Below are 113857 nucleotides of genomic sequence, written 5' to 3'. Positions count from 1 at the left end.
TCATGAAAAATTAATCACCTTACAAGGCGGTGAATTTTATTCACCGCCCGGATCGCATTATAAAAGAGAGAATGATCATGAGTAAGTCCAATAATAAAATGGGGGTCGTGCAGCTAACGATCCTTACTGCGGTAAACATGATGGGCTCCGGCATAATTATGCTGCCCACCAAGCTGGCCGAAGTGGGTACTATTTCTATCGTTTCCTGGCTGGTTACCGCCGTGGGCTCGATGGCGCTGGCCTACGCCTTCGCCAAATGCGGCATGTTCAGCCGCAAATCCGGCGGCATGGGCGGATATGCTGAATATGCTTTCGGTAAATCGGGCAATTTCATGGCGAACTACACCTATGGGGTGTCGTTGCTGATCGCCAATATCGCCATCGCCATTTCCGCCGTTGGTTACGGCACCGAACTGTTTGGTGCCAACCTGTCGCCGCTGGGGATCTGTATAGCCACCATTGGCGTACTATGGCTGGCTACCGTCGCCAACTTCGGCGGGGCACGCCTGACCGGGAAAATCAGCGGCATCACCGTTTGGGGCGTGATTATCCCGGTGGTGGGGATCTCGATCATCGGCTGGCACTGGTTCAGCGGCAGCGCCTATATTGCCGCCTGGAACCCGCACTCGGTGCCGACCTTTGAAGCCATTGGCGCTTCTATCTCCATGACGCTGTGGGCATTTCTGGGCCTGGAGTCCGCCTGCGCCAATACCGACGTGGTGGAAAACCCGGAGCGTAACGTGCCGATCGCCGTACTCGGCGGTACCCTCAGCGCGGCAGTCATCTATATCGTTTCAACCAACGTCATCGCCGGTATCGTGCCGAATATGGACCTGGCCAACTCAACCGCGCCATTTGGGCTGGCGTTTTCCCACATGTTCAACCCAACGGTCGGCAAGATCATTATGGCCCTGATGATCATGTCCTGCGTCGGCTCACTGCTGGGCTGGCAGTTCACCATCGCCCAGGTGTTCAAATCCTCTGCCGACAGCGGCTTCTTCCCGAAAATTTTCTCCAAACTCAGCAAGGCCGACGCACCGGTCAAAGGCATGCTGACCATAGTCATGATCCAGAGCGTGCTGTCTTTGATGACCATCAGCCCGTCGCTGAATAAACAGTTCAACGTGCTGGTGAATCTGGCGGTGGTGACCAATATCATCCCTTACATTCTGTCGATGGCGGCACTGATCATTATTCAGAAAGTGGCGAAAGTACCGGAGAAAAAAGCGCGAATTGCCAACATCATTGCCGGCATTGGCGCACTGTACAGTTTCTATGCCCTCTACAGTTCCGGTGAGGAAGCGATGATGTGGGGCGCCATCGCCACCTTCCTCGGCTGGACTCTGTACGGTATGGTTTCACCGCGTTTCGAAATGGCGGGGAAAAAAGGCTAACGGTGATAAGCCATAGGCGGCCGGGGATGGGATTACGACGGGGAACATGCCATCATATTCCATCCCTGGCCACCAACGTTGCTGCTTATTCATGACGGAAATACTCCCAACCTGGCATCTCTACATGCTGCGCATGCCCAGCGGTATGCTGTATACCGGCATTACTACCGACGTAACGCGGCGGCTGGCGCAGCATCAGGCGGGCAAAGGGGCCAAGGCGCTACGGGGTAAAGGCCAACTGGTGCTGGCGTTTCACTGTCAGGCGGGGGATCGCTCAAAAGCGCTGAGACTGGAATATCGGGTCAAGCAACTGAGCAAAACGCAAAAAGAGAGGCTGGTGAGTCACCCGCCTCTTTCGTTGGATTATTTACTGCCGGACGTTGAGGTTAAAGCCGGTTAAACGGCTCGGAGTATTCCACCGCCCCGCTAACGTCAAGCAAGGCATCTTCCGCCAGTGGGTAAACCTGGAACGCGGCCTCGGTCTCTGGCCAGCGGCACTGCAGACCATAGGCAGCGGCCGGTTTAAAGCCAAAGCGCCCGTAGTAAGCCGGTTCACCCAGCACCACTACCGCGGCATAGCTGAACTCGTTCAACGCATCCAGCCCTTCGTATATCAGCTTTTCGCCCAGCCCCTGACGACGCAGACTTTCGTCCACCGCCAGCGGTGCCAGACCGACCCATTGACGATCCTCACCGGCCACGTCCACCGGGCTGAACGCGGCATAACCCACCACGCCGCCTTCGTCGTCGGTGGCGACAATGCCCAGCGTCAGCAGGCCGTCTTCGCGCAGTTGCTGCACCAGATCGGCTTCATCATCTCGCCCAAAGGCGCGACGCAGCAGGGCATCAATGCCTGCCGCATCTACCGGAATTTCCACGCGGATTAACATGTTGCCGGCACACGGGAAGTTTGCACCGTGCCCTCCTGCAGCCCTGCTTCCACAAATTCGGCCAGTTGCAGCAGGCCAATGCGCAACGGCGCAGGCATGGCTTCCAGCTCGATGGCGTCCATCAGATTTTTTACATACAGGCCCAATTCGGTGTCCCCTTCAATCTGCAGCCGACGCTGAAAGAACAGCGTATCGGGATCTTGCTTACGCGCTGCGATCAGAATCAGATCGTTGGCGTCGCCACTGAAGCTGACATCAGCTTCGGCGTGTTGGCTGACAACCAGTTTGTCGTTTTCTACCGTCATAAACCAGTGTAGCGCCAGATCGCGAATTTCGATCTTCAACCAGCGCGATTCGAGAAATTCCAGATCGCCATCTGCCAGCGCCTGACGAAATTGCCAGCCCAGTACCTGTTCCAGAAGCTGACGCTGCAAGGCAAACGGCGTGAATTTTAGCGGTACACGCAGCAACGACGGCCCCTGGCGCACAATGCGCGCTCTTAATTGTTCCAACACTGTCGTTCACTCCTTTCAACACAGATACGCTATTTTGCCACAGCGATACACGGCTGCCGCGCTCTATATCAACAAATAGTGCATTTCACCGCCAGCTTTATCAATACGCCAGAAGCTGCCTCAAATCAAAACCTGTTAAGTACGCTTTCACTAAAATTGCCTCCCGATTAGCGTTTGCCGGTGAAAGAGCCACCGGCAACCCTTGGAGTCAGGATAAATCTATGGAGCTGCTTTGTCCCGCCGGTAATCTGCCGGCCCTGAAGGCTGCGGTAGATAACGGTGCCGACGCCGTGTATATCGGCCTGAAAGATGATACCAACGCCCGCCACTTTGCCGGCCTCAACTTTACCGAGAAAAAGCTGCAGGAAGCGGTCGAGTATGTGCATCGTCATAACCGCAAACTGCATATCGCCATCAATACCTTCGCCCACCCTGACGGCTATGTCCGCTGGCAGCGCGCGGTAGATATGGCGGCGCAGTTGGGCGCCGATGTGCTGATCCTGGCCGATTTGGCGATGCTGGAATACGCCGCCGAACGTTACCCGCAGTTGGAGCGCCACGTCTCGGTGCAGGCGTCCGCCACCAACGAAGAAGCGATCCGTTTCTATCAGCGCCATTTCGATGTCAGCCGGGTAGTGCTGCCGCGCGTGTTGTCGATGCACCAGGTCAAGCAGTTGGCACGTACCAGCCCGGTGCCGCTGGAGGTCTTCGCCTTCGGCAGCCTGTGCATCATGGCCGAGGGGCGCTGCTACCTTTCCTCTTATCTGACCGGCGAGTCTCCCAATACCGTCGGGGCCTGCTCACCGGCGCGCTACGTGCGCTGGCAGCAAACGGCGCAGGGCATGGAGTCACGCCTGAATGGTGTGCTGATCGACCGTTATCGCGACGATGAAAATGCCGGCTACCCAACGCTGTGCAAGGGCCGCTATCTGGTCGATGACGTGCGCTATCACGCGCTGGAAGAACCCACCAGCCTCAATACGCTGGAGCTGCTGCCGGAACTGCTGGCTGCCAATATCGCATCGGTGAAGATTGAAGGTCGTCAACGCAGCCCGGCCTACGTGAGCCAAGTGGCCCGCGTCTGGCGCCAGGCCATCGACCGCTGCCAGGCCGACCCGGCCGCCTATCAGGCCGACGCCGGCTGGATGGAAGCCCTGGGTGCGATGTCAGAAGGCACTCAAACCACGCTCGGTGCTTATCACCGTAAATGGCAGTAGCAGGAGGAAACATGAAATACGCATTAGGCCCGGTGCAGTATTATTGGCCGAAAACCGAGCTCGAAGAGTTCTATCGGCAGGCGGTAAGCAGCAGCGCGGAGATTATTTACCTCGGTGAAAGCGTCTGCACCAAGCGGCGCGAGATGAAGGTCGGCGACTGGCTGGCGCTGGCGCAAGAAATTGCCCGCAGCGGCAAACAGGTGGTGCTCTCAACCCTGGCACTGCTGCAGGCACCGTCCGAACTGAACGAACTGAAGCGCTATGTGGAAAACGGGGAATTCCTGATTGAAGCCAACGATCTGGGCACCGTGAACATGGCGGCCGAGCGCAGCCTGCCATTTGTTGCCGGTCATGCGCTGAATTGCTACAACGCCTACACCCTGCGCCTGCTGCACCGCCAGGGCATGATGCGTTGGTGCATGCCGGTCGAGCTTTCCCGCGACTGGCTGACCAAACTGCTGGAACAGTGCGACGAACTGGGTTTCCGCCGGCAGTTTGAGGTGGAAGTCTTGAGCTACGGTCACCTGCCGCTGGCCTATTCGGCGCGCTGCTTCACTGCACGTTCGGAAGACCGTGCCAAGGATGAATGCGAAACCTGCTGCATCAAATACCCGCAGGGACGAGTGATGCGTTCGCAAGAACAGCAGCAGGTGTTTGTGTTGAACGGCATCCAGACCATGAGCGGGTACTGCTACAACCTGGGCAACGAGTTGACCAGTATGCAGGGGTTGGTGGACATTGTGCGTCTTTCGCCACAGGGCACCGAGACGCTGGCGCTGGTCGAGCGCTTCCGCGCCAATGAGCAAGGCACACAGCCGTTAACCCTCACCGATCGGGCCGATTGCAACGGTTACTGGCGGCGGGTTGCCGGGCTGGAGTTGGTGCCCTAATCAGACGGCCTGCCACAGGCAGGCAACGGAATGTTTGCAAGCCGGGTAAGCGTAATGCCACCCGGCCATTAAGCAGGCAGCAGCAACTACTCTTTGAAGAACCAGTAGCCCTGGTTCATCAGCTCCGTCAGCTCAGCCACAAACGCCGGGTTTTGCAGCGCATCGCCCAGTTCCTGCCGGCCCAGCTCGGTATAACGACACAGCGCATCGGCCGCGCGTGCGTCCACGGTGTCCAGACGCTCGCTGTTGATAAAGAAACTGTCGCCGATGTGCAGCACACGCAAGCCGCTCAAACGGGTCAGGGTTTCACCGTCCATCAGCGCCCTCAGCACCTCTTGCGCCTCATACGGCGGCTCCGCCATGGCGATATCCAGCTCATGACGCGGCGTGGTGGCAAAGCGGCCAAACCACTGCTTAAAGTCCTCCGGCTTGCTGATCATTTCGACCATCATTGTGCGCAGGCGCTCAAGCTCATATTCCTCTACCCGCCCCGGATGCTCACGCAGGGTTAAATCAGGATCGCTGTAGTGCACGCCACCGAGATCGTTTTCCAGTGCGTAGTCGGCAAAGCTGCTGATCAGGTCGCGGTCGTTTGGCCCACGGAAACCCACTGAATAGTTGAGCGCAGTTTCGTGGGTGAATCCGTCATGCGGGAAACCTGGCGGGATGTACAGGATGTCTCCCGGCTCCAGATCTTCATCAATGATCGGCTCGAACGGATCAACGTGCAGCAGCGCCGGATGCGGGCAGAACTGACGCATCGGTAAGGCATCGCCTACGCGCCAGCGACGGCTGCCCATCCCCTGAATGATGAATACATCGTAGTTGTCGATGTGCGGCCCCACACCGCCGCCCGGCACCGAGAAGGAGATCATCAGGTCATCCAGACGCCAGTCCGGCAAAACGCGAAACGGGCGCACCAGCTCGGCAGAAGGCGCATGCCAATGGTTAACGGCCTGCGCCAGCAAGGACCAGCCGGTTTCGCCGAGGTCATCGAAATGTTCAAACGGACCGTGGCTGGCCTGCCATTGCCCCCCTGTCTGGCTGACCAGACGGCTGTCAACTTCCGGCTCCATCGCCAGCCCCGCCAGTTCGTCTGGCGTGATAGGGTCAACAAAGTTCGGGAAGGCATTTTTCAAAACCACAGGTTTTTTCTGCCAGTATTTCTCTAAAAACTCGGGCCAGTTCAGGTTCAGTTGGTAAGCCATATCATCACACCAGTAAGAGGATCCACGGGCGTAATTATGCGAGAGCGCGGGCCTGCACACCTTGTTAAGGGTCAAGGAAACATGGCTTCAGGCCCCCGGAATTAACTTGCCCGTTTGCGGAGCAGGCTGCGCAGCGCCACGCTGTTACGCATGAACCCCACCCCGACACCCAGCAGGGTGTAAATAATCCCCAATACCAGCAACATCACTACATCCCCCCAGACTTCATTGAGCGACAGGCCCATTTGGTTAACCCCGGCAATGGCCTTGGTGGCCCAGGTGGAGGGGATACAGTAGGAAATCGCCCGCACCCAGGCCGGCATCGCCTGCAGCGGCCAGATGGTACCGGAGAGGTAGAATATCGGCGTGGTGATAAACGCCAGCGTCAGGTAGATCATTTCTACGCTGCGCAGGCATTCGGTGACCAGCTTGCCCAGCCCCAGTACCGCCAACAGGAACGGGAAGGTCAGCAACAAAATTTCTGCAATACTCGCCGTCTGACGATAGCCCAAGACCCACGGCCACAGTACAAACAGCACGATAGACAGGAAGAGCCAGATCGGTAGCAGCGCCGTCAGCCCGCCCAAATGGGCCGCCAACGGGGGCTTGCCGCCGGGGATGCTCTTCATGGCAATGCTGACGCGAACGCAGGCAATCAATAACGAGTGCTGTAACAGCATCACCAGCAGGCCAGGGAAGATGATCGCCGCAAAGCTGATGCCCGGGTTGAACACGTCCAGCGTTTGCCCTCGTATTGGCGTCAGGATCACCTGCGCCTGGCGTTCGCTGAAACCGCTGCGCAGCAGTAAGCCGTTGTTGTACTGGTTCAGCAGTTGCTGATAGGCCGCAACCACGTCCTGCTGGATCTGGCCGTTGGCCAGCCGGTTGGTGGCATCGCCGTAAACCGGCACCACGATATTTTGGCCGCTCAGGATCTTCTTCTCCAGATCCACCGGCATGATGATCACCGCGAACAGTTTACGCCAGCCGAGGTCACTTTTTGCCTGCTCGAGGCTGTCGTAAGTCACGATGGCAATCTTCGAGGTCGCGTCCAGTTGGCGGATCAATTGGCGGCTGGCGGTGCTGTGGTCCTGATCAATCACGCCGACCGGCAGATCCCACACCGTCCGGTTGGCATAGACCATGCTCATGACGCACAGCGACAGGATCAGCATCAACCACATCGGCCTCTCCAGCATGCCAAGCAGCACCCGGACGAAGGTTTGCCAGTAAATTTTCATCCCGCGCCCCCTTCCTTCAGCAGCCGCGGCAACAGCCGGTTACGCACCAGGAATGCCGTCACCAACGGGTAGACGGACAGTAATGCACAAACGCTGAAGATGGCACTGGCCGGCACCTGCCGCAGGAACACGTCAAACATCGCGTACAGCGCGTGGGTTAAGGGTTCAATATTGGAGATGATTCGCGCCGGCAACGGCATTGACAGTTCCGGTACCGCCATACCCGAGAAGGTCAGCGCAATACTGACCAGGATGGCGATCAGGCTGTAGGCGGTGATAATGCTGCTGGTAAAGGTAAACAGCAGCAGGCCGATGCTCTGCGCCGCCATCACGTAAAAGAAGGCTATCATCAGCATAAATAGTGGATTACCGCTGACGCGGGCGTCAAAAATACCCACCAGCGCGGCAATTTCAACCATCAGCAGGCTGGTGAAACACAGGGTGTATGGCGCCAATTTACCCAGCAGTGCCAGGCTGAATGGCCGGGCCTTCAACAGTGATTTGCTGCGCGCCAACACGTAGATCATGCAGGTCACCACAAACAGCTGCAGCAAATGGATAGTCGCGGCAAACTGCTGGTAATAAATATAACTGCCGCTGGCGTTGAATAGACTGCCGTACGACAGCGTCACGTCCGCCAACGGCGGCAGCGTCTTGCCCATCTCCGCGGCGATAATGCTGCGGTAGTTGGCATTGATTTCGGTCATCAGCCCGCTGAAATCCTGAGTGGAATACAGCCCGGCACCATAGAACAATGCGTTGTAATACATCACCACGCTCGGCTGCTTGCCCGCCAGCGCATTGGCTTCGAAGTCCGGCGGGACGTACAGCAACGCGTAATCCTGCGCACTACGCAGACGATACAGCGATTCATTCAGCCCGCCGTCATATAGCTCTACGTGAGCATGAGATCCGGCATCCAGTCGGCGCGTCAGCGACTTGGACAACGAGCTGTGATCGTTATCCACCACTGACACCGGCAGATCCAGCAAGGTCCCTTCCGAAAAGTTGCTGCTGACCAGACCAAACAGCATCAGCGGGAAAATCCAGCTCAGCCAGTGTATTACCGGGCTGCGGAAGGCGACGCGGCACTCGTTGTCAAACGCGTGACTGAAGCAGCGCCAACCGGCCCTTACTCTTTCCATAGCCATAAGCTGCTCATCCCTGGACGCAGGCCTTCCACCGGCTGTGACGGATACAGCCGCACTTCAAAGGTTTTCAGGTCGAAGTCACCGGTAGCGCGGGTGGCGCGTTTGGTGGCGTAATCGCCCAGCGGCGCAATATAACGCACCTCCGCTTCGATCATTTTGTCCTTCAGCGCCGGTACCCGCATCTGCACCTTATCGCCCTTACGCACATGAGCCAGAATGTCTTCACGCAGGTTAAAGACGAAGTAGGCATCCGGAACGCGGATCAGCGTCAGCAACGGGCTGCCGGCATTCAACAATTCCCCGACCTCCGCCGGGATCGGCCCGACTTCGCCGGCCACCGGGGCTAAAACCCGCAGGTCGTCAGTCTGAGCCTTCACTTGCAGCAGGTTTTCTTCTGCTGCCCGCAGCGCTGCGGCGTACTGTTGCCGCAGTTCGATACGGTCGCCATTTGTGCCTTCGTCCAGGTTGGCCTTGGCCGCCTGCACCTGTTGGAATGCGGTGTCACGCGCCCGGCGTGAGCTGTCCAGCTCGGACTTCGAAATATAACCTTTGCCGGAAACGCTCAGGTTACGGTTGTAGTCGTTCTGCGCGTTGCGGTATTGCGCCTCGGCCTGCGCCAGGTTGGCACGCAGATTACGGATGCTTTCTTCACGCGTGCCGTGCAGAGATTGGTCGAGCTGCGCTTTGGCTTCATCGCGCGACGCCTGGGCGGAACGAAGCTGGGCCATCAGTTCCGGGCTATCGAGCTGGATCATCACCTGTTGGGCTTTCACGTCGTCACCACGCTCAACCAGGCGTTCAACCACCCGTCCCTTGGCCTTGGAGGCCACGATCACCTCTGGCGCGTCCACTTCCCCCTGCAATAACAAATCCTGATTATGTGCCCGGAACAAGATCGCCATGGCGATCGCCACCACCATCAACAATAAGGTAAACAACGTCTTTTTTTTCATTCTCTCAGCTCCCTGAGCGATAAGCGGCGGGTGAAATCATCACGTCCATATTTTATATCAACTCCCAAAAACCATTTTTATCATAAGGATATAGCAAGCACATATATCCTCTTTTATAACTATAAATTGGATTATGCTTTTAACACTTAAAGCACATTTTGCTTTGTAATTTGCAGACCCCTGCAATCGCCCTTTAAGCGATCAACTCTTTGATGGACGATATCATGACTGAAAAAACTACGGTGCCGGTTTCGGTACTGGATTTATCCCCCATTCCGCAAGGGGCCAAACCCCGTGACGCCTTTCACGCCTCTTTAGATTTAGCACAACATGCCGAAAAATGGGGCTATCAACGCTATTGGTTGGCAGAACATCACAATATGACCGGCATTGGCAGTGCGGCAACCTCGGTTTTGCTGGGCTATCTGGCCGCCGGTACCCAGAGTATCCGCCTCGGCTCCGGTGGCGTAATGCTGCCCAACCATGCGCCGTTGGTGATCGCCGAGCAGTTCGGTACGCTGGAGTCGCTGTACCCTGGACGTATCGATCTGGGTCTGGGCCGCGCGCCCGGCACCGACCAACGCACCATGATGGCGTTGCGTCGTCATCTGTCCGGCGAAGTGGATAACTTCCCGCGCGACGTGCAGGAACTGCAACATTACTTTGGTGAGGTACAAGCGGGCCAGCCGGTGCAGGCAGTACCCGGCCAGGGGTTACACGTGCCGATCTGGCTATTGGGCTCCAGCCTGTACAGCGCCCAGTTGGCGGCACAGCTTGGCCTGCCGTTTGCCTTCGCTTCCCACTTTGCGCCAGAGATGCTGTTCCAGGCATTTAACCTGTACCGCGACAACTTCAAGCCTTCCGAGCAATGCCAACGGCCACACGCCATGGTATGCGTCAACGTGGTGGCCGCCGACAGCGATGCCGATGCACGTTTCCTGTTTACCTCGATGCAGCAGCAGTTTATCAATCTGCGCCGCGGCTCGCCGGGCCCACTGCCGGCACCGGTGGACAATATCCACGCGCTGTGGACCGCCGGAGAACAATACGGCGTCGATCAGGCGCTGCGCATGTCAGTCATCGGCAATGAAACTACCGTGCGTAATGGGCTGCAGACGCTGCTCAGCGAAACCGGCGCGGATGAAATCATGGTTAACGGCCAGATCTTTGACCATCAGGCGCGCTTACATTCGTTTGAAATTGTCGCCGGGGTGAAAGGCGATTTGGTGAAGGGTTAAACTATCTGGGCGCCTTTACGGCGCCCTCATTTTATCAGCGCTGGATCAGGTAGCGGATGGTGGGACCATCCTGCTGGATATCCAGTACCTTATAGCCATGGTTGCGCGCATCAAGCGGGATGTTGTTGATCGACTGCGGGCAATCGCTGATCACCTCCAGGATCTCCCCCGGCTTCAACTGCGGCATCGCCTCCAGCGTCGCCACCGCCGGGTAAGGGCAAGGCTCACCCAGCATATCCAACCGGTAATCCGGCACTATCGCCGTTTGCTTCATGACACACTCCTTAAATTAACCACCTGCGCGTCGGGCCTGGCGCGGAAAAATCGTTTTTCCCACCACAGCATGGCGCCAAACGCCAATGCCAGCAGCAGGTAGGTCACCAGCAGGCCGCCGATCGGGCCGAAGGTCTCCAGCAGGTTAACCTTGTCGTAGTCAGTGGCCAGCGTCGGGGCCAAATCATCCCAGTAATAGGCCAGCAGCGTGGCACCAATGATATTGCCCAGCCCAACCCACCAGTAATGCACCTGACCTTCTACCGCACGGTACATCCAGCCGGTTTCGCAACCCCCGGCCAACACTATGCCAAAACCAAATAACAATCCGCCCAGCACCGCATTGGGGCCGGCCCACATGATTTTAGGCGCCACGCCCAGTTGGACGTAGCTGAAAATGCCGATGGCACTGGCGGCCATACCGAGAATGATCGCCTTCGCCATGTGGGTACGCCCGCTGATCCACAGATCGCGGAACGCCGAGGTGAAACAAATTTGCGCCCGTTCAATCAGCAGGCCAAAACCGATGCCAAACAACATGGCGATACCCAGCTTAGGTGCGTCAAACAGCGTCCATAGCGACCAGGCGATCGCCAGACAGAACACCACCATCCCCAAACGAAAACGGCGACGCGCCTGCTCCGGTTTTTGAGTCAGCGGCGCGGCCGCCTTCACCTTCTGTAATTTGATCGGGATGCGGAACATCGGCAACAGGGTAAATTTGGCACCAAAATAAGAGCCGGCGGCGGTCGCCAGCGCAAAGAACCAGGCGTGCAGCGAGAACTGCGGAATGCCGGTAAAGAAGGCCGCCAGGTTGCAGCCCATCGCCAGACGTGCGCCGAAACCGGCGATGATACCGCCCAGCAGCGCCTGCACAATGCGAATGCGATTCTGCGGCTGGCGTAGCTTGATGTTGTTAGCCCACAAAGCGGCGGCGATACAGCCGGCAAACATGCCGATGATCATCCTGCCGTCGATACGTTGCAACGGCGTCCCCTCAAGCCCGATAACCTTGAAGTAACCCCACTGCTCTGGGTGCAACCCGAACAGCTGCAATATATGGCCGCCCCAGCGGGTGAATTCACCGGTCACCGCCCAGAAGGCCCCGGTCAAACCGAAATAGTAGGTGGAGAGGATCCCGGCGGCAATCACCGCGGGTAAAGGTGCCCAAAAGCGCACCAGATATTGAGACTTGAACTGCTGCCAACTCATGGCATCTCCCGTGCGTAGTATCCATAAGAAAAAACCTTATAAATGATACGCCATTTTCCCCCACTTAACGGCGAATTTCAGGCATAAAAAAACCAGCCCGAAGGCTGGTTTTTAATCCAATTAACCGCGAACGGTCAAATTAGATGTTATGCATCACCGAAGCGACGACGTGGTGCAGCCGGAGCGGCGTCATCACGACGTGGTGCGCGTTGACCGTCACGGTTGAAGTTACCGCCACGACGCTCGCCACCGTTGCCGGCAGGTGCAGCAGCACCGCCTTCACGACGATCACCGAAAGAACGACGGCCTGGGTTTGCCCCTTCACGACGTTCGCCGTTGAATGGACGAGCCCCGCCACGACGCTCACCGTTACCGGCAGGTGCAGGACGCTCACGACGTTCATGCGGCTGTGCATCGCCCAGCAGTTGCATGTTCATCGGCTTGTTCAGGATGCGGGTACGGGTGAAGTGAGACAGGATCTCGCCCGGCATGCCTTTTGGCAGCTCAATAGTAGAGTGGCCGGCAAACAGCTTGATGTTACCAATGTAACGGCTGCTGATGTCGCCTTCGTTAGCGATCGCGCCAACGATATGACGAACTTCAACGCCATCATCACGGCCCACTTCAATGCGGTACAGCTGCATTTCGCCAACGTCACGACGTTCACGACGTGGACGCTCAGCACCACCGTCACGGCTGTCTGGACGTGCGTCACGACGACGGTCGCTACCGCGGTCGTCACGGTCGTTGAACTCACGACGCTGACGTGGTTTGAAGACAGGATCCGGTGGCAGGATCAGAGGACGTTCGCCCTGTGCCATTTTCAGCAGTGCTGCGGCCAGCGTTTCCATTTCCAGCTCTTCTTCGCCCGGCTGCAGTTTAGCCAGCAGGCCACGGTACATGTCCAGATCGCTGCTTTCCAGCTGTTGCTGTACTTTAGCTGCGAACTTGGCCAGACGACGCTCACCCAGCAGTTCTACATTTGGCAGTTCAACTTCTGGAATGGTCAGCTTCATGGTGCGTTCGATGTTACGCAGCAGGCGGCGTTCGCGGTTTTCTACGAACAGCAGCGCACGGCCGGCACGACCAGCACGGCCAGTACGGCCGATACGGTGAACGTAAGACTCGGAATCCATAGGGATGTCGTAGTTCACAACCAGGCTGATACGCTCAACGTCCAGGCCACGGGCAGCAACGTCGGTCGCGATCAGGATATCCAGACGACCATCTTTCAGACGCTCCAGGGTCTGCTCACGCAGGGCCTGGTTCATGTCACCGTTCAGTGCCGCGCTGCTGTAACCACTGCGCTCCAGCGCTTCGGCCACTTCCAGGGTCGCGTTTTTGGTACGAACGAAGATAATCGCCGCATCAAAGTCTTCAGCTTCCAGGAAACGTACCAGGGCTTCGTTTTTACGCATGCCCTGCACAGTCCAGTAGCTCTGGCTGATGTCTGGACGGGTAGTCACGCTCGATTGAATGCGCACTTCCTGCGGCTCTTTCATAAAGCGGCGGGTAATGCGACGGATAGCTTCCGGCATGGTTGCAGAGAATAGCGCGGTCTGATGTTCAGCCGGGATCTCTGCCATGATGGTTTCTACATCTTCGATAAAGCCCATACGCAGCATTTCGTCGGCTTCATCCAGCACCAGACCGCTCAGGTTAGAGAGGTTCAGGGTGCCACGCTTCAGGTGGTCCAGCAAACGGCCTGGAGTCCCTACTACGATTTGCGGGCCCTGACGCAGAGCGCGCAGCTGCACGTCATAACGCTGGCCGCCGTACAGGGCCACGACGTTAACGCCATGCATGTGTTTGGAGAAATCGGTCATCGCTTCAGCAACCTGAACCGCCAGTTCGCGGGTCGGTGCCAGCACCAGGATCTGAGGTGCTTTCAGGGAAGCGTCAAGGTTGTGCAGCAGTGGCAGCGAGAACGCCGCAGTTTTGCCGCTACCGGTCTGTGCCATGCCCAGCACATCACGGCCGTTCAACAGGTGAGGAATACACTCAGCCTGGATCGGTGAAGGTTTTTCGTAGCCCAGATCGGTCAGGGCAGAAATGATCGGAGCAGACAGCCCCAGGTCAGCAAAAGAGGTTTCAAGCTCAGTAGTCATGTACACGTGCCTCATTAATAATGGCAGCCAGTCTACATAACTCGTCGAGAAAATTTTCAGTCATTTTCATTGAAAAGTGTGAACCGGCTCAAATTAGATTATAAAACGAACAAAAAAGCCCTCGCCCGTTAAGACGATAACTTTGGCAAAAAACCAATGTATATCAGGCTGATAGTTGTTCGTCAGCTATTGCTGGTCCGATTCCGATAGGTCGTCTTGTTCTTGGCCCAACAGCGCCAATTCCAACAATGCATAGCGGTGCTCAACGAAATTATGAACGTTGTTAGCAACCGTCAGTTTGAACAGCGCCGAAGCGGTGTCCTTGTCCCCCAGACTTAGGTAATGCTTACCTAAATAGAAGTCAGTTTCACTGAGATGCTCAGCGAGCGAAGTGTTATCCGTTGCATCTGCCTTGAGCCTTTCCATCAGCGTTTTTTCACTGATGTTGCCCAGGTAGAATTCGACAATATTCCATCCCCATTGCCCTCGGTTCGCCTTGTCATAACGCTGCTGGAGCGCTACGTCAGCCTTCTTGGGATCGATTTCTCTTTCCACCAGATAAAGCCACAACGAACGGAAGGGATCGTTTGGGTCGTCTTGATAAAACGCCTGCAGATCATCCTGCGCCAACGGGAAGCGGCCGCCATAATAAAGAGCGATGCCCCGGTTTAAACGCGCGTAATTGTAAGTTGGATCAAGCTCTAGTACAGAATCAAACGCTTCATAGGCAGCATCAAAATTGCCTGCCTGCGTTAAGTAAATACCCAGGTAGTTGAAAACTTCTGGCATATCAGGACGTATCGCCAGCGCTTGCGAGAAATCATTGCGCGCCAGTGCACGTAGCCCGAGGCTATCATACAGTACACCGCGCTCATATAAAAGCTGCGCACGCTCATCGTCCGTCAGTGCCCGGCTGGCAAGTATTTGTTCCATGCGCGCCAGGATCACTTCCTGCTGCAGAGTTGGCTGCAACGGGATCGCCAAAACTTCGTCTTTACGCCAATCATGGTTGCTGCATCCTGCCAGCATGAGTGCTGTCGCAACGTAACACCAGCGCAAGAAAGGCTTCATTTCCCACTCCCGAAGACAAACATTGGATGAACATCCTTTCATCCGTTTGCAAATACGCAGGCATCCTGCCCGCGTTATATGAACAGCTCCCAACCCCATGGCCGGGAGCTGTAAATCTATCTATACAGTTATTCTGCTTCAGGCGCAGGTGAACCTGCTTCTGGTGCGGTCGCTTCTTTGATGCTCAGACGCACACGGCCCTGACGGTCAACTTCCAGTACCTTAACCGGTACTTCCTGACCCATCTGCAGATAGTCGGTCACTTTCTCAACGCGCTTGTCAGCGATTTGAGAGATGTGCACCAGACCTTCTTTACCGCCGCCGATCGCCACGAATGCGCCGAAATCAACGATACGGGTAACTTTACCCTGGTAAATACGGCCCACTTCGATCTCGGCAGTGATCTCTTCGATGCGGCGGATAGCGAATTTCGCTTTCTCACCGTCGGTAGCAGCGATTTTAACTGTACCATCATCTTCGATTTCAATGGTAGTGCCGGTCTCTTCAGTCAGCGCACGGATGACAGAACCGCCTTTACCAATCACGTCTTTGATCTTGTCCGGGTTGATGCGGATAGTGTGAATACGTGGTGCAAACTGAGAGATATCGCCACGCGGAGTGCTGATAGCCTGTTCCATCACGCCCAGGATGTGCAGACGCGCGCCCTTGGCCTGGTTCAGAGCAACCTGCATGATTTCGCGGGTGATGCCTTCAATTTTAATGTCCATCTGCAGCGCGGTAATACCGTCACGGCTACCGGCTACTTTGAAGTCCATGTCGCCCAGGTGATCTTCGTCACCCAGAATGTCGGACAGAACAACAAAGTTGTCTTGTTCTTTCACCAGGCCCATTGCGATACCGGCAACGGCTGCCTTGATTGGCACACCTGCATCCATCAGTGCCAGAGAAGCACCGCAGACGGAAGCCATTGATGAAGAACCGTTGGATTCGGTGATTTCAGAAACCACACGCACCGTGTACGGGAAATCTTCTGGTTTAGGCATCATAGCCAATACGCCACGTTTCGCCAGGCGACCGTGACCAATTTCACGACGTTTTGGCGAACCTACCATCCCGGTCTCACCAACGGAGTACGGAGGGAAGTTGTAGTGGAACAGGAAGCTGTCGGTCTTTTCGCCCATCAGCTCATCCAGGTTCTGCGCGTCACGGGCGGTGCCCAGCGTTGCGGTAACCAGTGCCTGAGTCTCACCACGGGTGAACAGTGCGGAACCGTGGGTACGCGGCAGAACGCCGGTGCGCACGTCCAGACCACGGATCATGTCTTTTTCACGGCCGTCGATACGCGGCTCGCCACGCAGCACACGGCTACGAACGACGTTTTTCTCAACGCTACCCAGGATGTCCTGAATTTCAGACACGTCCAGGGTTTCGTCCTGTGCCAGCAGGGTTTCAACAACGCTGCTCTTGATCGCATCAACCTGAGCGTAACGCTCTTGTTTTTCGGTGATGTGATAAGCGTCGCCCAGGCGGCCTTCTGCCAGTTCTGCAACGCGCGCGTGCAGCGCTTCGTTGACTGCAGGTGCCTGCCAGTCCCACTTGGCTTTGCCGGCTTCGGCAACCAGGGAATTAATGTTTTCGATAACGATTTGCTGTTGCTCGTGGCCAAACACCACCGCGCCCAGCATCTGATCTTCGCTCAGAACGTCAGCTTCGGATTCAACCATCAGTACTGCGCCAGCGGTACCGGCAACCACCAGATCCAGGCTGCTTTCTTTCAGCTCGTCGCTGGTTGGGTTCAACACGTATTGATTGTTGATGTAACCCACGCGCGCAGAACCGATTGGGCCATTGAACGGAATACCGGACAGGCTCAGGGCGGCAGAGGCACCGATCATCGCAACGATGTCCGGGTTAACCTGCGGGTTAAGGGAAACAACGGTCGCGATCACCTGAACTTCGTTCAGGAAGCTGTCCGGGAACAGTGGACGGATCGGACGGTCAATCAGACGGGAGGTCAGGGTTTCACCTTCGCTCGGACGGCCTTCACGACGGAAGAAGCTACCCGGGATACGACCAGCAGCGTAGGTACGCTCCTGATAGTTAACCGTCAGTGGGAAGAAGCTCTGGCCTGGTTTGGCTTTTTTCTGACCAACTACGGTAACGAATACTGCGGTGTCATCCATGCTTACCATAACGGCGGCAGTGGCCTGACGAGCCATCATACCGGTCTCAATAGTGAGGGTATGCTGGCCATACTGGAATTTGCGAATGATCGGTGTCAGCAAAATTATATCCTTAGATTAGGCGCGCAATCGTATTGTCGACTCGACACGCCAGTGACTCGGTTTGCCTTCTCACTACATCCTCGCGACTAATGACAATCCTTATCTCAAGCCTGAGACAAAGCCTCTCATTAGCCGCGCGAACCTCTGTAACGGAAGATCCTGTTTGGAAACATCAGTAATACATTAACCTGATTTGCTTATGCTTCCTAGAAGAAAGGGGCCAAAATAGGCCCCTTTCCACTGAAACTCGCTTGATTAGCGACGCAGACCCAGACGCTCGATCAGGCTGGTGTAACGTGCTACATCTTTACGCTTCAGGTAGTCCAGCAGCTTACGACGCTGAGAAACCATACGCAGCAGACCACGACGGCTGTGGTGATCTTTTTTGTGCTCTGAGAAGTGGCCTTGCAGATGGTTGATCTGCGCAGTCAACAGGGCAACCTGAACTTCGGAAGAACCGCTGTCGTTAGTACCACGACCGAAATCAGCTACGATTTTAGCTTTAGCTTCAACACTTAGAGACATTGTCTTACTCCAGATTATAGATAATAAATACAGGCGCCGATCTCTAATTCAGCAACCCAATGCATAAGCTGCGCCATTCTACCCTTAGCGCAGTGCGATCGCAAGGCAGTGCGTTTTCTACCCTTAGTCGAAATATTCAACTACCAGGCGGCGCGGCGCCACACGACCGTCATCGGCAATATCACCGACGCCGATAAATTTACGCTCTTCACCTTCGGTGATACGGACCATGCCCGAGGCCGGTGCACCGGCAACCTGAACCGGTTGCCCTTGCTTAACGTAACCCGCTACCACTGGCAGCAAATTCACTTCCGGGTAGTTCTCCACCGGGCTGTCCATCGGCATCAACAACGGATCGAGCAGCTCGGCCGGGGCGATTTCCTGCCGATGGGCCTGCTCCAGCAATTCGTTCAACTGCTCCAGCGTGACCATGCGCTCGGTCGGGTAAGTCGCCACCTGCAGACGACGCAGGTAGATCACGTGCGCGCCACATCCCAGCAGCTCGCCGAGGTCATCGGTGATGGTGCGGATGTAAGTGCCTTTTGAGCAGTGAATTTCCAGCTCCAGTTCATCCCCTTCCCAGCGAATAAACTGCAGTTCATAAACGGTAATGCTGCGTGCTTCACGCGGCACTTCGATACCCTGGCGAGCATACTCATAGAGTTTCTTGCCCTGGTATTTCAGCGCCGAGTACATCGAAGGCACCTGCTTGATATCGCCACGGAAGCTGTCCAGCGCCGCATCGAGCTGCGCCTGGGTGAAGCTCACCGGCCGCTCCTGCACAATTTGGCCGTCGGCATCCGAGGTATCGGTACGCTGACCCAGTCGGGCAATCACGCGATAGCGTTTGTCGGAGTCGAGCAGGAACTGTGAGAACTTGGTCGCCTCACCGAGGCAAATTGGCAGCATGCCGGTCGCCAGCGGGTCGAGCGCGCCGGTATGACCCGCGCGATTGGCGTTATAGAGGCGCTTTACTTTTTGCAGGGCGTCGTTGGACGACAGGCCCTGCGGTTTGTCCAGCAACAGGACACCGTGGATATCACGGCCGCGGCGACGAGGGCGACTCATTAAGCCTCCTCGTCATCGCCTGATGCGGAACGGCGTTCGGCGTCATTCTTCACTACGTTGGTCACCAGGTTGGACATGCGCATGCCTTCAACCAGGGAGTTGTCGTAAGCGAAGGTCAGCTCAGGTACTACGCGCAGGCGCATGGCTTTACCCAGCAGCGTGCGGATGTAGCCGGAAGCGTCTTCCAGAGCTTTGATGCCGTTAGGCACCAGATTCGGATCGGCGTTTTCGGTCAATACGTTCAGGAAGGTGACGTAAACTTTGGCATAGGCCAAATCACGAGAAACTTCTACACCAGAAACGGTAGCCATGCCGATACGCGGATCTTTGACTTCACGCTGCAGAATGATAGCAATCTCTTTTTGCATCTCTTGTGCCACGCGCTGACCGCGGCTGAATTCTTTTGCCATTATGGATTCTCCAGACAAATCGGGGGGCACAAGGCCCCCCAGAACAGACTTAAGCAGATGTGCTAGCGTTAAGCGATGGTGCGTTGGATCTCGATGATTTCGAATACTTCGATCATGTCGCCGACGCGCACGTCGTTGTAGTTCTTAACGCCGATACCACATTCCATGCCGTTACGGACTTCGTTGACGTCATCTTTGAAGCGGCGCAGGGATTCCAGCTCGCCTTCATAGATAACCACGTTGTCGCGCAGAACGCGGATTGGGTTGTGACGCTTGATGTTCCCTTCGGTAACCATACAACCTGCAATGGCGCCGAATTTAGGTGATTTGAACACGTCACGAACTGCGGCCAGGCCGATGATCTGCTGCTTGTACTCAGGCGCCAACATACCGCTCATCGCCTGCTTCACTTCGTCGATCAGGTTATAGATCACGGAGTAGTAACGCAGATCCAGGCTTTCTGCTTCAATCACGCGGCGCGCTGAAGCGTCGGCACGGACGTTGAAGCCCAGGATGATAGCGTTGGAAGCCGCTGCCAGCGTGGCGTCGGTTTCGGTGATACCACCTACGCCAGAGCCAACAATCTTCACTTTCACTTCGTCGGTAGAGAGTTTCAGCAGTGATTCGCAAATCGCTTCACAAGAACCCTGTACGTCGGATTTCAGTACGATGTTCAGTTCAGAAACTTCACCGTCGGTCATGTTCGCAAACATGTTTTCCAGTTTGGATTTCTGCTGACGTGCCAGTTTAACTTCGCGGAACTTGCCTTGACGGTACAGCGCAACTTCACGCGCTTTCTTCTCGTCACGCACCACAGTCGCTTCATCACCCGCGGCTGGAACGCTGGACAGACCCAGGATCTCAACCGGAATAGAAGGACCTGCAGAGGTCACTTCGCGACCCAGTTCGTCACGCATCGCACGCACACGGCCGTATTCGAAGCCACACAGAACGATATCGCCCTTGTTCAGCGTACCTTCTTGTACCAACACGGTAGCAACCGGACCACGACCTTTATCCAGGAAGGATTCGATAACCACACCGCTGGCCATGCCGCTGCGTACCGCTTTCAGTTCGAGAACTTCAGACTGCAACAGGATGGCGTTCAACAGTTCGTCGATACCGGTACCGGCTTTCGCAGATACGTGAACGAACTGCGCTTCGCCGCCCCACTCTTCCGGCATAACGCCGTACTGAGACAGTTCCTGCTTAACGCGGTCCGGATCGGCTTCCGGCTTGTCAATTTTGTTCACTGCAACAACCAAAGGCACCTGCGCTGCTTTCGCATGCTGGATAGCTTCGATGGTTTGCGGCATCACGCCGTCATCGGCAGCAACCACCAGAACAACGATGTCTGTCGCCTGAGCACCACGAGCACGCATTGAAGTAAAGGCTGCGTGGCCTGGAGTATCCAGGAAGGTGATCATGCCGTTGTCGGTTTCTACGTGGTAAGCACCGATATGCTGGGTAATACCACCGGCCTCGCCTGCTGCCACCTTGGTGGAGCGGATGTAGTCCAGCAGAGAAGTTTTACCGTGGTCAACGTGGCCCATGATGGTCACAACTGGCGCACGTGGCTCAGCAGCAGCACCGGTATCACGGTCGCTCATCAGCGCTTCTTCCAGCTCGTTCTCACGACGCAGGATAACTTTGTGGCCCATCTCTTCGGCAACCAGCTGTGCGGTTTCCTGGTCGATGACCTGGTTGATGGTGGCCATTGCGCCCAGTTTCATCATCGCTTTGATGACCTGAGAGCCTTTAACCGCCATCTTGTTAGCCAGTTCGGCTACGGTGATGGTTTCGCCGATCACAACGTCACGGTTAACCACCTGAGCCGGCTTGTTGAAGCCCTGCTGCAGAGTACTTGGCTTACGCTTGCCTTTACCACCACGGGTTACGGCGCGCGCTTCTTCACGGTCTGCTTTAGACTCGGAAAGTTTGTTGCCTTTTTTCTGCTTGGTCGCTTTACCGCCACGAGTGCGGGTGCGGCGTTCGCCTTCAACTTTAGCGTCGTTTTCGTCTTCGGCAGCACGGGCGTGCTGGGAAGTGGTTACGTGATAATCGGCAGTTTCAACCGCTGCGCTGGCTTTCTCGGCAGCAGCCCATTCTTCGCCTTTCTCTTCTGCCATGCGGCGCGCTTCTTCCGCTACGCGTTTGGCGTCTTCTTCAACCTTGCGTCGTACTTCCTCTTCCGCTTTACGTTTCAGTTCTGCGGCTTCGGCTTCACGGCGTGCTTTTTCTGCCTGAGCTGGCTTGGTCATTTCGTCGGTATGTTGATTCGTCACTTTTTCTTTTTCCGCTGAATTACGCTTAGCAATCTCCGCGGCCTCACGTTTGGCTTGCTCTTCGGCTGCGCGCTTTGCTTCTGCTTCGCGTTTCGCCAGCTCTTCTGCTGCGCGCTGTGCCTGCTCTTCCGCTTCACGCTGTGCCTGCTCTGCCGCTTCAGCCTGTTGGGCTTCTGGCGTATCGCGATTTACATAAGTGCGTTTCTTGCGGACCTCGATTTGCACCGATTTACTTTTACCGCCGGTGCTCGGAATATTCAAGGTGCTGCGCGTTTTGCGCTGCAACGTGAGCTTACCCGGCGCACTACCGTGTTCACGGTTCAGGTGCGCCAGTAAGGCTTCTTTCTCATGTTGGGTTACAGAGTCTGTCTCAGACTTGTTAATCCCTGCATCAGCAAACTGCTGTACCAGGCGATCAACTGGAGTCTGAATCTCTGCTGCCAGCGATTTTACGGTTACATCTGTCGTCATGCTGTTCCTTCCTGCTACAGTTTATTACGCGTTGTCGCCAAACCAACAGATATTACGTGCGGCCATAATCAGCTCGCCGGCTTGCTCATCGCTAAGCCCTTCAATATCAGCCAGATCGTCAACACCCTGCTCGGCAAGATCTTCCAGCGTACAAACCCCACGCGCGGCCAGTTTAAAGGCCATGCTGCGCTCAAGACCCGGCAGGTTGAGCAAATCGTCAGCAGGTTTTTGGTCGCCCAGGCTTTCTTCTTGTGCCAGGGCCAGCGTGGTCAATGCAGCTTTGGCGCGATCGCGCAACGCTTCAACCATATCTTCATCCAGACCGTCGATTTCCAGCAGCTCTTTGATTGGCACGTAAGCCAACTCTTCCAGAGTAGAGAAGCCTTCTTCAACCAGTACGGTGGCGAAATCTTCGTCAATATCAAGATGTTTGGTGAAGGTATCAATGGCGGCATGAGCTTCGGCCTGGTGCTTGGCCTGCAGATCGTCCGCCGTCATCACGTTCAGTTCCCAACGGTCATCGTCACGATGCTGTTTTAACAACTGGGATGCCAAACGCACGTTTTGGCCATTACGGCCGATCGCCTGTGCCAGATTGCTGGCTTCAACGGCGATATCCATGGTGCAATTATCTTCATCAACCACGATTGAGGCAACGTCTGCCGGCGCCATGGCGTTGATGACGAACTGCGCAGGGTTATCATCCCACAGGATGATGTCGATACGTTCACCGCCGAGCTCGCTCGAAACGGCCTGAACGCGCGCACCGCGCATACCTACACAAGCGCCGACCGGGTCGATGCGTTTGTCGTTGGTTTTCACTGCAATTTTTGCACGGGAGCCAGGATCGCGGGCCGCCGCTTTAATTTCGATCACTTCTTCGCCGATTTCCGGTACTTCGATGCGGAACAGTTCTTTCAGCATCTCAGCGCTGGAGCGGCTGACGAACAGCTGCGCGCCACGGGCTTCAGGACGAACGGCGTACAGGATACCGCGGATACGGTCGCCCGGACGGAAGTTTTCGCGTGGCAGCATGTCTTCACGGCCAATGACCGCTTCAGCGTTGCTACCCAGATCCAGCGCAATGCTGTCACGGTTAACTTTCTTCACCACGCCGGTGACGATTTCACCTTCGTGCTGGCGGAAGGCGTCAACCACCATCGCGCGCTCGGCTTCACGTACTTTCTGTACGATAACCTGTTTCGCGGTTTGAGTGGTGATACGGTCGAAGGTCACAGATTCAATCTGATCTTCGATGTAACCGCCCAGCTCGATGCCTGGCTCTTCATACTGTGCAGCTTCCAGCGTGATTTCACGCGTTGGCTGAGTCACTTCATCTACAGCGACCCAACGGCGGAAGGTGTCGAAATCGCCAGTTTTGCGGTCAATGCTGACGCGAACTTCGATTTCCTGCTCGTATTTTTTCTTGGTGGCGGTGGCTAATGCGGTTTCCAGCGCTTCGAAAATCTTCTCACGCGGAAGGGATTTTTCATTGGAAACAGCTTCAACAACAGCCAGAATCTCTTTATTCATCCTAGTTGCCTCATCCAAACTTTAAAAGTGGGGTACCAGGTTCGCTTTCTGGATATTGCTCAGCGCGAACACTTCATCTTTCCCTTCCACAGCAACCGTGATCATCTCGCCATCGACAGACTTGATAATGCCCTGCCATTTGCGACGGTTCTGTACGGCCATGCGCAAGACCAGGCTGACTTCGTCACCGAGGAAACGAGTATAGTGCTCGGCGGTGAACATCGGGCGATCAAGGCCAGGAGAGGAGACTTCCAAGTTGTAAGCGACTGTGATTGGCTCTTCAACGTCCAATACAGCGCTGACCTGGTGGCTGACATCAGCACAATCGTCAACATTGATGCCGTTTTCACTATCAATATAGATACGGAGCGTCGATTGGCGCGCACGAATAAATTCGATGCCTACAAGTTCAAAGCCCAACGCTTCTACCGGTGCCGAAAGCATCTCTGTTAATTTTTGCTCTAATGTGGACAAGCCCACCCCCAAGACATAAAAAAAGGGCCTAATAGCCCAGTGATTCTGTTGCCAAATAACAAAAAACCCCGAAAATTCGGGGCTTTATGCAACTGGACCCTGTTTGCCGCTAAGCGGCTTCGGTGCAACTTTCTAGCAAGTGTCATTTTCAAATGTTGATCGAGAAAAGCGGAATTCAATCGAAAAGTGTATTTGAAAATAAACACTTAAAGGAAAGTGGTTGCGGGGGCCGGATTTGAACCGACGACCTTCGGGTTATGAGCCCGACGAGCTACCAGGCTGCTCCACCCCGCGTCCGAAAACGTGGCAAATATTACGCCGATAATCGCAAAATAGCAAGTTATCTCTGGGATTTGGTACCGAGGATGGGACTCGAACCCACAAGCCCGTTAGGGCACTACCACCTCAAGGTAGCGTGTCTACCAATTCCACCACCTCGGTACTGATTCTTACTGCTAACGGTTGTTATTTATATCGAGGTAACAACAACCGTTTTCAAACTCTGTTACTGCTTGGCGCTTACTGCGGGATATCGCTGCTCGGCTTGGTTGGTGCTGCCGGCGCGGTAGTCTGCTCAGATTTCACTGGCTGACCCAAATTTTCCCACTCGCTGCCCTTCTTGGTCTGGTTGGTGCTCAGATTGCCAAGGATCAGACTGATGACGAAGAACAACGTCGCCAGCACAGCCGTCATGCGGGTCATGAAGTTGCCGGAACCACTCGAACCGAACAATGTGCCAGATGCACCTGCTCCGAATGAGGCTCCCATATCAGCGCCTTTACCTTGCTGCAGCATAATCAGAGCTACCAGCCCGATTGAGATCAGCAGGAAAATTACCAGAAGAGCTTCGTACATAGTTGTACCCGTATCCTTGCGGCTTCACCGCGTGCCAAATGCTTCACACCCCATAGGCTTCTTTTCTAACAAGAAGTCGCAGGCGTTATATCAAACTGCCCACTGAAGCGGGTGTGAATACTAACCAAAGGTGCCAAACCACGCAAGGGCAATTTGCAGCCACCGGCGCGTTTGCGGAAAAAAACACCAATAAAATTCGCAGGCTGTGATTTTAGGGGGCAACTGCCGCCCCCGAACTCATCAGCGCCCCATTAACCAGCGGACTTCACCGCATCGGCGATGCGATGCGCCAGCGCAGTCACCTGCTGCTCATCCTCACCTTCCACCATCACGCGGATCAGCGGTTCGGTACCGGACTTGCGCAGCAGAACGCGGCCGCGACCGGCCAATTCCACTTCAACCTGCTCGGTGATTTTACGCACTTCTTCGGATTCCAGTGGGTTATGCTCGCCGGCAAAGCGCACGTTGACCAGAATTTGCGGCAACAATTTCATGCCGCTGCACAGGTCGTGCAGACTCATACTGTTACGAACAATCGCAGTCAGCACCTGCAGACCGGCAACGATGCCGTCACCCGTGGTGGTCTTGTCCAACAGGATCACGTGGCCGGAATTTTCCGCACCGATACGCCATCCCAACTCCTGCAGCTTCTCCAGTACGTAGCGGTCGCCGACTTTCGCACGTGCAAATGGGATACCCAACTGCTTGAGCGCCAATTCCAGACCCATGTTGCTCATCAGCGTGCCAACCGCACCACCGCGCAACTGGCCCTGACGCAGCCCTTCACGAGCGATGATATACAGGATTTGGTCGCCATCGACCTTGTTGCCAAGGTGATCAACCATCATCACACGGTCGCCGTCACCGTCAAATGCCAGGCCGACATGGGCTTTTTCCTGCAGTACGCGCTCCTGTAATTGACGAACATCAGTCGCGCCGCACTTTTCATTGATATTCATGCCGTCCGGCTCAACGCCGATGGCAATCACCGTGGCACCCAACTCACGCAGCACGCTTGGCGCAATGTGATAGGTCGCACCGTTGGCGCAGTCCACCACGATTTTCAGGCCCTTCAGGCTCAATTCGCTCGGGAAGGTGCCTTTGCAGAATTCGATATAGCGGCCGGCAGCGTCGATGATTCGGCTGGCCTTGCCCAATTCGGAGGATTCCACGCAGGTCAGCGGCTTTTCCATTTCGGCTTCAATGGCTTCTTCAACATCGTCCGGCAGCTTGGCCCCATCAATCGAGAAAAACTTGATGCCGTTGTCGTAAAACGGGTTATGTGATGCCGAGATAACAATACCGGCTTCAGCACGGAAGGTACGCGTTAAATACGCCACCGCCGGCGTAGGCATTGGGCCGGTAAACGAAGCTGACAGCCCCGCAGCGGCAAGCCCGGCTTCCAACGCCGACTCCAGCATATAGCCGGAGATGCGGGTATCTTTGCCGATAATAATTTTGCGAGATCCGTGACGTGCCAGTACCTTACCCGCCGCCCAGCCCAGCTTCAGAACGAATTCCGGGGTAATAGGAGTATCGCCGACCTTGCCACGAATACCGTCGGTACCAAAATATTTGCGCTCGCTCATGTCTCTATCATCCCTTAGCTGAAAGTGTTGCCTCGACGACACGCATCGCCTCGACGGTTTCTTTAACGTCATGCACTCTGACAATCTGTGCGCCCTGCATGGCGGCAATCACCGCACAGGCCACGCTGCCGATGACCCGCTGATCGGGGGGCACATTCAGCAGTTGTCCAATCATCGACTTACGTGACATCCCCACCAACAACGGCAGGCCGAAGTGATGAAACTCTGACAATCTGGCCAGAAGCTGATAATTGTGCGCTAAATTCTTACCGAAACCGAATCCTGGGTCGAGCAGCAATTTCTGATTTGTAATCCCGGCGGCATTACAGCGTTCAATATGTCGCTGGAAAAAGGCGTTAACATCACCAATAAGGTCATCATAATGCGGCGCCTGCTGCATGGTGCGCGGTTCACCCTGCATATGCATCAGACACACCGGTAGCCCGCTTTCCGCGGCGGCAGCCAGCGCGCCCGGCTCCTGTAGCGAGCGAACGTCGTTGATCAGATGCGCCCCCGCCTGAGCCGACTCGCGGATCACCCCGGCTTTCGAGGTATCCACCGAGATAAAGACTTCAAAACGCCGGGCAATGGCTTCCACCACGGGCACTACGCGTGCGATCTCTTCGTCTTCACTAACCTCTGCCGCTCCCGGTCTGGTCGACTCGCCCCCCACATCAATCATGGTCGCACCCGCCGAAATCAGGGCATGGGCATGCAACAACGCCTGATTTAGAGTGTTGTGTTGGCCGCCGTCAGAAAAAGAATCCGGGGTTACGTTGAGGATCCCCATCACCCGCGGATGGGAAAGATCGAAAGTCGTGTCTCGCACGGTTAACTGCATTACTAATCCACCTTACTGTTGCCTGGTTCACTGCCCGCCGGACAATAAAAAACCCCGGCATGCCGGGGTTCGATGTTATTACACAGCCAAAGTTACTTGTCTAGCTGTTCAGACATGGTATTGCCTGGGTTTGGCGTGCGTGGCTCATCTACCGGCGTTGGGGCTTTTGGTGTGCCACCATTGTCGGAGTTGCTGCCTTTACTCGCATCGTCCCAACCCGCTGGCGGACGCACGTCTTTGCGGTTCATCAGATCGTCGATCTGAGGCGCATCGATGGTTTCATACTTCATCAGTGCATCCTTCATTGAATGCAGGATGTCCATGTTTTCCATCAACAACGCACGCGCACGGATGTAGTTGCGTTCGATCAGGGATTTAACTTCCTGGTCGATGATGCGCGCGGTTTCATCCGACATGTGTTTCGCCTTGGCCACGGAACGGCCCAGGAACACTTCGCCCTCTTCTTCCGCATACAGCAATGGCCCCAGCTTCTCGGAGAAGCCCCATTGGGTCACCATGTTGCGGGCAATCGAGGTCGCCACTTTAATGTCGTTCGACGCACCGGTAGAGACTTTCTCTGGCCCGTAGATGATTTCTTCAGCCAGACGACCACCGTACAGAGTTGAGATTTGGCTCTCCAGTTTCTGACGGCTGGCGCTGATAGCATCGCCTTCCGGCAGGAAGAAGGTAACCCCCAACGCACGGCCACGAGGAATAATGGTTACCTTGTGTACCGGATCGTGCTCAGGAACCAGACGGCCGATAATGGCGTGGCCTGCTTCGTGATACGCGGTCGACTCTTTCTGCGCTTCGGTCATCACCATGGAGCGACGTTCCGCACCCATCATGATCTTGTCTTTGGCTTTTTCGAACTCAACCATCGACACAACGCGTTTGTTGCCACGGGCAGCAAACAGTGCCGCTTCGTTGACCAGGTTAGCCAGGTCAGCCCCGGAGAAGCCCGGAGTACCACGTGCCAGAACTGAAGCATCAACATCCGGCGCCAAAGGCACGCGACGGGAGTGCACTTTCAGGATCTGCTCACGACCACGTACGTCTGGCAGACCAACAACAACCTGACGGTCGAAACGGCCTGGACGCAGCAATGCCGGGTCAAGTACGTCAGGACGGTTGGTCGCAGCGATGACGATAATGCCTTCGTTGCCTTCAAAGCCGTCCATTTCAACCAGCATCTGGTTCAGCGTTTGCTCACGTTCATCGTGACCGCCACCCAGACCGGCGCCACGCTGGCGACCGACGGCGTCGATTTCATCGATAAAGATGATGCACGGTGCCGCTTTCTTGGCCTGTTCGAACATGTCACGCACACGAGATGCACCAACACCCACGAACATTTCCACGAAGTCGGAACCGGAAATGGTGAAGAACGGCACTTTTGCCTCGCCGGCGATAGCTTTCGCCAACAGCGTTTTACCGGTCCCTGGAGGGCCAACCATCAGCACGCCTTTAGGGATCTTGCCGCCCAACTTCTGGAAACGGCTCGGCTCACGCAGGTATTCCACCAGTTCGCTCACTTCTTCTTTTGCTTCGTCGCAACCAGCAACGTCGGCAAAAGTGGTTTTGATCTGGTCTTCCGTTAACATGCGGGCCTTGCTCTTGCCGAAGGACATCGCGCCCTTGCCGCCGCCGCCCTGCATTTGCCGCATAAAGAAGATCCAAACCCCGATCAGCAACAGCATTGGGAACCACGAAATAAAGATAGAAGCCAGCAAACTCGGCTCTTCAGGTGGCTCACCAACAACTTTCACATTCTTGGTTAACAACGTATCCAGCAATTTCGGATCGTTGACAGGGATGTAGGTCGTGTATTTGTTACTGTCTTTCTTGGTAACGTTAATTTCACGTCCGTTGATTCGCGCTTCGCGAACCTGGTCCTGGGTCAGCTCGGACATGAAGGTAGAGTAATCCACCCTACGGCCATTCGACTCGCTGGGCCCAAAGCTCTGGAATACAGACATCAACACTACCGCGATGACTAACCAGAGAATTAGGTTTTTCGCCATGTCACTCAAGGGATTAACCTCATATTACAACTGTGTTAACAAACAGCGTTAGGGTACTACAGCTTGCGCCCTGTCGCTACAATGTACACTTCGCGCGAACGTGCGCGGGAAGCGTCTGGCTTACGAATCTTAACCTTCGTAAACAGGGAGCGAATTTCCCGTAGGTACTCGTCAAAACCATCTCCCTGGAACACCTTCACCAGGAAACTTCCGCCTGGTGCGAGGACATCACGACACATTCCCAGTGCTAATTCCACCAGGTACATCGATCTTGGAATATCGACGGCCGGAGTGCCACTCATATTCGGGGCCATGTCAGACATAACCACCTGAACCTTGCTTTCACCTACACGTTCCAACAGAGCCTTGAGCACCAGTTCATCACGAAAATCGCCCTGAAGGAAATCGACGCCAACGATAGGATCCATTGGCAAAATATCACAGGCGATGATGCGGCCGGAACCGCCGATCTGGGTCACGACATATTGCGACCAACCACCCGGTGCCGCACCTAAGTCCACTACGGTCATGCCGGGTTTAAACAGTTTGTCACTCTGCTGTATTTCATCAAGTTTAAACCAGGCGCGCGAACGCAGCCCTTTTTTCTGCGCCTGTTGAACATATTTATCGCTAAAGTGTTCTTGTAACCAGCGACTGGAGCTAGCAGAACGCTTTTTATTAGCCATCTCGTTTTCCAACTATCATAAAAAGAGTCTTAATGTCAGGTTCGCAGCTCACGTAGACTCACACCGGTGAAGACCGATTTGGTGATATACATGAGATGGCGGTAGAATGTACCGTTTTCAATCCCAACTTAAGCAAAAAAGACAATGAATCTGAATAATAAACAAAAACAGCACCTGAAAGGCCTGGCGCATCCGTTAAAACCGGTTGTCATGCTGGGTAATAACGGTCTCACCGAAGGGGTGCTGGCTGAAATTGAACAGGCTCTGGAGCATCATGAGCTGATCAAGGTAAAAATCGCTGCTGAAGATCGCGAAACCAAAACCCTGATCGCCGACGCTATCGTGCGTGAAACGGGTGCCTGCAACGTGCAAGTCATCGGCAGTACGCTTATTCTTTACCGCCCTTCTAAAGAGCGCAAGATCAGTCTACCGCGTTAATAAGCATTGGGTTAACGAAAAGGTGCCATGCACCTGATTCAGATAAAAGGCCGCGTGCGGCCTTTTTCCTTTCTTTACAAAACCCTGGCGATTTTCTGAACGAATGCAGAGCGATCAGAGATAATCAACCTTCAAGATCTCATAATCGACATCGCCACCCGGGGTTTTTATCACTACCACGTCATCCACTTCTTTACCGATCAAACCACGCGCCATCGGTGAATTGACCGAAATCAGATTTTTCTTGAAATCGGCCTCATCGTCGCCAACGATGCGGTAGGTCACTTCTTCTTCGCTATCGAGGTTCATCACCGATACGGTGGAGCCAAAAATCACGCGGCCATTGTTGGGCATCTTGGTGATATCGATCACCTGCGCGTTGGACAACTTGGCTTCAATTTCCTGGATACGCCCTTCGCAGAAACCCTGCTGCTCACGAGCGGCGTGGTACTCTGCGTTTTCTTTCAAATCGCCGTGTTCACGGGCGTCAGCGATATCCGCAATGATTTTCGGACGGCGCACGCCTTTTAAATATTCGAGTTCTTCGCGCAGTTTTTCAGCGCCAAACAAGGTCATCGGAATCTGTTTCATAAGCTAAATACCTCTAAATCCTTCCTGTTCAAATAACCGTCATCCTGACGTGTTCGAATGAAAAAACGGTGGCTACATGCCCCCCGCCTCCAGGCGACAAACAAAAGAAGCCTGACTCGGAACAGTTGCCCAAGTCAGGATCGATTTTGCATTTTGATACGCATTTTAGCTTAGAGTTCCTTGAGGGTCATCGTTTACTTTTTCCCTGAATGCACCGTAGTATGACGGCACGTTATCCAGCTGTTATCCCGAGATTATGCGTTTTTCACGAATTGTCAGTGCATTGGCTTGCGCATTTGTTCTAAATGCGAATGCGGCCCCGGTTGAAGATTACACACAATATTTGCCTGATGGGGCCAACCTTGCCCTGGTAGTTCAGAAGATCGGCGCAGACGCACCGACCATCGATTATCACTCTCAGCAAATGGCGTTGCCGGCCAGTACCCAGAAAGTGCTGACCGCGCTGGCTGCATTATTGCAGCTCGGCCCCGACTATCGCTTCACCACCACGCTGGAAAGCCAGGGTGATATCAGTGACGGCGTGCTGCGTGGCAACCTGATTGCCCGCTTCAGCGGCGATCCGACCTTTAAGCGCCAAAGCCTGCGTAACATGGTGGCGATCCTGAAAAAGCAGGGTGTCCGCCAGATCACCGGCGATGTGCTGGTCGATACTTCGGTATTCGCCAGCCATGACAAAGCCCCCGGCTGGCCGTGGAACGACCTGACCCAGTGCTTCAGCGCACCGCCGGCAGCGGCGATAGTCGATCGCAACTGTTTCTCTGTGTCGTTGTACAGCGCGCCAAATCCGGGCGATATGGCCTTTATTCGCGTGGCCTCGTATTACCCGGTCAATATGTTCAGCCAGGTGCGTACGCTGGCGAAAGGCTCCGCAGATGCCCAATATTGTGAGCTGGATGTGGTGCCGGGCGAGTTGAATCGCTTTACTCTGACCGGCTGTCTGACCCAACGCAGCGATCCGCTGCCGCTGGCCTTCGCCATTCAGGATGGTGCCAGCTATGCCGGGGCTATTTTGAAAGATGAGCTGACGCAGGCCGGCATTCAGATCGACGGCCACCTGAAGCGTCAGACCCAACCTGGCCTGAAGGGAACGGTGATCGCACAGGCTCAATCGGCGCCTCTGCACGAATTGCTGAAGATCATGCTGAAGAAATCGGACAACATGATTGCCGATACCGTATTCCGCACTATCGGCCATGAACGTTTTGGCGTGCCGGGCACCTGGCGTGCCGGTGCCGATGCCGTGCGTCAGGTACTTCGTCAGAAAGCCGGTGTCGATTTGGGCAACAGCATCGTGGTGGACGGCTCAGGCCTGTCACGCCATAACCTGCTGGCCCCGGCAACCATGATGCAGGCGTTGCAGTACATCGCGCAGCATGACAGTGAGCTGAACTTTATTTCAATGCTGCCGCTGTCTGGCTATGACGGCACCTTACGTTACCGTGGCGGCCTGCATGAAGCCGGTGTCGACGGGAAGGTTTCCGCTAAAACCGGGGCGTTGCAAGGCGTGTACAACCTGGCCGGGTTTATCACCACCGCCAGCGGCCAGCGTTTTGCATTCGTACAGTATCTGTCGGGCTATGCCGTGCCGCCGGAAGATCAAAAACAGCGCCGCGCTCCACTGGTGCGTTTCGAAAGCCGTCTGTACCGGGATATTTATCAGAATAACTGAGGGTTACGATGAAACTGCTGATTGTTGAAGACGATGAGCTGCTGCAGCAAGGCCTGGCCCTGGCATTAGCTGGGGAGGGCTATGCCTGCGACTGCGCGGCTACGGCGGCGGAGGCCAATGCCCTGCTCCTCACCAGTCAGTACAGCATGATTATCCTCGATCTGGGCCTGCCTGACATGGACGGTGCCAGCCTGCTTCGGCAGTGGCGCCGTCAGCAAGTCGAGCTGCCGGTGCTGATCCTGACCGCTCGCGATGCGCTTGAAGACCGTGTTGATGGGCTGGATGCCGGCGCCGACGATTATCTGGTGAAACCCTTCGCGTTGGTTGAACTGCAGGCGCGCGTGCGGGCGCTGATCCGTCGCTATCAGGGTCACAGTGACAACCTCATGCAGCTCGATGACCTCCAACTCAATCTCTCCAGTCAGCAGGTTTATGTTCAACAACAGCCGGTGGAAGTCACCCCGAAAGAGTTCGCCATCCTGTCACGTCTGATGATGCGCGCCGGGCAAACGGTCAATCGTGAACTGCTGCAGCAGGATCTCTATACCTGGCAGGACGATTTGGGCTCCAACACGCTGGAAGTACATATCCATAATCTGCGTCGCAAATTGGGTAAAGATCGCATCCGTACCGTTCGCGGTATCGGCTATCGTCTGGAGTCCTCATCATGATCAGCATGCGCCGTCGTCTGTTGTTGATGCTGGCGCTGATCCTTTTGGTCACCCAGCTTATCAGTGCCTTTTGGTTGTGGCATGAAAGCCAGGAGCAAATCAGCTTCCTGGTGGATGAAACCCTGTCGGCCAAGGTTCGCACCGAGCGTGTCGATACGGAAATCGCCGAAGCAATAGCCTCACTGCTCGCCCCTTCACTGATCATGATGGTCGTGACTTTGCTCGCCTCATTTTGGGCTATCAGTTGGATAATCCGCCCGCTCAATCAGTTGCAACAACGGCTGGAAAAGCGTTCCGCCGATAACCTGACGCCGCTGCCGCTCAACAGCGACAGCCTCGAAATAATGTCGGTCACCACTACGCTCAACCAATTGTTCTCGCGGCTGGATAACACCATCCAGCAGGAACGGCTGTTTACTGCCGACGCCGCTCATGAGCTACGCACCCCTCTGGCGGGGATCCGCCTGCATCTGGAGTTAATGGAAAAACAGGGGGTCCCGCAAAGTAGGCCACTGATTAAGCGCATTGACCAACTGATGCACACCGTCGAACAATTGCTGATGCTTGCACGCGCCGGGCAAGATTTTGCTAGTGGCCATTATCAACGCTTCGATTGGGTGAGCGATGTGATCCAACCGCTGCGGGAAGAACTCGAGGAGTTGGCCACACAACGCGGGCAAAGTTTGCAATGGCAGCTTCCGACCACCGCCCCGGTGCATGGTGACCCGGTACTGTTACGTCTGCTGCTGCGTAACCTGGTGGAAAATGCCCATCGATATAGCCCTGAGGGCAGCAGGATCCAGGTACAACTTTCTGCGCAGGAACGCGGTTACCGACTACAGGTGATCGATGAAGGTCCGGGCGTCAAAGAGGAAACAGCGGGTGAACTCACGCAGGCCTTCCGCCGTATGGATCAACGCTATGGCGGCAGTGGGTTGGGATTGAATATCGTAACTCGTATTGTGCAGCTGCATCAGGGGCGTTTAACGTTGCAAAACCGTCGGGATACCAGCGGGCTCGATGCACGATGCTGGCTCCCGGAAAACGCCCTGAAATAAAAAAAGGGCCCAGTGTTAACTGAGCCCCTCTCTTCACAAGATTACTTCTGGTAAATGATTTCAACGCCTTCGTCGTCTTCTTCATCCCAGTCGTCATCCCAGTCGTCATCCGCTTCAGCTTCCACTTCAGCGATCTGTTCACGGTGATAATCATCCCACATGAACTCGACTTTCTCCGGCGCGCTTTCTTCAATTGCCATGGCTTTCGGTTGGGTATTGATAAACTTCATCACATCCCAGCACAGCGCGTTGACGCCTTCACGATTGACGGCGGAGATCATGTAATACTTACCTTCCCAGCCCATGCCCTCTGCAATCGCCTTGGCACGTTCGGCAGCTTCTTCTTCACCAATCACATCAATCTTGTTGAAAACCAGCCAGCGTGGCTTCTGCGACAGATTCTCGCTGTACTGATTCAATTCGTTGATGATGATTTTGGCGTTTTCTACCGGATCAGATTCATCGATCGGGGCGATATCCACCAGGTGCAACAGCACGCGGCAGCGCTCCAGATGCTTCAGGAAGCGAATACCCAGGCCAGCGCCGTCAGAGGCACCTTCGATCAGCCCCGGAATATCGGCAACCACGAAGCTTTGCTCGTGATCCATACGTACCACACCCAGGCTTGGCACCAGAGTGGTAAACGGATAGTCGGCAACTTTTGGCTTTGCAGCAGAGACTGCACGGATAAAGGTCGACTTGCCGGCGTTCGGCAGGCCTAACATACCCACATCCGCCAGCAGCAACAGCTCCAGCAGGATGTCACGAGCCTCACCGGCGGTGCCCAGCGTTTTCTGGCGCGGAGCACGGTTAACGGATGATTTAAAACGGGTGTTGCCCAAACCGTGCCAACCGCCCTTCGCCACCATCAGACGCTGCTCGTGACGGGTCATGTCGCCGAGGATTTCGCCGGTGCCCTGATCCTGCACGCGAGTACCAACCGGAACCTTGATGGTAATATCTTTGCCACGCTTACCGGTACAGTCACGGCTCTGACCATTCTGGCCACGTTCGGCGCGGAAAGATTTCTCAAAGCGGTAGTCGATCAGCGTGTTGAGGTTTTCGTCCGCCAACAGATAGACGTCGCCGCCATCGCCGCCGTCACCGCCATCAGGCCCGCCGTTCGGGATATATTTTTCGCGACGGAAGCTGACGCAACCATTACCACCGTCACCTGCAACGACCAAGATCGCTGCTTCATCTACAAACTTCATTTACCGTCTCCGTAAATCATTCACCGGGCTGCTTCAAAGGAGCAACCAGGCGGGGTTCTGCCCGTCGCGGCCACCAACGGTGACCAATTGCGGAAAACATGGCGCCCGCTACCACTACGAAAGCACCGACATAGCCGACGACATTTAAGGTCGGGGCGGCGAATACGTGTGGCCAGGCCAGCGCCAATAAATCTGAAAAAAGCAGGGTAAACAGCGGTGTCAGCGTAACTAACGCACTCACCTGTGCCGCCTGCCAGCGCGCCATTGCTTCAGCCAGCGCACCATAACCAATCAACGTGTTGGCACCACAGAACAGCAAACAGGCTAATTGCCAGCCGCTGAGCTGGAAAATCCCCTCCGGCCTGGCCAGAGGAAATAACGCCACTGCACATAAAGTGTACAACATTACCAGAATTTGCGGCGAGGCTAATCGACGCAGCAACACTTTCTGCGCAACGCCATAAGTGACCCAGACCATTGCCGCACACACCCCTAACAACACCCCAAGGGTGTAATCTGTCAGGCGGGTGAAAATCTCAATCAGGCTGACGTTGAAAAACAACAGCAACCCGCAGATCAGCATCAGCGCACCAATCACCTGAGTGATGCGCATCCGCTCTTTTAAAATCAGCACGCTGGCAAACATCATGCCGACCGGCGATAACTGGCCGATCACCTGTGATGCTGTCGGGCTGAGATACTGCAGCGAAGAGCTGAAGAAAATAAAATTCCCCAGCAGGCCTGCGGTGGCGATGGCCAGAATCAACAACCAGCGCGGTTGACGGAACAGGGTCACCGGCGGCAACTTGCCGCGCACGGCCAAAATAAGCCCCAACCCAAGTGCAGCCATGGTAAATCGATACCAAACGATGGTAAACGGATCCATCACTACCAGCACTTCTTTCATCGCAATCGGCAATGCGCCCCAGCAAACTGCCGTAGTCACCGCCAGAGAAATGCCAATTCCGACCTGCTGTTTTGTTTCCATCTTACCTTTGCCAGCGCTGACGGGCCGATGCATAAGCAGCCCATAAATGTAAAAAGCCCCGCAACGAATTGCGGGGCTTACATCTATTTAGTAAGGCTCGAAAAATTATTCAGCTTCGATGCTGATAAATTTACGATTGCTCGGGCCTTTAACTTCGAATTTGACTTTACCGTCTTTCAAAGCAAACAGAGTGTGGTCTTTGCCGCAACCCACGTTGGTACCAGCGTGGAATTTAGTGCCGCGCTGACGAACGATGATGCTGCCTGCCAGTACTGCTTCGCCGCCAAAGCGTTTTACGCCCAGACGTTTAGCTTCTGAATCGCGACCGTTACGAGTCGAGCCGCCAGCCTTTTTGTGTGCCATTAATCTGCTCCCCTAACTTAAGCGCTGATGCCGGTGATTTTAACGTCAGTGAACCACTGACGGTGGCCCTGCTGCTTACGATGGTGCTTACGACGACGAAACTTAACGATCTTAATTTTCTCGCCACGACCGTGAGCAACGACTTCAGCTTTGATCTTACCGCCATCGACGTAAGGAACGCCGATTTTGATATCTTCGCCATTAGCGATCATCAGAATCTGGTCAAACTCAACTGCTTCACCAGTTGCGATGTCCAGCTTTTCCAAGCGAATGGTTTGACCTTCGCTTACTCGGTGTTGTTTACCACCACTTTGGAAAACCGCGTACATATAAAACTCCGCTTTCCGCGTGCCCAACTGTTCAGTACAGAGCGCGCTATAAATATTCACAATAGGGCGCGAATTCTACGCAATAATCCAGCGTATGACAAGAGCAGAATAAGACCAGAAGCAGAAAAAAGAAGAAAAAAAGCACAGTTTCTTTCATGGCGTTTATCTGAGCCGTTTTTCAAGTACAATCAGGGGGACAGTTACCGCCATGTACCGATGTGAGCAGCGATCTCAACGCGGTGAAGAGAAACACAGCTGAAAAAAATACAATGAACCTAGAGCAAATTACCGAGTTAACCGCGCAAGATATGGCGGCCGTGAACGCAACAATTCTCGAACAGCTGAATTCCGATGTCACGCTCATCAATCAGCTTGGCTATTACATTATCAGTGGTGGCGGTAAACGCATCCGCCCGATGATCGCCGTTCTGGCGGCGCGGGCTTTGCATTATCAGGGTGATAAACACATTACCGTTGCCGCGCTGATCGAATTCATTCACACCGCTACTCTACTGCATGATGACGTGGTGGATGAATCAGATATGCGCCGCGGCAAGGCCACCGCCAATGCCGCCTTCGGCAATGCCGCCAGCGTCCTGGTCGGCGACTTCATCTATACGCGTGCTTTCCAGATGATGACCAGTCTGGAATCGCTGCGCGTATTGGCACTGATGTCTGAGGCGGTTAACGTGATTGCCGAAGGTGAAGTTCTGCAGTTAATGAACGTCAACGATCCTGACATTACCGAAGAAAGCTACATGCGGGTGATCTACAGTAAAACCGCACGTCTGTTTGAAGCGGCGGCGCAATCTTCGGCGATCCTGTCAGACGCAAGCGTTGCTGAAGAAAAAGCACTGCAGGATTACGGTCGCTATCTTGGCACCGCTTTCCAGTTGATCGACGATCTGCTCGATTACAGTGCCGACGGCAGTACACTGGGCAAAAATACCGGTGACGATCTCAATGAAGGAAAGCCGACATTGCCGCTACTGCACGCCATGCATAACAGCGAGGGTGAGCAGAAAGCCATGATCCGCGGGGCGATTGAACAGGGTAACGGCCGTCATTTGCTGGAACCGGTGTTGCAAGCCATGCAGCAATGCGGCTCACTGGAGTATACCCGCCAACGGGCTGAGGAAGAGGCTGACAAGGCCATTGCCGCCTTGCAGGTTCTACCCGAATCGCCACATCGCTCCGCGCTGGAAGGATTAGCGCATCTTGCGGTCCAACGCGATTTTTAAGAAACTATAAGAATATTATTGTTTCCACAGACCCGCACTGCGGGTCTGATCATTTATCTGCTGAAATACGTGCCAGCAAGCTACCGATCCCTTCTCGTACCAAGAACGCCAATACCTTCTCACGTTCGCACTCTGTCAGGTGATAGTAGTACTCAATCCACACGACTAGCGGATCTTTGCGTTCAACCTGATAGCTGGCAGGCTCTTCTTTCAAAACCAGCAAATTGCGCGTTCCCGCAGGCAGGCTGTCAATATGGTATTCCAGCGCTTTCCCCTGCACGCCCTTGCGCCGACGGCTGTTCCAGCCTTCCCGACGTGCCATCAAATTTATTCCCTGTGGTGAGGAAGGTAATCCTGCCACGCCTGTCAGTTCCTTGGCGGCAAACCACTCTTTTTTCATAGCCATGTTCTCTGGGCAAAGTCGGCAAATATCTTTTTTTGGGAAATTTATGGGATATTTTTTAAGAAATTTAGTGGTATCCTAGTTTCCGTATAAGCGCTTCATGTTGTTCAAACGATTAATCTTGACCTGTTAGTTATACCACTAACAGAACTTTCGCTAATCAAAAAAGGAATGCAAACATGAACTCAAGGAACAAGGACTGGCATCCGGCGGATATCATTGCGGCTCTACGTAAGAAGGGGACAACACTGGCGGCGGTTTCGCGCAAGGCGGGGCTTAGCTCATCAACACTGGCAAACGCGCTGTCGCGCCCCTGGCCAAAAGGGGAATGGTTAATTGCTGAAGCACTTAACATCCATCCTGCGGAGATCTGGCCAAGCCGCTATTTCGACCCACATACCCATCACCTGCTGGATCGAAAAGCCCGCATCCGCACATAGCTACAGGCATAAAAAAACCGCCGGTACGCTGTCCGGCGGCCTATGCATACTCATGCACCACTGAATGATCAGTTATTGATAAACTTTTCGCCCAGTTCGATATCTTTGTGCAGAACATCCAGCATATCGTCCAGCGCTTTCTGCTCGAATGCGCTCAGAGTACCGATGTCCTTGCGTTCTTCAACGCCGTTCTTACCCAGCACCAGAGGCTGTGCGAAGAAGCGGGCATATTTGCCATCGCCTTCCACGTAAGCACACTCCACCACGCCTTTTTCGCCCTGCAGCGCACGAACCAGAGACAAGCCGAAACGCGCCGCCGCCTGGCCCATTGACAGAGTTGCAGACCCGCCGCCGGCTTTAGCTTCAACCACTTCAGTACCCGCATTCTGGATACGCTTGGTCAGATCAGCAACTTCCTGGTCAGTGAAGCTGACGCCCGGGATCTGTGACAACAACGGCAAGATAGTCACGCCAGAGTGCCCACCGATAACCGGTACGTTCAACTCTTCCGGCTGCTTGCCTTTCAGCTCGGCCACGAAGGTGTTGGAACGGATAATGTCCAGCGAGGTCACGCCAAACAGTTTGTTTTTGTCATACACGCCGGCTTTCTTCAGCACTTCTGCTGCGATAGCCACGGTGGTGTTAACCGGGTTGGTGATAATGCCGATGCAGGCTTTCGGGCAGGTTGTTGCCACTTGCTGGATCAGATTACGCACAATGCCCGCGTTCACGTTAAACAGATCTGAACGATCCATGCCTGGTTTACGTGCAACGCCGGCAGAGATCAGTACCACGTCTGCACCGTGCAGAGCTGGAGTAGCGTCTTCGCCACTGAAGCCTTTGATTTTAACTGCGGTTGGGATGTGGCTTAAGTCGACGGCAACGCCTGGGGTAACGGGGGCAATGTCGTAGAGAGAGAGTTCAGAACCTGAAGGAAGCTGGGTTTTGAGTAGAAGGGCGAGGGCCTGGCCGATACCGCCAGCAGCACCGAGAACTGCAACTTTCATCCTATACTCCTTTATTATCTTAAATATATAAAGCGCCGTGAATATGTTGGGTACGGACCTTAAATTATTACACCTTTAAAAACAATCTCTTAACAGTCTGTTTGAGAACTGGCGCAATAAATCGACCGATGTCGCGCTTATCTTAGATTAAATCGCTTATGCATTAAGGGCATAGCGCACACTAATCAAAAATACTGCGAGGTTATTCACGAGCAAGTTAACCGGCGGTTACATTACACCCTTACATAACATCAGAACAACATCATTTTAATAACATTTTCTTTACCACCACAGACGGATCCTTCGGTCATGGAAAGGGCATATTCATGGGATACGGATTTTGTTAAAATGCCGCCCTTTCCCCATTGTCCGGCCATTATTATTTTTTCCGGACGCCATTTTATTGCATAAAAATTCATTTATATGCATAATAATCACTTCTACTGTCAACATTCCACGGTGCAAAATGCGTAATCCCGCAAAGCAGGAAGATCTGATCAAAGCGTTTAAAGCGTTATTGAAAGAAGAAAAATTCAGTTCTCAAGGCGAGATCGTTTTGGCGCTGCAAGAAGAAGGCTTCGAAAACATCAACCAATCCAAAGTATCGCGCATGCTGACCAAGTTCGGCGCGGTGCGTACGCGTAATGCCAAAATGGAAATGGTGTATTGCCTTCCAGCCGAGCTCGGCGTGCCTACCACTACCAGCCCGCTGAAGAACCTGGTGCTGGACGTCGATCATAACGACGCCGTGGTGGTGATCCACACCAGCCCCGGCGCCGCGCAGTTAATTGCCCGCCTGCTGGACTCGCTGGGTAAATCAGAAGGTATTCTCGGCACCATCGCCGGTGACGACACTATTTTCGTAACCCCGGCCAGCAGCTTTACCGCTCGTCAGTTATACGAAGCCATCCTGTCGCTGTTCGAACAAGAGTTATGATGTAGTGCGCTAACAAAATGCGGCTAACCGTCGCGTTTTGTTAGCGCTTCTTTAACCCTATCCTTACCTTTCCCTCATTCCTTGCCACGTTTAAAACCAGATTCCTGTCGCGCTGCAGCACATTTCAATGACATTGGTACGTAACCAGTGATAGCTGCTGTGATCTTCCGCACTTTTGGTCAAAAGCACTTACCTTATTGAAATCACATAAATTTAACATTGAAAGATCGTTTTATAAGCGTTTTTTATTCCATATGGTTATTAAAAATAAGCAACACCATAATAAAGTTTCACAAGAAACTGTTAGCTAACTATTAATTTTTCGCGTTACTAGATGTATACTCATTTCCGTGACGTAAATCACAGTTCACAGGAACTGATAAAAGAATACGATAAGGTGAGAAAATGAAAATTAAAGCTACCATCGCAACCATGAGCGTTCTATCCATGCTTTCTTTCGGCGCATTTGCAGCACAATCTGTTGATGCAAATCAGGCTGCAAATATGCAGTCTGCAGGCACTATCACCGTCAGCGGTGTTGCCGGTGCACCTTCAGACATCCGTCAGGCACTGTCTGAAAAAGCCGATGCCAAAGGGGCAACCGCTTACCGTGTGATCGAAGCGCGCAACGAAGGCAACTTCCACGCGACCGCAGAAATTTACAAATAAGTACAAGGCGTTACCCGGCAACGGGCAATAAAACTCTGGAACCCAGTACCCCGATAACGGCCTTCAAGTATAAAAACGCTGAAAAAGCCCTTCCAGGCGGTTATCACAACAGGACTTAATATCATGAGCATGAAATCTACCCTCGTCGGACTTAGCCTGCTGTCAGTTGTTTCCTTCGGGGCTTCTGCCGCTACGTTAATCACAAATGACCAGGCAACCAATCTTCAGTCTGTCGGTACCATTACCGCCAGCGGCATTACCGGCGCACCTTCCGATATTCGTCAGGCGCTGTCTGACAAGGCCGACAAACAAGGTGCTAAAGCCTACCGCGTGATCGAAGCCTATGAAAACGGCAACTGGCACGCGACCGCCGAAATCTATAAATAACAATTCAGAGGACAGGCTTACCGAACTGATTACCCTCGTCACTGCCACTGCCGAGTTCTGTCGTAAGCTTTGATTCTCTGAAGAAATTCGTCGTCCTATCCGACGAACCCCGTTGCCCTCGCTCGCGAGGGCTTTTTTATGGGCGTAAAAAAGGGCCGCTATCGGCCCTTAGACGCTGGCAAAGCCCGTTATTAGGGAGAGCGTGCCGATGGGGTCGTAGCGGCTTGTCCGCCGACCAATTTTCCGGGAGCAAATTGGAACGACTTCCAGTCGGCCCGCAGGGTGGGACACATGGATGTGTCCCATAATGGCCCCTCGGTGCGCTAGGCCCGAGTATCTCGGGTTCAAAGACGACTTTGTCATCAAAATCAATAGGTGGCTTTCGGATCGGGTTTGTTGGCCAAAGCCTCCAGCAGCCGATCGTGAATACCCCCAAAGCCGCCGTTACTCATCACCAGAATATGGTCGCCCGGCTGAGCCGTTTTCACGATCATATCCACCAGCGTATCCAGATCGGCGCTCCAGTGGGCCGGCTGTACGCAGGCTTCCGCCACTTCCGCCACCTGCCAGGGGATATGGTGCGGCTGGAACAGGAAGACTTCATCGGCACGACCCAGCGACGGGGCCAGATCGTTCTTGCTGATGCCCATTTTCATGGTGTTGGAGCGCGGTTCAAGCACCGCCAGAATGCGGGCAGTGCCACCCACCTTGCTACGCAACGCAGCCAGGGTCGCCAGAATTGCCGTTGGATGATGGGCAAAGTCGTCATATACCGTGACGCCATTGGCTTCACCACGCAGCTCCAGACGACGGCGGGCATTGATAAAATCGCCGAGCGCGCGGCAGGCATCTTCAGGCAACACGCCCACATGGCGCGTGGCGGCAATGGCCATCAAACCGTTATGCATGTTGTGTTCACCCACCAGCGACCACTTAACTTCGCCCACCTGCTCACCATTAAGGAAAACCGCATAATGGCTGGCGTCCGGCGTCAGTTTCTGTGCACGCCATGCGCCTTCTTCCCCAACCAGCTCCTGCTCACTCCAGCAGCCCATCGCCATCACCTGTTTCAGGTGGCTGTCGTTATCAGGCAAAATAATTTTGCCCTTGCCTGGCACCAAACGCACCAGATGGTGGAACTGTTTCTGGATCGCTTTCAGATCGTCGAAGATGTCGGCGTGATCAAACTCCAGATTGTTCAGGATCAGCGTGCGCGGGCTGTAATGCACAAACTTGGAACGCTTGTCGAAGAACGCGCAGTCATATTCATCGGCTTCGATGACAAAGAACGGGCTGCCCCCCAGGCGAGCAGAAACGTCAAAGTTGCCCGGCACGCCACCGATAACAAAGCCCGGCTGGTAGCCGCAGGCTTCCAGGATCCAGGTTGCCATGCCGGCGGTGGTGGTCTTGCCGTGTGTCCCGGCAACGGCCAGTACCCAGCGATCGCGCAGCACATAATCATGCAGCCACTGTGGGCCGGAAACGTAAGGGATACCCTGCTCCAGTACCGCTTCAACACACGGATTACCGCGCGTCATGGCGTTACCGATGATCACCAGATCCGGCGCAGGATCCAACTGAGCCGGATCGTAACCCTGGATCAGTGCGATCCCTTCTTTCTCCAACAGCGTGCTCATCGGCGGATAGACATTAGCGTCAGAGCCGGTCACCTCATGCCCTAGCGAACGAGCCAGCACCGCCAGCCCGCCCATAAAGGTGCCACAGATCCCAAGAATGTGAATGCGCATAGTTTTCTCATAGAGTACGTCGAATGTTGGCACATTCTAACGCTCAGAATCGTCCAGAAGAAATGGATTTGCCTATGAATAGCGTTCATCTTTGGGCTACACTGCTCGCGAATACGTTGGCGGTTTGTTAACAAACCGCTACCCATCCGTAGATTCAGGGATTGTGTCATGAAAACGTTAGGCGAATTTATCGTCGAGAAACAGCACGACTTCTCTCACGCCACCGGCGAGCTGACAGCGTTACTTTCTGCAATTAAACTGGGCGCCAAAATCATCCACCGCGATATCAACAAAGCGGGTCTGGTTGATATTCTCGGCACCAGCGGCGTTTCCAATGTACAGGGTGAAGTTCAGATGAAACTGGACCTGTACGCTAACGAAAAGCTGAAAGCAGCATTGAAAGCACGCGGTGAAGTTGCGGGTATCGCTTCTGAAGAAGAAGATGAAATCGTGATATTCGACGGCGAGCGGGCTGAAAATGCCAAGTACGTGGTGCTGATGGATCCGTTGGACGGTTCGTCCAACATCGATGTCAACGTCTCGGTCGGTACGATTTTCTCTATCTATCGTCGCATTACCCCGGTCGGCATTCCCGTGACCGAAGAAGACTTCCTGCAGCCTGGCAGCGCTCAGGTCGCCGCCGGCTATGTGGTTTATGGTTCATCCACCATGCTGGTGTACACCACCGGTTATGGCGTGCATGCCTTTACCTACGATCCTTCTCTGGGCGTGTTCTGCCTCTCCCATGAGAAAGTTCGCTTCCCGGCTACCGGCAATATGTATTCCATCAACGAAGGTAACTACATCAAGTTCCCGCGCGGTGTGAAGAAATACATCAAATATTGTCAGGAACAGGATGAAGCCACTCAGCGCCCTTATACCTCACGCTACATCGGTTCGCTGGTTGCCGACTTCCACCGCAACCTGCTCAAAGGCGGCATCTATATTTATCCAAGCACCGCCAGCCACCCGCAAGGCAAGCTGCGCCTGCTGTATGAATGCAACCCGATGGCGTTCCTGGCGGAACAGGCCGGCGGTAAAGCCAGCGACGGTAAAAACCGTATTCTGGACATTACCCCGGTGAAACTGCACCAGCGTGCACCGTTCTTCGTCGGCACCAAATCCATGGTGGAAGACGCCGAGCGCTTTATCGCCGAGAACCCGGACGAATAACCGGTTCTATGTGGGGGGCGCCTGTCGCCCCCTGCATTATAGTTTGAACGCCGCCATACTCTGGGCCAACAACTGGGCCTGATCCTCCAGCGAGCGCGTTGCCGCCGCCGACTCCTCGACCAATGCCGCATTTTGCTGCGCCACCTGATCCATCTGCGCCACCGCCAGATTAACCTGTTCAATACCGCTGCTTTGCTCACGCGTAGCCGCAGAAATTTCCCGCATCAACGCCGTCACACGCCCTACCTCACCGGTTATACCATTCATGGTTTTCGCCGCGGACTCGGCCATCTGCTCGCCTTCCTGTACCCGATTTTGCGAGGCTTCGATCAACCCTTTGATCTCCTTGGCCGATTGTGCGCTGCGTTGAGCCAGGCTGCGTACTTCACCCGCCACCACGGCAAAACCGCGCCCTTGTTCACCCGCACGTGCCGCTTCTACCGCCGCATTCAGCGCCAAAATATTAGTCTGGAAGGAAATACCGTCCATCACGCTGATAATATCGGCGATACGCCGCGAGCTATCGGTAATGGCCTGCATCTTGTCCATCACCTGGCTGACGACCTCACTGCCCTGATTGGCAATATCAGAGACGCTGAGCGCCAGCTGATTGGCCTGCTCGCAATTCTCGGCGTTCATTTTCACCGTCGAGGTCAGTTGCTCCATACTGGCAGCGGTTTCCTCCAGCGAAGCGGCCGACTCTTCGGTGCGCTGCGCCAGATGCAGGTTGCCGGCGGCCAGCTCGCGTGAGCCGGTGTCAATTTGGCTGCTGGCATCACGAACCTTGCTGACCGAACTGACCAGCGCCTGCTGCATCCGCTGCATCGCGCGGATCAGACGACCCATTTCGGTTTCCCCTTCGCCGGTGATGTCGTGCGTCAGGTCGCCGCCGGCGATATGTTCCAACTGGGCGATGGACTCATCGAGTGGGCGCAGAATGATCACCCGCAGCGCGAACCAGGCTAGTACCGCCAGCAATACGCTGAGCAGGCCGGCGATCAGGATCAGGGTAATCTTGGTGCTGGCATTACTTTCAGCCTCATGCACTCGCTGCTGGCCGATCTTCATGGCAAAGCTGCGGAAATCGCTGAGGTCCTTTTCGAAAGCGATGCTCAGGGCAGAGATTTTGGTTTCCTGGATGTCGTAATAATCATCAACCTTGCCGGCCTTGATGGCGTCGGCCATCGGTCTGACGCCCTGCTCCAGATAGGCGCGGTAACTGTTTTGCAAGCGAGTGGACAGTTCACGCCCACGTTCGGTGACGGTGCCGACGCTGACAAAGCGCGCCATTTCCTGTTTCGACTGTGCAAGGTAATCATAGATGCGCCCCACTGTGGCGTCGGATACCTCGATCTGGCCGATTTCACGTTGGCGCACCGCCAAGGAGGCGGCCGTTCTGGCACGTAGCGTCAGATTGGAGCTACTGGCCAGCGACCCCAGTTCTTCCCCTAAAATCTGGTTGAGGGTGTGCAACGATCGCGACCCTTCGTTAATGGCGTTGACGCCGATGGTGCTGACCATAATCAACAGCAGCGTCATCAGACTCAGCAAGGCAATCAGCCCGGCCTTGACCGTAATCTTTTTTAGCATGAGTTCTTCCCGGCTTCAGAAATAGTGAGTTCTAACGTAGAGGAGGTAAAACGCGGAGCCAGACTTCGCCGACTCATTATTATTTGATGAAGTTATCGGCAACCTCGGAGAAAACTTAACGTCGCTGGAGGATTAATCTGGAAATTCAGTGGATGACTGTCTGCCGGGGCTTGGGTGATGAAAAGGGCAGGAAATCGCAAAAGAGTCCGCTATAATAGCCGCCACTCCATTTCTGGTTTGATTAAAGGAAACCGACATGAGCTTGCTTAACGTCCCTGCTGGCAAAGACCTGCCAGAAGACATCTACGTAGTTATCGAAATCCCGGCCAATGCCGATCCGATCAAATATGAAATCGACAAGGACACCGGCGCGCTGTTTGTTGACCGTTTCATGTCCACCGCGATGTTCTATCCGTGCAACTACGGTTACATCAACCACACCCTGTCTCTGGACGGTGATCCGGTTGACGTGCTGGTACCAACGCCATACCCGCTGCAGCCTGGCTCTGTGATCCGCTGCCGTCCGGTGGGCGTACTGAAGATGACCGACGAAGCCGGTGAAGATGCGAAACTGGTTGCCGTTCCGCACAGCAAACTGAGCAAAGAGTACGATCACATCAAAGATGTGAACGACCTGCCGGAACTGCTGAAAGCACAGATCTCTCATTTCTTCGAGCACTACAAAGATCTGGAGAAGGGCAAATGGGTGAAAGTGGAAGGCTGGGCAGACGCTGCCGCTGCCAAAGCTGAAATCATTGCCTCTTTCGAACGTGCTGCCAAGAAGTAATTCCTGACCGCCGTCCGATAAAAAAACACCGCTCAGTGAGCGGTGTTTTTTTTTACTTTTCGTCGAGACGCTTCAGCCAGTCACCGCTGTTAATCCGCGGGTAACCGTCCACACTGTGTTTATACAGGTAGATCCACGCACTTCCATAAGGCGTCTGAATCAGCTCGCGCTTATAGTCCTTGGTGTTGCTTTTCAGTTCGTCCAGCTCAGCCAAAATCGATGAGTTGATGCGGTACACCTCACAATGTACCGTGCCCTCTCCAGGGATCGCCGCCGGGTAATGGCCCAGATTATAAATCTGATAGCCTTCGAGCTCATGCTCGCCTAACCATTGGGCGTTAGTCATCCAATGGCTGTTTCCCTGTTTGCGTCGTAAACTGCCGTAGACAATTATTCGCATCGCTAAAACTCAAACTGATAGAGCAAATCTAATGCCTGGTCGAGACCAGACACCGCTTCAAGATACAATTTAGGCATCAGGCGGTAACGCAACGTCAGTGTGGCCAATGAGTCGAAAATGCCCACCCCATATTTTACTTGTAAGCCTGGGAGAACATAACCGCTGACGACAACCTGGGAACTGTCGCCAACCCCCTGAGTATCCAGGGCCAAATTGCTTACGCCAAATGCCTCGCCGATTTTACCCACAAGTTGACCACTTTGTGCAACCCCCATCCCAATTAACATTGAGGTCATTGCGTTGCCATCAGCACCGGAACTGCCCAATCCCTGGCCGCGCAACAGATAAGACAGCGCCTCCTGCTGAGATTTGGCCGGATCCGAGAACACTTCCAGCTTGGGTGCATCCGCCAACCCGGTGACGCGTACCCCAGCGGTGACGTCATCTTCGGTCGAGTCCGGATTACGGATCGCCTCAAGATTCAGCAACGGCTGGTCCGGCGGCCCCGAGAACATCAACTGGCCCTTGCGAACGATCAAATCCTGACCATAAGCATGGAAGCGACCGGAAGGGATGTCAATCTGACCGTTCAGGCCCAGGCCGTTCTTATCCTGCACCACTTTCAGATCGCCCTTCAACCGCGCTTTCAGACCAAAGGCATCCAATCGCACATCGTTGCCAACGTGTATCATCAGGTTGCTGTTGATCGGGATCCCCGCCGTTTTCGGCTGTATCGGTTTAAGTTGGTCATCCAGCATCACTTCGTCGGAAGAGACGCCCACCGCGCTTTCCGGCAGTTCCTGTACCGTAATACGCGCCCACGGAATATCTACCGAACCATTAAGTGAGAACAGCTGCGGCGTGGCTTCAAAGACCAGATCAGGTGAAACGTCGATGCGGATCATCGGCGGCACCGTCACCCGCAATTTATCGCCCTTGGCGGCAATGCGTGCACGCCAGGCGTTGATATCACGCCAGTCAGCGTCGCCGGACAGATTAAGCTGACCGTGGGTGGTGCTGACCAAGCCTTCCAGCGTCGAGGTCATGCCGTCAAAGTTCATCGCCAGCCGGCCTTCGGTCATGTCGAACGGCATCCAGTGACCGTTAATATCGACCTTGTCCAACGCCATACGGCCATACACCAAAGGTTTCTGCGCGTTACCGCCCAGACGCAGGTTGGCATTCAACATGCCCGCGGCTTTTTCCCCTTGCATCAACGCCGGGTTAATCATCGCCAGTGAAATATTGGTAATGTTGACGTTACCGCTGATATTGCGGCGCACCTGCGGATCGACAACCTGTACGTTACCGTCAAACTGGCCATTATTGGTCAGCTTGATCAACCAGTCGGCCTGCGCACGGCCATTGGTCAGCCCGGCGTTGAGATTCAGCTTGTCAAAGGCGATCGGTAGCGCATTACCCTGCACCTGCTGTACCACCTTCACGCCGTTGCCCACCAGCGAGACTTTCGCCTCCGGCAGCGCACCGCCCGGTTTCCAGCTGACGTCCGCCCGCCCGCTGAATACGCCGCTCAGGGCCGTTTCCGGCCCGAGGAAAGGCTTGATCATCGCCAGATCAAAACGGTTCAGCACCACGCTGGCCTGACCGCTCTGCCCGGCTTCGATGGTTTTCGGCACGCAGAGTTCGGCATTCGGGTTCTGCCAGCAGTGTGGCCCGATACTGATTTTCTGTGCGGTATTCAGATAATCGAGTGCGATGGCGCGACTTAACCGCCATTCCCCCACCGGAGTATCGAAGCGCGTATTGTTCAGGTTGCCGCGCCAGCGTTGCTGTTGGCGATCAAAACTGCCCTGCAGCGCCAACTGGCCAGAGACCGGTTTGCCGTCAATTTTCAGTTGCAGCTGATGCTGTTTCTCACTGCCTTTGGCATCCAAAGTCAGCAGGTTGATGTCCAACGCATCTTGCTTGAGCTGTTCGACGCGCACCGCCAGTTGCCCCTGGATCTGGTCGCTGGATCGCACGTCACCGTCAATTTTGACCCGGTTGATACGCAGTGCCTGCCACTGCAGGCCAGATGCCGTCAGGTCCGCCAGCAACTGAGGCGCCTGCAGATTACCGCGTAGCTTAAGCAAACCTTTCGCCGTACCGCCCAGTCCCGGCAAAGCGCCGTCGAGGCGCGGTGCGTCGATGTTCGCATCCAGGTTCCAGCTCTTCTCGTCCAGTTGGCCCTTGACGTTCAGCTGGTTGCGTCCCAGGGTCAGATCGATACCCGGAATTTTCCACTGGCCGGCAGCGTTGCCGCTGAGCGTACCGCGAGCGGTGACCTTGTTTTGCTTCACGTTACCGTCGAGCTGCAGCACCGGCACCTGCAATTGCCAACTGCCGCCGTGCAGACTACCGCGGGTGGTGATTTTGCCGTCCAACTTCGCCGGCCATTCCGGCCACTGTTTGGCGGTATTGATGCCGCTCAGCGTCAGCTGTGAATTCCAGCTGATAGCCTTACTCCAGTCCACCAGCGCGGTCAGATCGGTATTGCCCTGCAAGGCCGCCAACCGCAGGCGATCCAGTTTGAACTGTTCAACGTTGCCTTTGCCGTCCAGCGTCAGTACCGCCGGGGGCAAGTCCTGGCCTTTGATATTGGCGCGGGTCGACAACGCATAGTCGGTTGCCTTGCCGTTAAAGCGCAGGCGGAAATCGTTGATCTGGTATTGCGCCTCGCCGCTCAGCGGCCATTTCAGCTGTTTACTTTGCAGCGTCAGCGCCAGCGGTAAACCGGCTTCGGCCAGTTGGGTTTGCAGATCAAGCTGCGCGCCGACCGGACCGGACAGGTTGAGCGCTACCTTAAGTTCTTCACGCAGCCCACCGCCAATGTTCAGCTTAACCTTTTCGCCTTTCAATGGATCGATGTTCAGCGTGCTGTTGGCCACCATTTCCACCGGCCAACTGCCGGTCAGCGTAGCTTGCCCCTGGGCCGACAGCGTGCCCTGCGGGGATTTGACGTCGAAATTGTCCAGCTGGATATGCTGATCCAGAGTACTGGCCTGCAGCAGCAGGCTGGTGATCAGCACGTCGGTATCACCGGTCAACCGCAGCTGTTCGCCGCTGATCTCCTTAACGGTGATATCCAGCGGCAGGCGAATGTCCGGCAGATCCGGCAGCAGTGGCTTGGCAAACAGTTCTTTTAAGGTTTCGCCCAGCGGCTTCTCTTCCGGCTGAGGAGCCGGCTTCGCGCCCTGATTGGCTTTTTCCTCTACCTTTTTCGCTACCTCAACCACCGGTTGCACGGCCTCCGGCAGTGGGTTCTGCGGCGTTTTCGGCAGAGCTATCAACAAGCCGCTGATTTTGGTTGGCAGCAGGGTCAGAGCACGTTCCTGCCACTGTGCGCCAGTCCGGAACTCGCCAAGAGAAATGGCAGTATCGTCGACGCTGACCTTAACGTTGTTCAGCGCCAGCATGCGTAAAGTGATGGGGTACGGCGTGCTCAGGTTGGTGGTCGGCTCGCTGGTCTCTGCCACCGGCGCGGACGGCGTCATTTCTTTGGTTTTCACCACCACGTCCACATCCTGCGCAGTCAGGGCGTTGACGCACAGCGAACTGTTTTTAAAACAGGCCAGATCCAGCGACAGATGGAACTGCCCGGCATTTACCGTCACGCCGGGCATCTGGTATTTCACGCCTTTCAGCGTCAGGTCACGCCAGCCGCCGGTGACGCTGGCAATATCCAGCCCCGGCACCCAACGTGCCGCACTGTTGATAACCAAATGTAAACCACTGGTGGTCCCGAGCAGGTACGCAACGCCGCCGATCAGCAATAGCAGGACAATCAGGAAACCCAGACAAATCTTTTTTATCAGGCTCATAGTTCAGGCCCCAAACCAATATAGAACTGCACCCCGTGGGTGTCTTTATCCCCAACCGGGGCGGCGATATCCAGCTTCACCGGGCCAACCGGTGACTGCCAGCGCACGCCGAAGCCGGCACCGGTCTTAAAGTCGCTCTGCTTGATATCGTTCACCGCTTCGCCTGAATCGACAAACACCGCGCCCCACCATTTGCCGGTCACGTTGTATTGATACTCCAGCGAGCCGGTTAGCATTTTGGATGCACCGGTCAGCTTACCGTCGTCGTCGCGGGGTGAAATGCCCTTGTACTTGTAACCACGAATGCTGCGATCGCCACCGGCGAAGAATCGCAGGTCTGGCGGCACTCTCTCAAAGTCGTTGGTTTCAATCCAGCCCACCTGCCCACGCGCGACAAAACGGTGCTTGTCGGCCAGGGTGCGGATCCAGACGTTCTGCGCCTGCATCAGCGCAAAGTCTACGTCAGATCCCCAGGTGCTGTCGGACACATCAATAGAATAGCGCTGGCTGTCACCCCAGGTGGGCATCAGGCCGCCGCGCGAACGGGTGCGGTTAACGCTAACGCCGGGATACAGCAGCATGGTGGTGTTGGTGACGTTACCCTGAGTAAAGTGGTCAAGACGCCAGGTCAGGTTCAATGCCCGCTGCCAGCCGCTGGAAAGATCCCAGTTGCGGGAAACCACCGCTTTTGAAGTGACGGACTTGGTATCGTTGAGATCGACGTTCTTGAAACCGCCCTGCAGCAGATAGTACTGCTCCAGTGGATTCTTCAATAACGGGATTTTATAGGTCAAATCGAGCTGCTGTTCCGGGGCCGAAACGCTGGCACTGGTTTCCAGGCTGTGACCTCGGTCGTTAAGCCAGGGTTTTTTCCAGGTGCCTTTGATCCGGGGACCGACGTCGGTGGAATAACCGACCCCGGTTTCGATGGTGTTACGCGTGCGCGGCGATACCAACGCATCTAACGGCAAAATCTTGTTCTCTTTGGCATCTTTGAAATCAGGGGACACCACCACCGAGTTAAACCAGTTAGTGGCGGATAAACGGCGGTTCAGTTCGGCCAGATCTTCCGAACTGTAATAATCCCCCTGATGAAAGGGCACCAGATTTTGCAGATAGTCTTCACGAATTTGCGAGCCGGTAAACTTCACCTGGCCAAAGCGATAACGCTGCCCGCTGTTGAAGTCGATGTCCCAATAGGCCTTGTGCAGCTCTTCGGCCACGCCGAGCTGGCTCTTGGTCAAATCGGCATCGAAATAGCCTTTACGCAGTGCCAGGCCGGTCAGCGAACCTTTAAAACTGTCGTATTTGCCGTGATTGAGGATCTCGCCTATCGTCGGCTTGCCTTTTTTGACTAACGCCAGATAGTCATCATCGGTTTTCGCACCGCCTTCCAGCACGATATTGGCGCCGGCAATCCGCACCGGCTCGCCCGGATTAACCTTGGCGTGCAGCACCGGACGAGCCAGCCCAGGCCGGTCATCCAGCGTAAAGTCGATGGTGGGCTGATAATAGCCAAGTGCTCTCAGCCCCTGACGGACGGCTTCATCCACACGTGCGCGAAAACGGCCATCTGTACTGACCTCCTCCGGCGTGATGGACGACAAACGCACCCGGACGTTTTTTTCCAATTCCCCACTAAGTCCTTCAACCTGCAGCCGCACATTCGCCGAATAGGCCGCAGGCGTGGCGAGCAGCGCACACACAAAGCACAGGGCACGGTATCGTGGCACGTGTTCTCCTTAATTTATTTTACTTTCCTGTAATAACACTCGCTCTGGGGCCAGGGCCTACTCCGCGCTATCAGGACGGCGGCCCTTTTCAGCATTTTTCCAGACGCTGCATGTTACGGTTTTACTGCCGCAGTGAACTGGCGCATTCTTATCTTTTGGCGCTCTAGATACTGAGTTAATCTGATACATAATCTCAATATGTAGCTTATTGTGGGCAAAGTTGCGGTTAGATACAACTTAACTGCCGCCTCTTGGGCCAATTCTTACTGTGACAACAGGAGTCAACCGTGGTGCCATTTTTTGATAAAACACAAACTGTCGACCAGGCAAACGCATTACCTGGCCGCACCACTCCCATGCCGGTTGCCACGCTTAACGTGGTCACCGATCACTCAATGACCCAAGTGCCGGACGGCCTGGAAGTAGCGATCTTCGCCATGGGGTGTTTCTGGGGAGTGGAACGCCTGTTCTGGCAACAGCAAGGGGTTTACAGCACCGCAGCAGGCTACAGCGGTGGCTATACGCCAAACCCGACCTACCGCGAAGTATGCAGCGGCCAAACGGGCCACACGGAAGTGGTACGAGTGGTATTCGATCCGAAAATCATCAGCTACAAACAGTTGCTGCAGGTATTCTGGGAGAACCACGACCCGGCGCAGGGCATGCGTCAGGGCGGCGACGTCGGTACCCAGTATCGCTCGGCGATTTATACGCTGACGCCGGAGCAACTAACCGAAGCGGAAAGCAGCCTGCAGCGTTTCCAACAGGCGATGAAGCAGGCCGGCGATAAACGCGCCATCACCACCGAGGTCGCACCGGCCCTGCCGTTCTACTATGCCGAGGACGACCACCAGCAGTACCTGTACAAAAACCCTGAAGGATACTGTGGTCTGGGTGGTATCGGTGTTTGCTTGCCACCACAGGGCTAAGCCGCAGGTTGGAGGTAATTTTTTAACCGCTGGCGGCCCCGGTAGGGCTGCTGCTATACTGTGCGGGCCGGATCATCGGCCCGATAACCTTCTTTCTGGTTGTTATCGCTACTTTTTTTACAATGTACTACCCTTCCTCAAGAGCGCCGTCATCCCGTCGGCACGTATGGATAGATTATGTTAAACAGTATTTTACTGATTCTTTTTCTGATCGCAGTGAGTGCGTTCTTCTCACTGTCGGAAATATCTCTGGCCGCGTCACGCAAGATTAAACTGAAAATGATGGCTGACGAAGGTAACGTCAATGCCGCCAAAGTCCTCAAACTGCAGGAAACCCCGGGGCTGTATTTTACCGTGGTACAGATTGGCCTGAACGCCGTGGCCATACTCGGCGGTATCGTCGGCGATGCAGCCTTTTCTCCTACATTCCAACCGTTGTTCGACCGCTTTTTATCACCTGAACTGGCAGAGCAGGCCAGCTTCGTCTGTTCGTTCGTGCTGGTAACCAGCCTGTTTATCCTGTTTGCAGATTTGACCCCGAAGCGCATCGGTATGATTGCACCAGAGACGTTTGCCGTCCGGATCATCAACCCGATGCGTTTCTCGATCATGATTTTCCGGCCGCTGGTGTGGTTCTTCAACGGCATGGCAAACCTGATCTTCCGCCTGTTCAAACTGCCGATGGTGCGCAAAGACGACATCACCTCCGACGATATCTACGCGGTGGTAGAAGCCGGTGCCCTGGCGGGTGTGCTGCGCAAACAGGAACATGAGCTGATCGAAAACGTGTTCGAACTGGAGTCTCGCACCGTACCTTCGTCGATGACCTCGCGTGAAAGCGTGGTTTACTTCGACCTGCGTGAGACCGAAGAAAGCATTATCGAGAAGGTTTCGACCCATCCGCACTCCAAGTTCCTGGTCTGTGATGGCAATATCGATCAAGTCGTCGGCTACGTGGACTCCAAAGACCTGTTGAACCGCGTGCTGGGCAATCAGAGCCTGGTGCTGAGCAGCGGCGTGCAGATCCGCTCGGCGCTGATCGTGCCGGATACCCTGACGCTGTCCGAAGCGCTGGAAAGCTTTAAAACCGCCGGTGAAGACTTTGCGGTTATTCTCAATGAATATGCGTTGGTCGTGGGTATCATCACACTCAATGACGTGATGACCACGCTGATGGGCGATCTGGTAGGCCAGGGCCAGGAAGAGCAGATCGTAGCGCGTGATGAAAGCTCATGGCTGATTGAGGGCGGGACGCCGATCGACGATGTAATGCGCGTGCTGCACATTGATGAGTTCCCGCAGGCGGGCAACTACGAAACCATCGGCGGCTTTATGATGTATATGCTGCGCAAGATCCCGAAACGGACCGATTTCGTCAAATACGCCGGCTACAAGTTTGAAGTGGTGGATATCGACAGCTACAAGATTGACCAGCTGTTGGTAACCAGGCTGAGCGACAAACCGGCATCGGTACTGCCGAAGGCACCGGAAGAAAACCCCGCGGCCTGATCTCCATCGATAAAAACGTCAGCGGCCCCAAACGGGGCCGCGATTATTTTAGCTTTTGCAGGTGCTCTAACTATTACCCTATGAATTTCGAGTTGCAGCTAGGCGGCCAGCTCACTCATCCCCAGGCGCTTACTTTAGTAAGTAACTGAGGTGAGGGAGTGCAGGTAACAACGCTGCAGCTTGAAAGGCGACGGGTAGTTGATCAACCCATCTCGGTCTGCAATAACAACACCTGACGGTTAACCTCTGACATCACGCTGAAGTGACGCCGGTCGCGAATTTTCGGCAGCAGAATTTTCCCTTCATCGAATTCGAACGCGCCCACATCTTTGATATACAGCCGGCCACGAAACAGGGTCTTGACGTACTTCGCCACTTTCAACGGATTATAACGCTGGAAGATTCTCATTCTATTACTTTCCTCCGTTTGGTCCATGCGCTCAGCGAGCCGCCAAGGTGGCAGCCTCTAAAGTAAGAACGCAACTTGATTGCCATGTAGTAGACCTAGTAAAGACTATAACGTTCATTTCCGCCTGGAGATCTTCACTGGATTTACACTTTTTGACAGAATTGTATATGATTATATATAACTTTTTCAGTATATCCCTTCAAAAACCGGGTATTAGCGGCCTGAAGGAAGAACTGAGATCCGGCTAACAGGACAGACCTCCGATCACCACCTATGCTTTAGGCTGTCGGGTGCGGTCGGCACCATTCCACCTTCAAGGAGAAGGCATGAAAAAAAGTCACATGCTCATTGCGTCCCTGCTGTTTGCACCCCTTTTTGCCTCTGCGCATAACTTCCAGCTCCAGCAACGCGTAGCGCCGATTGGCGTCAGCGACAAGGGTGAGCTGAACTACGCTAATGATAAGTTTAGCTATCAAAACTGGAATAGCGCGCAGCTCAGTGGAAAAGTGCGAGTCATCCAGCATATTGCCGGCCGCAGCTCTGCCAAGGACATGAACGACCCACTGATAGAAGCGATTAAGAAAACCAAGCTACCGCACGATCGTTACCAAACGACGACAATAGTGAATACAGATGATGCTCTGCTCGGCACGGCGATGTTTGTCCGCAGCAGTATCGAAGACAGCAAGAAAGAGTTCCCTTGGTCGCAGTTTGTGGTCGACAGCAACGGCAACGTGCGCAAAGCCTGGGATTTACAGCCGAAGGGGTCAGCCATTGTGGTGCTGGATAAGCAGGGCAGGATCCAGTTTGCCAAAGACGGCGCACTGACGCCGGAAGAGGTGCAGCAGGTCATGACCCAACTGCACCAACTGCTGGCAAACTGAATTAGAACAGCGAAACCCGGAAGCCGGGGTTGAGGAAAGACTCACGCGGCGTATAGAGCAGCGGCCTGCCCTGCCAGTCGTGGATCTGCGCTCCGGCCGCCACCGCGACCGCGTGTCCGGCGGCGGTATCCCAGATATTGGTCGGCCCAAAACGTGGGTAAAGCTGCGCTTTACCTTCTGCCACCAGGCAGAACTTCAGCGAGGAACCGACCGATACGGTCTGATGCTCACCTAACTGATTCAGGTAATCCTTCAGCTCTTCGTCACTGTGCGAGCGACTAACCACCACCAACGGCGGATTGGCATTACTGACGCCAATCGCCTGACGTTGGCCTTTTTCTTCTTTCCAGGCTTTGCCGCGTTCGGCCAGGTACAACACGTCGATCGCCGGGGCGTAAACCACGCCCATCACCGCCTGCCCGTCTTCAATCAACGCAATATTTACCGTGAATTCGCCGTTACGATTGAGGAACTCCTTGGTACCGTCCAGCGGATCGACCAGCCAGTAACGCGTCCAGTTCTGTCGCACTTCCCAGCCCGGTGGATCTTCTTCTGACAGTAACGGTATTTCCGGCGTTAACGCTGCCAGGCCGCGTTGGATAATGTGGTGCGCTGCCAGATCGGCCGCCGTCACCGGGGAATCATCTTTTTTCTGTGCGACATCAAGCGGTTGCTTACCGTCATATACCGCCATGACCGCTGCGCCCGCCTCGCGGGACAGTTGGCAAATTTGCTCTAACATCATTCACCTCAGATATGCAGTTCCATGGGTTATTTCCCCTTTCTCATTGCTAGCAGCCTAGTTTTTTTTGCATGGAATATCCATCACAACGATTTAACCCGCGGTAATTACTCGAGTCTTTGCCGTCACAACTGTGACATTTACTGCCCTGCCCTGGCTTATTTTCTGCCACACTTCACAGTTTGGTGAGACAACCAATGTTAATTACATGTTCCTCTGCGATAAAACTCGAAAAATGGAATGGAGAAAACTAAAAATGATGAAGCGTCCGCTGACGTTGTCTGCCCTCGCTATGCTGGTGTGCGCCTCCGCACAAGCGGCAACGGTCGATTTGCGCGTGCTGGAAACCACCGACCTGCACAGCAACATGATGGACTTCGATTACTACAAGGATAAACCGACCGATAAATTCGGTCTGGTACGTACCGCCAGCCTGATTGAACAAGCCCGTCAGCAGGCAGCCAATACGGTGCTGGTGGACAACGGCGACATTATTCAGGGCAGCCCGCTCGGCGATTATATGGCGGCCAAGGGCCTGAAACCCGGTGATGTACACCCGGTGTATAAGGCGATGAATACCCTGAATTATGTGGTCGGCAATATCGGCAACCATGAGTTCAACTACGGGCTCGATTACCTGAAAAACGCCATTGCCGGTGCCAAATTCCCGTATATCAACGCCAACGTGATCGACGCTAAAACGCAAAAACCCCTGTTCACTCCTTACATTATCGTCGATACGCCGGTAAAAGACCGTGACGGCAAAGAACATAGTTTGCGCATCGGTTATATCGGCTTTGTGCCACCGCAAATCCTGGTGTGGGATAAAGCCAATCTGCAGGGCAAGGTCACCGTTAACGACATTACCGAAACCGCTAAACGCTACGTGCCGGAAATGCGCAAACAGGGCGCCGATCTGGTCGTGGCTATCCCGCACTCCGGCCTGTCCAGCGAACCGTACAAAGCCATGGCGGAAAACTCGGTGTACTACCTCAGCCAGGTACCGGGCATCGACGCCATCATGTTCGGCCATGCTCACGCCGTGTTCCCCAGCAAGGACTTCGCCAATATCAAAGGGGCTGACATCGCACAGGGTACGCTGAACGGCATCCCGGCAGTGATGCCTGGCCAGTGGGGCGATCATCTCGGCGTGGTCGATCTGCAATTGAATAACGACAGCGGCGCCTGGAAAGTCACGGCGGCCAAGGCGCAAGCTCGGCCGATTTACGACAAAGAGAACAAGAAATCGCTGGCGGCGGAAGACGCCAACCTGCTGAAAGTGCTGGCGGAAGATCACAAAGGCACGCGAGATTTCGTCAGCAAGCCTGTCGGCAAGGCCGACGACAACATGTACAGCTATCTGGCGCTGGTGCAGGATGATCCGACGGTGCAGATCGTCAATAACGCGCAAAAGGCCTACGTCGAGCACTATATTCAGGGCGATCCTGATCTGGCTGACCTGCCGGTGCTGTCAGCCGCGGCCCCGTTCAAGGTGGGCGGGCGCAAAAACGATCCGGCCAGCTTCGTTGAAGTGGAAAAAGGTCAGCTCACCTTCCGTAACGCTTCAGACCTCTACCTTTATCCCAACACACTGGTGGTGGTGAAAGCCAGCGGCAAAGAAGTGAAGGAATGGCTGGAGTGTTCCGCCGGGCAGTTCAACCAGATCGACGTCAACAGCAGCAAACCACAGGGCCTGATCAACTGGGACGGTTTCCGCACCTATAACTTCGATGTGATTGACGGGGTTAATTATCAGGTCGACGTCAGCCAACCGGCGCGTTACGACGGCGAATGCCAGTTAATTAACGACAAGGCGCAGCGCATCAAGGAGCTGACGTTCAAAGGCAAACCGATCGATCCAAACGCCACATTCCTGGTTGCCACCAATAACTACCGCGCCTACGGCGGCAAGTTTGCCGGCACCGGCGATCAACACATTGCCTTCGCCTCACCGGATGAGAACCGTTCGGTACTGGCGGCTTATATCAGCGCTGAAACCAGGCAACACGGCGCAGTGAAGCCACAGGTGGATAATAACTGGCGCCTGGCGACGTTCAGCAGCCCGCAGCCGCTGGATATCCGCTTCGAAACCTCGCCGAGTGACAAAGCCAGCGCGTTTATCAAAACGCACGCCCAGTACCCGATGAAAGCTGAAGGGACAGACAGCATCGGCTTTGCGGTTTATCAGATTGATTTGCAGAAGAAATAAACAATAAGGGCGCCGTTAAGGCGCCCTTGAAAAACTCTGCGGTGACTTACAGAATTTCCAACAGCTCGACGTCAAACACCAGCGCGCTGAATGGCGGGATGGATGCGCCTGCACCACGCTCGCCGTAGGCCAGGTCGTGTGGGATGTACAGCTGCCATTTGGAGCCGACCGGCATCAGAGTCAGCGCTTCGATCCAGCCTGGGATCACGCCGCTGACCGGGAATTCTGCCGGCTGGCCGCGCTCTACAGAGCTGTCGAACACGTCGCCGTTAATCAGACGACCGGTGTAATGCACACGCACGCGATCCTGACGGGACGGGATTGGGCCATCGCCCTGCTCCAGCACGGAGAACTGCAGACCAGATTCGGTCAGCGTCACTTCGTCACGCTTGGCGTTGTCTTCCAGGAATTTCTGACCTTCAACGGCCATCGCCTGCTGACGATCGCGACGCACAGCATCAGCACGTTCGTGAATTTCACGCAGCGCACGGTGAACCACGTCTACCGGAACCGCCGGGGCATTCCCTTCCAGCGCGTCACGCAAACCTGCCAGCAAAGCTTCCGGTTGTAAACCTTCCAGACCGGACTCTTGCAACTGCTGGCCGACCTGTAAACCAATCCCGTAACTCGCTTGAGCTTCAACGCTGTCAAAAGAAGGGGTTGTCATGGGGTTTTCCTTTAGTCTTTAAAAAGTCGAAAGCGCAGCATAACAGCGCCGTAAAGCCGGGTAAAATCTTGTGTGGAGAATGATGACTTTTGTCGTAGAAAAAGAAACAATAACCTCCTGTTAACGCCCGCTCCCGCGCCCCAGGCAAATAGCCTGCCGCAACAGACATGGGTTTGCTGCTGCCTTTCACTTCAATCAGTTAGCGGACTATACTGAAACAAGAGCATCGGGACGTCGGTACAGCCTTTTGTACCCTGATATTTTACGCCGTTGAAGAGAGGTCACCATGGGCAGAATCTCGCCCAGGAGAAGGAAAACCACCCGTGTCTACCAGCCATTGCTGCGCACCTGGCTGAACTTCAGCCAGCGCCTGAAACCAGGCTCCGCGCCAGAGGCGGTAGAAGATCCGGATTCAGAACAACCACCGGGAAACGGTAAGGGGCAAAGTATCAAAGCATTATTGCTGAAGATCTGGCACCTGCCGGACGGTTTCGGTTGGATGGAGCCATTACCCTATTTTCACCGCCGCTGGACCCTGATTTTCGGCATCATCCTGCTGTTGGCGCTGCTATGGCCATACTCTTCACAGAACAGCGGGCAACCTTTCCCGGTAACCCAGCAGGATAACAGCGTGCCATTGCGGGCCGATCTGCAAAATAATGCTCAGCAACAGCACGCTGTCGAACCTGAACCGGCGGGCAACTGGCAACGTTTCCAGATCCAGCCGGGGCAGACGCTGGCGCAACTGTTCCGCGACAATAGCCTGCCGGTGAACGAAGTCTTCGCCATGGCGCAGGTGGAAGGTAATGACAAGCCGCTCAGTAACATGAAAGCCGGCCAGGAAGTGCGTATCGAACGTGATACTAACGGCGTGATCACCGCGCTCTCGGTCACCGCCGCTGATAATACGCAGGTGCTGTTCCGCCGCCAGGCCGACGGCAGTTACCGCCGCGAGCGTTAATCGGCCAACTGCGCCAACAGAAAGTCGCGCAGCACGACGCCATGGTTGTGCTGTGTGTCTTTACTGCCATAAAGAAGGGTCATGGGCTGACCTTGCCGTAATAATGCCACCAGCGGCTGCCAGGCGTCATTTTCCGCCAGCTGCCGTCGGTAGTGGCTTTCAAACTCTTCCCACTGCTCAAGGTGCTGATGAAACCACTGCCGCAGTGCGTGATCCGGTGCCACCTGCTTTAGCCACTGCACGCCCTGCAGCCTTTCCTTGCTGACGCCTCGCGGCCACAGCCGATCTATCAGATAGCAGTTCACCGGCGCCGGGCCAGTAAAATCATACACACGCTGTAAGTTAATCTTTGCCATTTGCCGCTGCTCCTCACTCAAGGTGATAACAGGGTAACGCGATTTAGCGGACGTAAGAAAAGCAAAACGCCAGCACAAGGCTGGCGTTTTAACTTGGCGAGCAGCAGCGATTAAGCTTCTGCTACCACAACTACATTCAGCTGTGCGAATACGTCGCTGTGTACCTGGAACTGAACTTCGTGTTCACCAGTGGTACGCAGAACGCCATTCGGCAGACGAACTTCGCTCTTGGCAACTTCAACGCCTGCCGCAGTAACTGCGTCAGCGATGTCGCGGGTGCCGATAGAGCCGAACAGTTTACCTTCGTCGCCTGATTTAGACGCGATGGTGACTGAACCCAGTTCGTTGATCTTGGTTGCGCGAGCTTCAGCAGCAGTCAGAATTTCAGCCAGTTTGGCTTCCAGTTCTGCACGGCGTACTTCGAAGAACTCTACGTTTTTCTTGGTAGCAGGAACAGCTTTGCCCTGTGGTACCAGGAAGTTACGGGCGTAGCCCGCTTTAACGTTAACTTGATCACCCAGGCTGCCCAGGTTTGCTACTTTATCAAGCAGAATAACTTGCATTACCTTATCCTCTTAAAGTCGTTAATAGACGGCGGCCGATTACTGATGACGATCAGTGTATGGCAGCAGGGACAGGTAGCGAGCGCGCTTGATGCAGCGAGCCAGCTGACGCTGGTATTTTGCACGAGTACCGGTAATACGGCTCGGGACAATTTTACCGCTTTCGGTAATGTAGTTTTTCAACGTTGCGATATCTTTGTAATCGATCTCAACAACGCCTTCCGCTGTGAAACGGCAGAACTTGCGACGACGGAAATAACGTGCCATTAGGCTAGTCTCCAGAATCTATCAATTCAATCTGCTCGGCATGCAACACCATTTTGTTCAGTCCATTGCGCCCTTGATGGCTGCTAATGAAACCGGAAACGGTGAGAGGCGTGCCGACCGTTATACTTTGAGTAATGGCCTGATGGGCCTTGCCGCTGATAATCACCGGCATACGACACCAGGCTTGCCGGGTAAAACCGGCTTCCACTTGCACTGAACGGTGCTCAAGCACGAACTGGCAATGTGGAATACCTGACGGGCTCACTTTACGCGTCGGCGTCTTGCACACGGTGCCAGACAACGTCAGCCGATTAGCCGTCACGGTAAATTACTCTTCAGAATCCCCAGCATCAGCATCATCTGCGGTTTCGTTAGCGAAGTCTTCGCGGCGATCGCCACGACGTTCGTCTTTCGCTTTAACCATCGGAGATGCTTCAGTTACCGCGTGCTTAACGCGCATAACCATGCTACGGATAACGGCGTCGTTGAAGCGGAAGTTTGTTTCCAGCTCATCGATCGCTTCCTGCGGAGCTTCAACGTTCAGCAGAACGTAGTGGGCTTTGTGCAGTTTGTTGATCGGGTAAGCCAGTTGACGGCGGCCCCAGTCTTCCAGACGGTGAATCTGACCAGCAGCGTTAGTGATGGTAGCACTGTAACGCTCGATCATGCCCGGAACCTGTTCGCTTTGGTCAGGGTGGACCATAAAAACGATTTCGTAATGACGCATCGAATTGCTCCTTACGGATTATTCAGCCTCCTGTCAGGGTCAACCGCGGCCCATGGAAGCAAGGAACGTGTATGTGTGTGCGGCTGAAAAAATGACGCGTAATCATACTTGCGCAGGCTGAAAAACTCAAGGGTCGAAGGGGGCTTATTATCGGTAATGCGAAGCGGATGCGTAAATAGCACGATTTGCTGTCGGCAAAACCTATGTACACAAATCCATCAGTTGAAAAAATCTCTCAATAAAATCATCACTGCCGCATGAATTTCATTCATTTTTTTTGAAAGAGGCCATCAAAATGGCGGCCTTTTTAATCCTGCCGGAAGGTCTAAAATTGTAGTTATCCGCCGCAGACAGCGCGACGAAAAAGATTTGAGGTTATTCAATACATGCAAATAACTTTTTGCTGCACTGGCACCGGCTGTCAGGCCGTTGAAGCAAACAGTTAAGAGAGGCAATTATGAAACACATTACCATCGCTACCGCCATTGCTTTACTGTTTTCCGCCAACGTCATGGCCGCGACAGAGATCACCTCACACCAGGCCGATCAACGTCAAAGCGTTGGCTTCGTCACGCTGAACCAGAATGTGGTTTCTCCGGATGACGCCACCAGCCAGGTGAGCAAGATAGCCGACCAGCGCGGCGCCACCGCCTATCGGATCATTGCCCTGCATGAGCCTGAAAACAACAGCACCATCCACGTCAGCGCCGAACTGTATCGCTAAGTGAAAATGCAGTACCAGGGAAGCAACTCGCGCCTAAAACAGTAAATCAAACTGCGAAAGTCACCATCGGCCCCCTGCCTGCAGGGGGCTTTTTTACAGCGATTGCACAAAGAAATCGGCGGTGGCACTGAGCGCCTGCGGCGTAATACGGTGCTTGACTCCCGGCTCAGTGAGTAACGTCAATTGACGGTCCCAGCCACTCTGGCGCAGTTCGGTCGCCAGCCGCAGGCTTTCCGCCGCCGGCACCAGGTCATCCGCCTCACCGTGCCACAGCAGCAGCGGCCGATCGGCAACTTTCTCCAACTGCTGTTCCAGACCGTAATCCGCCAGCATGGCAATACGCGCATCAAAATCCTCGCTCAACAAAGGATTTCCCTGCTCATCCAGCGGCGGGAACAGCGTTTGTGCCAGGGAGGTGTAGTAACCGGCCCCCATCAGGCTGGCCGCCGCTTTCACCCATGGATAGCGAGCAAAGCTGCCCAATGTCGTCATGCCGCCCATTGACGCACCGCCCACGCCAATGCGCCCCTCGGCAACCAGACCGAGCTGTTCAAAGTGCGCCTTCAGCGCCGGTAACTCGTCAATATTGCGTCGAAGGATCTCCCAAAAACTGGCCAGCCGTTTGGTTTCATTGCCATCAAAACGCTCGCCGTGCAGATCGGCATCCGGCAGCACCACACGAAACCCTGCTTTGGCTAATGCATAGGCAAAGTAGGCGTATACTTCTTTCGACGAGGTATAGCCATGGTAGAAAAATACCGTCGGCAATGGCTGGTGATATTGCCCCGCAGGCACCGCGTGGATCACCGCAGTGTCTCCCACCCGCTCGTCATAGATTTCAATCATCCGTTTTTCTCCGCGTCGCTGTTTGCCTCCATAATGGCAAACTTGAGCTTAATAGCATTAGCTCAATCTGTTCCAATTTATAATGAGTTACACTGAAATCATGCTTTCCACTCTGTCGAGGTCTCTATGAAACTTTCCCATCTGTTGCTGCCCCTGGCGCTGGTCACGCTGCTTAGTGCCTGTGGCATGATGACCACGACGCCAAAAGCCCCGCCGGCACCCAATGGGCAGGCGCAAGAGGTAACCCGAGCACAAACCGGCAGTCTGGTGAAAATGGGCACCACCAGCGCCCTGGTCCGCGGCAGTCCGATGGATGTGGAAGCAGAAATTCAGAAGAAAGCCAACGCCAGCGGCGCACGCTATTACATGATAATGATGAACAGTGAAACCGTGGTGCCCGGCCAGTGGTATTCGCAGGCGATCCTGTACCGGTAAACTCTGGAGTTTTAATAAGATTTACATTGGCTTTGCACAGACTGAAGTTGGCTGTTGCACACTGGCGGTCAGCGCGCCGCAGCCTGCGAGCGTGAGTCCAGGATCCGACCAAGGGGAACGCCATGACACGCTCCGCCGCACTCACCGCCCTCCTGCTCTCAATGGGGTTACTCAGCGCCAGCGCTCAGTCCGCTGAGTTGGCGCCCGCAGACCGCGTTACGCCACTCAGCGAAATTGCACAAATCACCCTGAATAACCTGCCCGGCTCGCCTCAGGATGTAGAACAATTGATTGCCCGCAAGGCAGATGAACATGGGGCGAGCTATTACCGCATCCTGCGGATGGAAGAACAGGCGCATCAGCCTGGCTGGCGCGCCTTTGCAATTCTCTATCTTTAGTAGGTCATGCAGGCCGCATTCAGTATGCCGCCGCTGATTGACACGCCCCCCAGGAAAATCCCGGCGGCGACGTGATTGGACTCAATCTTGTCGCTGATACGCGGCATATAGATTTTCACCGCCGCAAACAGCAGCAGTTGTACCACCAACGCCACTACGCCCCATAGCAGGTAGTCCAGCAGGCTGACCGAGTTGATCGCCGCGCTGGCCAGTGGGATCACATAACCCAGGCAGGCACCGACGAATCCAAAAGCGGCTGACTGATTATCGGCCTTGATCAACGCCCATTCGTCATGCGGCGTAATGCGGGTATAGACAAACAAGAACACCAGAACCATGGCAAAGCCACTGAAGAAATAAGAGGCGAATGCCGCCAACGCGCTAAGAATATCCATGTCATGTTTCCTGGTCAGAGGTCAGTATCCCTTACGGGCCAAGTGCTGAATTAAAAAGCTTTTCCCGCTGTAGCGCTACTGTTTTCCCTAGCCTCCCATCGCTCGGGCAAACAACGTCTCGCACAGACGGTCTGGTAATGTTCGCTCACCACGGGTATCGAGCATCATTTGGCACCAGGCTTCCGCTAACGGCGGTGAACTGTAGCGCAGAAGCTGCGCCGCGGCGAACAGATTGAATAACGCACCGGTGACCGCCCGTCCCTGCTGCTCCTGGGGTTTGCGCATCAACTGGAGCAACTGCCGCCACTGGCGATCAAAGTGACGGTTCTGTCCCCTGACCTCACCAAATTCAAGCTCCAGGGCTTCCTGTACCACCGGCAGCTTCCCCCAGGCACGCATCACGTCCAGACACATGATATTGCCGGAACCTTCCCAAATGCTGTTCACCGGCATTTCACGGTATAGCCGCGGCAGTTCACTCTCTTCGCAGTAGCCGATACCGCCCAGCGCCTCCATCGCTTCGCCGACAAAAGGAATGCCCTGTCGGCAGACTTCAAACTTTGCCGCCGGGGTCATCACCCGACACAGCGCCTGTTCCAAAGGCGCCCCGACGCCGATGCTGTCATAGGCTCGCGCCAGGCGCATTAGGGCCGCCGTTTGCCCCTCCAGCCGCAGCGCCATCCGCGCCAACACCTGACGCATCATCGGTTGTTCGATCAAGGGTTTGCCGAATGCCTGCCGCTGCAGAGCGTGGTATAACGCCACCGATAGCCCGCGCCGCATCAAACCCTGGCTGCCCAACGCACAGTCAAAACGCGTCAGGCCACCCATTTTCAGGATATGCCGCACGCCATCTCCTTCCTCGCCCACCAGCCAGGCGCTGGCGTCCTGAAACTCAACCTCTCCGCTGGCGTTGGAACGATTACCCAGTTTATCCTTCAACCGCTCCAGCCGAATGGCGTTGCGCGTGCCGTCCGGCAAAATACGCGGCAGGAAGAAGCACGACAGTCCCCCTTCGGCCTGTGCCAGCACCAGATGCGCATCGCTCTGCGGCACCGAGAAGAACCATTTATGCCCCACCAGTCGGTATGCCTCCCCCGGGCCGCGGGCCGCTAACGGGCTGGCGGTGGTGGTATTGCTCAATACGTCGGAACCGCCCTGCTTTTCGGTCATGCCCATGCCAATCAGCAAACCGCGCTTTTGCCCACCGGGCAGCACATGTGCATCGTAACGATCGGATAGCAACGGCGTTAACCAGGATTGGAATTCTGTCGGCAGAGAACGCTGCAGCAGTGGGATAGCGCCAAAGGTCATGGTCACCGGACACAGGGTGCCGGCTTCGACCTGGGCATGCAGCACAAAACGCGCGGCGCGCGCCACGAATGAACCAATACGGGCATCCTCCTGCCACGGCAGGTTATGCACACGGTTAGCGATCAAGCCTTGCATCAGGATATGCCAGGCGGGATGGAAACGGACGTCGTCCAACCGCTGGCCGGTGGCATCATAACGCAATAACTCCGGCGGGTTGGCATTGGCCAATCGCCCCAGCTCCAGCGATTCCTGGGTACCCAACTGCTGCCCCAACGAGGCCAGCACTTCCACATCCCAACCGGCTTGCTCGCGTTGTACCGCCTCATGCAGTGCCGTATCGGACAGGAACAGATTGCTGTTCCCCAGCGGCTTCGGCTGATTAAAAACGGTGTGTGTATTCCAGACCATCGGCTTGCTCCCTGATAAAGGCGTCAGGAGTAAGTATGGTCGTCAGGGGGATTTCTGCCGCAGGTGAGATCACAGGGTGGGAATTGAGAAAGTAATAAGGGCGCAAAATTCTGCGCCCTAAACGGTAAATCAGCTGCGTTGACGCACCGCTTCAAACAGACAGATACCGGTGGCGACTGATACGTTCAGTGAAGACACCGTCCCGGCCATTGGGATGCTGATCAACTCGTCACAGTGCTCACGAGTCAGACGACGCATACCTTCACCTTCCGCGCCCATCACCAGCGCCATTGGGCCAGTCATTTTGCTCTGGAACAAAGTGTGATCGGCTTCGCCGGCAGTGCCGACGACCCAGACGTTCATTTCCTGCAGCAAACGCAGGGTACGCGCCAGGTTGGTGACGCGAATCAACGGAACGTTTTCCGCCGCGCCGCAGGCCACTTTCTTGGCGGTAGCGTTTAACTGGGCAGAACGGTCGCGCGGGACGATCACCGCGTGTACACCGGCCGCATCGGCACTGCGAAGACAGGCGCCGAGGTTGTGCGGGTCTGTCACGCCGTCCAACACCAGCAGGAAAGGCGTGTCCACGCTTTCCAGCAGCGCCGGCAAGTCATTTTCCTGATACTGACGCCCTTCGCGCACCCGGGCGATAATCCCCTGATGCACCGCACCCTCGACCTTCTCATCCAGCCACTGGCGGTTAGCCACCTGGATAACAATACCGGTCGCTTCCAGCTCCGCGATCAGCGGCTGCAAGCGGCGATCGTCGCGCCCTTTGAGGATAAACACTTCCAGGAAGCGTTGCGGATCGTTGTCTAACAAGGCCTTGACGGCATGAATACCGTAAATAATTTCGCTCATGATGCTCTTTTAACTGTGCGGCTGGCGTATGCCAGCCGGTGATAATGACGTGTGGCAGCTTAAGCCTGCTCAGCACCTTTCTTCTTGCCGGCGCGTTTGGCCTTGGTCGCCGACGCTATTTTCCGGGTTTTGTCGGACACTTTCTTGGCTTTCGCCTTTTTGTCTTTCTTCACCTTGTCAGCGGGTTTGGCTTCGTCTTTACGGAAGGCGCTGTCAGGCTCAAAATTGGCGGGTGCTTTACCACCACGACGTTTGCGTGGTGCAGAAGTACGACCTGCGCCAGCCCCGCCACGCAGGGTGCGTTGGCCACCATTCTTGGCACGATCGCGTTCAGTTTTGCCTTCACCACGCGGCTTGCGAGTGCTGGAGACCAGAGCGAAGTCAATTTTACGCTCGTCCATATGCACCGCTTCAACGCGGATCTCCACAGTATCGCCCAGGCGATACACCACGCCGGAGGATTCGCCAATCAGACGCTGGCCGATATTATCGTAGCGATAATAATCATTATCCAGCGATGATACGTGCACCAGACCGTCGATAAACAGATCGTTCAGACGAACGAAGAAACCAAAGCCGGTCACGCTGGCAATAATACCGCTGAACACTTCGCCAACGTGATCCTGCATAAAGTCGCATTTCAGCCAGTCGGCAACGTTACGCGTCGCTTCATCAGCGCGGCGCTCGGCCATCGAACAGTGCTCGCCCAGCTGCAGCATTTCTTCAAACTCGCTGTGCCAGCCACCGGTCGGCGTCCAGCGCTCTTTCGGCTCGCCGTGCTCTTTAGCCAGCTGGTATTTGATTGCGCGGTGCATCGCCAGATCCGGATAACGACGGATCGGTGAGGTGAAGTGGCCATAAGAAGCCAGCGCCAGACCAAAGTGGCCCCGGTTTTCCGGATCGTAGACCGCCTGTTTCATGGAACGCAGCAGCATGGTTTGCAGCATTTCATGGTCAGGACGTTCGGACACTTCATCCATCAAGGTGGCATAGTCCTTCGGCTGCGGCTTGTTACCGCCGCCCAGCGTCAGACCCAGCTCGCCCAGCACGCTGCGCAAGGCGGTAATGTGATCGTCGCTTGGACGGTCATGCACGCGGAACAGCGCCGGCTCGTTATTCTTCTCAACGAAGCGCGCCGCGGCGACGTTCGCCATGATCATGCACTCTTCGATCAGTTTGTGGGCGTCGTTACGCACCGTTGGCTCAACACGTTCAATACGACGTTCGGCGTTGAAGATAAACTTGGCTTCTTCGGTTTCGAAGGCAATACCGCCACGTTCGGCGCGCGCCTGATCCAACACCTTGTACATTGTGTGCAGCTCTTCCAGGTGCTTGACCAGCGGGTGATAATGCTCACGCAGCTCCTGATCGCCCTGCAAGATGTGCCAGACTTTGTTGTAGGTTAAGCGGGCGTGAGAGCTCATTACCGCTTCATAGAATTTGGCCGTCGACAGGCGCCCCTGGGCGGAGATGGTCATCTCGCACACCATACACAGGCGGTCAACCTGCGGGTTAAGCGAACACAGGCCGTTGGACAGCACTTCCGGCAGCATCGGGATGACTTCCGATGGGAAGTACACCGAGGTAGCACGGTTGCGCGCTTCATCATCCAGCGCGGTGCGCGGACGCACGTAGTAGCTGACGTCGGCAATGGCTACCCACAGGCGCCAACCGCCACCACGTTTTTTCTCGCAGTAAACCGCGTCATCGAAATCGCGTGCGTCTTCGCCGTCAATGGTCACCAAAGGTAACTGACGCAGATCGACACGGCCTTTCTTGGCGGCTTCAGGTACCTGTTCACTGAGATCGGCGACCTGTTTTTCCACCTGTGGCGGCCAAACATGCGGGATCTCATGGGTGCGCAGGGCGATATCCACCGCCATACTGGTGCCCATTTTATCGCCGAGGATCTCAACGATCTTGCCTACCGCCTTGGTGCGACGGGTCGGACGTTGGGTCAGCTCAACCACCACCATAAAGCCCATGCGTGCGCCACTGGCTGCTTCGGCCGGGATCAGGATATCAAAGCTCAGGCGGCTATCATCCGGCACAACAAAGCCGGTACCGGCATCCATAAAGAAGCGACCGACGATTTGGCTAGTTTTCGGCACCAGCACACGGACGATACGCGCTTCACGGCGGCCCTTGCGATCTGCAGCCATTGCCTGTGCCAGCACCACATCACCGTGGATTGCCATTTTCATCTGCTCAGCTGACAGATACAGGTCGTCTTTGCTGCCTTCAATACGCAGGAAACCAAAGCCATCACGGTGGCCGATAACGGTACCGCGCAGCAGATCGAGACGTTCCGGCAGCGCATAGCACTGACGGCGGGTAAATATTAACTGACCGTCACGTTCCATCGCACGCAAACGGCGACGCAACGCTTCTAACGGCTCTTCACCGGTTAAATTCAGCTCTTTGGCCAGCTCTTCGCGGCTGGCCGGCGTTTCTCTTTTCGCCAGATGGGCCAGAATGAATTCACGGCTCGGGATTGGGGATTCATATTTTTCTGCTTCTCGTTCCAGGAATGGATCTTGTGACATTGCGGTTCCTCCGTTGTCATCAGCAGGGTGCCGCTGAGCCTTGTCTTCTCAGCGACGCTTTATTCGACAAGCAATAGCTTGTAGAGCGATGGATTGTCTTCGACCATATCGGCCAGCGTGTGGCTGTCCAGCTCTTCAAGGAAATTCTGTACGCCCTGTTGGAGCACCTGTTTCAGGCGGCAAGCAGGGGTTATGTGGCAGAAAGTACTGTTGCAGTTAACCAGTGACAGCGGCTCCAGCGCCCTGACTACGTCGCCGAGGCGAATGGTTTCGGCCGGTTTGCCTAAACGGATGCCGCCGTTCTTACCGCGCACTGCGGTTACAAACCCAACCCGGCTTAACTGATTGATGATCTTTACCATATGGTTTCTGGACACGCCGTAGACCTCGGTAACTTCCGAGATGCTGGTCATTTTGTCCGGTGGCAGCGAGGCCATGTAGATCAACGCCCGCAGGCCGTAATCAGTAAAACTTGTTAACTGCACATCTACCTCTGGGTATCATTTTACCCGTCTGATACGCCGATTTTCGGCATTATTCAAAAGATTACTTATTGGATAATAAACCAGCCAGAGAGTTCGCCGCTAATTATTTAGCGCATCTCGGACGCTGGACAGGTTAAAGAAAGGATTTTTTGAAGTGAAATCGCAACCGGGGGAAATCAGGATAAAAACAAACCGGGACAATGCCCGGTTTGTTTTACTGCAGTAAAACCAGATTATGCGTCGAACGGGTCGCGCAGGATCATGGTTTCGCTACGGTCTGGACCTGTAGAAATAATGTCTACCGGCACGCCAGTCAGCTCTTCAATGCGCTTGATGTAGTTCAGCGCGGCCTGTGGCAGTTTGCTGTGTTCTTTCACGCCAAAAGTGGTGTCGCTCCAGCCCGGCATGCTTTCGTAGATGGGTTCAATACCTTCCCAACCTTCAGCCGCCAACGGAGTGGTGGTCATTTCGCGGCCGTCAGGCATGCGGTAACCCACGCAGATCTTCACTTCTTTCAAGCCGTCCAACACGTCCAGCTTGGTCAGGCAGAAGCCGGACAGGGAGTTGATCTGTACAGAGCGGCGAACCGCTACCGCGTCCAGCCAACCAGTACGACGACGACGGCCAGTAGTAGCACCGAATTCGTTACCCTGCTTGCACAGGAATTCACCGGTTTCGTCGAACAGTTCAGTTGGGAACGGACCTGCACCCACACGGGTAGAGTAGGCTTTAACGATGCCCAGTACGTAATCCACGTAACGCGGACCAATACCTGAACCGGTAGCAACGCCGCCAGCAGTGGTATTTGAAGAGGTCACGTACGGATAGGTACCGTGGTCGATATCCAGTAGGGTGCCCTGTGCGCCTTCGAACATGATCAGGTCGCCACGCTTGCGCGCGCCGTCCAGCAGTTCGGACACGTCAACAACCATTGCAGTCAGGATGTCGGCGATAGACAGCACATAATCCAGAGTCGCCTGGTAATCAACGGCTTCAACTTTGTAGTAGTTGACCAACTGGAAGTTATGGTAATCAACAATTTCCTTCAGCTTGACGGCGAAGGTTTCTTTGTTGAACAAGTCGCTAACGCGCAGACCGCGACGAGCCACTTTATCTTCGTAAGCCGGGCCGATACCGCGACCGGTGGTACCGATAGCTTTCGCGCCGCGTGCTTTCTCGCGCGCGTTATCCAGCGCAACGTGATAAGGCAGGATCAGCGGGCAGGCTTCGGACAGTAACAGACGTTCGCGTACCGGGATGCCGCGCGCTTCGAGTTCACCCATTTCTTTCATCAATGCGTCTGGAGCCAGAACCACACCGTTGCCGATGATGCTGGTCACGTTTTCACGCAGAATGCCTGATGGAATCAAATGAAGGACGGTTTTTTCACCGTTAATAACCAGAGTGTGGCCAGCGTTATGGCCCCCTTGGTAGCGCACTACATATTGAGCCCGTTCGGTCAGCAGGTCTACGACCTTGCCCTTACCTTCGTCACCCCATTGAGTGCCCAGTACGACGACGTTCTTACCCATTTTAAAAATCACCGGTTGCTTAAAAATGGATTCTACCACCGTAATTCGTGAGTTTCAGCACTTTTAGCATAGGGTTGCATATTTTTTAGGCTAAACTTTAAACCCCTGCGTGTGTACGCAACATGTAGTAGATCACACAGCCTGCAACCACTATTCCACCGCCAAATCGGCGCAGTGTCGCGTCAGGAAACTGGGTCATCGCCAGTATCATTTTGCGCCAGGCCTGCGGGAACAGCATCGGGCCCAAGCCTTCCAGCACCAAAACCAGCCCAAGTGCCAGCCAGATCGTTGAATTCATCAATGTCTCCCAAAAAGAAAGGGCCCGCGTTTAAACGGGCCCTCGATCATTAACCTGTCGCGGTTACTTGCGTACGGAATCAGGCGACTTCATGTAGCGGAAGAAATCGCTGTCCGGGCTCAGTACCATCACGTCCTGGTTATTGCTGCTGAAGCTGGTTTCATAAGCACGCAGGCTACGGATAAAGGCATAGAAGTCCGGATCCTGACTGAATGCGTTAGCAAACAGTTTGGCCGCTTCGGCATTACCTTCACCACGGGTGATACGCGCTGTACGTTCGGCTTCCGCCAGGGTACGAGTCACTTCGTAGTCTGCGGTAGCGCGCAGCTTCTCAGCCTCTTCCTGACCCTGTGAACGGTGACGACGGGCTACCGCTTCACGCTCGGCACGCATACGCTGGTAGATTGCATCTGACACTTCTGCCGGCAGGTTGATCTGCTTGATACGCACGTCGATCACTTCGATACCCAACGCCGCCATGCTGTTCGGGTTAACCTTCGGCAATTTGCCGGTGGTTTCCTTTTCAACACGCGCCGCTGCAGAAGCAATAGCGTCATCGGCTTCGGTGGTCGCCACTTCCTGGTCATCACCGACGGTACCGGTGTTCAGCGCGTCACGCACGTCGGACATCAGTTTACCGCGCGAGTCGGTCACGATGTCTTTAACATCCAGACGACCAATTTCGGAACGCAGACGGTCACTGAACTTACGTTTCAGCAACACTTCGGCCTGTGAAACATCACCGCCGCCGGTTGCCAGATAGTAACGGCTGAAATCGCTGATACGCCATTTCAGGTATGAGTCGACGATCAGGTCTTTCTTCTCGCTGGTAACAAAGCGGTCAGCCTGGTTGTCCATGGTCTGGATACGTGCATCCAGCGTTTTCACTGTTTCAATGAACGGGATCTTGAAGTGCAGGCCCGGCGCATAGACCAGCGGTTTGTTGTCGCTGTCACGCAGTACCTTGCCGAAACGCAGCACGATGCCGCGCTGACCTTCCTGAACCACGAACAAGGATGCATACAACGCCACCAGCACCGCGAGGATAATTACTATAAAAGACTTACGCATTGATTATTCTCTCCCTACGCGAGTGGTGTCGTCACGCTGCGCATTCGCCCGGCGCTGGTCCATGACCGAGCCGTTACTGGTGCGCTGGCTGCTGGAGCTGGCGCCGCTGTTGGCAGACGGAGCGGGGTTGAGACGAATCAGGCTGGTGTCTTTACTGCCTTCAGCCGCCGCGCCGGTTTGGCCACGCAGCATTTGATCCAGCGGTAACACCATAAGATTGTTGCCTTTGTCATTCACCAACACTTTACGGGTGTGGCTCAGGACTTTTTCCATGGTTTCGATATACAGACGCTCGCGGGTGATTTGCGGTGCAGACTTGTATTCCGGCAACAGCTTGGCAAAGCCCGCAACCTCACCCTGTGCTTCCAGGACGGTACGGTCTTTATAGGCTTTGGCATCTTCCAACAGACGCTGTGCCTGGCCATTAGCGCGTGGCTGAACTTCGTTGGCGTAAGCTTCTGCCTCACGGATGTACTGCTGCTCGTTCTCACGTGCGGCAATCGCATCATCAAATGCGGCTTTCACCTCTTCCGGCGGACGAGCGGCCTGGAAGTTGACGTCCAGCAGCGTGATGCCCATGTTGTACGGACGAATAGTCTCTTCCAGTACGCGTTGGGTATCGCTACGCACGATAGTACGGCCTTCGGTCAGGATCTTGTCCATGGTGTACTTGCCGATAACGCCACGCAGGGCGCTGTCAGTAGCCTGACTCAGGCTATCGTCGGCGTTGGTCACGCTGAACAGATAGGCTTCCGGATTGGTCACGCGGTACTGCACGTTCATTTCTACGCGCACCACGTTCTCATCGGAGGTCAGCATCACGCCAGAAGCGGCCAGTTCACGCACCGACTCCACGTTGACCGGACGCACTTCATCGATGAAGGTCGGCTTCCAGTTCAGACCCGGCTGCACCAGGTGGCTGAACTTGCCGAAACGAGTCACGACACCGCGCTCGGCTTCTTTGATGGTGTAGAAACCGCTGGCGGCCCAAATCACCACCACCGCAACCGCAGCGATACCGATAATACGACCGCTAAAGCCCGGCCCCGAAGTGCCAGTACCGCCGTCGTTATTGTTGTTGGAGCCTTTGCCCCCGCCCAAGCCGCTCAGTTTCTTGCTCAGCTTGCGGAAGATATCGTCCAAATCAGGTGGCCCTTGATCGCGACCGCCTTTGTTATTACCGCCAGAGTTGCCGCCATTGTTATTGCTGCTCCCCCACGGGTCGCGGTCCTGTCCGTTATTACCGGGCTGATTCCACGCCATGTTTTAGCTCCATATTCTGTGATTGGGTACTTCAGGCTTACGCGAAGCTCAAATGTAACAGGATATGATCATACTATAAAGTTAATCAGATCCAGTTCCTGTTTGCAGAGGCGACGCCATTCGACGATAGGCATACGAACCACCACGCCAATGCTGCCGTCTTCTTCGTTCCACTCTTTCTCAATTGCCTGAAGCTGGTAAAAACGGCTACGAAGACGGCCTGCCTCTGGCGGTAAGCGCAGCTCATAATGCGCGATTTCCCCCGATAAGCGCTCCGTCAACGCCTGATACAGCAACGGGATACCTTCACCGCTGGCGGCGGACAGCCACACCCGGATCGGTAAGTTTTCATCGTTGCGGTCGATACGCGGAACAAAATCATCCAGCATATCTATTTTGTTCATCACTAACAGTGTAGGGATCTCATCCGATTCAATCTCTGCCAGCACGGTATTTACCGCTTCAATGTTCTCATCGACACGGGTATCCGCGGCGTCGATTACATGTAACAGCAAAGATGCCTGACGCGTTTCTTGCAGCGTTGCCTTGAAGGCGGCCACCAGATCGTGCGGCAGGTGCCGGATAAAGCCTACGGTATCCGCCAACACGGTATCGCCCACATCGGCCACGTCGATACGCCGCAGGGTAGGATCCAGGGTGGCAAATAGCTGGTCGGCCGCGTACACATCGGCAGACGTTATTCGATTAAACAGGGTAGATTTACCGGCGTTGGTGTATCCCACCAGCGATACGGTTGGCACTTCGGCACGGGTACGCGCACGTCGGCCCTGTTCACGCTGCTTAGCTACCCGCTCCAGGCGGCGTAGAATCAGGCTAATGCGATCGCGTAACAGACGACGGTCGGTCTCTAATTGGGTTTCCCCTGGCCCGCGCAGGCCAATCCCCCCTTTTTGGCGCTCAAGGTGCGTCCAGCCACGAACTAAACGCGTGGCGATATGACGCAACTGCGCCAGCTCCACCTGCAGCTTACCTTCATGGGTACGGGCACGCTGGGCAAAGATGTCTAGAATCAACCCGGTGCGATCGATCACCCGGCATTCGCACAGGCGTTCAAGGTTTCTCTCTTGCGCCGCGGAAAGGGAGTGATCAAACAGGACAACAGATGCGCCACTGGCTTTTACCGCATCTGCAATTTCTTCGGCCTTTCCTTCACCGACAAAGTACTTGGGATGTGGGGCTTTGCGGCTACCAGTCACCACTTGCAAAGCTTCGACACCCGCAGAGGACACCAGGGATTCGAACTCACTGAGATCTTCTGTATCTTTGTCTTGCGAGAAATAGATATGAACCAGGACGGCCTGCTCACCGGCTTCATAACGGTCAAACAAGCGTGCAACCTCTCAAACGGAAATCCGTGAGTTTGGGGGACATAAACAGCCCACGGCTGCTTATGCTCCCCGTCATGGTTGACTCGCAACGCGCTTTATTCAGCGTCATCGCTTTCCTGCTGCGGCTGTTGCGGCGCAGACGGGTTGTTACCATGGTGATAGTTACTGGTGCCGCCGCTCGGAGTATTGCTATGGTGCGAAACCGGGCGTGACGGGACAACGGTAGAGATAGCGTGCTTATAAACCATCTGGCTCACCGTGTTTTTCAACAGGATGACAAACTGGTCAAAAGACTCAATCTGGCCTTGCAGCTTAATACCATTCACCAAATAAATAGAAACCGGAACACGTTCACGACGCAATGCGTTCAGGAACGGATCTTGCAAAGATTGCCCCTTAGCCATTCTATCTTTTCCTTATTTGCTTGTTGTTTTTAACTAAGAACCTGTCGGCTCTAAAATAAACGACCTAAAAAATTTGCGCGCTGAATACTCATCAATTGTACACAATCACTCAACCTATGCACTAACAACCTGTATTACCGAGTCCAAAGCCTCTCCCGGCTTCTCGCTGTCCAGCCAATGTACCGAGTCCCAGCCTCGTAACCAGGTCATTTGGCGCTTGGCCAATTGACGCGTTGCGCAAATACCACGATAAACCATCTCATCGTAACTAATTTCACCAGACAAATATGACCACATCTGGCGATAACCGACACAGCGAATGGAAGGCAAGTCCGTATGCAAATCACCCCGTGCAAAAAGTGCACGCGCTTCCGTCTCAAAACCTGCCGCCAACATTTGATGGTACCGTAGCTCGATGCGTTGATGGATCAACTCACGGCTGGTCGGCGCTATCGCAAATTGGTGCACATGATACGGCAACGATTCACCCGAAATTTTAGTCAGTTCCGTTAAAGTTTTACCCGAAATAAAAAAAACTTCCAGTGCTCTGGACAGTCTCTGCGGATCATTCGGATGAATTCTCAATGCCGCAACCGGGTCAATCTCTTGCAACTGACGGTGTAAAACGTCCCAACCCTGCTCCGCCGCCTGCTGTTCGATGCGTTCGCGCACCGCAGGATCGGCAGGTGGCAACGGCGATAAACCTTCCAGCAACGCCTTGAAATAAAGCATGGTTCCCCCCACCAGCAGCGGGATACGCCCGGCGGCGGTAATGGCGGCCATCTCTTTCAGTGCGTCGGCGCGAAAGTCCGCTGCGGAGTAAGCTTCGGCGGGATCGCGAATATCAATCAGCCGATGCGGTGCCTGCGCCAGTTCTTCAGCGCTCGGTTTGGCCGTGCCGATATCCATGCCGCGATAAATCAGTGCGGAATCCACGCTGATTAATTCCACAGGCAGGCATTCACGCAGCGCGATCGCCAATGCAGTTTTGCCCGAGGCGGTCGGCCCCATGATAAAGATAGCCGGGGGACGTGGTGTCATTTCAGTTTCAATCATGCCTAAGTGCTGTCAGTGCAGCCTGTAAATCAACAGGTTGTAAAAGTCCGCTGGGTGGTGATTTGACCAGCTGCGGGCAAAGTCGTTCAACGTCGGTCAGCAATTGTATCGCTTGCGAGGTGTTCCACTGTTCATGTTCGCTACCTAAATGGCGGGCAAACCAGGTGGCCAATACCGCGGGCGACATCTCCTGATGCTCGGCCAGATAGCCTAACAGTTCGGGTATCAGTTTTTGTAAATTTTGTTGGCGTAATGGTAAAGGTACTGCGCGCAACGTCACACACCCGTGATCTACTTGCAGCTCCAACCCCATTGTTACCAATAGCGGCTGATGATGTATGCAGGCTGCCGCCTCTTGTTTGTTCAACGTCAGCTTGATGGGGATCAGCAGCGGCTGTGGCCGCAGGCCTTCTTGCGAAGGATTAAGTTGCGCCTGACGTAACCAGCGTTCGGCCACCGGCAGGTTAAGCAACATCAACTGCTGACCGTTTTCAATCAGCGCATAACACGGCGGGTAGATCATCAGCACACGGCCGAAACTGTGCTGACTCCCGGCCAGTGGCGTTTCCTGCTCGGTTTTTACCGGTGGAAACAGCGGTTGCTTTGGTGCTTCTTGCCGTGGCTCAGCCACTGGCGTGGCCTGCAACAGCTTGCCGTACAGCTCGCCTTCCCGCTTCTGGTAACCACTGCCCGAATGATAGGCCGGTTGCGGCGCACGTTCACGCGCGACGGCAGGCTCGGTTGATGCGGTTTCTCGGCGCGGTGCAGGCTGCGAAAAATGGTTGCCGCCAGCGGCGACGCGGTTTTCCGGCTGCCAGACCGGTGTCGGTTGCTGCTCGGTTTCATCGGTCAACGGCAGCGGCGCATTGCCGACCTGCTGCAACACGGTGGTTACCGCCTGATAGATAAAGTCGTGCACCAGCCGAGCCTGATGGAAACGCACCTCGTGCTTGGCCGGGTGAACATTCACATCCACCTGATGCGGGTCTACCTCGAGATACAGCACATAGGCAGGCTGCTGGTCGTCTTTCAGTTGATCCTGATAAGCCTGGCGGATGGCGTGATTGATCAAACGATCGCGCATCATGCGGCTGTTGACGTAGCAATACTGCATTTCGCCCAGTTGCCGGGCACCGGCGGGATCGGCCACCCAGCCGCGAATGGTCAGATCCCCGTGCTGCCAGGAGATGTTCAGCGCATGCTGCAAAAAGGCCGGGCCGCAAATACTGCCCAGACGGCGCTCATACTGGCTCTCGTCTTTCGCTGCGCGATATTGACGCATCAGCTTGCCATTGTGACTAAGGTTGATCGCCACATCGAAACGCGCCAGTGCAATGCGTCGCACCACTTCATCGATATGGCCAAATTCGGTTTTCTCGGTGCGCATAAATTTGCGCCGCGCCGGGGTGTTGTAGAACAGATCCAGCACTTCCAGCGTGCTGCCTATCGGGTGTGCCGCCGGCTTGACCGTCACCGCCTGATCGCGGCCTTCGGCATAAGCCTGCCAGGCTTCGTTTTGTTCTGCGGTACGTGAAGTGAGGGTTAAGCGAGAAACCGAGCTGATGCTGGCCAACGCCTCGCCGCGAAAGCCGAGGCTGACAATGGCTTCCAAATCGTCGAGCGTGCTGATTTTACTGGTGGCGTGACGAGCCAATGCCAGAGCCAGGTCGTCCTTGCCAATACCACTGCCGTTATCACGAATGCGGATCAGCTTGGCGCCACCGCGCTCGATATCAATATCAATACGCGTCGCCCCGGCATCCAGACTGTTTTCCACCAATTCCTTGACCACCGACGCGGGCCGCTCGACCACTTCACCGGCGGCAATCTGGTTGGCAAGCTGGGGCGGTAACACCTGGATGGGCATGCTGACTCCTGTATTGTGGGCGCTAGGCCTGCGGAATGGTCAGCGTCCGATCCAGCGGCGCGACGTCCGACTTCAGTTTATTCACGCGTTTCAGATCGCTGACGCTGACACCATAACGGCTAGCAATAGATGTCAAAGTATCACCGCGGGCCACTTTATGCTTCGATGGCTTCTTCACGCTGGGTTTCGCCTTGGCGACCGTGCTGGCTGCAGCGGCGGATTTACCCGCCGGCACCTTGAGGCGCTGGCCGACCCATACACCATCCTTCTTCAGCTTGTTCAGGTCACGCAACGCCGCCATGGTAGTGCCATAGCTGTCGGCGATCCCGGAGAGCGTTTCAGCCCGCTTCACTACGTGAATCTGCGTTTTACCGCTAATACGGCTGCTGCCGGCCGAACTGACGATCGGTGCAGGCTGACTGACGTCTGGTGTTGAGGAGTTAACCGCCGCTGCGACGTCCAGCGGTCGGTTTTCCACCTTTGGGTCGGCTTGTAGCGGATGCGCCAGGAAATAACTACGCAGGCCGTTGTGGATCGCCCTGGCAATTTTTTCCTGATACGCGCTACTGCCGAGCAGCCGCTCCTCCGTGCTATTACTGATAAATCCTGTTTCCACCAGCAATGATGGAATGTCCGGCGAACGCAGCACGCCAAGGCTGGCGTGTTCCGGACGACGTTTATGCAATGAACCGACGCTCTGTAACTGCTGCAAGACTTTGACCGCAACATCGTAACCCACACGTTGCGAGTGACCGAATTGCAGATCCAGCACTGCCTGGCTCAGGTAAGGATCCGCCTGGCTGTTAGCCAGCAAATCGCCCGCACCGCCCAGCAATTCAGACTGTTTCTCATGCTGTTCCAGCCAGCCCGCCATTTCACTGTTGGCCCGGCGGTTGGAAAGAACCCAAACCGAGGCCCCGTTGGCACTGCGGTTTGGCGCGGCATCGGCGTGAATGGAGATCAGCACGTTGGCGCCCTGCTTGCGCGCTACGTCGGAACGTCCCATCACCGAGATGAAGTAGTCACCATTGCGCGTCAGGACCGGTTTGAACTGAGGATCTGCATCCAACAACGCCTGCAGGCGACGAGCAATAGCGATAGTGACATTCTTCTCTTTCAGGCCGTTCGGGCCGATAGCGCCCGGATCCTGCCCGCCGTGACCGGCGTCAATGGCTACCACTACCCGATCGCCGGAACCTGCGGAAACGCGGCTGCTGCGCGGCGTAATTTCCGATGCGGTCCCCGCAACTACGGTTGTCTTGTTGCTGAACGGATTCGAACCGCTTGGTGCTTTACGCACCGGTGCCGGCTCATCAGGCTCACTCACCACGACTGGCGCTTTACGCGTTGGCTGGCTCACCACCGGCGCAGGTACCGGAGCTTTACGCACTATGTTGGTATTAGCGCTACCCTCGGCGGCAATGGTAAACACCACGGTATAGATACTGCCGCTTTGGCGTGTGGCCACCCGGGTCTTCGAACGTTGTGTCAGGTCAAACACCAGCCGCACACTCTGGGCGTCTTTCGGCGTACTGGAGCGGATACTTTTCACCAGGTTTTGACCGCTAAAATTCAGCGGCAGACCGCCGACCTTGCCCTTCTGGTTAACGTCCAGGACCACGCGGTCCGGGCCGTGCAGTGGGAAAAAGGCATAATCCGGCGGGCCGTTGAAACTCACCGAGACGGTGGCTTCACGTTGGGCATTGGTGACTTTAATATCAGACAGCGACGATGCGGCCAGCGCACTGGCCGCACCCAAAGGCCCCAATACGGCGATCAGGGCGATTACGAATAGTTTTCTCAACGCATACGTCATTGCGGCGTCATTCCTGTGGCCCATGAATACGGTCTAAAAGCTGGCTGCCGTAGGCGGAAACCGCCTGAATTTTTGCTTCTCGCCCCTGATCCTGATAGCTGAGATGCAGCTCCAGATCCGGCTCCGGCAATACGCCCGTGCCCTGCTGTGGCCATTCCACCAGGCAAATAGCATCCTGCGCAAAATAATCGCGAATGCCCATAAATTCGAGTTCTTCCGGATCGGCCAGGCGGTACAAATCAAAATGGTATACCGCCAGCGGCTGCAGCGCATAAGGCTCTACCAGCGTGTAAGTGGGGCTTTTAACATTGCCCTGATGACCCAATGCCTGCAGGAAACCACGGCTGAAGGTGGTTTTACCGGCGCCCAGGTCACCGTAAAGGTAAATTACGCTGGCACGATCGCACGCCTTAGCCAAGACGGCACCCAGTGCGACAGTCGCTGCCTCATCCGGCAGAGGTAAAACGAGTTCTTTCATTCGATAGTTTCTATTTATGCCAACTCAGGATTAACGTAATAAGGAATTTCCGGCAGTAAGTCACTTGCCAGCATCCCCCTGATTCCTTGTCTTGCCGCCACGCGATCGGCGGCTGCGCCATGCGCCACACATCCGGCACAGGCTGCATCATACAGCGAGAGCTTTTGCCCCAGCAAACCGCCGATGATACCCGACAAAACATCGCCCATTCCGCCGGAGGCCATGCCGGCATTGCCGACGTCGGCGATCGCCATCTGGCCGTGCTGGTCGGCAATCAACGTGCCCGCACCTTTCAGCACGGCTATGCCACCGTATTGCGCCACCAGTTTACGCACTGCAAGTAAGCGATCACTCTCAATCTCGGCGGTACGGCACCCCAGCAGGCGTGCCGCCTCCCCAGGATGCGGGGTAATCACACGATTCTGACGCTTCTCGGGATTTAATGCCAGCAAGTTCAACGCATCCGCGTCCCATAACGCCGGTTTATCACTGGCTTGCAATACTTTCAGCGCATTCCTACCCCATTCGCCCTGGCCCAGTCCCGGCCCCACCACCAGAACATCAGCCCAGTCGAGCGCCTGCTGCAATGTTTCGTCACCTAAAGGCTGTACCATCAGCTCAGGCCTGGCGGTCAATAATGGCCCGACATGTTCTATGTGAGTAAGCACTCGCACCAATCCGGCACCGCTGCGCAGTGCCGCCTCTGCCGCCATGCGTATCGCACCGCCAAAACCATGATCGCCGCCAACCACCAACAAACGCCCTTGTTCACCTTTATGCGAGCACGGACGACGCGGTTTCAGCCACAGAGGCAGGGACTCGGCAGTAAGCCGCTGAATCTGTGTCGGTTGCTTCGCCAGCCAACCCGATAATCCTAGCGTACTCTGGTGAAGTTGCCCGACCCAATCACGGGCCTGACCGGTTAATAAGCCCGGTTTGAGGGCAATAAACGTCATAGTGTGCGAAGCGCGGATCACCACCCCAGGCACAGCACCGCTTTCAGCCAGCAAGCCCGAGGGAATATCAAGTGCGATCACCGGTGCGCAGCTGCGGTTCGCGGCTTCAATCAGCGCATCGTATGGCGCACGCGGCGCACGACTCAGCCCGGTACCAAGCAAGCCGTCGATGATCAGATCACTATCTTCCGGCCAACGACTGTCAGCCGGATGAATTTCACCACCTGCGGCCAACCAGGCCCGTCGCGCTTCTGCGGCCTCGGGTGGCAGTGGGCGTGTGCCTTCGCAGGCGATCAAACTGACCTTAACACCGGCCGCCGCTGCCAGTCTGGCGACCACGTAACCGTCGCCGCCGTTGTTGCCATGGCCACACAGCACCAGCCAGTGGTGAGCGGCCGGGTACTGGTCGCGTGCCAGGATGTAAGCAGCCTCACCGGCACGTTGCATCAGTTGGTAGAGTGAAATCCCCAGCGAGGCAGCGGCGCTGGCTTCAGCCCGCCGGATCCAGTCTGCAGACCAGACAGAGTGTGATAAACTAGCGGAGTATTGTTTTTCACTGTGGCCCGTCATGACTCACCCCCTCGATCTCAATCAACTCGCCCAACATATCAAGCAATGGGGCCAATCGCTAGGATTCCAGCAGGTAGGCATCTGCGACACTGATCTTAGCGCGGAAGAGCCTAAACTGCAGGCCTGGCTGGACAAACAATACCACGGCGAAATGGAGTGGATGGCGCGCCACGGTATGCTGCGCGCCCGGCCCCATGAGCTACTGCCCGGCACCCTGCGGGTGATCAGCGTGCGCATGAACTACCTGCCGGCCAAAGCGGCCTTTGCCAGCACGCTGCAGAACCCCGAATTGGGCTATGTCAGCCGCTATGCGTTGGGGCGTGATTATCACAAACTGCTACGCCAACGGCTGAAAAAGCTTGGCGATCAGATCCAGGCCTACTGCGGCGAACTGAATTTCCGCCCTTTTGTCGACTCCGCGCCGGTGATGGAACGCGCATTGGCCTCCAAGGCCGGGATTGGCTGGGTTGGTAAACACTCACTTATTCTCAACCGCGAAGCCGGCTCCTGGTTCTTTCTCGGCGAACTGCTGATCGATCTGCCCTTGCCGGTGGATGAACCGCAGCAGGAACAATGCGGCCGCTGCGTCGCCTGTATCACCACTTGCCCGACCGGAGCCATCGTCGCGCCCTATACCGTGGATGCCCGGCGCTGCATCTCCTATCTCACCATCGAGCTGGAAGGCGCCATTCCTGAAGAATTTCGGCCATTGTTAGGCAACCGTATCTACGGCTGTGATGATTGCCAGCTTATCTGCCCCTGGAACCGCTTTTCACAGCTCACTGACGAAAATGATTTCAGCCCGCGTGCCGCACTGCATGCGCCGCAGCTGATTGAACTGTTCGCCTGGACGGAAGAGAAATTCCTGCGCATCACCGAAGGTTCTGCCATCCGACGCATCGGCCATTTGCGCTGGTTGCGTAATATTGCCGTGGCGCTGGGTAATGCCCCCTATCAGGATGCCATAGTGATCGCGCTGCGCTCCCGGCTGGAACAGGACGCTATGCTGGATGAACATATCCACTGGGCACTGAAGCAGCAATTGGGGCGGCGTGAGGAGCAAGGTATAGAAGTGCAGACAATGCAGAAAAAACGATTGATACGGGCTGTGGAAAAAGGATTACCGAGGGATGCCTAAAACCTTGCGTTCAGGCCCAATTGTCACTCTGTGGATTTGTGCATAAAAATAAAAATGCTTTGTCTTTCAACTGCAACAAAAAGAGCAAGTGATCGGCATAACGTTTTCCGATAAATAAATATCGTTATAAATCAAACTAATAAATATTTCATTTGTGTGGCGTTGATTTTTTGAGCTGAGGGTATTATGTACGCTACCTGTGGATAAGTCTGTTCACAACATTTCGACAGGGTATGTACAACAAGACAAGAAGCCGCGCCGGTAAAGGCGTTGGACTGAGTTAAATCGAAGATAAAATTGGAGCGGGAAACGAGACTCGAACTCGCGACCCCGACCTTGGCAAGGTCGTGCTCTACCAACTGAGCTATTCCCGCATTGAGATGCTTTGGGCATCCGGCCATCAAACAACAACATGGCCTTTGAATTTTTTGGAGCGGGAAACGAGACTCGAACTCGCGACCCCGACCTTGGCAAGGTCGTGCTCTACCAACTGAGCTATTCCCGCGTCGCATGGGTACTACTTGATACTTTTTTTATTCATCACGCCACCTAAGCAGCATTGTTGAATTTGGAGCGGGAAACGAGACTCGAACTCGCGACCCCGACCTTGGCAAGGTCGTGCTCTACCAACTGAGCTATTCCCGCCCGGCGTAACGATGTCGGAACTAAACGAAATTCTTCATCGGTACGGGGTGCGCATTATACGAGAAATCCTTTCTGCCGCAAGCCCCTGAAAGCAAAAAAACGCGTTTTTTGTTTGTTTGCCGATTAAAGCGCCAAACTGGTTAATTAAGCGACGGAATTGGCCGCTTGCAGTAATAAGGCCCCTGTTCAGGGGCCTGACATCCATTATAGCTGGATGAAATGCTCACGGTAGTAGGCCAATTCGCCCACCGACTCACGGATATCATCCATAGCCTGATGAGTACCCTGCTTTTTAAAACCGCTGAGGATTTCCGGTTTCCAACGGCGCGCCAGCTCCTTCAAAGTGCTGACATCCAGATAGCGGTAATGGAAGTAGGCTTCCAGTTCCGGCATATAACGGAACAGGAAGCGGCGGTCCTGGCCCACACTGTTGCCGCAGATTGGTGATTTGCCCGCCGGTACCCACTGTTGCAAAAAGGCGATGGTGGCCAACTCGGCGGCATGGTCGTCGTACTGACTGGCCTTCACCCTTTCCACCAGCCCGCTGCCGGTATGAGTCCGCACGTTCCAGTCATCCATCAAACCAAGCTGTTCGTCGGATTGATGCACGGCGATCACTGGCCCTTCCGCGAGGATATTCAGATTGGCGTCGGTGACCAGGGTAGCAATCTCGATAATGCGATCGCGTTCTGGATCCAACCCGGTCATCTCCAGATCGATCCAAATCAGGTTATTTTCGTTTCCTGTCATGATATTTCCTGCGTAAAAGCCAAAAGATAAACAAACTATAGGCAAGGCGGCGAGCGACGCTGGCTGTTTGCCGACGGTAGTAGGCTGCACGTGGCGGCTAACAACGGTTATTTAATATAAAATAGCGTGTATCATAGTCTTTTTGGTCGCCATGAGCGATAAAGCGGATTCAAGTGAGGCGCAGTGAGCAAGAACAAACTGTCCAAAGGTCAAGAACGCCGCGTGCAGGCGAACCATCAACGTCGCCTGAAGCGCACTGACAACAAACCGGAACTGGATGATTCCCAACTGGGTGAGCCGCAGGACGGCATCGTTATCAGTCGTTTCGGCATGCACGCCGACGTTGAAGCGGCGGATGGCTCTCAGCACCGCTGTAATATCCGCCGTACGTTACGTTCGCTGGTGACCGGCGATCGTGTGGTATGGCGCCCTGGCGTCGGCACCCATGCCGGGGTGAAAGGCATCGTAGAGGCCGTGCATGAACGCACTTCCGTACTGAATCGCCCCGACATCTACGACGGCGTGAAGCCCATCGCCGCCAATATCGATCAGATCGTCATCGTCTCCGCGATCCTGCCAGAGCTGTCACTGAATATGATCGACCGCTATCTGGTGGCCTGTGAAACGCTGGAAGTCGAGCCGCTGATCGTACTGAACAAAATCGATTTACTGGATGCCGAAGCACGCAAGACCGTCGACGGGATGATGGATATCTACCGCCATATCGGCTATCGGGTGCTGGAAGTCTCCAGCCAGACGCGTGAAGGCATGGAGGCGTTTGAACAAGCGCTGGTCGATCGTATCAGTATCTTTGCCGGCCAGTCCGGGGTGGGTAAATCCAGCCTGCTGAACGCCCTGCTGCCACCGAGCGATAAGCAAATTCTGGTAAATCAGGTTTCCGATGTCTCTGGCCTCGGGCAACATACCACCACCGCTGCGCGGCTGTACCATTTCCAGCACGGCGGCGATGTGATCGATTCACCGGGTGTGCGTGAGTTTGGTCTGTGGCATCTGGAGCCGGAACAAGTGACTCAAGCCTATGTCGAATTCCGTGACTATTTGGGCGGTTGCAAATTCCGCGACTGCCGCCACGATACCGACCCTGGCTGCGCCATCCGCGGGGCGATGGAGAAAGGCGATATCGCGAAAGAGCGTTTCGAAAACTACCATCGCATTCTGGAAAGCATGGCCTCAGTGAAGGTTCGCAAGAACTTCACCGACGCCGCAGGCTGATAATACCGGGCGGCGTTGACTGTGGCGGAGCCACGGTTACAATGCGCGCCCTTTACCCCGATTCACGAGGTTAATGTGCTGGATAGCATCAAAATTAAATTGCAGTATTGGTTACCCAAGCTGGCGCTGACGCGCCTGGCCGGCTGGGGCGCAGATAAACAAGCCGGTTGGCTGACCCAGCTAGTGGTGAAGGGCTTCGCCCGCTATTACCGCGTGGATATGCAGGAAGCACAAAATCCTGACCTGACCTCTTATGCGACCTTCAACGATTTCTTTGTTCGCCCCCTGCGTGACGGCGCACGTCCGATCGTCGATGGCACCCACTGGCTGGCGCTGCCTGCAGATGGTGCGATAAGCCAACTCGGCCCGATCAACGACGACCAGATTTTCCAGGCTAAAGGTCATTACTACAGCCTCGAGGCGCTGCTGGCCGGCAACTACATGCTGGCTGAGCCGTTCCGCAACGGCCTGTTCGCCACCACTTACCTGGCACCTCGTGACTATCACCGTGTGCATATGCCATGCGATGGCGTACTGCGCGAAATGATCTATGTTCCGGGCGACCTGTTTTCTGTTAACCCGCTGACCGCGGCCAACGTGCCAAACCTGTTTGCCCGCAATGAGCGTGTGATCTGCGTATTCGATACCGCTATCGGGCCTATGGTGCAGATCCTGGTGGGTGCCACCATCGTCGGCAGCATCGAAACCGTCTGGGCCGGTACCGTTACACCGCCGCGCGAAGGCGTCATCAAGCGCTGGACCTATCCGGCAGAAGGCACTGAAGGCGCTATCGCATTGGAGAAAGGGGCAGAAATGGGCCGCTTCAAGCTCGGCTCGACGGTCATCAACCTGTTTACCCCAGGCAGCGTGCAGTTTGCCCCGCAATTGAACAACGGCACCGTGACCCGTATGGGCGAAGCCTTCGCAGAAATCCCGGCTGCATCTGTCGCCGCTGAAACAACGCAGATCTAAGGGAATTGTTACTGTGCGCCTGATTATCACGCTATTGCTCGGTTGTTTACTGTCTCAACCGGTGCTGGCCGCCGCGGTGCCTACCGAAACACAGCTCAAGCAAGAGCTGAAGCAGGCGGAAGGCAACAAAAACGCGCCTAATCAGGCGGAAACCACTGAGGCGCTGCAAAGCGCCCTCAACTGGTTATCGGAACGCAAAGAGTCGCTGACGCGTGTTGAGCAGTATCAGCGGGTGATTGACGATTTCCCGAAGATGACGCAGGAACTGCGTCGTCAGTTGGTCATTGAAGAAAGCAAGATCCTGCCGAATGGCGACAACCTGCCGGCCAGCGATCTGGAGCAGCAGATCCTGCAGACCAGCAGCCTGCTGTTGGAACAGGCCCGTCTGCTGCAACAGGAGCAGGAGCGAACGCGGGAAATCAGCGACTCTCTCGGCCAATTGCCACAGCAGCAGACCGACGCTCGCCGGGCGCTGACGGAAGTGCAGCGCCGTCTGCAGGCTCAACCCGCTAACCCGACCACGCCACATGCTCAGGCCGCGCTGGCGCTATTACAAACCGAAGCCGCTGCGCGCAAGGCCAAAGTCGATGAACTCGAGCTGGCACAACTGTCGGCCAATAATCGTCAGGAACTGGCGCGAATGCGCGCTGAGGTCTACAAAAAGCGCCACGAGAAGATCGACATCCAACTGCAGGCGCTGCGCAATAACCTCAATGCCCAGCGGCAACGTGAAGCCGAACTGGCACTGGAAAAAACCGAACAGTTGGCCGAGCAGAACGGTGACCTGCCAAAAAGCATCAGCCGGCAGCTACAGATCAACCGTGAGCTTTCCGCCGCGTTGAACAATCAGGCCCAGCGCATGGATCTGATCTCATCCCAACAACGTCAGGCTGCCGCGCAAACGCTGCAGGTGCGCCAGGCATTAAGCACCATCATCGAACAGGCCCAATGGCTTGGCTCCTCGTCCGCACTGGGAGAAACCCTGCGCGCCCAGGTGGCGACGCTGCCGGAAATGCCCAAGCCACAGCAGTTGGACGGCGATATGGCTCAGTTGCGCGTACAGCGGCTGCAGTTTGAAAGCCAACTGGAGAAGCTCTCACAGCGGGAGTTTAAACGCGACGACGGTAGCGAACTGACCAGCGCGGAACGGCGTATCGTCGACGCCCAGCTGCGTACCCAGCGCGAACTGCTCAATTCACTGCTTTCCGGCTGCGATACCCAAATCCTCGAGCTGACCAAGCTGAAAGTGGCCAACACCCAGCTGATTGAGGCCCTGAACGAAATCCGGGACGCCACCCACCGTTATCTGTTCTGGGTGCCGGACATTAATCCGATCAACCTGTCCTACCCGATTAACGTGGCGCACGATCTCACTGTGTTACTGTCACTGGATACGCTGTCACAACTCGGCGGCGCCTTTATGATGATGGTGACCAGCAAGGAAACGTTAATCCCCATCTTCGGCGCCCTGCTGCTGGTGATTTTCAGCATCAGTTCCCGCAAGCACTACCACGCCTTCCTGACCCGGGCCAGCAGCCGGGTCGGCAAAGTTACCCAGGATGAGTTTTTCCTGACGGTTCGCACCGTGTTCTGGTCGATTCTGGTGGCGCTGCCACTGCCGGTGCTGTGGGCGGCGCTCGGTTTTGGCCTGCAGAGTGCCTGGAACTATCCGGTAGCCGAAGCCATCGGCAAGGGCGTCACCGCCACGCTGCCGATCTTGTGGGTCTGTATGATCTGCGCCGCCTTTGCCCACCCCCAGGGGCTGTTTATCGTGCACTTCCGCTGGCCGGTGAAGCAGGTTTCACGCGCCATGCGTTACTACAAGATGTCGATCTGGCTGATCGTGCCGCTGATCATGGCGCTGATTACCTTCGACAGCCTGAAAGAGCGCGAATTTGCCAGCACTCTCGGCCGGCTGTGCTTTATCTTGCTGTGTCTGGCATTGGCCCTGGTAACCAACAGCCTGAAACGTGCCGGCATCCCGCTGTATCTGGACAAGAAAGGCTCCGGGGAAAATATGGTCAACACCGCGCTGTGGGGGCTGCTGCTGTCGGCTCCGGTGCTGGCTGCGCTGGCCTCGGCCGTCGGTTACCTGACCACGGCGCAGGCGCTGCTGGCGCGTCTGGAAACCTCGGTAGCCATCTGGTTCTTCCTGCTGGTGATTTACCATATTATCCGTCGCTGGATGCTGATCCAGCGCCGCCGTATCGCCTTTGACCGCGCCAAGCAACGCCGCGCCGATATCCTGGCACAGCGCGCCAGAGGCGAAGAGGAAACGCCGCATACGCCTAACAGTACCGAAGGCTCGATGGACATGGATGATTCGGAGATCGATCTGGACACCATCAGCGCCCAGTCGCTGCGATTGGTGCGTTCGATCCTGACCATGATCGCGCTGGTGTCGGTGATCGTGCTGTGGTCGGAGATCCATTCCGCCTTCGCTTTCCTTGAAAACATCACCCTGTGGAACGTCAGCTCCACGGTTAACGGCGTGGATACCCCACACCCCATCACCCTGGGCGCGGTGCTGATCGCCATTCTGGTGCTGATCGTCACCATGCAGTTGGTGCGTAATCTACCGGCGCTGCTGGAGCTGGCGGTGCTGCAGCATCTGGATCTGACGCCGGGTACCGGCTATGCCATTACCACCATTACCAAGTACCTGCTGCTGCTGTTCGGCGCAGTACTGAGTTTTTCCTGGATCGGTATTGAGTGGTCGAAACTGCAATGGGTAGTGACCGCGCTCAGCGTGGGGTTGGGCTTTGGTATGCAGGAGATCTTCTCCAACTTTATCTCCGGCCTGATCATTTTGTTCGAAAAGCCGATCCGCATTGGCGATACCGTGACGATCCGTAATCTGACCGGCAGCGTCACCAAGATCAACACCCGTGCCACCACCATTTCGGACTGGGATCGCAAAGAGATCATCGTGCCGAATAAGGCCTTTATCACCGAACAGTTCATTAACTGGTCGCTGTCGGATAACCTGACCCGTGTGGTATTGACCGTGCCGGCGCCAGGGGATGCCAACAGCGAAGAGGTGACCAAGATCCTGACCAACGCTGCCGAACGCTGTTCACTGGTGCTCGATACCCCCGCGCCAGAGGTGTATTTGGTCGATCTGCAGCAGGGCATCCAGATCTTTGAGTTGCGTATCTATGCCGCCGAGATGGGCCACCGCATGCCGCTACGCCACGAGATCCATCAGTTGATTTTGGACGGTTATCGCGAACACGGCATTACGCTGCCGTACCCACCGTTCCAGGTACGCAGCGAGACGCTCTCACGCTTGACCAGCAATGGCCGCACACCGCCGTCCACCCCGCCGCCGAACACCAAACGCGAATCGGGCAGTCTGTAAGCGCAGAATGCAAAAAGGGTTCGGCCATGGCCGAACCCTTTTCTTATAGTGATAGTGCCGCGTCGAGAGTTATGCGCGATCGACCGGGAACGCCAACACTTCACTCAGGCTCTCGGCACCCAGCGCCAGCATCACCAAACGGTCAACCCCCAGCGCCACGCCAGAGCATTCAGGCATGCCGTGCTGCAAAGCATCCAGCAGGTTGTTATCAATCGGGTGCTGCGGCAAACCACGTTCCGCACGCTTGCGGTTGTCCTGGGCAAAACGCTGCCCTTGTTCGCGGCTGTCCGTCAGTTCACGGAAGCCATTCGCCAGCTCAATGCCTTTGAAGTAAACCTCGAAACGCTCCGCCACCCGGTGATCCTCGGTACTGATCTCCGCCAGCGACGCCTGGCTGGCCGGGAAGTGATAAACGAACGCCGGTTTGTCACGGCCAATGTGCGGCTCCACGCCGACGGTGAATAGCAACTGCAGCAGCGTATCGCGATCTTCTTCCGTATCGGCAATGTTACTCAGATCCAGCTTGGCCGCCGCTTCACGCAGTTGTGCCTTCTCCGCTGACAGCGGATCGATATCCAGATGGCGCAGGAAAGCCTGCTGATAGGACAGGGTTTCCGCGCTGTCGCAATCCAGCACCTGCTGCAGCAGATCGTCCACCTCATTCATCAGACGGTACATGTCGTAATGCGGGCGGTACCACTCCAGCATGGTGAATTCCGGGTTGTGGTGACGGCCGGCTTCTTCATTACGGAAGCTGCGCCCCATCTGATAAATCGGGCCGCTGCCCGCCGCCAGCAAGCGCTTCATGTGGTATTCCGGGCTGGTCATCATGTACAGCGTCAGGCCATCCGCCGCGCCGGGCCCGACGAAACGCGTCTGGAACGGGAACAGGTGGATATCGGTGACCGTCGCCTGGCTCATGGTTGGCGTCTCAACTTCCAATACGCCACGATCGGCGAAGAAACGCCGGATCTCAGTCAGGATCGCTGCGCGCTTCAACAAATTGGCGATGGGTGCACTTGGCTGCCAGCTTGCCGTTTCGCTCATGGTAATTACTCCGAAATCAAACAGGGGATGCAGTCTACTCGTATCCCGGCATGCAAACAAATTCTTAACAGGCCCTGGACTTTTAACCGCGACATTACCTGATAAATAGTTAGTAATAAGGTTAATAAAAGGTGAATAAACGTTAAATCCTGCCTGCGGTAAATTATCCTCCCGGTCGGCGGTTAAAAGGCAAAACAATCGATCACATCAAATTTCTTCTACTTAACTTTAGGTATAGTTAATTCCACATTATTGGTGGGAGATATCTATCCTTAGTATTAATGCAACGACAATAAACTCAGTTAGTTAGCACCCGAAGTTTTTTATAAATATTAAGCATAGATATTTAATTTGCCGTTCTTAACAAGAATATTGGAGGAATGCAGTGCAAACCTTTAACGCCGATCTTGCCATTATTGGGGCCGGGGGTGCTGGTTTACGTGCAGCAATAGCCGCAGCGGAAGCCAACCCCCAACTGAAAATCGCGCTAATCTCAAAAGTCTACCCGATGCGCAGCCATACGGTGGCCGCTGAAGGAGGCTCCGCCGCCGTCACTCAGGATCACGATAGCTTCGACTACCACTTCAACGACACCGTTGCCGGTGGCGATTGGCTGTGTGAACAGGACGTGGTCGACCATTTCGTCCACAACTGCCCGCGCGAAATGACCCAGCTTGAGCAATGGGGTTGTCCATGGAGTCGTAAAGAGGACGGTTCAGTCAACGTACGTCGCTTCGGCGGCATGAAGATTGAACGCACCTGGTTCGCCGCCGACAAGACCGGCTTCCACATGCTGCACACCCTGTTCCAGACCTCGCTCAAATACCCGCAAATCCAGCGTTTCGACGAGCACTTCGTGCTGGATATTCTGGTGGATGACGGCCAGGCCCGCGGCCTGGTGGCGATGAACATGATGGAAGGCACCCGCGTGCAGATCCGTGCCAATGCAGTAGTCATGGCTACCGGCGGTGCCGGCCGCGTGTACCGCTACAACACCAACGGCGGTATCGTCACCGGTGATGGCATGGGCATGGCATTCCACCATGGCATACCGCTGCGTGATATGGAGTTCGTCCAATATCACCCTACCGGCCTGCCGGGCTCCGGTATCCTGATGACCGAGGGCTGCCGTGGTGAAGGCGGCATTCTGGTAAACAAAGACGGCTACCGCTACCTGCAGGACTACGGCATGGGGCCGGAAACCCCGCTGGGTGAGCCAAAGAACAAATACATGGAACTGGGCCCGCGCGACAAGGTTTCGCAGGCTTTCTGGCATGAATGGCGTGCCGGCCGTACCGTTGCTACCCCGCGCGGAGACGTGGTTTATCTCGACCTGCGCCACCTGGGTGAAAAGAAACTGCTGGAACGTCTGCCGTTCATCTGTGAACTGGCCAAGGCCTATGTCGGCGTCGACCCGGTGAAAGAGCCGATCCCGGTACGTCCGACCGCGCACTACACCATGGGCGGCATTGAAACCGATCAAAACTGCGAAACCCGTATCAAAGGGCTGTTTGCCGTCGGTGAATGTTCCTCCGTCGGCCTGCACGGCGCCAACCGTCTGGGTTCCAATTCGCTGGCGGAACTGGTGGTGTTCGGCCGGGTAGCCGGTGAACAAGCCGCTCGCCGCGCGTTGGAAACCGGCCCGGCGAACGGTAGTGCTCTGGATGCACAAGGGCGCGACGTCGAAAACCGCTTGAGCAACCTGATGAAACAGGAAGGCAACGAGAACTGGGCCAAAATCCGCGACGAGATGGGCATGTCGATGGAAGAAGGCTGCGGTATTTACCGCACGCCGGAACTGATGCAGAAAACCGTCGATAAACTGGCCGAGCTGAAAGAACGCTTCAAGCGCGTCAAAATTACCGACAGCTCCAGCGTGTTCAATACCGATCTGCTGTACACCATCGAGCTGGGTTACGGGCTGGACGTGGCCGAATGCATGGCGCATTCCGCCTTCAACCGTAAAGAATCCCGCGGCGCCCACCAGCGTCTGGACGAAGGCTGTACCGAACGTGACGACGTGAATTTCCTCAAGCATACGCTGGCGTTCCATAACCCGAACGGCGCACCACGCCTGGAATACAGCGACGTGAAGATCACCAAACTGCCACCGGCCAAACGTGTTTACGGCGCTGAAGCCGAAGCGCAGGATAAAAAGGATAAGGAGCAGGCAAATGGCTGAGATGAACACCCTGAAAATCGAGGTCATGCGCTATAACCCGGAACGCGACTCTGAGCCGCATTTCGAGACCTTCGCGGTGCCTTATGATGAGCAAACCTCGTTGCTCGACGCCCTGGGCTACATCAAGGATAACCTGGCCCCCGACCTTTCGTACCGCTGGTCATGCCGTATGGCGATCTGCGGCTCGTGCGGCATGATGGTCAACCGGGTACCAAAACTGGCCTGTAAAACTTTCCTGCGCGAGTACACCGGTGGCATGAAGGTTGAAGCGCTGGGCAATTTCCCGATTGAGCGCGACCTGGTGGTCGACATGACCCACTTTATCGAAAGTCTGGAGGCGATTAAGCCTTACATCATCGGCAATAACCGCAAACCGGAAGATGGCCCTAACGTGCAGACTCCGGCGCAGATGGCCAAGTATCACCAGTTCTCCGGCTGCATCAACTGCGGTCTGTGTTATGCCGCTTGCCCGCAGTTCGGCCTGAACCCTGAGTTTATCGGCCCGGCGGCGATCACCCTGGCGCACCGCTACAATCTGGATAACCGCGACCACGGCCAGAAACAGCGTATGGCGCAGCTCAACGGTGACAATGGCGTCTGGAGCTGTACCTTTGTCGGTTACTGCTCTGAAGTATGTCCGAAGCACGTCGACCCGGCCGCTGCCATCCAGCAGGGCAAGGTGGAAAGTGCCAAAGACTTCATGATCGCCATGCTGAAGCCGCAATAAGGGAGATAAACAGCAATGACAACACAACGTAAGCCCTATGTGCGCACCATGACGCCGACCTGGTGGCAAAAGCTCGGCTTCTACCGTTTCTATATGCTGCGTGAAGGCACCTCGGTGCCGGCGGTCTGGTTCAGTATTGTGCTGATCTACGGCGTCTTTGCGCTAAAAGGCGGAGTGGACAGTTGGGCCGGTTTCGTCGGTTTTCTGCAAAACCCGCTGGTGCTGCTGATTAACTTCGTCGCACTACTGGCCGCACTGCTGCATACCAAGACCTGGTTCGATTTGGCGCCGAAAGCCGCCAACATTGTGGTTAACAGCGAGAAAATGGGCCCGGGGCCAATAGTGAAAACGCTATGGGCGGTGACGATAGTTGCCAGCGTGGTCATTCTGGCCGTGGCCTTGGTGTAATCCGGAGGAAACATGATAAATCAAGCACCTAAACGCTCAGACGAACCGGTTTTCTGGGGATTATTCGGCGCCGGCGGCATGTGGGGAGCCATCATCGCCCCCGCCATAGTGCTGCTGGTCGGCATTCTGCTGCCATTGGGGTTATTCCCAGGCGATGCGCTGGGCTATGACCGCATACTGGCATTCTGCCAGAGCCTGATCGGCCGCCTGTTCCTGTTGCTGATGATTATCCTGCCGCTGTGGTGCGGTCTGCACCGTATCCACCATGCGATGCACGATTTGAAAATCCATGTGCCGGCCGGCAAATGGGTCTTCTACGGCCTGGCTGCCATCCTCAGCGTAGTGACCGTGATCGGCGTAGTGACTCTGTAAGCCTCTTCTGGCGGCCACTTCCGTTGGCCGCCTTTTACATCTCTTAATGGCTGCTGAACTTCAGCCCAAGTATGCCGACCACGATCAGGCACAGGCTGAGAATGCGTGCGATATTGGTTGATTCGCCCAGTAGTACCATCCCCATAATCGCGGCACCTACCGCACCAATACCGGTCCATACCGCGTAGGCCGTACCGGCCGGCAGCGTTTTCATCGCATGTGCCAGCAACAGCATACTGACCACCATGGCGGCAATTGTGATAAGGCTGGGGGTCAAACGGGTAAAACCGTGGGTGTATTTCAAACCGATAGCCCACACTACTTCAAGCAAACCGGCAATAAGCAGAATAATCCAAGCCATGAAACAGGCTCCATTACCATGGGGTCGTCCCCGGATACAGATGCGTAAACAGGTCGTCCCGTTTAGCGTTGTGATATGCCCGGAGATTATACCTGCAGCCAGGGAGGATAACAGCACAAAGGTATCTGTCGGGAAAGGTTCAGCGGAGAAAGCGGTATCCCACGACGATGCCCTTTTGCGGCCGTTCGCGGAATACCGCAGAAATCAGCAAGGTGGGTTATTCCGCGCTACGCTGGATGGCCTTACCACCAGCCTGAATATCTTCGCCCACGCCTTGAGTGGTATTGCATGCGGTCAATGAGGCCAAGAACATCAAAGAGAAAATCGCGATAATACTTTTCTTCAGCATATGAAAGCCCTTATTTGTCAGTGATGAAAAAGTACGGCCTTCTAAGCTTAGTAAATATCAGCGAGAGTTGCTGTTTAGAATGGTCTTATTTCGCACTAATACATTAGTGCATTTGATACTTATTAACTGGCCGTACGCGAGATAGCGCCGCCAAGGTGCTGAACGTCTTCACCGAATCCACGGAAAGTATTACATCCGCTAAGGGACATCAGTAGCAACAGGGAAATAACGGCCAACAGAGTTTTCTTCATTATGCAGATTCTGCCAACAATTTGCGGGGATAAAACAAAGGAGCCCAACGAGGCTCCTTTGTATTGAAACTTATTTTACGCGTGATACGTATTCGCCAGAGCGGGTGTCAACACGGACAACTTCGCCAATCTGTACGAACAATGGCACTTTAACCACGGCGCCGGTGCTCAGGGTCGCAGGCTTGCCGCCGGTACCGGCAGTATCGCCTTTCAGGCCTGGATCGGTATCAGTGATTTCAGCTTCGATGAAGTTCGGTGGCTGAACAGCGATAGGACGACCGTCCCACAGGGTAACGATACATTCTGCGTTATCTTGCAGCCATTTTGCCGCGTCAGATACGGTTTTCTCTTCAACACCGTGCTGCTCGAAAGTCTCAGGGTGCATGAAGTGGTAGAACTCACCGTCGTTGTACAGGTAGTTCATGTTGGTATCTACAACGTCTGCACCTTCGCAAGAGTCGGTAGATTTAAAGGTTTTCTCTACACGGCTGCCGGTCAGCAGGCGACGCATTTTAACGCGCGCAAACGCCTGGCCCTTGCCCGGCTTAACGAACTCACTGGATTCGATAGCGTAAGGCTCGCCCTCGAACATGATTTTAAGACCCGGACGGAAATCGTTGCTAGAATAAGTCGCCATGATGGCCCTCTGAATATTTAAACTGGTAGCTTAGCCAAAAAAATGGCACACATTATAACCCAAAATACGGCATATAGAGAAGATTGGTTGCATCAACTCGCCGATGTTATTACCGATCCCGATGAATTACTGCAGCTTTTGTCACTGAATACGCATCCGGAATTGCCACAGGGCCGTGAAGCCCGCCGGTTGTTTGCGCTGCGCGTCCCCCGCGCTTTCGTAGCCCGCATGCAGCCTGGCGATGCCAATGACCCGCTGCTGCGCCAGGTTCTGACTGCCAGCGAAGAATTCATCAATGCGCCTGGCTTCACCACTGACCCGCTTGATGAACAGCGTAGCGTAGTGCCGGGGCTGCTGCATAAATACCGTAATCGTGCTTTGCTGCTGGTTAAGGGCGGCTGTGCGGTCAACTGCCGCTACTGCTTCCGCCGCCATTTTCCGTATCAGGACAACCAGGGCAATAAGGCCAACTGGCGTCAGGCGCTGGATTATATCCGGCAACACCCGGAACTCGATGAGATTATTTTCTCGGGTGGCGATCCGCTGATGGCAAAAGACCATGAGCTGGACTGGCTAATCGGTGAACTGGAAGCCATTGAGCATCTAAAACGTCTGCGTATTCACACCCGCTTGCCGGTGGTTATCCCCGCGCGAATTACACCGGAGCTGTGCCGGCGGCTGTCGGCATCGCGCCTGCAGGTGCTGATGGTCACGCACATCAACCATGCCAATGAGATTGACCGCGAACTGCAGGCCAGCATGGCGCAACTGCGTCTGGCTGGCGTCACCTTGCTGAATCAAAGCGTGCTGCTGCGCGGTATCAATGACGATGCCGATACGCTGGCGGCACTGAGCAACGCGTTGTTTGACGCAGGTATTCTGCCTTATTACATCCACGTATTGGATAAGGTGCAGGGGGCTGCACACTTTATGGTCAGTGATGATGAAGCACGCACTATCATGCAGGCGCTGCTGGGCAAGATCTCCGGCTATATGGTGCCACGCTTGACCCGTGAGGTCGGCGGTAAGCCAAGCAAAACCCCTCTCGATCTGCACCTGATGCAAGACTGATTAGCGGTATATTGCAGATACAAAAAGAGGCATGCCGGAGCATGCCTCTTTTTTATGTTACGCGTTGTTCATTAGGCCGTTACGGGCACTTATAAACCTGGCCGGCCATTTTGCTGTCCAGCGGAGCAAAGCTTGAAAGCAGGTTCTGACTTGGGCTGGTTGCGCCGTAAATCACATTGCCGCCCATCGCCGCTGCCTTGTTACGCAGATCGTTTGCCGCACCGCGCATGGAGCTGCCTTCACCACCGTTACCGGACAACCAGTTGCTCTGGGTACCCGTCACTTCGCCCACCAGCTGGCATTCTGCTGCCGGTTTGGTGTCGGTAAATTTAACCTGCTGGCCTGCGGCGGACAGTTCATTGGTGCTGCTGCAGCCTGCCAGCAGCACGGCTGCCGAAAGACCCAGTAAGGCTTTAATCCGCATCTTGTTCCCCATATGATATTGAGAATTCCGCAAAAGCTTATCAGAAAGCGTTGCCATCTCTTAAGCATCCGTTGCCACTGGTAGCTGGCCAACGTCTTGAGCGACGGCTGATGAACTATCAGTTTACCAGCTAAATCAGCCCGGTCTGCAAAAATATCATCAAATGCCGTGCGACAAAGCACGCAAATAAAAAGCCCCGACCAATTGGCCGGGGCTTCTGCACACGCAAGCGTGGGGGATGATTACATCATGCCGCCCATGCCGCCCATGCCACCCATGCCGCCAGCGCCACCTAAATCAGGTGCGTCGCCTTTTGGCAGGTCGGTTACCATGCACTCGGTGGTGATCATCAGGCCAGCCACAGAAGCCGCGTACTGCAGAGCAGAACGGGTTACTTTGGTTGGATCCAGGATACCCATCGCGATCATGTCGCCGTATTCTTCAGTTGCTGCGTTGTAACCGTAGTTACCTTCGCCCGCTTTCACGGTGTTGGCAACAACAGATGGCTCTTCGCCGCAGTTCAGAACGATCTGACGCAGTGGTGATTCCATTGCGCGCAGCGCAACTTTGATACCCACGTTCTGATCTTCGTTCACGCCACGCAGTTCGCTCAGTTTGGACGCTGCACGAATCAGTGCAACACCACCACCAGCAACCACGCCTTCTTCTACTGCAGCACGGGTTGCGTGCAGAGCATCTTCAACGCGAGCTTTCTTCTCTTTCATTTCAACTTCGGTAGCAGCACCGACTTTGATTACCGCAACGCCGCCAGCCAGTTTCGCTACGCGCTCTTGCAGTTTTTCACGGTCGTAATCAGAAGTTGCTTCTTCGATCTGCTGACGGATCTGGGACACACGGCCCTGAATCGCAGGTTCTTCACCATTACCATCGATGATGATAGTGGTGTCTTTGTTGATAACGATGCGTTTGGCCGTACCCAGATCTTCCAGGGTAGTTTTTTCCAGCTCCAGACCGATCTCTTCAGAGATAACGGTACCGCCAGTCAGGGTCGCGATGTCCTGCAGCATGGCTTTACGACGGTCGCCGAAACCAGGTGCTTTAACCGCAGCCACTTTCACGATGCCGCGCATGGTGTTAACCACCAGGGTAGCCAGCGCTTCGCCTTCAACATCTTCAGCAATGATCAGCAGTGGTTTGCCGGCTTTCGCCACGGCTTCCAGTACTGGCAGCATTTCACGGATGTTGGAGATTTTTTTGTCAGCCAGCAGGATGAACGGGCTTTCCAGCTCGATAGAACCGGTTTCTGGCTTGTTGATGAAGTACGGAGACAGGTAACCGCGGTCGAACTGCATCCCTTCAACAACGTCCAGCTCGTCTTGCAGGCCGGTGCCTTCTTCAACGGTGATAACGCCTTCTTTGCCCACTTTTTCCATCGCTTCTGCAATCAGTTTACCCACGGTTTCGTCGGAGTTTGCAGAGATGGTACCAACCTGAGCAATGGCTTTGGAGTCGGAGCAAGGTACGGACAGTTTTTTCAGTTCTTCAACAGCGGCGATAACCGCTTTGTCGATACCGCGCTTCAGATCCATCGGGTTCATGCCGGCAGCCACTGCTTTGAGGCCTTCGGTGATGATGGATTGAGCCAGTACGGTTGCAGTGGTGGTACCGTCGCCCGCAGCGTCGTTCGCTTTAGAGGCAACTTCTTTCACCATCTGCGCACCCATGTTTTCGAACTTGTCTTCCAGTTCGATCTCACGAGCAACAGATACGCCATCTTTAGTGATGGTAGGAGCACCGAAGGATTTATCCAGCACTACGTTACGGCCTTTCGGGCCCAGGGTCACTTTTACTGCATCAGCGAGAACATTCACACCGCGGAGCATTTTCACGCGAGCGTCATTGCCGAATTTTACGTCTTTAGCTGCCATTGGTATTTCCCTTCAACTCGTTCAGTTCAGAAGATAAAGCGTTCTTACGCTTCAACAATTGCCAGAATGTCGCTTTCGGACATGATCAACACTTCTTCATTGTCGATCTTCTCTGCTTTCACGCCGTAACCGTCGTTGAAAATAACGATATCGCCAACTTTCACATCCAGTGGCTGGACGTTGCCGTTTTCCAGCACACGGCCTTTACCCACTGCTACTACTTCACCACGAGTAGATTTACCCGCTGCAGAGCCAGTCAGAACGATGCCGCCAGCAGATTTTGATTCAACTTCTTTGCGCTTGACGATAACGCGGTCATGCAATGGACGAATACTCATTGAACGCTCTCCTGTAAGAAGGTCTCTATCAGATTTAGGGTTGTCACCGGATTATGATTACCGGCCTCGTGGGATTTGAAATGGGGGCATTCCATCCCCCTTCAAGGGGGCAGCCAAAAAAATTTTCGCTTTTGATGGCAAAACTGAGCTACGGATACAAGAAACGCGGCCTGGGCCGCGTTTCTTTATCTGTCGTTAGGTTTGTCACGATCTTCAGGCTGGCTTCCCAGGGTATAACGATCGTCACTCTTACGTTGAAACTCACCGTCAAAGGTGTTGCCGTTGGCAGCATCGCCACCCGTTCCCCAACCGCCAGGACGGTAGACGGAAAGGTGCGGCATCAGCTTCAGCGTCAACGACTTCTGCACCGGCGGCAGCAGCAGCAACAGGCCAAGGAAGTCGGTAAAGAATCCCGGCACCAGCAGCAGAAAGCCCGCCAGTACCAGTGAAACGCTCTTCACCATTTCCGCCGCCGGGCTTTCACCCGCGGCCAGCTTCTGTTGCATCTGCATGAAAGTTTTCATGCCCTGATTACGCACCAGCGAAATGCCGACGCAGGAGGTAAACACCACCAACAACAGGGTGATCGCTACGCCCATGACGGCAGCGACTTTGATAAATAGCGATATTTCTATGTAAGCCAATAAAAATATCAGCAGTAACGGTAACCAGCGCACCTGGTTCTCCTCTGGCAGATCTACGTTGCCGCACAGTGGCGACAACGCGAAAAAGGGGCCGGTAAACGGCCGACCTAAATACAATGGGGTCAGCCGACGGCCATTTCAACCAAAGGCTCTTTTTTATTGCTAAAGTTAGTAAACGTGAATGAGATCACAGAATGGGAAACACGTGATTTTAGAAGGCTCAGAAGGTGATCTGGATTCAGTCATTTATTACTAACCAGCATATGATCTGGGCAGCAACGGGCACGGTGGTTAATCGTTTCACGCCTGAAGCCTTCGGCAACATAATTTGGTTACCTGACAATTAATTAATTCGGCAGCAATATAAAGAAGGTTCTCATGTCAAATAACATTCGTATCGAAGAAGACCTGTTAGGAACACGTGAAGTCCCCGCAGAAGCCTATTACGGTGTTCACACTCTGCGTGCGATTGAAAATTTTTATATCAGTAATAGCAAAATCAGTGACGTGCCCGAGTTTGTCCGTGGCATGGTGATGGTAAAAAAAGCCGCTGCGCTGGCGAACAAAGAACTAAAAACCATCCCACGCAAAATCGCCGATGTCATCATCCAGGCCTGTGATGAAGTGCTGGATAAAGGCAAATGCATGGATCAGTTCCCGGTAGACGTGTTCCAGGGCGGTGCAGGCACTTCGCTGAACATGAACACCAACGAAGTGCTGGCGAATATCGGTCTGGAACTGATGGGCCATCAGAAAGGCGAATACCAATACCTGAACCCTAACGATCACCTCAATAAATGCCAGTCCACCAACGACGCCTACCCGACAGGCTTCCGCATTGCGGTTTACGCTTCCAACCAAAAGCTGATCGACGCCATCAACCAACTGCGCGAAGGCTTTGACCACAAGGCCAAAGAGTTCGAAACCATCCTGAAAATGGGTCGTACCCAGTTGCAGGACGCGGTGCCTATGACACTGGGCCAGGAATTCCATGCGTTCAGCGTGTTGCTGAAAGAAGAAACCCGCAACCTGCATCGCACCGCCGAGCTGCTGCTGGAGGTGAACCTGGGCGCCACCGCTATCGGTACCGCGCTGAACACGCCGGAAGGCTACTCGCAGTTGGCGGTACAGAAACTGGCTGAAGTCAGCAACCTGCCGGTCGTGCCAGCCGAAGATTTGATCGAAGCCACCTCCGACTGCGGCGCCTACGTTATGGTGCACAGCGCGCTGAAACGTTTGGCGGTCAAACTGTCCAAAATCTGTAACGACCTGCGCCTGCTGTCTTCAGGCCCACGCGCCGGTCTGAACGAGATCAACCTGCCGGAACTGCAGGCCGGCTCCTCCATCATGCCTGCCAAGGTCAACCCGGTGATCCCGGAAGTGGTCAATCAGGTATGTTTCAAGGTGATTGGCAACGACACTTGCGTTACCATGGCGGCCGAAGCAGGCCAGCTGCAGTTGAACGTAATGGAACCGGTGATTGGCCAGGCCATGTTTGAGTCAATCCATATCCTGACCAACGCCTGCTATAACCTGCTGGAAAAATGCATTAACGGCATCACCGCGAACAAAGAAGTGTGTGAGCACTACGTGTTCAATTCCATCGGTATCGTCACCTATCTGAACCCGTTCATTGGCCACCACAATGGTGACATCGTCGGGAAGATCTGTGCTGAAACCGGCAAGAGCGTACGCGAAGTGGTACTGGAACGCGGTCTGTTGACCGAAGCCGAGCTGGATGACATCTTCTCCGTGGAGAACCTGATGCACCCAGCCTATAAAGCCAAACGCTATACGGATGAAAATGAACAATAACAGACACACCCGGTAGCCCAAAAAGGCACGCTAAATCCTCTGGATAGCGTGCCTTTTTACTTTCCATCGCCCACAAAATTTTAACTTTTTATTTTCAAATAATCTTATTTTAAGGAGTAGACACTATGTTAGCCGTAGAATTGGTTATCGTTCTGCTGGCCATTTTTTTAGGGGCCAGGCTGGGCGGTATCGGAATTGGATTTGCAGGAGGGCTGGGGGTTTTAGTCCTGGCGCTGATTGGCGTGAAGCCGGGCAGCATTCCGTTCGACGTGATATCCATCATCATGGCCGTCATTGCCGCGATCTCGGCAATGCAGGTCGCCGGTGGCATGGATTATCTGGTTCAGCAAACGGAAAAACTGCTGCGCAAGAACCCTAAGCACATCACCATTCTGGCACCGATCGTCACCTATTTTCTGACCATCTTCGCCGGTACCGGCAACATTTCGCTTTCCGCTCTGCCCGTGATTGCAGAAGTGGCGAAAGAACAGGGCATCAAACCTTGCCGCCCGCTGTCTACCGCCGTGGTATCCGCCCAGATTGCCATTACTGCCTCGCCAATTTCCGCAGCGGTAGTCTACATGTCCTCAGTAATGGAAGGTCACGGCGTCAGCTACCTGCACCTGCTGATGGTGGTGATGCCTTCGACCTTCTGCGCCGTGGTACTGATGTCGCTGCTGGTAAGCTGGCTGTTTGACTCCAAACTGTCTGACGATCCGGTTTACCTGAAACGCCTTGAAGAAGGCCTGGTCACCCTGCGCGGCAACAAAGTGATGGAAATCAAACCGCGCGCCAAAGTGTCTGTGCTGCTGTTCCTGCTGGGCGTGCTGTGCGTGGTGGCCTACGCCATTATCAACAGTCCGGGTCTGGGCCTGGTGGCCAAACCCTTGATGAACACCACCAACGCGATTTTGATCATCATGCTGAGCGTCGCCACCCTGACGACCTTACTGTGTAAAGTCGATACCGATATGGTACTCAACTCCAGCACCTTTAAGGCCGGCATGAGCGCCTGTATCTGTATTCTGGGCGTGGCCTGGCTGGGTGACACCTTTGTGCAGGCCAACATCGACTGGATCAAAGATACCGCAGGCAGCGTGATCCAATCACACCCGTGGTTGTTGGCGGTGATTTTCTTCTTCTGCTCGGCGCTGCTGTACTCTCAGGCCGCCACCGCCAAGGCGCTGATGCCAATGGCACTGGCGCTGAACGTCTCGCCATTGACCGCCGTCGCGTCCTTTGCCGCCGTCTCCGGGCTGTTTATCCTGCCGACCTACCCTACGCTGGTCGCCGCGGTACAGATGGATGACACCGGCACCACACGTATCGGCCGCTTTGTGTTTAACCACCCGTTCTTTATTCCCGGCACCATCGGGGTGATATTGGCGGTGCTGTTCGGCTTCCTGCTGGGCAGCGTCATGCTGTAATGCTTTCACCGGGGCTACGGCCCCGGTTTCCCCAACCCGCCCCACTGGCGATAAACTCGCCTTCTAGCCGACCGTCCTTCAAGGTATAGTGCCCACTGATAATCTCGATGAGAGGGCTGAAGATGTCTGATTGCGAAGCTGTCGTCATACTCTGCACCGCACCCGATGAAGCCACGGCTCAAGACCTGGCGGCCCGGGTTTTGGGGGAAAAGCTGGCGGCCTGCGTCACGCTGCTGCCCGGCGCGTCATCGTTATATTACTGGGAAGGGAAACTGGAACAGGAGTACGAAGTGCAGATGCTGTTTAAAAGTCAACGCAGCCATCAAGATGCCCTGCTCAACTACCTGAAACAACATCACCCGTATCAAACGCCCGAGCTGTTGGTGCTGCCGGTGATGGCTGGAGATAAAGACTACCTGTTATGGATCAACGCCTCATTAAATTGATATTCCTGCTTTGCAGCCTGTTTTTTTTGCCACAGGCGGCTCAGGCATCGCTGTTCGCCCCTAACGGCGGCACCCAATTCGTGCCGGTCGATCAGGCGTTTGCCTTCGATTTTAAGCAGCAAGACCACCAGCTGACGCTGAACTGGCAAATTCGCCCCGGTTATTACCTCTATCGCCAGCAAATCAAGCTGGTGCCGCAGCAGGCAAGGTTAGGCTCCTTTGAGCTACCGGCCGGGCTGAGCCACAAGGATGAGTTCTTCGGCGAAGTCTCTATTTTCAAACAGCAGCTGAATCTGCCGATCCCACTGCAGCAGGCCACCAGCGGCGCCAGCCTGAGCGTGACTTATCAGGGCTGCGCCGAAGCAGGTTTCTGCTATCCGCCGGAAACGCGGGTGATCCCGCTGGATGCGGTAAGTGCCACAACCGCATTGCCAGTCAGCGCACCAGAAGAATCGGTGCCGGCCAGTCTGCCGTTCTCCCCCCTGTGGGCACTGCTGATTGGTATTGGCATTGCTTTCACCCCCTGCGTGTTGCCGATGTATCCACTGATTTCCGGCATCATTCTTGGGCGTGAAAAACCGCACAGCAGCGGACGTATACTGGCACTGGCGGTGGTTTACGTGCAGGGCATGGCGTTAACCTACACTGTGCTGGGTTTGGTGGTTGCCGCCGCCGGCTTGCAATTCCAGGCAGCGCTGCAACATCCGTATGTGCTCATCGGCCTGTCAGTGCTGTTTATCGCGCTGGCACTGTCGATGTTCGGTCTGTATTCGCTGCAGTTACCTTCTTCACTGCAAACCCGGCTGGCGGGCTGGAGCAATAGCCAACAAGGCGGTTCACTGCCTGGCGTATTCCTGATGGGCGCTCTGGCCGGGCTGATTTGCTCCCCTTGCACCACAGCGCCGCTCAGCGCCATCCTGTTGTACATTGCCCAAAGCGGCAATATGTGGGCCGGCGGTGGCACTTTGTATCTGTATGCGCTGGGGATGGGCATTCCGCTGGTGCTGGTGACCCTGTTCGGTAACCGTCTGTTGCCACGCAGTGGCCCATGGATGCAGTATGTCAAAGAGGCGTTCGGCTTTGTGATCCTGGCGCTGCCGGTATTCCTGCTGGAACGAGTGATCGGTGATGTGTGGGGACTACGGCTGTGGAGCCTGCTTGGCCTTGCGTTCTTCGGCTGGGCCTTCGCGCTGAGCCTGAAGACCTCCCGCGGCTGGGTACGGGCATTGCAATTACTGCTGCTGGCTGCGGCCGTCATTGCTGCGCGACCGCTGCAAGACTGGGCCTTTGGCACCAGCAGCGCACAGCAGGCAGCGGTACAACACCTGAACTTCACGCGTATCAGTAATGTAGATCAGCTCAATGCTGCACTGCAGCAGGCGCAGGGGAAACCGGTGATGCTGGATCTGTACGCCGACTGGTGCGTCGCTTGCAAGGAGTTCGAGAAATATACCTTCAGCGATACGCGCGTTCAGGCCGCGCTTGCCAACACCGTGCTGCTGCAGGCGGATGTCACGGCCAACAATGCCGAGCAGGTCGCACTCCTTAAACACCTGAAAGTCCTGGGATTGCCAACTATTCTGTTCTTTAACGGCACGGGGCAAGAGTTAACCAGCCAACGGGTTACCGGATTTATGGATGCCGCAGCGTTCAACGCGCATTTGCAGAAAACGGTGCAATAAATAACACTGAGGATCGGAACCGAATTTGGAGGAAGCACAAGTGCAACGTGAACACGTCCTTGATACGGCACTGGGGCTGTTGGAACAACAGGGCCTGGCGACCGCCACACTGGAAATGCTGGCGGATAAACTCGATGTACAGCCGGGCGACCTGAAACGGTTCTGGCCGGATCGTGAAGCGCTGCTGTATGACTGCCTGCGCTATCATGGCCAGCAAATTGACACCTGGCGTCGCCAGTTGCTGCTGGACGAGACTCTAAGCCCACAGCAAAAACTGTTGGCGCGCTATGACGTTTTGGCAGAGTACGTCAAACACGACCGCTATCCCGGCTGTTTATTTATCGCTGCCTGCAGCTTTTTCCCGGAGGTGGATCACCCTATCCATCAATTGGCAGAGCAACAGAAGCTGACGTCGCTGGATCTGACCCGCGATTTGCTGCGTGAAATGGATGCCGACGACGCCGATATGGTGGCACAACAGATGGAGCTGATCCAGGAAGGTTGTCTGAGCAAACTGCTGATAAAACGCCAGCTACAGGACGTTTCCGTGGCCAAGCGGCTGGCGGAAGACATCTTGCAGGTAGCTCAGTGCCGAAGAAACGGGGCATTAAGTTAATTCAGTGTGCGGCGGTGCACCGCCGCCGCAGAATTTTGGCCAATCCGGCGCAATTTTTGCGCCCTTTGACCGAAAAGCCAGCAACCAGACGCGTTTCACCTGATTTCATTCATAAAGCCGTTGACTGCCTTCGGCCAATACGGTTTAATGCTGCGCGTTGCCCGGATAGCTCAGTCGGTAGAGCAGGGGATTGAAAATCCCCGTGTCCTTGGTTCGATTCCGAGTCCGGGCACCATATTTAGAAGAACCCGCCTATGGCGGGTTTTTTGCTTTTCAGGAGTGGGACTCTTCATCGAACAAGTTCGATTACCAGATGTGCGTCACTTATCGGCGTCCGGGATTGCCGGCGTCGAGCGCAATTGCACGCGCAGCGTGAATCGAACCAGCGGTACGGTCAGCGCCGTCGTCACCAGCGCGAACACCACGAGGATCGTATAGACCTTTGGCGGAAGGATCTGCATCTGCAGACCGATTGACAGGACGATGAGCTCCATCAAGCCGCGCGTATTCATCAGCGAGCTCACCAACATCGCATCGCGTGGCTCAAGCCCGGTGGCACGCGCGCCCAGATAACTGCCGCCGAACTTGCCGATGAATCCGCCCGCGAGGAATACGCCGAACCACATCCATGATGCCGCGTCGTCGATCGTGCCGATCGACGCATGCAGCCCCGCATACGCGAAAAACACCGGCATCAGCACAAGCCTGACAAAACCTTCGACGTTCTCCCGCCACTCATTTGCAATACCGGGCACGCGCCGCACGAACAGCGCTGCAGCAAGTGCGCCAAATGCGCTATGAAATCCGATCAGCGACGTCGCGAGTGCCGACGCCATTACGAAACATAACAACACGGCCAAGCGGTCACGCGCCGCATGTGCAGTCGATGCGAGCCGCACAAGCGCCGGTCTAACCACGAAGCGCACCAGGAACGCGCACAGCACCAGATACGCGAGCAGGCTAACGAGCATGCGCGCAAATGCCCAACCAGGCCCGCTCGATAGCGAAGCAATAGTTGCAAGCAGTATCCATCCGAGCGCATCCGTCAGCATCGCGGCAGACATGGCGTGCCGTGCGCCCACCATGGCGTTGAGCGCCAGGTCGTCGACGATGCGCGCCATCACCGGTACCGCTGATATCGCAAGCGCGACACCGCAGAAGAGTATATAGGGCAGCGCCGGCGCATCGCTGGCGAGCATGTCTTTCGAGACAGTGGCGACGATCATGCCGATCGCAGCCGGTACGACGAGCCCACCCACGGCGATCGCGACGGGCATGCGCCAACGCCTGTCGCACAGCGTCTCGCCCAACTCCATATGCAGACCAACCTGAAACATCAGCAGTATCAGGCCGACTTCACCGACTTGCCCCATCGCCGACAGCGTGTCTGGGCCGAACAACGCATCGTAAAAATCCGGTGCGATCACGCCAAACAGCGAAGGACCCAATAGCAAACCGGCTGCGATCTCACCGACGACCGCGCATTGGCCGAGCCGTTCGGCAATGCGGCCGCAGACGTTGCAGAGCGCGATCACCAGCACCAGTTGCAACAGCCAGACAGTCATGAATACCTCGGAAAAAGCGGCACCGACACGAACTTGCTGGCCGCGAGCGCCTGGCGGAACGATCTGTCCGAGAGCGGCTCGTTTAGGGCCGCCGACTTACGCATCACCGCTCACTCGCAACGCGGTCGACCCAGCCCCGGTAGAACGCACGGTACTTGAGCACGAGCTTATCGTACTTGCTGTACGCGCCGCCGCCGTCCGGCTTCATCCCGTTCCAGATTTTGACGTCGTACTTCGCTGCCTGTCGGGTCTGCAGCCCGAACAGTACGTAGTCGGTCGCGCGGCGCAAGGCGCCCCCCACCTTCTTGATCGAGATGAGCATGTGCATGACGTTCTTGCCGTCGCTCACCGGCGTCACACACTGGAGCAGCTTGTATTTGAAGTCTCCGTCCAGGGAGACGGTCATGACGCACCCGCCGGGGTAGCCATCGAAGTGCAGGTTCATCTGCGACATATTCAGGCCGAGCACACGTGCCAGCATGCCGGAGGCCCCGAAATACCGGTCCACGGTGAAGTCGATCCCGGCACCGAACCACGCGCCCGCCTGTGCCAGAGACTCAACCTCCGGCCACGGGCGCCAATCGTCGAACAGCTTGAGCTCGAAGGCCGAGATCGGGAGCTCGTGCACGGGGGACGCGTGTTGCGCGTCGTAGAAGTTCTCTACGATCCGCAAGACAGCCGTCGTCGTATCGAATGCGAAGTGCAGGTGCATAAAATCGCCGTTGTCGACGTCGGCTGCGGCGATTTCTGGCAGCGGGTGCAGCGGCTCTGGTGAGCCGTACCAAACCCACACGTAGCCGTATCGCTCGGCGGTGACCAACGTCGGCTGGCGCACCGATCGCGGCACCGGCTCCAGCCGACGCACCGTCTGGTTGTGACCGGGGATATGAACGCACTGGCCCTGCTCGTCGTACCGCCAGTGATGAAACGGGCACTGGATGCACCCGTCCTTGACCTGCCCGTCGGCCAGGTTCGCGCCGAGGTGCGAGCAGTGGCGGTCCATCACCACGGCCTGCCCCATCGCGCCGCGCCACGCCACGCACGGACTGCCGAAGAGCGTCAACTCCGTCGGCTTATCCTTGAGGTCGTCCGAGCGCATCGCGACGTACCAACTCGCGGCCACGCTCGTGGTCGCGTCGTACACCCTAGAAGGATGCTCCTCAATGCTCGCTTGAACCCATTGAATGTCGCTCATCATTTTTGTGTCCTCGACGGCCGATTACTTCTTCCGAGACAAACTGATACGGGTCGTAATGTACGCCTTGAGCAGCGCGAACATCGGGTTGTAGTCGAAGTACTTTTTCACCTCTGCCGGCGCGCTGGTTTGTGTCCAGTGCATCAGCTTCATCGCCGGCAGTAGACTGTACTTCGAGTTGTTGAGCTGCGGCTTGTCCCCGGTGATGCAGTACCCGAAACCGAACATCTGCTTGGCAAAGTCTCGTTCGTCGATGAGGGCGTGGATCCGCGCCGCGGCCTCCCCGGTCGGCTTGAGCCCGGCGCTTACGGCCTCGATCTCGGCTTTGGCGTCGTTGAACAACTGGTAGTACCCCTCCATGTCTGCGCACAGGTACCCGAGGTACGGGGGGTCGTTGTCGAGATTGTCGAGATCGCCCTCGTCGCGCGAAGCACGGAACCTTGCGTGGGCTTGCACGAGCCGGAACTGCCCGAGGATCGTGCCGACTGCCCACAGCCTGTGGAACGCGTCCCACAAGCGGAAGTCCGTGAACGCCGTGTAGCAGCAACTGACGAAGTCGTCGTTGTGGTCCAAAAGCTTTTGCTGCAGGCGTTCGATGTACTCGAAGCGATCAGGGGAGAAGTCATCGTCGCGCAGCGCCTTGATGAGGCGCGCCGCGAGCGCATGGATGGTCACCGCAGTGTTCTCGAGCCCCCGCGAGAAGAGCGGGTCGATGAACCCGTTCGCGTGCAGCATCAGGCAGTAGCGATCGCCGATGCAGGTGCTCGACGAGAACTGCAGGCGGTCGGTCTTGACCCAGTCACGCACCGGCACGGCGTCGCGGAACTGCGCCCCGATGCTCGGGAACCGCGCGAGGAATTCGTCGAACTCTTGCTGCGCGGAGATGTCCGTTTTCGGGTAGACGCGCGGATCAAGCTGCAGGCCGACGCTCACCAGGTTGTTGGTCGACTTCGGGTGGTTGTTGAACGGAA

113 protein-coding genes and 6 tRNA genes (2 of these 119 running past the window's edge) are annotated in these 113857 nt (G+C 55.3%); 40 read left to right on the top strand and 79 right to left on the bottom strand.

Going from position 1 to position 113857, the window contains the following annotated elements; all coding sequences use genetic code 11:
- The 3 genes from speF to SERS4_RS0102765 all read left to right on the top strand — a co-directional run.
- Positions 1-14, top strand: the final stretch of a protein-coding gene (speF, locus tag SERS4_RS0102775) for an ornithine decarboxylase SpeF (RefSeq protein ID WP_017891392.1). 2149 nt of this gene lie to the left of the window's left edge; only the last 14 of its 2163 coding nucleotides appear in the window; its start codon lies beyond the left edge, outside the window; its stop codon occupies positions 12-14.
- Between the two features lie 63 nt (positions 15-77).
- The gene (potE, locus tag SERS4_RS0102770) at positions 78-1394 is read left to right on the top strand and encodes a putrescine-ornithine antiporter (RefSeq protein ID WP_017891391.1); all 1317 of its coding nucleotides are present in this window, start codon (positions 78-80) and stop codon (positions 1392-1394) included.
- 91 nt (positions 1395-1485) lie between these two features.
- Complete coding sequence (locus SERS4_RS0102765) at positions 1486-1794, top strand: GIY-YIG nuclease family protein (protein ID WP_026142167.1); 309 nt, start codon at positions 1486-1488, stop codon at positions 1792-1794.
- On the opposite strand, the gene SERS4_RS0102760 is transcribed toward SERS4_RS0102765, so the two are convergent.
- A complete protein-coding gene (locus tag SERS4_RS0102760; protein WP_017891389.1) occupies positions 1781-2284 on the bottom strand; it encodes a GNAT family N-acetyltransferase in 504 nt (167 codons plus the stop codon). The genes SERS4_RS0102765 and SERS4_RS0102760 overlap by 14 nt on opposite strands.
- Positions 2278-2799 carry an SCP2 domain-containing protein gene (locus SERS4_RS0102755; RefSeq protein WP_012004963.1) on the bottom strand — a complete coding sequence of 174 codons (522 nt, stop codon included), beginning with the start codon at positions 2797-2799 and terminating at the stop codon, positions 2278-2280. Before SERS4_RS0102755 ends, SERS4_RS0102760 begins: the two co-directional genes overlap by 7 nt.
- A gap of 221 nt (positions 2800-3020) precedes the next feature.
- Here SERS4_RS0102755 and SERS4_RS0102750 point away from each other — a divergent pair, with 221 nt between their 5' ends.
- Together SERS4_RS0102750 and SERS4_RS0102745 are read left to right on the top strand one after the other, a co-directional pair.
- Positions 3021-4016 (top strand): peptidase U32 family protein, encoded by a 996-nt coding sequence (locus SERS4_RS0102750; RefSeq protein ID WP_012004962.1) that lies wholly within the window; start codon positions 3021-3023, stop codon positions 4014-4016.
- 11 nt (positions 4017-4027) lie between these two features.
- Positions 4028-4906, top strand: coding sequence for a U32 family peptidase (locus SERS4_RS0102745; RefSeq protein WP_017891388.1), 879 nt, complete (start codon positions 4028-4030; stop codon positions 4904-4906).
- Between the two features lie 86 nt (positions 4907-4992).
- On the opposite strand, the gene SERS4_RS0102740 is transcribed toward SERS4_RS0102745, so the two are convergent.
- The 4 genes from SERS4_RS0102740 to SERS4_RS0102725 form a co-directional block, all read right to left on the bottom strand.
- A complete protein-coding gene (locus SERS4_RS0102740; protein ID WP_017891387.1) occupies positions 4993-6114 on the bottom strand; it encodes a cupin domain-containing protein in 1122 nt (373 codons plus the stop codon).
- A 101-nt stretch (positions 6115-6215) separates the two neighbouring features.
- Entirely contained in the window at positions 6216-7355 is a 1140-nt protein-coding gene (locus SERS4_RS0102735) for an ABC transporter permease (RefSeq protein ID WP_012004959.1), read from the bottom strand.
- Entirely contained in the window at positions 7352-8506 is a 1155-nt protein-coding gene (locus tag SERS4_RS0102730; RefSeq protein ID WP_017891386.1) for an ABC transporter permease, read from the bottom strand. The genes SERS4_RS0102735 and SERS4_RS0102730 overlap by 4 nt, the downstream gene beginning before the upstream one ends.
- Positions 8488-9459 carry an HlyD family secretion protein gene (locus tag SERS4_RS0102725; RefSeq protein ID WP_017891385.1) on the bottom strand — a complete coding sequence of 324 codons (972 nt, stop codon included), beginning with the start codon at positions 9457-9459 and terminating at the stop codon, positions 8488-8490. The genes SERS4_RS0102730 and SERS4_RS0102725 overlap by 19 nt, the downstream gene beginning before the upstream one ends.
- A gap of 224 nt (positions 9460-9683) precedes the next feature.
- Here SERS4_RS0102725 and SERS4_RS0102720 point away from each other — a divergent pair, with 224 nt between their 5' ends.
- Positions 9684-10697: a luciferase-like monooxygenase gene (locus SERS4_RS0102720; RefSeq protein WP_026142166.1), complete on the top strand. Its 1014-nt coding sequence runs from the start codon at positions 9684-9686 to the stop codon at positions 10695-10697.
- 34 nt (positions 10698-10731) lie between these two features.
- Here SERS4_RS0102720 and yedF read toward each other — a convergent pair whose 3' ends face one another.
- The 19 genes from yedF to rlmE form a co-directional block, all read right to left on the bottom strand.
- Positions 10732-10971 carry a sulfurtransferase-like selenium metabolism protein YedF gene (gene yedF / locus SERS4_RS0102715; protein ID WP_012004955.1) on the bottom strand — a complete coding sequence of 80 codons (240 nt, stop codon included), beginning with the start codon at positions 10969-10971 and terminating at the stop codon, positions 10732-10734.
- Positions 10968-12182, bottom strand: a complete 1215-nt coding sequence (yedE, locus tag SERS4_RS0102710) for a selenium metabolism membrane protein YedE/FdhT (RefSeq protein WP_012004954.1) — start codon at positions 12180-12182, stop codon at positions 10968-10970. Before yedE ends, yedF begins: the two co-directional genes overlap by 4 nt.
- Positions 12183-12328: 146 nt before the next feature.
- Entirely contained in the window at positions 12329-14290 is a 1962-nt protein-coding gene (locus SERS4_RS0102705) for a DEAD/DEAH family ATP-dependent RNA helicase (protein ID WP_012004953.1), read from the bottom strand.
- A complete protein-coding gene (yrbN, locus tag SERS4_RS27420; protein WP_223499600.1) occupies positions 14280-14354 on the bottom strand; it encodes a protein YrbN in 75 nt (24 codons plus the stop codon). Before yrbN ends, SERS4_RS0102705 begins: the two co-directional genes overlap by 11 nt.
- A gap of 122 nt (positions 14355-14476) precedes the next feature.
- Complete coding sequence (gene nlpI, locus SERS4_RS0102700) at positions 14477-15361, bottom strand: lipoprotein NlpI (RefSeq protein ID WP_012004952.1); 885 nt, start codon at positions 15359-15361, stop codon at positions 14477-14479.
- A 128-nt stretch (positions 15362-15489) separates the two neighbouring features.
- Complete coding sequence (gene pnp, locus SERS4_RS0102695) at positions 15490-17607, bottom strand: polyribonucleotide nucleotidyltransferase (protein WP_012004951.1); 2118 nt, start codon at positions 17605-17607, stop codon at positions 15490-15492.
- Positions 17608-17862: 255 nt separating this feature from the next.
- Complete coding sequence (rpsO, locus tag SERS4_RS0102690) at positions 17863-18132, bottom strand: 30S ribosomal protein S15 (protein WP_012004950.1); 270 nt, start codon at positions 18130-18132, stop codon at positions 17863-17865.
- Positions 18133-18255: 123 nt separating this feature from the next.
- Complete coding sequence (gene truB / locus SERS4_RS0102685; protein WP_012004949.1) at positions 18256-19200, bottom strand: tRNA pseudouridine(55) synthase TruB; 945 nt, start codon at positions 19198-19200, stop codon at positions 18256-18258.
- Complete coding sequence (rbfA, locus tag SERS4_RS0102680; RefSeq protein ID WP_017891384.1) at positions 19200-19610, bottom strand: 30S ribosome-binding factor RbfA; 411 nt, start codon at positions 19608-19610, stop codon at positions 19200-19202. The genes truB and rbfA overlap by 1 nt, the downstream gene beginning before the upstream one ends.
- Before the next feature lie 68 nt (positions 19611-19678).
- Positions 19679-22366 (bottom strand): translation initiation factor IF-2, encoded by a 2688-nt coding sequence (gene infB / locus SERS4_RS0102675; protein WP_012004947.1) that lies wholly within the window; start codon positions 22364-22366, stop codon positions 19679-19681.
- Between the two features lie 24 nt (positions 22367-22390).
- Positions 22391-23899: a transcription termination factor NusA gene (gene nusA, locus SERS4_RS0102670; protein WP_012004946.1), complete on the bottom strand. Its 1509-nt coding sequence runs from the start codon at positions 23897-23899 to the stop codon at positions 22391-22393.
- Positions 23900-23920: 21 nt separating this feature from the next.
- The gene (gene rimP, locus SERS4_RS0102665) at positions 23921-24373 is read right to left on the bottom strand and encodes a ribosome maturation factor RimP (protein ID WP_012004945.1); all 453 of its coding nucleotides are present in this window, start codon (positions 24371-24373) and stop codon (positions 23921-23923) included.
- Between the two features lie 217 nt (positions 24374-24590).
- Positions 24591-24667, bottom strand: a tRNA-Met gene (locus SERS4_RS0102660).
- Positions 24668-24727: 60 nt separating this feature from the next.
- Positions 24728-24814 (bottom strand) — tRNA-Leu (locus tag SERS4_RS0102655).
- Positions 24815-24892: 78 nt separating this feature from the next.
- Positions 24893-25228 carry a preprotein translocase subunit SecG gene (gene secG, locus SERS4_RS0102650; protein WP_012004944.1) on the bottom strand — a complete coding sequence of 112 codons (336 nt, stop codon included), beginning with the start codon at positions 25226-25228 and terminating at the stop codon, positions 24893-24895.
- A gap of 251 nt (positions 25229-25479) precedes the next feature.
- The gene (gene glmM / locus SERS4_RS0102645; protein ID WP_012004943.1) at positions 25480-26817 is read right to left on the bottom strand and encodes a phosphoglucosamine mutase; all 1338 of its coding nucleotides are present in this window, start codon (positions 26815-26817) and stop codon (positions 25480-25482) included.
- A 7-nt stretch (positions 26818-26824) separates the two neighbouring features.
- Positions 26825-27658 carry a dihydropteroate synthase gene (gene folP, locus SERS4_RS0102640; RefSeq protein WP_017891382.1) on the bottom strand — a complete coding sequence of 278 codons (834 nt, stop codon included), beginning with the start codon at positions 27656-27658 and terminating at the stop codon, positions 26825-26827.
- A 92-nt stretch (positions 27659-27750) separates the two neighbouring features.
- A complete protein-coding gene (gene ftsH, locus SERS4_RS0102635; protein ID WP_012004941.1) occupies positions 27751-29682 on the bottom strand; it encodes an ATP-dependent zinc metalloprotease FtsH in 1932 nt (643 codons plus the stop codon).
- A 56-nt stretch (positions 29683-29738) separates the two neighbouring features.
- Positions 29739-30368, bottom strand: a complete 630-nt coding sequence (rlmE, locus tag SERS4_RS0102630) for a 23S rRNA (uridine(2552)-2'-O)-methyltransferase RlmE (protein ID WP_012004940.1) — start codon at positions 30366-30368, stop codon at positions 29739-29741.
- Positions 30369-30512: 144 nt separating this feature from the next.
- Here rlmE and yhbY point away from each other — a divergent pair, with 144 nt between their 5' ends.
- Positions 30513-30806 (top strand): ribosome assembly RNA-binding protein YhbY, encoded by a 294-nt coding sequence (gene yhbY, locus SERS4_RS0102625; protein WP_004933536.1) that lies wholly within the window; start codon positions 30513-30515, stop codon positions 30804-30806.
- 114 nt (positions 30807-30920) lie between these two features.
- Here yhbY and greA read toward each other — a convergent pair whose 3' ends face one another.
- The gene (greA, locus tag SERS4_RS0102620; protein WP_012004939.1) at positions 30921-31397 is read right to left on the bottom strand and encodes a transcription elongation factor GreA; all 477 of its coding nucleotides are present in this window, start codon (positions 31395-31397) and stop codon (positions 30921-30923) included.
- Between the two features lie 256 nt (positions 31398-31653).
- Between greA and dacB the strand changes: the two genes are divergently transcribed.
- The 3 genes from dacB to pmrB are packed head-to-tail and all read left to right on the top strand — an operon-like array spanning position 31654 to position 34816.
- Positions 31654-33087, top strand: a complete 1434-nt coding sequence (dacB, locus tag SERS4_RS0102615; protein WP_012004938.1) for a serine-type D-Ala-D-Ala carboxypeptidase — start codon at positions 31654-31656, stop codon at positions 33085-33087.
- An 8-nt stretch (positions 33088-33095) separates the two neighbouring features.
- Positions 33096-33758, top strand: coding sequence for a two-component system response regulator PmrA (gene pmrA / locus SERS4_RS0102610; protein WP_012004937.1), 663 nt, complete (start codon positions 33096-33098; stop codon positions 33756-33758).
- Positions 33755-34816: a two-component system sensor histidine kinase PmrB gene (gene pmrB / locus SERS4_RS0102605; protein ID WP_017891380.1), complete on the top strand. Its 1062-nt coding sequence runs from the start codon at positions 33755-33757 to the stop codon at positions 34814-34816. The genes pmrA and pmrB overlap by 4 nt, the downstream gene beginning before the upstream one ends.
- A gap of 41 nt (positions 34817-34857) precedes the next feature.
- On the opposite strand, the gene cgtA is transcribed toward pmrB, so the two are convergent.
- From cgtA to rplU, 4 genes are all read right to left on the bottom strand, one after another.
- Positions 34858-36030, bottom strand: a complete 1173-nt coding sequence (cgtA, locus tag SERS4_RS0102600; protein ID WP_017891379.1) for an Obg family GTPase CgtA — start codon at positions 36028-36030, stop codon at positions 34858-34860.
- Between the two features lie 16 nt (positions 36031-36046).
- Positions 36047-37018 (bottom strand): DMT family transporter, encoded by a 972-nt coding sequence (locus SERS4_RS0102595; protein ID WP_017891378.1) that lies wholly within the window; start codon positions 37016-37018, stop codon positions 36047-36049.
- Positions 37019-37123: 105 nt separating this feature from the next.
- Positions 37124-37381 carry a 50S ribosomal protein L27 gene (gene rpmA, locus SERS4_RS0102590; protein WP_004933559.1) on the bottom strand — a complete coding sequence of 86 codons (258 nt, stop codon included), beginning with the start codon at positions 37379-37381 and terminating at the stop codon, positions 37124-37126.
- Between the two features lie 17 nt (positions 37382-37398).
- Positions 37399-37710, bottom strand: coding sequence for a 50S ribosomal protein L21 (gene rplU, locus SERS4_RS0102585; RefSeq protein WP_012004933.1), 312 nt, complete (start codon positions 37708-37710; stop codon positions 37399-37401).
- 269 nt (positions 37711-37979) lie between these two features.
- On the opposite strand from rplU, the gene ispB reads away from it, so the two are divergent.
- Entirely contained in the window at positions 37980-38951 is a 972-nt protein-coding gene (gene ispB, locus SERS4_RS0102580; RefSeq protein WP_012004932.1) for an octaprenyl diphosphate synthase, read from the top strand.
- Positions 38952-39000: 49 nt separating this feature from the next.
- Here ispB and SERS4_RS0102575 read toward each other — a convergent pair whose 3' ends face one another.
- Positions 39001-39351: a DNA-binding protein gene (locus SERS4_RS0102575; protein ID WP_026142164.1), complete on the bottom strand. Its 351-nt coding sequence runs from the start codon at positions 39349-39351 to the stop codon at positions 39001-39003.
- A 182-nt stretch (positions 39352-39533) separates the two neighbouring features.
- Here SERS4_RS0102575 and SERS4_RS0102570 point away from each other — a divergent pair, with 182 nt between their 5' ends.
- Positions 39534-39794, top strand: a complete 261-nt coding sequence (locus tag SERS4_RS0102570; RefSeq protein WP_012004930.1) for a helix-turn-helix transcriptional regulator — start codon at positions 39534-39536, stop codon at positions 39792-39794.
- A gap of 68 nt (positions 39795-39862) precedes the next feature.
- Here SERS4_RS0102570 and mdh read toward each other — a convergent pair whose 3' ends face one another.
- Entirely contained in the window at positions 39863-40801 is a 939-nt protein-coding gene (mdh, locus tag SERS4_RS0102565) for a malate dehydrogenase (protein WP_012004929.1), read from the bottom strand.
- Between the two features lie 251 nt (positions 40802-41052).
- Positions 41053-41178 carry a hypothetical protein gene (locus SERS4_RS27385; RefSeq protein ID WP_256378001.1) on the bottom strand — a complete coding sequence of 42 codons (126 nt, stop codon included), beginning with the start codon at positions 41176-41178 and terminating at the stop codon, positions 41053-41055.
- Between the two features lie 89 nt (positions 41179-41267).
- On the opposite strand from SERS4_RS27385, the gene argR reads away from it, so the two are divergent.
- The 3 genes from argR (at position 41268) to yhcN (SERS4_RS0102550) (ending at position 42794) form a co-directional block, all read left to right on the top strand.
- Complete coding sequence (argR, locus tag SERS4_RS0102560; RefSeq protein ID WP_004952803.1) at positions 41268-41738, top strand: transcriptional regulator ArgR; 471 nt, start codon at positions 41268-41270, stop codon at positions 41736-41738.
- Positions 41739-42143: 405 nt separating this feature from the next.
- Positions 42144-42407 (top strand): peroxide/acid stress response protein YhcN, encoded by a 264-nt coding sequence (gene yhcN, locus SERS4_RS0102555; protein WP_012004928.1) that lies wholly within the window; start codon positions 42144-42146, stop codon positions 42405-42407.
- 123 nt (positions 42408-42530) lie between these two features.
- On the top strand, positions 42531-42794 hold the full coding sequence (gene yhcN, locus SERS4_RS0102550) for a peroxide/acid stress response protein YhcN (protein ID WP_017891376.1): 264 nt from the start codon (positions 42531-42533) through the stop codon (positions 42792-42794).
- Between the two features lie 368 nt (positions 42795-43162).
- Here yhcN (SERS4_RS0102550) and mpl read toward each other — a convergent pair whose 3' ends face one another.
- A complete protein-coding gene (gene mpl, locus SERS4_RS0102545; protein WP_012004926.1) occupies positions 43163-44542 on the bottom strand; it encodes a UDP-N-acetylmuramate:L-alanyl-gamma-D-glutamyl-meso-diaminopimelate ligase in 1380 nt (459 codons plus the stop codon).
- Positions 44543-44710: 168 nt separating this feature from the next.
- Here mpl and fbp point away from each other — a divergent pair, with 168 nt between their 5' ends.
- A complete protein-coding gene (fbp, locus tag SERS4_RS0102540) occupies positions 44711-45715 on the top strand; it encodes a class 1 fructose-bisphosphatase (protein WP_012004925.1) in 1005 nt (334 codons plus the stop codon).
- A 36-nt stretch (positions 45716-45751) separates the two neighbouring features.
- On the opposite strand, the gene SERS4_RS0102535 is transcribed toward fbp, so the two are convergent.
- Positions 45752-47305: a methyl-accepting chemotaxis protein gene (locus tag SERS4_RS0102535; protein WP_017891374.1), complete on the bottom strand. Its 1554-nt coding sequence runs from the start codon at positions 47303-47305 to the stop codon at positions 45752-45754.
- A 256-nt stretch (positions 47306-47561) separates the two neighbouring features.
- Here SERS4_RS0102535 and ppa point away from each other — a divergent pair, with 256 nt between their 5' ends.
- Positions 47562-48092, top strand: coding sequence for an inorganic diphosphatase (gene ppa / locus SERS4_RS0102530; RefSeq protein WP_012004923.1), 531 nt, complete (start codon positions 47562-47564; stop codon positions 48090-48092).
- Between the two features lie 52 nt (positions 48093-48144).
- Here the strand turns inward: ppa and SERS4_RS0102525 are convergent, their stop codons facing one another.
- From SERS4_RS0102525 to SERS4_RS0102515, 3 genes are read right to left on the bottom strand one after another with little or no spacing between them, the layout of a single operon-like run.
- Positions 48145-48492, bottom strand: a complete 348-nt coding sequence (locus tag SERS4_RS0102525) for a gamma-glutamylcyclotransferase (RefSeq protein ID WP_006317485.1) — start codon at positions 48490-48492, stop codon at positions 48145-48147.
- A 2-nt stretch (positions 48493-48494) separates the two neighbouring features.
- The gene (locus SERS4_RS0102520; RefSeq protein WP_017891373.1) at positions 48495-52313 is read right to left on the bottom strand and encodes a translocation/assembly module TamB domain-containing protein; all 3819 of its coding nucleotides are present in this window, start codon (positions 52311-52313) and stop codon (positions 48495-48497) included.
- A complete protein-coding gene (locus SERS4_RS0102515; protein WP_012004920.1) occupies positions 52310-54046 on the bottom strand; it encodes an autotransporter assembly complex family protein in 1737 nt (578 codons plus the stop codon). The genes SERS4_RS0102520 and SERS4_RS0102515 overlap by 4 nt, the downstream gene beginning before the upstream one ends.
- Before the next feature lie 287 nt (positions 54047-54333).
- Between SERS4_RS0102515 and msrA the strand changes: the two genes are divergently transcribed.
- Positions 54334-54975: a peptide-methionine (S)-S-oxide reductase MsrA gene (msrA, locus tag SERS4_RS0102510; protein ID WP_017891372.1), complete on the top strand. Its 642-nt coding sequence runs from the start codon at positions 54334-54336 to the stop codon at positions 54973-54975.
- Positions 54976-55152: 177 nt separating this feature from the next.
- On the top strand, positions 55153-56484 hold the full coding sequence (locus tag SERS4_RS0102505) for a hemolysin family protein (RefSeq protein WP_017891371.1): 1332 nt from the start codon (positions 55153-55155) through the stop codon (positions 56482-56484).
- 202 nt (positions 56485-56686) lie between these two features.
- On the opposite strand, the gene SERS4_RS0102500 is transcribed toward SERS4_RS0102505, so the two are convergent.
- The gene (locus tag SERS4_RS0102500) at positions 56687-56893 is read right to left on the bottom strand and encodes a DUF1107 domain-containing protein (protein ID WP_012004917.1); all 207 of its coding nucleotides are present in this window, start codon (positions 56891-56893) and stop codon (positions 56687-56689) included.
- Between the two features lie 326 nt (positions 56894-57219).
- On the opposite strand from SERS4_RS0102500, the gene SERS4_RS0102495 reads away from it, so the two are divergent.
- On the top strand, positions 57220-57777 hold the full coding sequence (locus tag SERS4_RS0102495; protein ID WP_017891370.1) for a YtfJ family protein: 558 nt from the start codon (positions 57220-57222) through the stop codon (positions 57775-57777).
- Between the two features lies 1 nt (position 57778).
- Here SERS4_RS0102495 and cysQ read toward each other — a convergent pair whose 3' ends face one another.
- Positions 57779-58519 carry a 3'(2'),5'-bisphosphate nucleotidase CysQ gene (cysQ, locus tag SERS4_RS0102490; RefSeq protein ID WP_026142163.1) on the bottom strand — a complete coding sequence of 247 codons (741 nt, stop codon included), beginning with the start codon at positions 58517-58519 and terminating at the stop codon, positions 57779-57781.
- Positions 58520-58775: 256 nt separating this feature from the next.
- On the opposite strand from cysQ, the gene SERS4_RS0102485 reads away from it, so the two are divergent.
- Complete coding sequence (locus tag SERS4_RS0102485) at positions 58776-60728, top strand: bifunctional 2',3'-cyclic-nucleotide 2'-phosphodiesterase/3'-nucleotidase (protein WP_017891368.1); 1953 nt, start codon at positions 58776-58778, stop codon at positions 60726-60728.
- Positions 60729-60774: 46 nt separating this feature from the next.
- Here the strand turns inward: SERS4_RS0102485 and fklB are convergent, their stop codons facing one another.
- Positions 60775-61395, bottom strand: a complete 621-nt coding sequence (gene fklB, locus SERS4_RS0102480; RefSeq protein ID WP_012004913.1) for an FKBP-type peptidyl-prolyl cis-trans isomerase — start codon at positions 61393-61395, stop codon at positions 60775-60777.
- 286 nt (positions 61396-61681) lie between these two features.
- On the opposite strand from fklB, the gene SERS4_RS0102475 reads away from it, so the two are divergent.
- On the top strand, positions 61682-62356 hold the full coding sequence (locus tag SERS4_RS0102475; protein ID WP_026142162.1) for an OapA family protein: 675 nt from the start codon (positions 61682-61684) through the stop codon (positions 62354-62356).
- Here the strand turns inward: SERS4_RS0102475 and SERS4_RS0102470 are convergent.
- The 5 genes from SERS4_RS0102470 to rpsF form a co-directional block, all read right to left on the bottom strand.
- Positions 62353-62712, bottom strand: coding sequence for a DUF488 domain-containing protein (locus tag SERS4_RS0102470; protein WP_017891366.1), 360 nt, complete (start codon positions 62710-62712; stop codon positions 62353-62355). The genes SERS4_RS0102475 and SERS4_RS0102470 overlap by 4 nt on opposite strands.
- Positions 62713-62822: 110 nt before the next feature.
- Complete coding sequence (gene rplI, locus SERS4_RS0102465) at positions 62823-63275, bottom strand: 50S ribosomal protein L9 (RefSeq protein WP_012004910.1); 453 nt, start codon at positions 63273-63275, stop codon at positions 62823-62825.
- A 39-nt stretch (positions 63276-63314) separates the two neighbouring features.
- Positions 63315-63542 (bottom strand): 30S ribosomal protein S18, encoded by a 228-nt coding sequence (gene rpsR / locus SERS4_RS0102460; protein WP_002210155.1) that lies wholly within the window; start codon positions 63540-63542, stop codon positions 63315-63317.
- 4 nt (positions 63543-63546) lie between these two features.
- Positions 63547-63864 carry a primosomal replication protein N gene (gene priB / locus SERS4_RS25630; protein ID WP_012004909.1) on the bottom strand — a complete coding sequence of 106 codons (318 nt, stop codon included), beginning with the start codon at positions 63862-63864 and terminating at the stop codon, positions 63547-63549.
- 6 nt (positions 63865-63870) lie between these two features.
- Positions 63871-64269: a 30S ribosomal protein S6 gene (gene rpsF / locus SERS4_RS0102450; protein ID WP_006317459.1), complete on the bottom strand. Its 399-nt coding sequence runs from the start codon at positions 64267-64269 to the stop codon at positions 63871-63873.
- A gap of 457 nt (positions 64270-64726) precedes the next feature.
- Here rpsF and SERS4_RS0102445 point away from each other — a divergent pair, with 457 nt between their 5' ends.
- Positions 64727-64993: a DUF1471 domain-containing protein gene (locus tag SERS4_RS0102445; protein WP_012004908.1), complete on the top strand. Its 267-nt coding sequence runs from the start codon at positions 64727-64729 to the stop codon at positions 64991-64993.
- A 93-nt stretch (positions 64994-65086) separates the two neighbouring features.
- On the opposite strand, the gene yjfP is transcribed toward SERS4_RS0102445, so the two are convergent.
- Positions 65087-65839 carry an esterase gene (gene yjfP, locus SERS4_RS0102440; protein WP_017891364.1) on the bottom strand — a complete coding sequence of 251 codons (753 nt, stop codon included), beginning with the start codon at positions 65837-65839 and terminating at the stop codon, positions 65087-65089.
- Between the two features lie 126 nt (positions 65840-65965).
- On the opposite strand from yjfP, the gene bsmA reads away from it, so the two are divergent.
- The gene (gene bsmA / locus SERS4_RS0102435; protein ID WP_012004906.1) at positions 65966-66274 is read left to right on the top strand and encodes a biofilm peroxide resistance protein BsmA; all 309 of its coding nucleotides are present in this window, start codon (positions 65966-65968) and stop codon (positions 66272-66274) included.
- A 122-nt stretch (positions 66275-66396) separates the two neighbouring features.
- Positions 66397-66672 carry a DUF1471 domain-containing protein gene (locus SERS4_RS0102430; RefSeq protein ID WP_012004905.1) on the top strand — a complete coding sequence of 92 codons (276 nt, stop codon included), beginning with the start codon at positions 66397-66399 and terminating at the stop codon, positions 66670-66672.
- Here the strand turns inward: SERS4_RS0102430 and SERS4_RS0102425 are convergent.
- The 16 genes from SERS4_RS0102425 to nnr form a co-directional block, all read right to left on the bottom strand.
- Positions 66669-67067: a DUF350 domain-containing protein gene (locus SERS4_RS0102425; RefSeq protein ID WP_012004904.1), complete on the bottom strand. Its 399-nt coding sequence runs from the start codon at positions 67065-67067 to the stop codon at positions 66669-66671. The genes SERS4_RS0102430 and SERS4_RS0102425 overlap by 4 nt on opposite strands.
- 87 nt (positions 67068-67154) lie before the next feature.
- Complete coding sequence (locus tag SERS4_RS0102420; RefSeq protein ID WP_017891363.1) at positions 67155-68789, bottom strand: isovaleryl-CoA dehydrogenase; 1635 nt, start codon at positions 68787-68789, stop codon at positions 67155-67157.
- Between the two features lie 129 nt (positions 68790-68918).
- The gene (rlmB, locus tag SERS4_RS0102415) at positions 68919-69650 is read right to left on the bottom strand and encodes a 23S rRNA (guanosine(2251)-2'-O)-methyltransferase RlmB (protein ID WP_012004902.1); all 732 of its coding nucleotides are present in this window, start codon (positions 69648-69650) and stop codon (positions 68919-68921) included.
- A 59-nt stretch (positions 69651-69709) separates the two neighbouring features.
- A complete protein-coding gene (gene rnr / locus SERS4_RS0102410; RefSeq protein WP_017891362.1) occupies positions 69710-72196 on the bottom strand; it encodes a ribonuclease R in 2487 nt (828 codons plus the stop codon).
- A 59-nt stretch (positions 72197-72255) separates the two neighbouring features.
- Positions 72256-72681: a nitric oxide-sensing transcriptional repressor NsrR gene (gene nsrR, locus SERS4_RS0102405; RefSeq protein WP_012004900.1), complete on the bottom strand. Its 426-nt coding sequence runs from the start codon at positions 72679-72681 to the stop codon at positions 72256-72258.
- 233 nt (positions 72682-72914) lie between these two features.
- A complete protein-coding gene (locus SERS4_RS0102400; RefSeq protein ID WP_012004899.1) occupies positions 72915-74213 on the bottom strand; it encodes an adenylosuccinate synthase in 1299 nt (432 codons plus the stop codon).
- Positions 74214-74310: 97 nt separating this feature from the next.
- The gene (locus SERS4_RS0102395; RefSeq protein ID WP_017891360.1) at positions 74311-74511 is read right to left on the bottom strand and encodes a DUF2065 domain-containing protein; all 201 of its coding nucleotides are present in this window, start codon (positions 74509-74511) and stop codon (positions 74311-74313) included.
- A gap of 63 nt (positions 74512-74574) precedes the next feature.
- The gene (gene hflC / locus SERS4_RS0102390) at positions 74575-75582 is read right to left on the bottom strand and encodes a protease modulator HflC (protein WP_012004897.1); all 1008 of its coding nucleotides are present in this window, start codon (positions 75580-75582) and stop codon (positions 74575-74577) included.
- A gap of 3 nt (positions 75583-75585) precedes the next feature.
- Positions 75586-76845, bottom strand: a complete 1260-nt coding sequence (gene hflK, locus SERS4_RS0102385; protein WP_017891359.1) for an FtsH protease activity modulator HflK — start codon at positions 76843-76845, stop codon at positions 75586-75588.
- A 68-nt stretch (positions 76846-76913) separates the two neighbouring features.
- Positions 76914-78194: a ribosome rescue GTPase HflX gene (gene hflX, locus SERS4_RS0102380; protein ID WP_012004895.1), complete on the bottom strand. Its 1281-nt coding sequence runs from the start codon at positions 78192-78194 to the stop codon at positions 76914-76916.
- Between the two features lie 95 nt (positions 78195-78289).
- Positions 78290-78598, bottom strand: a complete 309-nt coding sequence (gene hfq / locus SERS4_RS0102375; protein ID WP_012004894.1) for an RNA chaperone Hfq — start codon at positions 78596-78598, stop codon at positions 78290-78292.
- A gap of 114 nt (positions 78599-78712) precedes the next feature.
- Entirely contained in the window at positions 78713-79654 is a 942-nt protein-coding gene (gene miaA, locus SERS4_RS0102370; RefSeq protein WP_017891358.1) for a tRNA (adenosine(37)-N6)-dimethylallyltransferase MiaA, read from the bottom strand.
- A complete protein-coding gene (gene mutL, locus SERS4_RS0102365; RefSeq protein WP_017891357.1) occupies positions 79647-81521 on the bottom strand; it encodes a DNA mismatch repair endonuclease MutL in 1875 nt (624 codons plus the stop codon). The genes miaA and mutL overlap by 8 nt, the downstream gene beginning before the upstream one ends.
- 22 nt (positions 81522-81543) lie before the next feature.
- Positions 81544-83337, bottom strand: a complete 1794-nt coding sequence (gene amiB / locus SERS4_RS0102360; protein WP_012004891.1) for an N-acetylmuramoyl-L-alanine amidase AmiB — start codon at positions 83335-83337, stop codon at positions 81544-81546.
- A 7-nt stretch (positions 83338-83344) separates the two neighbouring features.
- A complete protein-coding gene (gene tsaE, locus SERS4_RS0102355) occupies positions 83345-83815 on the bottom strand; it encodes a tRNA (adenosine(37)-N6)-threonylcarbamoyltransferase complex ATPase subunit type 1 TsaE (RefSeq protein WP_012004890.1) in 471 nt (156 codons plus the stop codon).
- Positions 83816-83829: 14 nt separating this feature from the next.
- Complete coding sequence (nnr, locus tag SERS4_RS0102350; RefSeq protein ID WP_017891356.1) at positions 83830-85341, bottom strand: bifunctional ADP-dependent NAD(P)H-hydrate dehydratase/NAD(P)H-hydrate epimerase; 1512 nt, start codon at positions 85339-85341, stop codon at positions 83830-83832.
- On the opposite strand from nnr, the gene queG reads away from it, so the two are divergent.
- Positions 85340-86479 carry a tRNA epoxyqueuosine(34) reductase QueG gene (gene queG / locus SERS4_RS0102345; protein WP_017891355.1) on the top strand — a complete coding sequence of 380 codons (1140 nt, stop codon included), beginning with the start codon at positions 85340-85342 and terminating at the stop codon, positions 86477-86479. The genes nnr and queG overlap by 2 nt on opposite strands.
- Positions 86480-86777: 298 nt before the next feature.
- Here the strand turns inward: queG and SERS4_RS0102340 are convergent.
- From SERS4_RS0102340 to orn, 4 genes are all read right to left on the bottom strand, one after another.
- Positions 86778-86853: transfer RNA gene (locus SERS4_RS0102340), tRNA-Gly, on the bottom strand.
- Between the two features lie 55 nt (positions 86854-86908).
- Positions 86909-86984, bottom strand: a tRNA-Gly gene (locus SERS4_RS0102335).
- Positions 86985-87048: 64 nt separating this feature from the next.
- A tRNA-Gly gene (locus tag SERS4_RS0102330) sits at positions 87049-87124 on the bottom strand.
- 204 nt (positions 87125-87328) lie between these two features.
- On the bottom strand, positions 87329-87874 hold the full coding sequence (orn, locus tag SERS4_RS0102325; RefSeq protein ID WP_012004887.1) for an oligoribonuclease: 546 nt from the start codon (positions 87872-87874) through the stop codon (positions 87329-87331).
- 183 nt (positions 87875-88057) lie between these two features.
- On the opposite strand from orn, the gene rsgA reads away from it, so the two are divergent.
- From rsgA to mscM, 3 genes are all read left to right on the top strand, one after another.
- Positions 88058-89107 (top strand): small ribosomal subunit biogenesis GTPase RsgA, encoded by a 1050-nt coding sequence (gene rsgA, locus SERS4_RS0102320; protein WP_017891354.1) that lies wholly within the window; start codon positions 88058-88060, stop codon positions 89105-89107.
- Between the two features lie 75 nt (positions 89108-89182).
- On the top strand, positions 89183-90079 hold the full coding sequence (gene asd / locus SERS4_RS0102315; protein ID WP_017891353.1) for an archaetidylserine decarboxylase: 897 nt from the start codon (positions 89183-89185) through the stop codon (positions 90077-90079).
- 13 nt (positions 90080-90092) lie between these two features.
- Positions 90093-93440 (top strand): miniconductance mechanosensitive channel MscM, encoded by a 3348-nt coding sequence (gene mscM / locus SERS4_RS0102310; RefSeq protein WP_012004884.1) that lies wholly within the window; start codon positions 90093-90095, stop codon positions 93438-93440.
- A 69-nt stretch (positions 93441-93509) separates the two neighbouring features.
- On the opposite strand, the gene epmA is transcribed toward mscM, so the two are convergent.
- Positions 93510-94487, bottom strand: a complete 978-nt coding sequence (epmA, locus tag SERS4_RS0102305) for an elongation factor P--(R)-beta-lysine ligase (protein WP_012004883.1) — start codon at positions 94485-94487, stop codon at positions 93510-93512.
- A 385-nt stretch (positions 94488-94872) separates the two neighbouring features.
- Between epmA and frdA the strand changes: the two genes are divergently transcribed.
- The 4 genes from frdA to frdD are packed head-to-tail and all read left to right on the top strand — an operon-like array spanning position 94873 to position 98176.
- Positions 94873-96669: a fumarate reductase (quinol) flavoprotein subunit gene (frdA, locus tag SERS4_RS0102300; RefSeq protein ID WP_017891352.1), complete on the top strand. Its 1797-nt coding sequence runs from the start codon at positions 94873-94875 to the stop codon at positions 96667-96669.
- A complete protein-coding gene (locus SERS4_RS0102295; RefSeq protein ID WP_012004881.1) occupies positions 96662-97396 on the top strand; it encodes a succinate dehydrogenase/fumarate reductase iron-sulfur subunit in 735 nt (244 codons plus the stop codon). The genes frdA and SERS4_RS0102295 overlap by 8 nt, the downstream gene beginning before the upstream one ends.
- Before the next feature lie 15 nt (positions 97397-97411).
- The gene (gene frdC, locus SERS4_RS0102290; RefSeq protein ID WP_017891351.1) at positions 97412-97804 is read left to right on the top strand and encodes a fumarate reductase subunit FrdC; all 393 of its coding nucleotides are present in this window, start codon (positions 97412-97414) and stop codon (positions 97802-97804) included.
- A gap of 12 nt (positions 97805-97816) precedes the next feature.
- A complete protein-coding gene (gene frdD, locus SERS4_RS0102285) occupies positions 97817-98176 on the top strand; it encodes a fumarate reductase subunit FrdD (RefSeq protein ID WP_012004879.1) in 360 nt (119 codons plus the stop codon).
- A gap of 43 nt (positions 98177-98219) precedes the next feature.
- On the opposite strand, the gene sugE is transcribed toward frdD, so the two are convergent.
- The 4 genes from sugE to efp form a co-directional block, all read right to left on the bottom strand.
- Complete coding sequence (gene sugE, locus SERS4_RS0102280) at positions 98220-98537, bottom strand: quaternary ammonium compound efflux SMR transporter SugE (protein ID WP_017891350.1); 318 nt, start codon at positions 98535-98537, stop codon at positions 98220-98222.
- 217 nt (positions 98538-98754) lie between these two features.
- Complete coding sequence (locus tag SERS4_RS0102275; protein ID WP_012004877.1) at positions 98755-98886, bottom strand: entericidin A/B family lipoprotein; 132 nt, start codon at positions 98884-98886, stop codon at positions 98755-98757.
- 122 nt (positions 98887-99008) lie between these two features.
- Positions 99009-99137 (bottom strand): entericidin A/B family lipoprotein, encoded by a 129-nt coding sequence (locus tag SERS4_RS26070; protein ID WP_012004876.1) that lies wholly within the window; start codon positions 99135-99137, stop codon positions 99009-99011.
- 70 nt (positions 99138-99207) lie between these two features.
- The gene (efp, locus tag SERS4_RS0102270) at positions 99208-99774 is read right to left on the bottom strand and encodes an elongation factor P (RefSeq protein ID WP_004952647.1); all 567 of its coding nucleotides are present in this window, start codon (positions 99772-99774) and stop codon (positions 99208-99210) included.
- Positions 99775-99816: 42 nt separating this feature from the next.
- Between efp and epmB the strand changes: the two genes are divergently transcribed.
- A complete protein-coding gene (gene epmB / locus SERS4_RS0102265) occupies positions 99817-100845 on the top strand; it encodes an EF-P beta-lysylation protein EpmB (protein ID WP_026142161.1) in 1029 nt (342 codons plus the stop codon).
- A 79-nt stretch (positions 100846-100924) separates the two neighbouring features.
- Here epmB and SERS4_RS0102260 read toward each other — a convergent pair whose 3' ends face one another.
- The 4 genes from SERS4_RS0102260 to SERS4_RS0102245 all read right to left on the bottom strand — a co-directional run bounded on the left by SERS4_RS0102260 (position 100925) and on the right by SERS4_RS0102245 (position 104173).
- On the bottom strand, positions 100925-101269 hold the full coding sequence (locus tag SERS4_RS0102260) for a DUF4156 domain-containing protein (RefSeq protein ID WP_012004874.1): 345 nt from the start codon (positions 101267-101269) through the stop codon (positions 100925-100927).
- 242 nt (positions 101270-101511) lie between these two features.
- The gene (groL, locus tag SERS4_RS0102255) at positions 101512-103158 is read right to left on the bottom strand and encodes a chaperonin GroEL (protein WP_012004873.1); all 1647 of its coding nucleotides are present in this window, start codon (positions 103156-103158) and stop codon (positions 101512-101514) included.
- 44 nt (positions 103159-103202) lie between these two features.
- Positions 103203-103496, bottom strand: a complete 294-nt coding sequence (locus SERS4_RS0102250; RefSeq protein WP_012004872.1) for a co-chaperone GroES — start codon at positions 103494-103496, stop codon at positions 103203-103205.
- A 185-nt stretch (positions 103497-103681) separates the two neighbouring features.
- Positions 103682-104173: an FxsA family protein gene (locus SERS4_RS0102245; RefSeq protein ID WP_017891348.1), complete on the bottom strand. Its 492-nt coding sequence runs from the start codon at positions 104171-104173 to the stop codon at positions 103682-103684.
- A 345-nt stretch (positions 104174-104518) separates the two neighbouring features.
- On the opposite strand from SERS4_RS0102245, the gene aspA reads away from it, so the two are divergent.
- The 6 genes from aspA to SERS4_RS0102215 all read left to right on the top strand — a co-directional run bounded on the left by aspA (position 104519) and on the right by SERS4_RS0102215 (position 110361).
- A complete protein-coding gene (aspA, locus tag SERS4_RS0102240; RefSeq protein WP_017891347.1) occupies positions 104519-105955 on the top strand; it encodes an aspartate ammonia-lyase in 1437 nt (478 codons plus the stop codon).
- 125 nt (positions 105956-106080) lie between these two features.
- Entirely contained in the window at positions 106081-107382 is a 1302-nt protein-coding gene (locus SERS4_RS0102235; RefSeq protein WP_012004869.1) for an anaerobic C4-dicarboxylate transporter, read from the top strand.
- 122 nt (positions 107383-107504) lie between these two features.
- The gene (gene cutA / locus SERS4_RS0102230; protein ID WP_012004868.1) at positions 107505-107828 is read left to right on the top strand and encodes a divalent cation tolerance protein CutA; all 324 of its coding nucleotides are present in this window, start codon (positions 107505-107507) and stop codon (positions 107826-107828) included.
- Complete coding sequence (locus SERS4_RS0102225; RefSeq protein ID WP_017891346.1) at positions 107804-109510, top strand: protein-disulfide reductase DsbD; 1707 nt, start codon at positions 107804-107806, stop codon at positions 109508-109510. Before cutA ends, SERS4_RS0102225 begins: the two co-directional genes overlap by 25 nt.
- A 40-nt stretch (positions 109511-109550) precedes the next feature.
- Positions 109551-110126, top strand: a complete 576-nt coding sequence (locus SERS4_RS0102220) for a transcriptional regulator (RefSeq protein WP_017891345.1) — start codon at positions 109551-109553, stop codon at positions 110124-110126.
- A 159-nt stretch (positions 110127-110285) separates the two neighbouring features.
- A tRNA-Phe gene (locus SERS4_RS0102215) sits at positions 110286-110361 on the top strand.
- A gap of 85 nt (positions 110362-110446) precedes the next feature.
- Here the strand turns inward: SERS4_RS0102215 and SERS4_RS0102210 are convergent.
- The 3 genes from SERS4_RS0102210 to SERS4_RS0102200 all read right to left on the bottom strand — a co-directional run.
- Positions 110447-111691: a cation:proton antiporter gene (locus SERS4_RS0102210; RefSeq protein WP_017891344.1), complete on the bottom strand. Its 1245-nt coding sequence runs from the start codon at positions 111689-111691 to the stop codon at positions 110447-110449.
- Between the two features lie 103 nt (positions 111692-111794).
- Positions 111795-112889, bottom strand: a complete 1095-nt coding sequence (locus tag SERS4_RS0102205; RefSeq protein WP_017891343.1) for a Rieske 2Fe-2S domain-containing protein — start codon at positions 112887-112889, stop codon at positions 111795-111797.
- 21 nt (positions 112890-112910) lie between these two features.
- Positions 112911-113857, bottom strand: partial view of an NAD(P)/FAD-dependent oxidoreductase gene (locus SERS4_RS0102200; protein WP_017891342.1) — the 3' portion only. The gene runs 757 nt beyond the window's last position; only the last 947 of its 1704 coding nucleotides appear in the window; its start codon lies beyond the right edge, outside the window — the gene reads right to left on this strand; it ends in the stop codon at positions 112911-112913.

This window comes from Serratia sp. S4, assembly GCF_000347995.1.
In the GTDB taxonomy this organism is placed as follows: domain Bacteria; phylum Pseudomonadota; class Gammaproteobacteria; order Enterobacterales; family Enterobacteriaceae; genus Serratia; species Serratia quinivorans.
This window is presented reverse-complemented; position numbering and strand designations above follow the sequence as displayed.

Coding starts and splice junctions, on each gene's coding strand:
- SERS4_RS0102765 (WP_026142167.1), top strand. CDS start 1,486: ATGACGGAAATACTCCCAACCTGGCATCTCTACATGCTGCGCATGCCC.
- frdD (WP_012004879.1), top strand. CDS start 97,817: ATGATAAATCAAGCACCTAAACGCTCAGACGAACCGGTTTTCTGGGGA.
- mutL (WP_017891357.1), bottom strand. CDS start 81,521: ATGCCCATCCAGGTGTTACCGCCCCAGCTTGCCAACCAGATTGCCGCC.
- miaA (WP_017891358.1), bottom strand. CDS start 79,654: ATGATTGAAACTGAAATGACACCACGTCCCCCGGCTATCTTTATCATG.
- yhcN (WP_017891376.1), top strand. CDS start 42,531: ATGAGCATGAAATCTACCCTCGTCGGACTTAGCCTGCTGTCAGTTGTT.
- SERS4_RS0102595 (WP_017891378.1), bottom strand. CDS start 37,018: ATGGAAACAAAACAGCAGGTCGGAATTGGCATTTCTCTGGCGGTGACT.
- nnr (WP_017891356.1), bottom strand. CDS start 85,341: ATGACGGGCCACAGTGAAAAACAATACTCCGCTAGTTTATCACACTCT.
- rbfA (WP_017891384.1), bottom strand. CDS start 19,610: ATGGCAAAAGAATTCAGCCGCGGTCAGCGCGTGGCACAAGAGATGCAA.
- rplI (WP_012004910.1), bottom strand. CDS start 63,275: ATGCAAGTTATTCTGCTTGATAAAGTAGCAAACCTGGGCAGCCTGGGT.
- rlmB (WP_012004902.1), bottom strand. CDS start 69,650: ATGAGCGAAATTATTTACGGTATTCATGCCGTCAAGGCCTTGTTAGAC.
- rpsO (WP_012004950.1), bottom strand. CDS start 18,132: ATGTCTCTAAGTGTTGAAGCTAAAGCTAAAATCGTAGCTGATTTCGGT.
- rpsF (WP_006317459.1), bottom strand. CDS start 64,269: ATGCGTCATTACGAAATCGTTTTTATGGTCCACCCTGACCAAAGCGAA.
- ppa (WP_012004923.1), top strand. CDS start 47,562: ATGAGCTTGCTTAACGTCCCTGCTGGCAAAGACCTGCCAGAAGACATC.
- efp (WP_004952647.1), bottom strand. CDS start 99,774: ATGGCGACTTATTCTAGCAACGATTTCCGTCCGGGTCTTAAAATCATG.
- rplU (WP_012004933.1), bottom strand. CDS start 37,710: ATGTACGCGGTTTTCCAAAGTGGTGGTAAACAACACCGAGTAAGCGAA.
- SERS4_RS26070 (WP_012004876.1), bottom strand. CDS start 99,137: ATGAAGAAAACTCTGTTGGCCGTTATTTCCCTGTTGCTACTGATGTCC.
- SERS4_RS0102250 (WP_012004872.1), bottom strand. CDS start 103,496: ATGAGTATTCGTCCATTGCATGACCGCGTTATCGTCAAGCGCAAAGAA.
- sugE (WP_017891350.1), bottom strand. CDS start 98,537: ATGGCTTGGATTATTCTGCTTATTGCCGGTTTGCTTGAAGTAGTGTGG.
- SERS4_RS0102525 (WP_006317485.1), bottom strand. CDS start 48,492: ATGCGAATAATTGTCTACGGCAGTTTACGACGCAAACAGGGAAACAGC.
- secG (WP_012004944.1), bottom strand. CDS start 25,228: ATGTACGAAGCTCTTCTGGTAATTTTCCTGCTGATCTCAATCGGGCTG.
- SERS4_RS0102425 (WP_012004904.1), bottom strand. CDS start 67,067: ATGGATATTCTTAGCGCGTTGGCGGCATTCGCCTCTTATTTCTTCAGT.
- mpl (WP_012004926.1), bottom strand. CDS start 44,542: ATGCGCATTCACATTCTTGGGATCTGTGGCACCTTTATGGGCGGGCTG.
- SERS4_RS0102210 (WP_017891344.1), bottom strand. CDS start 111,691: ATGACTGTCTGGCTGTTGCAACTGGTGCTGGTGATCGCGCTCTGCAAC.
- yhbY (WP_004933536.1), top strand. CDS start 30,513: ATGAATCTGAATAATAAACAAAAACAGCACCTGAAAGGCCTGGCGCAT.
- hfq (WP_012004894.1), bottom strand. CDS start 78,598: ATGGCTAAGGGGCAATCTTTGCAAGATCCGTTCCTGAACGCATTGCGT.
- SERS4_RS0102720 (WP_026142166.1), top strand. CDS start 9,684: ATGACTGAAAAAACTACGGTGCCGGTTTCGGTACTGGATTTATCCCCC.
- truB (WP_012004949.1), bottom strand. CDS start 19,200: ATGAGTCGCCCTCGTCGCCGCGGCCGTGATATCCACGGTGTCCTGTTG.
- fklB (WP_012004913.1), bottom strand. CDS start 61,395: ATGACAACCCCTTCTTTTGACAGCGTTGAAGCTCAAGCGAGTTACGGG.
- SERS4_RS0102760 (WP_017891389.1), bottom strand. CDS start 2,284: ATGTTAATCCGCGTGGAAATTCCGGTAGATGCGGCAGGCATTGATGCC.
- SERS4_RS0102275 (WP_012004877.1), bottom strand. CDS start 98,886: ATGCTGAAGAAAAGTATTATCGCGATTTTCTCTTTGATGTTCTTGGCC.
- queG (WP_017891355.1), top strand. CDS start 85,340: ATGACTCACCCCCTCGATCTCAATCAACTCGCCCAACATATCAAGCAA.
- folP (WP_017891382.1), bottom strand. CDS start 27,658: ATGCAGTTAACCGTGCGAGACACGACTTTCGATCTTTCCCATCCGCGG.
- SERS4_RS0102740 (WP_017891387.1), bottom strand. CDS start 6,114: ATGGCTTACCAACTGAACCTGAACTGGCCCGAGTTTTTAGAGAAATAC.
- yjfP (WP_017891364.1), bottom strand. CDS start 65,839: ATGATTGAAATCTATGACGAGCGGGTGGGAGACACTGCGGTGATCCAC.
- SERS4_RS0102500 (WP_012004917.1), bottom strand. CDS start 56,893: ATGAGAATCTTCCAGCGTTATAATCCGTTGAAAGTGGCGAAGTACGTC.
- SERS4_RS0102475 (WP_026142162.1), top strand. CDS start 61,682: ATGGGCAGAATCTCGCCCAGGAGAAGGAAAACCACCCGTGTCTACCAG.
- fbp (WP_012004925.1), top strand. CDS start 44,711: ATGAAAACGTTAGGCGAATTTATCGTCGAGAAACAGCACGACTTCTCT.
- nlpI (WP_012004952.1), bottom strand. CDS start 15,361: ATGAAGCCTTTCTTGCGCTGGTGTTACGTTGCGACAGCACTCATGCTG.
- SERS4_RS0102395 (WP_017891360.1), bottom strand. CDS start 74,511: ATGAATTCAACGATCTGGCTGGCACTTGGGCTGGTTTTGGTGCTGGAA.
- SERS4_RS0102205 (WP_017891343.1), bottom strand. CDS start 112,889: ATGATGAGCGACATTCAATGGGTTCAAGCGAGCATTGAGGAGCATCCT.
- SERS4_RS0102535 (WP_017891374.1), bottom strand. CDS start 47,305: ATGCTAAAAAAGATTACGGTCAAGGCCGGGCTGATTGCCTTGCTGAGT.
- SERS4_RS0102445 (WP_012004908.1), top strand. CDS start 64,727: ATGAAACACATTACCATCGCTACCGCCATTGCTTTACTGTTTTCCGCC.
- frdC (WP_017891351.1), top strand. CDS start 97,412: ATGACAACACAACGTAAGCCCTATGTGCGCACCATGACGCCGACCTGG.
- SERS4_RS0102495 (WP_017891370.1), top strand. CDS start 57,220: ATGAAAAAAAGTCACATGCTCATTGCGTCCCTGCTGTTTGCACCCCTT.
- SERS4_RS0102225 (WP_017891346.1), top strand. CDS start 107,804: ATGGATCAACGCCTCATTAAATTGATATTCCTGCTTTGCAGCCTGTTT.
- aspA (WP_017891347.1), top strand. CDS start 104,519: ATGTCAAATAACATTCGTATCGAAGAAGACCTGTTAGGAACACGTGAA.
- SERS4_RS0102575 (WP_026142164.1), bottom strand. CDS start 39,351: ATGAAAAAAGAGTGGTTTGCCGCCAAGGAACTGACAGGCGTGGCAGGA.
- SERS4_RS0102570 (WP_012004930.1), top strand. CDS start 39,534: ATGAACTCAAGGAACAAGGACTGGCATCCGGCGGATATCATTGCGGCT.
- SERS4_RS0102295 (WP_012004881.1), top strand. CDS start 96,662: ATGGCTGAGATGAACACCCTGAAAATCGAGGTCATGCGCTATAACCCG.
- SERS4_RS0102470 (WP_017891366.1), bottom strand. CDS start 62,712: ATGGCAAAGATTAACTTACAGCGTGTGTATGATTTTACTGGCCCGGCG.
- yedE (WP_012004954.1), bottom strand. CDS start 12,182: ATGAGTTGGCAGCAGTTCAAGTCTCAATATCTGGTGCGCTTTTGGGCA.
- orn (WP_012004887.1), bottom strand. CDS start 87,874: ATGACAGGAAACGAAAATAACCTGATTTGGATCGATCTGGAGATGACC.
- nusA (WP_012004946.1), bottom strand. CDS start 23,899: ATGAATAAAGAGATTCTGGCTGTTGTTGAAGCTGTTTCCAATGAAAAA.
- SERS4_RS0102745 (WP_017891388.1), top strand. CDS start 4,028: ATGAAATACGCATTAGGCCCGGTGCAGTATTATTGGCCGAAAACCGAG.
- yhcN (WP_012004928.1), top strand. CDS start 42,144: ATGAAAATTAAAGCTACCATCGCAACCATGAGCGTTCTATCCATGCTT.
- greA (WP_012004939.1), bottom strand. CDS start 31,397: ATGAAACAGATTCCGATGACCTTGTTTGGCGCTGAAAAACTGCGCGAA.
- ispB (WP_012004932.1), top strand. CDS start 37,980: ATGAACCTAGAGCAAATTACCGAGTTAACCGCGCAAGATATGGCGGCC.
- rnr (WP_017891362.1), bottom strand. CDS start 72,196: ATGTCACAAGATCCATTCCTGGAACGAGAAGCAGAAAAATATGAATCC.
- dacB (WP_012004938.1), top strand. CDS start 31,654: ATGCGTTTTTCACGAATTGTCAGTGCATTGGCTTGCGCATTTGTTCTA.
- ftsH (WP_012004941.1), bottom strand. CDS start 29,682: ATGGCGAAAAACCTAATTCTCTGGTTAGTCATCGCGGTAGTGTTGATG.
- SERS4_RS0102505 (WP_017891371.1), top strand. CDS start 55,153: ATGTTAAACAGTATTTTACTGATTCTTTTTCTGATCGCAGTGAGTGCG.
- SERS4_RS0102235 (WP_012004869.1), top strand. CDS start 106,081: ATGTTAGCCGTAGAATTGGTTATCGTTCTGCTGGCCATTTTTTTAGGG.
- SERS4_RS0102705 (WP_012004953.1), bottom strand. CDS start 14,290: ATGACTACTGAGCTTGAAACCTCTTTTGCTGACCTGGGGCTGTCTGCT.
- rpmA (WP_004933559.1), bottom strand. CDS start 37,381: ATGGCACACAAAAAGGCTGGCGGCTCGACTCGTAACGGTCGCGATTCA.
- SERS4_RS0102735 (WP_012004959.1), bottom strand. CDS start 7,355: ATGAAAATTTACTGGCAAACCTTCGTCCGGGTGCTGCTTGGCATGCTG.
- SERS4_RS0102485 (WP_017891368.1), top strand. CDS start 58,776: ATGATGAAGCGTCCGCTGACGTTGTCTGCCCTCGCTATGCTGGTGTGC.
- rlmE (WP_012004940.1), bottom strand. CDS start 30,368: ATGGCTAATAAAAAGCGTTCTGCTAGCTCCAGTCGCTGGTTACAAGAA.
- SERS4_RS0102725 (WP_017891385.1), bottom strand. CDS start 9,459: ATGAAAAAAAAGACGTTGTTTACCTTATTGTTGATGGTGGTGGCGATC.
- hflC (WP_012004897.1), bottom strand. CDS start 75,582: ATGCGTAAGTCTTTTATAGTAATTATCCTCGCGGTGCTGGTGGCGTTG.
- tsaE (WP_012004890.1), bottom strand. CDS start 83,815: ATGAAAGAACTCGTTTTACCTCTGCCGGATGAGGCAGCGACTGTCGCA.
- yedF (WP_012004955.1), bottom strand. CDS start 10,971: ATGAAGCAAACGGCGATAGTGCCGGATTACCGGTTGGATATGCTGGGT.
- mdh (WP_012004929.1), bottom strand. CDS start 40,801: ATGAAAGTTGCAGTTCTCGGTGCTGCTGGCGGTATCGGCCAGGCCCTC.
- SERS4_RS0102730 (WP_017891386.1), bottom strand. CDS start 8,506: ATGGCTATGGAAAGAGTAAGGGCCGGTTGGCGCTGCTTCAGTCACGCG.
- cutA (WP_012004868.1), top strand. CDS start 107,505: ATGTCTGATTGCGAAGCTGTCGTCATACTCTGCACCGCACCCGATGAA.
- infB (WP_012004947.1), bottom strand. CDS start 22,366: ATGACGACAGATGTAACCGTAAAATCGCTGGCAGCAGAGATTCAGACT.
- groL (WP_012004873.1), bottom strand. CDS start 103,158: ATGGCAGCTAAAGACGTAAAATTCGGCAATGACGCTCGCGTGAAAATG.
- pmrA (WP_012004937.1), top strand. CDS start 33,096: ATGAAACTGCTGATTGTTGAAGACGATGAGCTGCTGCAGCAAGGCCTG.
- hflK (WP_017891359.1), bottom strand. CDS start 76,845: ATGGCGTGGAATCAGCCCGGTAATAACGGACAGGACCGCGACCCGTGG.
- rpsR (WP_002210155.1), bottom strand. CDS start 63,542: ATGGCACGTTATTTCCGTCGTCGCAAGTTCTGCCGTTTCACAGCGGAA.
- SERS4_RS0102420 (WP_017891363.1), bottom strand. CDS start 68,789: ATGGTCTGGAATACACACACCGTTTTTAATCAGCCGAAGCCGCTGGGG.
- SERS4_RS0102260 (WP_012004874.1), bottom strand. CDS start 101,269: ATGCGGATTAAAGCCTTACTGGGTCTTTCGGCAGCCGTGCTGCTGGCA.
- amiB (WP_012004891.1), bottom strand. CDS start 83,337: ATGACGTATGCGTTGAGAAAACTATTCGTAATCGCCCTGATCGCCGTA.
- SERS4_RS27385 (WP_256378001.1), bottom strand. CDS start 41,178: ATGGCCGGACAATGGGGAAAGGGCGGCATTTTAACAAAATCCGTATCC.
- glmM (WP_012004943.1), bottom strand. CDS start 26,817: ATGAGCGAGCGCAAATATTTTGGTACCGACGGTATTCGTGGCAAGGTC.
- cysQ (WP_026142163.1), bottom strand. CDS start 58,519: ATGTTAGAGCAAATTTGCCAACTGTCCCGCGAGGCGGGCGCAGCGGTC.
- bsmA (WP_012004906.1), top strand. CDS start 65,966: ATGAAACTTTCCCATCTGTTGCTGCCCCTGGCGCTGGTCACGCTGCTT.
- SERS4_RS0102430 (WP_012004905.1), top strand. CDS start 66,397: ATGACACGCTCCGCCGCACTCACCGCCCTCCTGCTCTCAATGGGGTTA.
- potE (WP_017891391.1), top strand. CDS start 78: ATGAGTAAGTCCAATAATAAAATGGGGGTCGTGCAGCTAACGATCCTT.
- epmB (WP_026142161.1), top strand. CDS start 99,817: ATGGCACACATTATAACCCAAAATACGGCATATAGAGAAGATTGGTTG.
- cgtA (WP_017891379.1), bottom strand. CDS start 36,030: ATGAAGTTTGTAGATGAAGCAGCGATCTTGGTCGTTGCAGGTGACGGT.
- SERS4_RS0102750 (WP_012004962.1), top strand. CDS start 3,021: ATGGAGCTGCTTTGTCCCGCCGGTAATCTGCCGGCCCTGAAGGCTGCG.
- argR (WP_004952803.1), top strand. CDS start 41,268: ATGCGTAATCCCGCAAAGCAGGAAGATCTGATCAAAGCGTTTAAAGCG.
- SERS4_RS0102400 (WP_012004899.1), bottom strand. CDS start 74,213: ATGGGTAAGAACGTCGTCGTACTGGGCACTCAATGGGGTGACGAAGGT.
- pmrB (WP_017891380.1), top strand. CDS start 33,755: ATGATCAGCATGCGCCGTCGTCTGTTGTTGATGCTGGCGCTGATCCTT.
- SERS4_RS0102520 (WP_017891373.1), bottom strand. CDS start 52,313: ATGAGCCTGATAAAAAAGATTTGTCTGGGTTTCCTGATTGTCCTGCTA.
- epmA (WP_012004883.1), bottom strand. CDS start 94,487: ATGAGCGAAACGGCAAGCTGGCAGCCAAGTGCACCCATCGCCAATTTG.